Here is a 115343-nt window from a genome sequence, read left to right on the forward strand (position 1 = left end):
GGAGCCGGTGGAAGGAGTGGGACATTTTGAACCGCTGCGGCATTACGCTGAGGTGCATCTGATCCTGGAACCCGGAGAACCGGGCAGCGGACTGGTCTTTGAAAGCCGCTGCAGTGAGGATCTGCTTGATAAAAACTGGCAGCGGCTGGTGCTGACTCATCTGGCGGAAAAAGCTCACAGAGGCGTGCTGGTGGGCGCGGAGATCACGGATATGAAGATTGCCCTTGCGGCGGGAAAGGGTCATGTGAAGCATACAGAAGGCGGAGATTTCCGTCAGGCCACCTATCGGGCGGTGCGGCAGGGCCTGCGGAAAGCAAAGTGCGTTCTGCTGGAACCGGTCAGCGAGTTTCGGCTGGAGGTGCCGGAGGAACTGGTGGGCAGAGCGCTGGCGGACATTCAGCGTATGAACGGCAGCTTTCAGCCCCCCGAGACGGAGGGGGATCTGGCAGTCGTAAAGGGAAGCGCGCCTGCGGCGGCTATGCAGGAATACCAGATGCAGGTGATCACTTACACCAGAGGAAGAGGCAGGTTGTTTTGCACGCCGAAGGGCTACGAACCCTGCCACAACGCGGAGGAAGTCATCGCGGAGATCGGCTACGATCCGGAGGGCGATCTGGAAAATCCCACAGGATCAGTCTTCTGCAGCCACGGCGTAGGTTTTAACGTCCCCTGGGATCAGGTTGAACGATATATGCACGTGGACAGCGGCTGGAGGCCGGAAGGCGGCCGGCGAGGACAGGCGGAAAGGACGGACGGGGACGGCCGCCGCGGCGGCGTCAGCAGCGGAGCCATCTCCCTTGCGGAGGAAAAGGAGCTGGAAGAGATATTTCAGCGGACCTACGGCCCGATCAAGAAGGAGCGTAATCGTTTCCGTACGCCGAAGCCAGCGGCGGAGGCGGCGAAAAAGCGGTCAGCTTCGCCCGGCGGCTTTTACAGAAAGCCGGCGTCCCTGCAGAGCGGGGAACAATACCTGCTGGTCGACGGCTACAATATTATCTACGCCTGGGACGATCTGAAGGAGCTGGCGGCGGTCAGCCTGGACGGCGCCCGGGAGAGACTGATCGAGATTCTCTGCAATTATCAGGGCTATAAGGGAATGACCCTGATCGTGGTGTTTGACGCATACAAGGTGTCCGGGGGACGGGGCTCCGTCCTGAAATACGGGAACATCCACGTTATCTACACGAAGGAAGCGGAGACGGCGGATCAGTATATCGAGGCGGCGGTGCACCGGATCGGGCGGCTGCACGACGTGACGGTCGCCACTTCCGACGGCCTGGTGCAGATGATCATCTGGGGCGAAGGAGCCAGGCGCCTTTCAGCCCGGGACCTGAGAGAGGAAATAGACGCGGCGGAAGCGGAGATACGGACGTCCTACGGTCTGTATAACGTCAGAAACAGGGCGGACAGGCACTATCCCTTTCGCAAGCTGGGGGAGAGGGTGAAAAACTCTCCGGAAGAAGGCGCGTCTGAAGCCGGAAAAGGACCGGAGAGCGGGAAATGAATCAAAAGCTGTGACCAGATCTAAGATAGGGTGCGGATTGAAAACGGTGACTGGATCGAAAGCACAGGTTCTATGAAAAGATCGGTCAATGACAGAAATTGAGGTGACAAAAATGGACGGACAAAACAGACTGGAACTCAGGGAGATCAGGCTCGGCGATTTCGAGGGGATCCTTATCGGACACGCCCAGGATGCGGAGCATGCCACAGGCTGTACGGCAGTGATCGCGCCGGAGGGCATGTGCGCGGCTGTGGATGTGCGGGGCGGGGGACCGGCCTCCCGGGAGACTGCGCTCTTGCAGCCTCTGGCTTCAGCGGAACGCATACACGCTATCGTGCTCAGCGGAGGCAGCGCCTTCGGGTTGGAAGCGGGCTGCGGCGCGGCGGAATTTCTGGAGGAACGGGGGATCGGCTTTGAGACCGGCTTTGCTAAGGTGCCGCTGGTCTGCCAGTCCTGCATCTACGACCTTGGAGTAGGCAGCGCAGCGGTGCGTCCGGATAAAAAGATGGGCCGCGCCGCCTGTGCAGATGCGTTCAGCGGAGCGCACTGCCATGCGGAGGGCAATGTGGGCGCGGGGACCGGGGCTACGGTTGGAAAGGCACGGGGCGCCGGGTACATGATGAAATCCGGACTGGGCGCGTACGCTGTTCAATTCGGTGAACTGCAGATCGGCGCGCTGGCGGTGGTCAACGCTCTGGGAGACATCTTTGACGCGGGGAGCGGACGAAAGATCGCAGGCATGCTGAACGAGGACGGTTCAGGCTTCGCAGATTGTCAGGCGGAGCTTTGCAGGATGCTGGCCGGCTGCGGCGATGAGAATCTCTTTGCGGCTCAGCCTTCGTCGAATACCACGCTCACCGTAGTGCTCACCAACGGAAGTTTCAATAAGATGGAGCTGCAGCGCGTCGCTTCCGCCGCGCACAACGGCTATGCCAGAACGATCCGGCCGGTACACACCTCGGCGGATGGGGACAGCATCTACGCGGCGTCAACGTGCCGGGCTGCGGCAAATCTCGATGTAGCTGTCATGCTGGCGGCTGAAGTGACGGCCCAGGCCGTCAATCGGGCGGCGCGTGCGGCAGAGCCTGCCTACGGACTTCAAAGCTGCCGGTCTATGGGCCTGTAACGGAGCCAGCCCCGTCAGGTCAGTCTTCCTGACCCCGTCGGCCGCCGTTCTGCCCGCCGCCCTGGGGGTCTTCTTTCAGACAAAATCTGTTTTTCTCAAACTCCAGCAGTCCTTCCCGGCGCATTTTACTCAGCTCGTTAGACATGGCGCTGCGGTCCACGCAGAGGTAATCCGCCAGCTGCTGCCGGTTAAACGGTATCTCAAACCGGTAGCGTCCCTGGCGGATGGCTTGCAGAGAAAGATAGGAAAGAAGCCGTTCGCGGATGGAGCGCGGCGTAATGTGTCCGATCTTCCGCGTCAGGTTCAGATTTTTGCCGGCCATGACGGCCAGCAGATTGCGGATGAGGCGGCTGTGAAACGTACAGGAGGACGGGCAGGTGGTGAGCACCCTCTCCGCGTTCAGAAACAGGATCTCCGTCTCCTCCGCGGCGATGACGTCCACCATCAGCGGTTCGCCGGGCATGCAGGCGTAGGTCTCCGCGAATACCTGGCCTCGTCCGATGTTGTCGATAATGCTGATCCGTCCCCACACGTCGCCCTGCTCGATATTCACGCTGCCCGATAGGATCAGTCCCATGGAGTCAATGTGATCGCCCGTCCGGTAAACCGTCTCATCCTTCCCATAAGTCTTGGAGTATGCGTGCAGACATTGAAGCATGGCCTCCGTCTCGCTGCCTGTCACGCCCCGAAAAATCGCTGTCTTTGAGATAAAATCATAATCCATAGTTTTCTTCGCCTCCTGGAACAGATCATTCTTCTGTCAGATATAAATGGTATTCGTCTCGCGGGCCTGCTCCCGCCAAGAGAAGGTTATTACGTCGATATGGCTTTGCGATATTTCCTTCGTAATTTCAATTTTTTGTTGATCGAAAACATGAGGGGCTCCATTTTTTCTTTTTGCCGTCTTTCAACATTGAAAAGAGAAAAAAACAGAGGACCTAACAGGCATTTCAATTGCTTGCCTTGTCGATTCATGTCGCTTTTTTCTTTTTGTAAGTGATATTGTACGAAATATGAAAAAATATTTTACAAATTTTTCATAAAAAATGAATATTATCTATATTTTTTTCGTTTTTGAACCTCTTTTGCAGGCAAAAAGAAAAAAATAAGAAATCCATTCTGTAATAAATCTGAGAACCGACAGAAACGTGAGCAAATATTCTCATTTACGTTGTTGGAACAACATAAATGTAGAAATTATTATATTATACTGAATCCATCAAGTCAAGTAAACTGCAAAGAGTGGCAGGCTTTCGTAGGATGAAAGTCAGGAAAAGGAGAGGGACAGGATGGATCAGAAAATGTTTTGTTATCAGTGTGAACAGACGGCAGGCCGCGGCGGCTGTACGGGCTGCGCGGGAGTGTGCGGAAAGACGGCGGAGACGGCGAATCTGCAGGATGAACTGACCGGCGCGTTGATCGGCCTCGCCCGGGCCTGCAGAGACAGAGAACCTGAGCCTGAGCTATGCCGGCTGGTGGTGGAAGGGTTGTTTGCCACCGTTACCAACGTAAATTTTAATGATGCAGTCATCCGGGAAATGACGGAAAAAATTAACTGTGCCAGGGCAGCAGTATCCGGCGGGCCGACGGACGCCGGATCAGGAGCCGAGGGAAATTACCGCATGGAGGAATTGTGGAACGCAGATGAGGATATTCGCTCCCTGAAGTCGCTGATTTTATTCGGTATCAGAGGAATGGCGGCATACGCGTACCACGCATTGGTTCTGGGATATTCCGACCACAGCGTAGACCGCTTCTTTTTCCGGGCGCTGGATGCCGTTGGTCAGCGGGGGAGCATGGAAACGCTGCTGCCGGCGGTGATGGAGACGGGAGCGGTCAATCTGAAATGTATGGAGCTTCTGGACCGTGCGAATACCGAGACATTTGGAACGCCTGCGCCTGCCACAGTCTCGCTCACCGTGGAGAAAGGACCCTTTATCGTCGTGACCGGCCACGATCTTTTGGATCTCAGGCTGCTGCTGGAGCAGACCGAGGGGAAAGGGGTCAATATCTATACTCACGGTGAAATGCTGCCCGCCCACGCCTATCCGGAACTGAAAAAGTATTCGCATCTGAAGGGTAATTTCGGAACGGCCTGGCAGAATCAGCAGAAGGAATTCGCCGGTCTTCCCGCGCCGGTCCTGTTTACCACCAATTGTCTCATGCCGCCCAAAGAGAGCTATGCGGACCGGGTGTTTACTACGGAAGCCGTATCCTGGCCGGGGGCGGAACACATCGGAAGTGACAAGAATTTTTGGCCTGTGATCGAAAAAGCACTGGAGCTTGGAGGCTACGAAGCAGATCAGGAGTTTACGGGGATCAACGGAGGACGCCAGGTGACCACCGGATTCGGACACGGGGCCATTCTTTCCGTGGCCGACCAGATTATCGATGCCGTAAGATCCGGCGAGATCAGGCACTTCTTTCTGGTGGGCGGCTGCGACGGCGTCAGAGGCGGAAGAAACTACTATACGGATTTTGTAAAGCAGACGCCGGAGGATACTATTGTTCTAACCCTGGCCTGCGGCAAATACCGGTTCAACGATCTGGATCTGGGAACCATCAGCGGTCTGCCCAGGCTGATGGATATGGGACAGTGCAACGACGCTTACGGCGCCATCAAGGCAGCGTCTGCACTGGCGGAAGCTTTGGGGTGCGGGATCGGTGATCTGCCTCTTTCTATGGTACTTTCCTGGTACGAGCAGAAAGCGGTGTGTATCCTGCTGACGCTGCTGCATCTGGGAATAGAGAATATCTGCCTGGGACCCACGCTGCCCGCATTTCTTTCCAAAAACGTGCTGGCATTTCTGGCGGAGAACTACCACATCACCACTGTGAGCACGCCGGAGGAGGACATGAAGAAAATGCTTGGATAACAGCCAGTCGTTCTTTCCGCGTCTCTGATGGGAAAAATAAGCGAAACCTGTTTTATCTCCGCCCAATTCGGGAAAAAGAAGAAGGGAATGTACAGAGCATCCGCTGCCTCAGCGGGCGGATGCGCATTCAAATATAGAATCGAGGAGGAATTGGGTATGGGTGAACGAATTTATCTTGCAGGAGGCTGTTTTTGGGGACTGGAGGAATATCTGTCACGCATTGACGGCGTGACAGATACGGAAGTGGGATATGCCAACGGAGAAGGCGAGGATCCCACATATGAGGAAGTGTGCGGCGGGACTTTGGGATTTGCCGAGACCGTGGAGGTGTCCTACGATCCACGGACGATTCCTCTGAACAGGCTGCTGGAAGCTTTTTTCAGTGTGATCGATCCCACCAGCCGCTATCGTCAGGGAAACGACAGAGGGGTGCAGTATCGGACAGGGATCTATTATGTAAACTCGGCGGATCAGCCGGTTATAGAGGAATTCGTAGAACGCAGGCGGGCGCTGTATACGAAAGAGATCGTCACAGAGGTAGAGCCGCTTCGCAATTTTTACAGGGCGGAAGACTACCACCAGGATTATCTGAAAAAACATCCTCACGGCTACTGTCACATCGACGTGAGCCGGGCGGCGGCCTTTTGTGCAGCCACCGGACCTGCTGAGGACGAAAGATCATTTTGCAGAGAGAGGTACATCGCACCGCCGGAAGAAGAACTGCGGGACAGACTCACAGACATGCAGTATCGCGTGACCAGAGAAAATGCCACTGAGCCGCCTTTTTCCAACGAATATTTTGACGAAGACCGCAGGGGGATCTACGTGGATATCGTCACGGGAGAACCGTTGTTTTCTTCTGAGGACAAATTCGATTCCGGGTGCGGCTGGCCGGCCTTTGCGCGGCCTCTGTCGCCGGACGCCATAGAGCAGAGGGCGGATCACAGTCATGGCATGGTCCGCACAGAGGTGAGGAGCCGGGCGGGAGACAGCCATCTGGGGCATGTATTCGCAGACGGACCTGCGGCGCTGGGCGGACTGCGGTACTGCATAAACAGCGCTGCCCTCCGGTTTATTCCCAGTGAGGAAATGGAACGAGAGGGATACGGGGAACTGAAAGCGGCGCTGAAATGGTGAAATGGAGGTCGGAATGCAGCTTGGGTTGACTATACCGTTGCAGAAATATCTAAAACGAAAAGCGCCTCCTTACGGCGAGGATAGCGATCTGTTTTACTGCTGGGAGCTTCACACCATCCTGCTGCAGGGCGCCCGGAGCCTGGTGGCTGTAAACGCATCCAATCGTTTTTCTCTGGTGCTTTGCGGCATGCAGGCAGCGGACTGGGATGATTTTCCGTCTCGGTTTTCCGAAGGGTTGAAAACAGCGCTGGACGAGGCCGAAGTCCCGGCGTGGCAGATCGAAGTGTACTTCCAGCGGGCGGGAGAGATCCGGATAACGAAGACCCATGGGCGCAGACCGGTAGCATCGCTGAATCTGGCGGATGATTTTTTATGGGGCATCCCCGTGCCGGTGGATGAGACCCAGCTTTATCAGAGTGTCCACACGCAGGAACTGAACCGGGTGGTATGCATGGCCGCGGGATTTCCCTCCCGCGGCAGACCGCTCGATTTCTGGATGCAGGACATGCGGCGGACAGGTATTGCAGGTGAGAGAAACCTCGGGATAGATAGGGACGGTCGGCAGTTAGGGGATGTGTGCCTGGGGGAGCATGAGAGCGGAAATGGGAACGCCGGGCAGCAGGAGAAGATCGTCGAGACTGACCACGCCGGGCATAACGGGAGTACAGGCGGCAGGGAGACCGCCGGCATTTTAGAAAACGGAAAGACGGTGTGCAGCTGCAGATGGAAAAACTGCAGGCGGTTTGGAGACTGCAAGGCGTGTGTCGCTTACCATAAGGCACATGATAAGCATCCCCTCCCCTCCTGCAGGAGAAAAAGCGGACGGAGACCAAAGAACGGGTAGACAGCGAAAAAGAGGCTGACTGCCCGTTCTTTGCTTTTCTTCCGAGACTGCGGCCGTTTTGATGAAGGACGTAGGCGATAACTGAATGTAATAAAAAAATAAATATAGAAAAATATGGTTGACATTGTTGGAGAGATGTAATATTATGGATATGTAAATAAATGGACTTTGAGAATTGAATATGGAAATGCGGAGAAAAGAGAAAAAGTCTGAACGTTAGCTGAGAGACACAAACAAGAAGGAAGTAAAAACAGGAGGTTATTATGAATTCAGTATCACTTGTAGGAAGACTGACAAAAGATCCGGAGATCCGTTATACATCGGAAACGCAGCATGCCGTGGCGACTTTCACGCTGGCTGTCAATCGCCCGCTGTCAAAGGAAAAAGCCGCGGATTTTCCGCGGGTCGTGGTGTGGGGAAGACAGGCGGAAAATTGCGAGCGCTATCTGGCAAAAGGACGGCTGGTGAGCGTACAGGGGAGGCTGCAGACCAGTAATTACAAGGCCAAATCAGGAGAGATGAAGTATGCTACTGATATTGTGGCAGAAAGAGTTGACTTTTTGCCGGGAGGAGAAAAACATTCCGGAGCAGAAGGCCGGGAAACGGAAGGTGACGCGCAGGAAAAAGAAGATGAACAGGCCGGTGTCCACGGCGGAAATGAGGAGGAACTGCCGGAGGGCTTTGAAGCGTTGGATGACGAAGACCTTCCTTTTTGAGACTGATCTGCAATACGAATACATCCAGAATTTTAAAAAAATGTATTGTAACATAGTGGATAATATGGTATTATGACGGTAACACCTTAGTCTGCGGCTTGCCGGAGAGAACGAAATGAAAATGGGATATCGTTTCGCGGTCTGATTCGAAAAGGAGTAGGAATGAAAAAGAAAAGATGGGCGGCGGCAGCCGCGGCGCTGCTGATGTGTGCGGCGCCTTTGCCTGCGTCAGCGGCATCCGGCTACAGCGATGTGGCGGAAAGCGACTGGTTTTGCAGCGCGGTGAAAGCGATGACGGAGAAAAACATCATCAGCGGCGATCCGGATGGTACATTCCGTCCGATGGACACAGTAACGTTTGGGGACTTTATCACCATGGCAGTGAAGGCGGCCACCGGACAGGAGCTCCCAGCGGCGGCAGCGCCGGAGCACTGGTCGAAGAATTACTATGATCTGGCGCTGGAGAAGGGATACCTGTCTGATCGGAACTTGCCGCCCACAGCTCTGGACGCGCCCATTCCTCGGGAGCACATGGCGGTGATCGTCAGCAACATCCTGGGAAAAACCGTCGATGTTTCAGGCGAATTCTATACATTACTGCAGGAAAGCGTCAGCGACGTGGAGGCGTCGACTCCTCATGAATACGAAATCATCAGATCTTACGGAGCCGGTATCCTCTCCGGCTATCCTGACGGAACATTTCGGCCTGCGGCCACGCTGGACCGCGGTGAGGCGGCGTCAGTGATCTGGCATCTGGCTGACGAAAGCCGGCGCAAGATCCCCAATGCGGCTGAGTTGAAAGCCGTCGCGGAAAAGCAGAGCGAGAAGCGGGAAAACCTGTCACAGGAAGATCGGATCCGGGATATTCTGGAGAAGGGGCCGCAGAAAATCAGTTTTGATCCGGCGGCAGATGAGACCGTAAATGTAGACGGCCGCACTGTGATGAGGGAAGAGAAGGCGCGGGAATACATGGATCAGATCCTGGCCGGTTTGAAGTTCTACGGCAGCGGCGGGAAGTATTATATGACGGTGACACTGCCGCAGGTTCCCGAGGGGTATCGGGTGCAGTTTGGGGCAGAGGTTTATTTTAAGCAGGATTTGATGAAACCATCTTGGCTTGCTAAAACAGGGGCTGTAAACCCAGAAGATAACATTCCAAGAGAAGGAACGATTGTACGCGAAATTACAGGAATGAAATCACTAGCAGAAGTCTACACTGCCGGAGTAGGAATATCAATTAATAAGATAGATGACACCTACATTGGCAGTGAAGAAGCAAGCTATCAGATGCAGAGGGCGTATGATAATCTACAGATTTACGATACATTTGCCATTAACCGTCAGGGTTCTGCTACGGAAGCGACAGAGAATTATTTCTATTCACTGGATCGGCATTACGGCTGGCAATGATAATTTTATAGCAACAAATATTGGAAAATAACCGCAGCTCTAAACGAAAGGCGGTTATTTTTTTTGTTAAATGTTAAAGCTGCCGCGTTGTTTTAAATGATTTCCATATTCCTAACGACAGGAGGGAACGATAAAGATGAAGAAGCAAAAAAAATGGCTTCTTGCAGTAATTATTTTGGCGCTATTTTTCTGTTATGGGATCGCATCCGTACGGATCATGGCGGCAGACGGCAACAGCGGTGTTTTGCTGGAAAACCCGCCTACAGATGAACATTATGAACTCATCCGGGGCTCCGATCTGTCAACTACCACAAAGCTGGATCTGTGGCACTACAGCGGCGGCTACTGGAAGGTGACCAATCAAGGTTCAGAGGCGATCAAGGTGTCTGATCGGGAAATGGGAGCCGGAGATAAATTGGTCATCCCAGCCAACGAAGCTAATTTCACATTAAACATTCCCGCTGTTGTAAAAGAGCAGATCGCTGCTGGAAAGAAAGTAGTTCCTATGATCCAATCCGGGTCTAGTGCAAAACTATCGGAGATATTTGAAAACGATCGGACATTTAGCATAAATAATTCTACTCTGACATTCAGTGCCCGGCCAAAGTTCAATTTGATACCCACAAGGGAGCTGTCTTTTAAAGATCCATTCAAATTAGGCATCCCCGTCACAGTTCCGCTGATCGAGCGCAAATACGGCTACAATATGTATTCTGTATTCGGCAACGGCTACAAAGCCGTACAGGTCAACGGCTGGGTAAACCGAAGCGACCCGACGGATACCTCGGGCATGCCGCGGGGCTGGATCCATCCAGGAATGATCACCGATACCAGCGGAACGATCGCCGGGGGAAAGGAATTGGTCATAAACAGCAGGTATCTGCCTTCCGACGGATTTTCAGTCGGGGAAGGAACGTTCTCTAATGCCGGAGCGCTGGGACTGTGCTTTGAATATCCCGTGAAGTTCACGTTTTACGTGTACAATGAGGACCATGTGCCCGCTGAACCGGAAGAGCCGGATGAACCGGAGGAACCGGCGCCGGGAAAGAAGATATGTCAAAAGTGCGGGCAGTGTGAGCTCACAGAGGAAGGCGTTTGTACGGAACGGACGTGCGCGGATTTCGGGACGGGGGACTGCGGATGTTTTGTGCCGCCTGATATACAGGGTCAGGCGCTGCTGTCTCTGCCGAACCGGACTTATGAGACGCATCCGGTCAGGGCGGAGGATCGGTCCACATTCAGCATCGGCGGCGTTGCCTACAGCGCGGTCAGAGCGTATGCGGAGAATTACGCCAGAAATAGTTTTCAGATCGTGGAGAGCAATACGGGAGGGAGGGTCAGCAGGCTGAGGGACAGCGATACAGAAGCGGATGTGACCTTTCCCCACAAGGGCAGTTATCACGTGCAGCTGCGTGTGTCTCCCCGGTACGGAGGCAGGCTTTACGATACAAAGCCGGTGGAAGTACTGAAGACGCCCACCGTGATCGCAAGCCTGGGAGGAACGCAGAAGCAGAATCGGAAGCAGGTCCTGAATATCAAGGTGGCAACCAACGCGGATAATCCTCTGAGAGAACTGTATGTAGAGATCCGCCGAAAAGGGGCAGAGGATCCGGCGGCGGGATCGCAGGCGGAGGATCAGGTGGAGAGGGTGAGACTGGTCAACCATCTGGACGGCAGGAAAAACGTGCTGCAGAATTCGGAGACGATCAAGACCAGAGCCATTGTTCCACAGCCGTCCGATCAATACTGGACTAACTGCCGTCTGGAGTTTTTGACGAAGAACGCGCGCACGGAGGATTTCAGTTACTATGTTTACGCCCGGGACAGCCGGGGGCTGTGGGACGAGGCGGAGGAAGATTTTACTGTGGTTCCGGACCGCGCGCCGGAGGCGGCCATCAATGTAGAACCCGCATTTCTCAGAAACAGCGGAACAAACACGGCGGTCATCGCAGCTGAGGATGGATCGAAAACGGACGGAGATCAGCTGGAACGCACGTGGAGCGTGGCGAATGCCGCGGGTTACGATGGGATCAGCGACGTCTTTACCTCGCCGGCGGCCCTGGATCCTTTCGAAAACGCGGTGTTTACGGAGGCGGATAAAAAACCGGGCTACCGGGACAACAGTTTCGGTACGAAAAAATCCATTGAGTTTGAGCGCGCCGGCGTCGGGAAGCTGCAGCTGAAGCTCCATGTAAAGGATGTGTGGACGGAGGAGACGCTGGAAGAGTATATAGCGGAGGAAGACTACCTGACGGCCTCGGCGCTGGCTGTGACTGAGGTGACGAACGTAGCGCCGCTTGTCAGTCTGGAACCGCTCAGATCCCGTACAGCGGAGATCCTCATGCTGGCGGGGGGCGATGAGGAATACCGTTTTCTGAAGGACAGCGCAGCCGGACTTGCCGCGGAGCTTTTGGGAAATGCGGTCGACCCACAGATAACAGTAGAAAAGATGGCGCCGGCGCCAGGGAACAGCATTACATACAGCGCGCGGGCTGAGGCGCGCGTCAATTACGGATTTCAGGGGGGATGGTCCGGGTTTTGGGAAGAAGGTTCCTGGGCGGTGGACGACCATCGGCTGTATAAGGCGGAGGCGACTTGGGTGCAGGGTGTATCGGATTATGATGATTATCCCAATCTGCCCTTCACGATCGCAGCTTACGACGGAAAGCAGGAAGGGAATATGACGCCGGTCTGGAACTGCAGCATTACCAGAGAGCTGGTCGGTACGGCGGACCGGGGTTACGGCGCGTATTTCGCACAGGATAACGACAATAAGTATCTGTATTTTTTCGTGGCGGGCAAGACGGTGATCATCGACAAAGAGAGCGGCTCGATCCTGACGGCGCTGCCCTATGCCATCGGAAGATCCAACAGTGTGTACGGACGGTCCATCTACACATACCAGACAGACGGCATTTACCGGATCAGCATGGGGGACGGAACAGCAAAAAAAATCTTTGGTTTCCATATCTCCCCGGAACATGTGAGACGCATCGGAGGCGAGGATCATTTCCTCGTCAGAAGCGCAGGCGGCGTCGATCGGGGGATCTTCGATCCGCGCGCGGAGCAGCTGCGCATGGAGCGCCTGCCGGGGACAGAGGACGACGACAGCCGCACGGCATATCGGCTGGCGGGGGCTGATACGGAAGGAAAGCTGATCGTCAGCTGCGTGACGCCCAGAACCGGCGGAGCGGGCGACCTCCGCATTCGTGTGTACGGACAGGACAATACGCTGCTGAAGACAGTGGGAAGCGGCCTGGAACATACCTATCAGGATTATGTGGTACCGATCTACGATTCCGGAGGGGTGGCGAACTATGTGGGGCTGACGTCCAATGTAAACGCTTCGAAGTATAAACGTACCAGAGTACAGGTCTGGGGGATCAACAACGGCTACAGCGGCAGCACGGCGGCGGAAGAGCGAAAAGACAACGGTTACCCTGCAAAGGCGGACCGGATACTCATGGGTATCGAACACGGAGACGGCAATGTCTATGTCATGGTAGGCGGAGAATACATTTTTATCGCCGATCAGGGATACAACGGAGCGGCTCACGGTATGGCGGAGCGCGCCAGAGCTTTTCGGTTCGACGTGAAAAAAGGCACGGCGGCGGAGTGCAATCTGGGCAGCGGCGTCTGGTCCGGTCTGAACAGCAGCGCGGAATACGCCTCGCGCAGCGACGCTTACATTGCGGTGAGCACCGGCGATAATAATCAGTATGCGAATGCAAATCACACCACGAAGCTGGTGAGCTGGGGACAGAGTATGGATGAGATACTGACCAGATACTTCAATCGCGGACTGTCCGGCGGAAAAGATCTGTCCGCTGTGGTGGTGCTTGACAACAGCAATGAAGCATCTGCAGAGGCGCCTGCCGATCTGGCGTCGCTGCTGCGGGAGAAGCGCGCGGGCGCGTTTCTGTTCGCATCTGCCAACGGCGCGGTGCGGTACGGCGCCCACATTGCCGGAGCAATGGGTGCGGCGGGCCGGGTCTCATCTCCGGAACAGCTGGCTGAGGCCGCCGCGGCGGCCCTGTTGAAGGACGACGGCGGAGGAGATGTGCTGCAGCTGACCGCCCGGAACGGGAACAGCTATATGGAGCGCAGCTATAAGCTGAAGCCTGGAACGCAGTATTTCTACGAATACGATTACCAGAGCAAGGGAGCTGCCGCCGCTCCTGCGGCGTCTGATCTTCTGCAGATCTCCGGCCAATATGCGCGCGTGATCCCGCAAGGAGATCTTCTCGATCAGCGGTATGTGGTGACGGACAGCTTTGCAGAAGATTTCAGCGATACGGAACTGAACCCGTTCTTTTCACTGAGCGCAGGCAGGGTCAGCGGCGGGAAATACAGGCTGGCTTACTGCGACGGCAGATCCAGCTCCAACCGCTACCGCAGGGACAGCAGCGCGTTCACATTTACAGTGCCGGAGGGAAAACAGGGAGTTCTGGTATTTGACTACGATATTCTGCGGGAAAACAATGGGGATTACAACGCCGGCTACTACGTAGACGGAGCCTTTTGGAAAAACTTTATAGCGTCCAATCAGGCTTCCGGCCATTATACGCACCCGGAGCTGCTGGGCCCTGGGACGCACACGGTCAGCGCACTGTGCGGGGATTATGGAAAATCCCATCTGTGCTGGTGTGTCATCGACGATCTGCGGGTGGATCTGACGGAGCTTTCGGAAAACGGAGCTGGGCCGGTGGCGGACGGCGTCGTCTCCTGGTCGGATGTGTCGGGGGACAGTTGGCGTCGCGTGCGGGGAAGTTTTCTGGCGCCCAACGCGGCGGCTGCGTATACTGCGGTCCCTGCCGACTGTTATTACCTGGGAAACCTGTCCGCATGGGGACCGTATCACAGCTGGGTCTCCCGGGAGCGGGGAAATAAAGAACTGATCATCGACGCAGGGGGAACGGCGGCATACCTGAACATCGGCCTGCGGTCGAGAATTGACAAAGCGGTCAATTACCGCATCGATTCCCGAACCGGAAATTATTCGCTTTCCGCGCGAAAACGCAAGGAGAACAGGGACGAGATCAAGTATCTTCCGGATTACTATCCGGTGAATTGGCGAAACATGTCGGGTACGGTAACAGCAAAAGTCTCCCACAGTACATATAACACCTCAAGTAACGGAGACTTTTCGGATCTGGAGATTGTGACGCCTGAAAGACCGTCTGCATACGCCCTCACTGGAACCAATCGTTTCCTGATCGCAGGGAAGGCTGACGGAGAAAGAGGGCTGTTTGTGGAAAATGACCGCTTTACCGGCGAGGTGGCGTTCCGCTTTGTCCCGGGAGCAGCGGGAGACTATCTGCTGAAAAATCTAAAGATCTACAGCATCCAGAATGGCGTGAAGGTCTACGTGGAGGACAGTAAGATGGCGGAAAGCAACACGGTGACGCGCTGGAAGACCCACGAAGGACAGCTCTCCGTGGTGAGAGCAGAAAAAGCGGAAGAGGACCAGATCAGGCTCATCTACAGGAAAGGAGAGCTGGTGGCATACAATGTCAATTACTTCGACTATGAAAAGGATCCATCAAAAAAGCAATCTTGGCGTTATACGCATACGCCGTTCAACGATGGACCCCACCCTCAGGCCGCGATCATTCTGGATGGGAATGGAAACGCGGTGTCTGCGCCGGGAACCGTGCTGGACAAGCCCATCGACCGTTTTTACGTGGACGGGAAATACACGGTGGAACACTGGCAGGAGGACAACACCACCCGCGGCAGAGATCCGGCGGGAAATCCGAATTACGACAAAGCCAGCAACACAGCAAGTCTGACCTTTTACGTACAGGGCGGCGGCGAAGCGCCGTGGATCACGCACATCAGGACGGTGCCGGGAAGCGTGAAAGAAAACCACGCCTATCGGATCGGGGTCGGCGTGGACGACAGAGAAAAGGACCCGCTGCAGCTGACCACGGAAGTGTATTTTGAGGGCCGCCTGATCCATACGGAACGGAGATCCGGGATCACGGCCGGCGCCGGGGGCAGGTATCCGGAAGTGCTCACCGACATCATTTCGGAGAAGGCGCGGCCGGGCCGTTACGAGGTGGTGTGCACGGTGCGGGACTGGAGCGGAGCAGGGCTGGACAGCAGCAGATTCACTGTAGTGACAGAGGGAAATATTCTGGGATCGGTCAGTCACAGGGATCAGTGGGAACAGAATCGAAAGAAATACAACCTAAATCGTTTCGGTACGGAATTCAGCAAAATAGTGGACTTTTCAGAGTACAAAGGGCAGAAGGCGCCCCGCAGACGCGGGACAAATGTATTCTGGTCAGGGGAAGAATTTGTGCTTCGGGCGGTGGTGTCGGGAGATCCCAGATCGGTATCCTGTCAGATCGCGGGAGAGCCGTACGGCGCCCGGATGACGGCCACGGGGGAGCGGACCGGCGACGGCGATATGATCTACGGGGGAACGATCTGGCACAGAGATATGCTGCACAGATGGGGCAGACCGTCTCCGGAAGAACTGACCTTCCAGTTTACCGCCAGATACGGCGGCGATGTGGAAAAGACTCACAGCGTATCGGTGATCGTGGACGACAGCGAGGAGTACTGGCAGCTCCACCGGATCAACTGAAAAGGATATTTTCGCCACAGATGTTGACCGGCGCCGCAGAGCCCGGCGCCGGGGAAAGAGAGGATCAAAAAATGATGAGTTACGAGTTGTTTCGCGACATCGTATCGGAGAGGATCAAAGAATTTTTGCCGGAGGAATTTGGGGACTACCGCGTGGAGCTGCGCAGAGTGCGAAAGGTGAATCAGTCGCTGGACTGTCTCAACCTGATGCCGCCCGATAACAGCGCCGCCGCCTCGCCCAATATCTATATCGAGGAGATATACAAAGAGTTTGAGGAGTTTCAGGATATGGACAGGCTGCTGAAGCAGACGGCGGAATTGATCGTCTATACATATCAGAAGCTGCAGCCGTCCTTTGGAAACATTGATTTTTCGCAATGGAAGGATCAGATCGTCATCAATCTGGTCAACAGGGAAGAAAACGAGGAGCTTTTGAAAGAACTGCCCCACAGGGATCTGCTGGATCTTTCCGTGATCTACAGATTTATCATGGGAAAATCCGGGAACAATCTGGCCACAGTTCGCGTGGATCATCACCTTCTGGAGGAGATCCGCATGACAGAAGATGAGCTGCACCGGCTGGCGCTGGAAAACACCCGCAGGATGTTTCCCGTGGTAACGCAGACCATGGATGAAATGAGAATCACCGCGGAGGAAATGCTTGAGGAGATAGATGAGAAAAAAACGGCGGTCTGGGAGGAAGGCGCTCCCTGTCCGCGGGAGGGGTCGGTCTCAGACATCAGAGCAAGGGGAAAGGCCGGTGGAGAGCTGAAAGGAAAGAGCGAGATCATCAATTCCATCCAGTTCATCACCAACAGCATCCATCTGCAGGGCGCCGCCGGCATGCTGTACGACGACGAACTGCAGGCCGTGGCTGATAAGATGAAGTCCAGTTTTTACGTGATCCCATCCTCGGTGCACGAAGTGATCGCCGTTTCAGAACGCTTCGCCGACCCGGGCGTACTGACAAACATGCTGAGGGAGGCTAACGCCATGGAATTTGTCGGCGTGGAAAAGCTGTCAGACAATCTGTATTTTTACGACAGAGACCAGCGCAGACTATCCATAGCCTGAAGCCGGGTCCGGCGCGTAGAGGGCCGGGGAGGGCGAAAAAAGTTTGCATTCGCTGACTTTTTGAAGATTCCTTGACAAATCCAGTGCTTTCGCATATTATATAAAAATACTCTTTGCACTGCATTATATCTACAGTACAAACTGAGCAGGCGATGAACGGAGATCCGTTCGTGGGGCCGGGCCGCTTCGTGCGGCAGCAGGTGATCAAAACATCTGTGGGACAGTAGTTTACTCGTATTGTTCCTCAGATGTTTTTTTATTACCCAGACGCGGGAAGCCGCAGGGCACGGGAACGATCGGGAACATGCCGGGGAAAAGGGCCGAACGGAAAGAGAACGGTTCAAAACGGGGGACTGGTGGAAGGCAGGGCCATAGAGCTATCTTGATTCAGTAGAGAGGAATAGAGGTAACTATTATGGAAAATGAAATTGTCAACAGTAAAAAAATCGCAATGCGTGTTTCGTCGGTGAGCATATTTATCAATGTAGCTCTGTCGCTGTTCAAGCTGGCGGCGGGACTGATCGCGCATTCAGGGGCAATGATCTCCGACGCCGTTCATTCGGCTTCGGATGTGTTCAGCACGATCATTGTCATCATCGGAGTAAATGTATCAAACAAGAAGTCTGACGAAGAACACCCATATGGCCACGAGCGGATGGAATGCGTCGCTTCCATTATTTTGGCTGTCATTCTGTTTGCCACGGGAGTGGGGATCGGAGTCAGCGGTATAAAAAAGATCGTGGGCGGAGCAGACATGGGTTTGGAAATACCCGGTGCGCTGGCGCTGGCGGCGGCGGTGCTTTCTGTCGCGGTGAAGGAATGGATGTACTGGTATACGCGGGGAGCGGCGAAGAAGATCAATTCCGGCGCGCTGCTGGCCGACGCCTGGCATCATCGGTCGGACGCATTGTCGTCGATCGGTGCGTTCATCGGTATTCTGGGAGCGCGCATGGGCTTCCCGGTGCTGGATCCCGTCGCCAGTGTGGCGATCTGTCTGTTCATCGGAAAGGCGGCCTTCGATATTTTCAAAGACGCTGTGGATAAAATGGTCGACAAGGCGTGCGACGGCGAATTGATCGGCGAGATGGAACGGCTGATCGCTTCGCAGGAGGGCGTGGAGAAGATCGACGAGATCCGTACGAGGATGTTCGGAGCAAGAGCGTATGTGGATATAGAGATCGCCGCCGACGGTGATCTTTCCCTCAGCGCGTCCCACGAGATCGCGGAGCGGGTGCACGACGCCATCGAGGGTCAGTTTCCCCAGGTAAAGCACTGTATGGTCCACGTGAATCCCACCGGGGAGCGGCCGGCCTGGGAACCGGGCGGAAAGCAGGGCGAACCGGACGGCAAGTCCGCATAATAAATCTAAAAAAGCGGAGCTGCACCTCAGTGAACAGCCCCGCTTTTTCTTATTCATCTCAGCGATCCTGAACGCTGATGGCCTCTATGCCGACACTTCCGCCCCGGACGATCTCGATCCGTCCGCTGAACATGTCGTTGAACAGCTTGATCATGCTGTTGTTTTTCGTCTCTGTATGGGCGCATTCGATCAGCACGTTTTTCTTGCCGTAATCGGTGATCCGCAGGTTGTAGACCTGGGCGATGCGGAAGATCTCCGCTTTTTCGCTGTCGGAGCAGCCGCGGACCTTGATGAGCAGGATCTCTCGGAGCACGATGGGAATGTCGGTGAAATCCATCACTTTGATGATGTCCACGCTGCGGTTGAGCTGCTTTTTGATCTGCTCAAATGTGATGTCGTCGATAGTTAGACTGATGGTCATACGGGAGACCGTGGGGTCCTCGGTCTCGCCTACCGTCAGAGTATCCAGATTGTATGACTTGCTGGCAAACAGGCCGGAGACCTTGGCCAGAACACCGATCTCATTTTCTACAAAGATTGAAATCCATCTCTTTTTCATAGTTGTTTCCATAATATCTCCTCCTGATTAGCAGTCCATGATCATTTCGTTCAGCGGCTTGCCCGTGGCGACGATGGGCAGCACGTCGGCCTCGCGTTCGATGATGAATTCGATGAGGGTGGGTCCCTGCGTGTTTTCCCTGGCAGCGACAAAAGCTTTCTCGATATCCTCTTCTTTTTCCACGCGGATGCCGTGGGCTCCATAACTTTCCGCCAGCTTGACGAAGTCCGGAATGTAGGGCGGATTGGGGCACACGCCGCCCTCCTGCTCGCAGATGCGTCCGCAGCTTTTGTGGAAACGCAGGCAGGTGCCGGAGTAACGTTTGTTGTAGAACAGTTCCTGCCACTGGCGCACGTTGCCCAGATAGGAGTTGTTCAGCACACAGAGGATCAGCGGCAGATCATAAGCCATGGCTGTAGCCATCTCCTGAATGTTCATCTGCATACCGCCGTCACCGGAAATGCAGATGACGGTCTTGTCTTCGTTGCCGAATTTCGCCCCGATGGCTGCGGGAAAACCGTAGCCCATGGTGCCCAGACCGCCGGAGGTCAGCATCTGGCGGCTGCTGGAGAGCTCAAGGTACTGCGTGGTCCAGAGCTGATTCTGTCCCACGTCAGTCACCACGATGGAATCGTGGGGGAACAGCTGGTTGATCTTGCCGATGATTTTCTGAGGCGTCACGCCCTCGCCGCCGTCGTCGGCAATGAGAGGATGCTCCTGATCCCAGGCCCTGATCTTTTCCAGCCAGGCTGCCGTATCCAGCGGTTTTGCCAGCTCCAGCATCTTGTCGATAGCCGTTTTCGCGTCTGATACGATGGGAATGTCCACCACGATATTTCTGGATATAGAGGCAGAGTCGATATCAATATGAATGATTTTAGCCTTTTTGGCAAATTCACTGGTCTTTCCCGTAATGCGGTCGTTGAATCTGGTGCCGATGGAGAACAGCACGTCGCAGTCGTTGACCGCCGTGTTGGTGGCATAGCTGCCGTGGATGCCCAGATTGCCTATGTACAGAGGATGATCCGTGGGGACCGCGCCTTTGCCCATGATGGTGGTGACCACGGGAACATTGGTGAGTTCCGCCAGCTTGACCATGGCCTGGCCCGCACCGGAAAGATTGACGCCGCCACCCAGCAGGAAAATGGGCTGCCTGGCCTTTTCCAATACCTTCAGCGCTTTTTTCAGCTGTCCTTCGTGTACGCCGGTGCTTGGCTTGTAGCTGCGGATGCTTACTTCATCCGGATATTCGTCGCTGCCCATAGCCTGTTGGATATCCTTGGGAATATCCACGACCACCGGTCCGGGCTTGCCGGTCCTGGCGATGTAAAAAGCCTCTTTGATAATGCGGCCCAGGTCCTCTCTGCGGCGGACTGTAACGGTGTGCTTGGCGATGCTGCGGGTGATGCCTACGATGTCCACTTCCTGAAAGGCGTCGTTTCCGATCAAATTGAGGGGCACCTGTCCGGTGAAGCAGACCAGCGGTACGCTGTCGTAGTTGGCTGTGGCGATGCCGGTGACCAGATTGGTGGCTCCGGGGCCGCTGGTGACCAGACAGACGCCTACGCGGCCGGTGGAACGGGCATAGCCGTCGGCGGCGTGGATCAGCCCCTGTTCATGGCGGGGAAGCACCACTTCGATCTCTCTGTGATCGTAGAGCGCGTCGAAGAGATCGATGGCCTGACCTCCCGGATAGCCGAAAAGGAGATCCACGCCTTCTTCCTTCAGCGCCTTGACGAATAACTCTGTTCCTTTTACCTGTTTCATATTTTTTCCTCCATTCTGACACTGCGGGGCGAAGTTTTTTCGTAGATCGGAGAACTTTGCCGCCGCGGGGACGCGACGGCTGCCGTACCGAGCTGCGAAAAAGACGCCCGCCTGATGGCCGGCCCGTCGTCGGCGCTGCGGTTGATCTGAAAAACAGAAAAGCCCTAAGCTGCAGTCAGCTTAGGGCGAACCTTACATCCGTGTTACCACCTAAATTCGGAGCATATATGCTCCGCGCTCTTTCGGTACGGATCAGCGGTCGGCAGATCGATACCGTTTCCCTGTAACGCGGGAAGGACGTTGAAGTCTACTGAGAACAGCTGCTTTTCGCAGGCGGGCCAAAACTGTTCCGTTCGGTTCACTGCTCGGGGGCTACTTCCATACTCTCTCCGTAAAGATTTGCACCATCCATCTTCTCTCTGGAACTTCGATGGGTATGTACTCCTCCCCGTCATTGCATTTGACTCTGTTTAAATGTTTATTGTTGACAAGTATAGCAGGATATTTGAGATCTGTCCACCCTTTTTTCGTATTTTGAACACAGTATTCCGAAATTACGTTGAAAGCGCCGGGAGAACGACAGCGTGGTTCGCTGAAAATCGTGCTTTTTCGACAATCTTATCCCCTTGACGGCAGGACAGGGCGTCGATATAATACGTGTTATCAAGAGAACAACAGTTGATCTGAAGAGGTCAGGAGGAGCAGAAAAGAAATGGATGACAGCGACAGTAGCCACAGTTGCGGCCACAGTTACAGTTATCGCAAAAATAGTTACAACGCATGTTTCGGCAGAGAGAAGAATGCCGCCGTCTTTGTATGGACTGGCCGGGATTCCAAAACTCTGTGCAATAAATGTGATAATATCTCAATAACTCAGCTCATGATTGCAAAAAGACATAATCCGGCGTTTCCACAGGCGCCGGGCTGTGTCTTTTTGCGTTTTTCCGGAGAAGCGGCGGCCCAGGGACGGGGCGGCCGGAGCATTCCGGAAAAACGGAAGAAACAGTAGATGTTTGAAACAGCGCAAGCTGAACAAAATAAATCTTAATCGTATGAAAGGAGTGTTATTTCCATATGGAAAGTCACAAACGAAAGCCCTGGTATTCTATGACGGCAAATGAGGTATTGAAAGCCCTTGGAACGTCGGAGGACGGTCTGTCAGATGCCGGGGCGGCAAAAAGGCTGCAGGAAAACGGAAGAAATGAGCTGCGGAGAAAGAAGGCCAGGTCCATCGGTCAGATGCTGATGGAGCAGATCACGGACCCCATGGTGCTGATCCTCATCGGCGCGTCGGCTCTTTCCGCTCTGCTGGGCGAGTGGACGGAGGCGTCGGTCATCGCGGCTATCGTGGTCATCAATGCGGTGATCGGTATCGTTCAGGAGAAAAAGGCGGAATCTTCCCTGGAAGCGCTGCGGAGCATCAGCGCTCCTACCGCCCGGGTGATCCGGGAAGGCGAGGAGAGTATCGTTCCGGCGTCAGAGCTGGTGACGGGCGATATCGTCGTATTGGAAGACGGAAGCATGGTGCCTGCAGATATGAGGCTCATCGATTCGGCCAATCTGAAGGTGCAGGAGGCGTCGCTGACCGGCGAATCCGTGCCCGTGGAAAAAGACTGGGAGGATGTGCTCCCTGAAAGCTGCGCTTTGGGCGACAGAAGCAATATGCTCTACACCTCGTCCATCGTCATATACGGGAGAGGGACCGGAGTGGTCACCGCCACCGGAATGGATACGGAGGTGGGAAATATAGCCGGCATGCTGGAAGGACAGGACGACCTGGATACGCCGCTGAAGCGTAAGCTCTCCGCCGTGGGAAAGACGCTGACGGCGGCGGGCATCGTGGTCTGTATCCTGATCTTTGCCATCGGGGCATTTTATCAGCGGCCGCTGATCCCGCAGTTTCTGGTCGCCATATCGCTGGCGATCTCCATCATTCCCGAAGGACTGCCCGCCACGGCCACCATCGTCATGGCGCTGGGAGTCCGGCGAATGGCGAAGCGAAACGCTCTGATCCGTCGGCTTCCCGCAGTGGAGACGCTGGGAAGCGCCACGGTGATATGCAGCGATAAGACGGGGACCCTGACTCTGAATAAAATGACGGTCACGGACATCGCGGTCAACGGCGATTTTGAGGAGGGAAAAACGACCCCGCTGCAGGAAGCTTCGGAAACCCATCGGGAAGTCTACCGCCAGCTGGTCTGGGCAGGGGCGCTGTGCAACAACGCCAGCCTTGATCCCGACCGGGAAGGAGAGATCATCGGCGACCCCACAGAGGGAGCGCTGATCTATCTGGGGCAATCCTTCGGCATCGATCACGAGAGTCTGGAGGACCGTTACCCCCGGCTGTTTGAACAGCCTTTCGATTCGGACAGAAAGAGAATGACCACTGTCCACGAGATCGACGGAAAGATAACGGCGTACACCAAGGGCGCAGTGGACGAAATGCTGCCGCTGTGCACCCGGATACTCACATCGAAGGGCGAGCGGGATATTACCGAGGAAGATAAGGAGCAGATACGCAGTTTGTGCCTGAATATGTCGGCTCGGGCGCTGAGGGTACTGGGATTTGCCATGAGAGAGCTTTCAGCCGTGCCGGAGGAGGACGGAGCCGACGTGGAAAAGGAGCTGACTTTCATCGGCGCCGCCGGGATGATCGACCCGCCGCGAAAGGAAGTGGCGGAAGCGGTCCGCGTCTGCCGCGACGCAGGGATCCGCACAGTCATGATCACCGGAGACCACAAGGTAACGGCCACGGCCATCGCCGGCGAACTGGGGATCTGGCGTGAAGGGGACGCCGCTGTGTCCGGAGAAGAACTAGAGCGGATGAGCGACGGAGAGCTGGACAGCGTAGTGGGCACGGTCACCGTGTTTGCACGGGTGTCGCCGGCGGATAAGCTGCGCATCATCCAGTCGCTGAAGCGTACCGGGGAGGTGGCGGCCATGACCGGCGACGGAGTGAACGACTCCCCGGCGCTGAAGGCGGCCGACATCGGCGTGGCAATGGGCGTAACAGGCACCGACGTGGCGAAAGAAGCGGCGGATATGATCCTTCTGGACGACAGCTTTACCACTATCGCTTACGCCATAAAAGAAGGACGCCGCGTCTACAGAAATATTCAGAAGGTGATCCAGTTCCTTCTGGCGGGCAACATCGCGGAGATCGTCACGCTGTTTGTGGCGACCGTGTTTAACTGGGACGCCCCGCTGCTGGCGGTCCACATCCTCTGGGTCAACCTGGCCACAGCCACGCTGCCGGCTCTGGCGCTGGGTGTGGATCCTGCCAGCAGGAATATCATGCGCCACCGACCTGTAAAATCCGGCACTCTCTTTGAAAAATCGCTGGTGGGCAGGGTGATCGTTCAGGGTGTCTTCGTGGCGGCCATGACCACCACAGCTTACTGGATCGGCGCAGGGTCCGGCGGCGTGGACAGCTGGATCGGCGGTGTGGCCGGCGGGGTGGGCGCGGAGACCGGCGGACACGCGGTCGGTCAGACAATGGCCTTCTCCGTGCTGGCGCTGTCCCAGATGCTGCGGTCCTTTAACCAGCGTTCCAACACGGAGCCGGTGTGGGTGCGCGCCGAGGGTCATAACCCCTGGCTGTGGGTGTCCTTTGCGGCTTCCGCAGCTCTCATGGCCTGCATCCTCTTTCTGCCCCCGCTGCAGAGCGCATTTCGCCTGACGACGCTTTCCGGAGCACAATGGCTGATCGTAGCGGCGCTTTCCGCGCTGACCGTAGTGCAGGTGGAAGTCGTGAAGCTGGCGAAGAGAATGAGACGCCGGCAGGCGCCGGAAGCAGAATAGAGCATAGACTTCGTTCCGTCCGGTCTTTCCAGCCGGCGCCGGCCCGGCCGGGCTGGATAGGCGAAACCAGAAAGAAAAAGCGATCATCACCTAAATTCCTGTCAAAATTGGTGATAATCGCGTAGATTATGCCGCATAATAGGTGAAAGATCTTTTTTAATTGATCTTTCACCTATTTTTGTGTGATTATTAGGTCAAGTAAGAGAAAAATCTTAGATCTCGCCTATCCATCCTGGCAGCGACAGGCAGATCAGTCGGGCAGCGCCGATGACGTGGATCGTACCCATCCTTCCGTCCGATCCTTCCGTCCGATCGTCCCGTCTGATCGTTCTGTCCGATCGCTTCATCCGATCGATCTGCCGGCCAGTCCAGACGACGTCGGCCCGGCTGGACAGGCCGCATCTCCGCGCAGACGGCTATGAGAATCCCGAGCCGCCGGGAAAGGGAACCCGTCGTGCAGACGGTCGTAAAGTCGTAAAGCTGAAAGCCATGATCCCATAGGCATATGATACCATAAACATATGGGATCATATGCTCATGAGTCCGTAAGCCTTTGAAGAAATAGGGCCGTGAGACCATGCTCAAGAAGCGCTGCGCCTGGATTTCTTTATTTTGCGTGCAGACGGTTGATCAGTCCAATGAGCATCATCAAGTCGTCGTCGTCCAGTTTGCGCAGACCTTCCATGGCTTTGCGCAGCAATTGCGGATTGACCGATTCCGCGTCAAAAAACTGCAGGGGGGTGATGTCGAAATAATCGCAGATCCTGAAAAACTGAGCCATGGAAGGAAGGGCCCTGCCCGAGGATATGGCCTGAACATAGCTGCGGTTCTGACCCAGATCGAGACTCATCTGATACTCTGAAACATTTTTTTTTAGTCGTAATTCAGTAATACGGTTTCGTATAAAATTTTCATCCATAAATACCACCTCAGTTTAAGGATAGCGAAAAAGAGAATTGTAGAATGAACATTATATGTGTTATAATTCGCTATATATTAATAAAATAGAAGTATTATATGCGTTAATTGATGATTTAATACGTTTATCCAAGAGTGTGGTAAGTGGGGACCAAACGATGAAACGAGTTAAGACAACAGGCAGGCGCGGCGGGAGAGGCACAGCGCAGGGTCTGGCGCACGGCCTGACCTCTGCAGGCCTGATCGCCGCAGCAGTGGCGATCGCCGCCAGCAGGGCAATGTGGGGCGCTGCGGCCGGGGAACGCAGGAAATTACAAGAAGAACGTAAGCGCTATGAGACTCTTATAAGTTTTTCTGATACAGTATTGTTTGAATATGACTGCGGCGCGGATACGGTGGAATTCACCCCCAACGTCCGCAAGCTGCTGAATATGGATCAGCTCACGTTTCAGGGCGTGGCGGCCGGCGGATTCGATCTGGATATTCTGCATCCCGATGACAGAGAAAAAATAAAAAAACTCTTTGGAAAAGGAACAGAAGAAAAAAACGGCCAGATCCGATGCATGGAACTGCGGATGAAAAGCCGCCGGGGGGAATACATTCTGTTCAGCTGTAAATACATGGCCGTTGAGGATCGGAAAGGCGGCCCGGGGTTGATCCTGGGTAAGCTGGAGGATATAACGGATCAGAGAAGACGTGAGAAAAGCCTGAGGGATCAGGCGCAGACCGACGCGCTGACGGGCACTTACAATAAATCGGGCGAGGAGATGATCGGCCGTCTGCTGGAAAAGGAAGGGACCGGAACGCTCTTTATGGTGGATCTGGACGATTTCAAAGAGATCAATGACCGATACGGTCATGTAGCAGGAGATGGGGTGCTGGTTGACGTGGCAGCCATACTGAGGGATATGTTTGCCGGCGCCGGAGTTGTGGCGCGGGCAGGCGGCGACGAGTTCGTGGCCTTTGCGCCGGGATGCCGCGACCGTAATACTGCCGCGGACATGGCGGAGCAGATCGTTTGGAGAGCGCGGGCCATTCAGGCGGCCGAATGCGGCAGGGTAACGGTCAGCGTGGGCGTCGCCGTCTGTCCGGAGGACGGGACAACGTTCAGGATGCTCTATCACGCGGCGGACGCGGCTATGTATGCGGTAAAACAGGCGCGGAAGGACGGATGGCGTTTTTACTGCCGGTGAGAGACGGAGCAGCCGGCGCGGGAAACAGCGTATACGGGTGCAGGCGGCGGACAGGCGAAACGTCGCCGCCCGGTCCGCGGCCAAGGCTGCCTGACGGTATGACTCCTGCAGGAAGAATCTCAAATAGGCGAAGTATCTGAAACAGCGAAAGGGCATAATTATCCGAAAACCTCTCTGTGGCAGGAAATTTGTGATACAATAAAAGAAAAGACCGGCGTACGGGTGAAGGCGAAAGGAAGTCCGACACGGAAGCATGCCCGAGCGGGCCGAAAAACCGGGCTGAAGGCCAGACCCGAGAATCGGACCGAAGACCGGGCAGAAGAGCCGGGCTGTCAAACGGGCCGGAAACCTGAGTGAAAAACGGAAGGAGAGCCACAGAAAATATGCTATTTCAGGACATTACCATACTGGATGAAAATCTGGACGTGCGGGAGCACATGTACGTGGGGACAAAGGCGGAACGGATCGCCTATATCGGAACAGAAATGCCGGAGGAGGATTTTGGAGAGATCTACCCGGGAGACGGCAGACTGCTGATGAGCGGATTTTATAATGCCCATGCCCATTCGCCCATGGCGCTCATGCGGGGTTACGGGGAGAATCTGGCGCTGCAGGATTGGCTGAACACGAGAATTTTTCCCTTTGAGGACAAGCTGACGGGGGAGGCCGTCTACTGGGGAACTATGCTGTGCATGGCGGAATCACTGCGATTCGGCATTGTCTCCAGTTCGGATATGTACTACTTCTGCGGCGATATGGCCCGGGCGGTGGTGGAGTGCGGAGCCAAGGCCAACATCAGCCGCTCTCTGGTCACCTTCGATGACACGGATATCTGGGATCTAGACCGGTTCCTTGAGGCCAGAGACTTTCTGCGCGACTGGAACGGCGCGGGCGGCGGACGGGTCGTGGCGGAGATGTCGCTGCATGCGGAATACACCAATCAGGAAAAAGCTGCCCGTCAGGTGGCTGAATTCACACGGGAGTCCGGCGCGCGGATGCACGTTCACATATCAGAGACAAAGTCAGAGCACGAGGAGTGCAAGGCAAGGAGGAACGGCAGGACGCCCATTCAGTTTTTCGACAGTCTGGGACTGCTGGACCAGCCGGTCACGGCGGCGCACTGTGTGTGGGTGGACGATGAGGACATCGCGATCATGGCGGAAAAGGGCGTGACAGTCTCCAGCTGTCCTGCCAGCAATATGAAGCTGGCCAGCGGCGTCTGCAACGCTCCGAAGCTGCTGGCCTCAGGGGTCAATCTGGCTATCGGGACCGACAGCGTGGCCAGCAATAACAGTTTGAACTTTTTGGAAGAACTGAAGCTCTTTGCGCTGGTACAGAAGGTACACCATCAGGATCCCACGGTGATCACGCCCAAGCAGGCGCTCTACGCGGGGACCAGAGCCGGCGCGCTGACCCAGGGCCGGGAGGACTGCGGCCTGCTGCGGCAGGGATTCCGGGCGGATCTCATCGTGCTGGACATCGCTCAGCCTCACATGCATCCTGTCCACAATCTGCTGAACAACGTGATCTACTCGGCGGACGGGCGCGATGTAGTGCTGACCATGGTGGACGGAAAGGTCCTTTACCGCGGCGGAGATCTGCTCACCATCGACATGGAAAAGACCGTCGCCGAGGTGGAACGGGCCACGCAGAATATTCTCCGGCAGCTGTAGGAGAGAAATGGCGCTTTTATCCGGCGTTATGTCGGTGGAAGAAAAAGTTTTAAAAGAATTTATTGAAAAGGGTTTACTTTTTCGAACAAATATGCTAATATTCCATACAATAAAAGAAAACCAGTACATGATTTCGGAGAACTGACATGAAGAATCTTATGAATCTTGCAGCAGAATACTTTTACTTTAGCTTTACCTACTTTTTTGGTAAGGCTATTTTGAGTTTGTCTGCAAATAGTGAGATTCCAGTGTGTTAGGTCGATGAAGGTTCATCGGATACTGAAATTCAGCTCTGCGGCAAACTGCCGCAGAGTTTTTTTTATGCAGCGCGCGGCCTTTTGATTAAGAAGGAGCGCAGGGAAGGAAGATCCGCCCCGGAGGCGATGCCGGCCGGCGGAGAGAAATGGAGGAAAAGAAAATGATCGTATTGCTGAAAGAAAATCCGAATGCGGTGGCTGTGGCCAATCTGAAACAGTGGCTGAACAATGAGGGGATCACCGTTCACGTGTCCGAGGGCGAGCGGCACACTATTCTGGGATTGGTGGGGGATACCTCCAGACTGGATATGAGCCTGATCCAGGCGCTGGAGATCGTAGACGATGTGAAGCGCATCCAGGAACCCTTCAAAAATGCCAACCGCAAGTTCCACCCCCAGGATACGGTGATCGAGATCGGCGGCCCGGGATTGGAAACGGCCAGGATCGGCGGGGAGCATTTCGCCGTGATCGCAGGCCCCTGTTCCGTGGAGACAGAGAGCCAGATCTGCCAGGTGGCGGAGGCGGTGAAGAAGGCCGGGGCCACTATGCTGCGGGGCGGCGCCTTCAAGCCCAGAACGTCCCCCTACGCGTTTCAGGGTCTGGGAGCAGAAGGGATCCGGCTGCTGAAGCTGGCCAGAGAGCATACGGGGCTGCCCATCGTGACGGAGGTCATGGACGCGGATCAGCTGCCTCTGTTCGAGGACGTGGATGTGATCCAGGTGGGCGCGCGGAATATGCAGAACTTCGAGCTGCTCAAGAAGCTGGGCCGAATGGATAAGCCGGTCCTGCTGAAGCGGGGGATGTCCGCCACGCTGGAGGAGCTGCTCATGAGTGCAGAATACATCATGGCCGGCGGCAACGAAAAGGTGATCCTCTGCGAGAGAGGGATCCGGACCTTCGAGACGAAGACCAGAAACACGCTGGATCTGTCCGCGGTGCCGGTGCTGAAAAACCTCTCCCACCTGCCGGTGGTAGTCGATCCCAGCCATGCCACCGGAGTGTCGAAGCTGGTAGCGCCCATGTCGCTGGCAGCAACAGCCGCGGGAGCCGACGGACTGATCATCGAAGTGCACAACGATCCGGAGAGAGCGCTGTGCGACGGACCTCAGTCACTGAGACCGGAAGCCTTCGCGGAGCTGGCGGAAAAGGTGCGCGGCGTGAGAGCAGCTATCAGAGCCATGGCGTAAGGGCCAGGCGGAGATCACAGGCAGTATCACAGTAGTATAGTAGTATGGAAGGAAGATAGATCACGTGATAATAGGGATAGCGGGCCTGGGGCTGATCGGAGGCTCCATGGCAAAGACGATCAAAAAAAATACGGACCATCAGGTGCTGGGAGCGGATATCCACAGAGAGACGCTGAAAGACGCGCTGGATGAGGGCGCCGTGGACGGCGAGCTCACCGGGGAGCGGATGAAGGAGTGCGACATGATCCTGATCGCACTCTGTCCGCAGACGCTGGTACGGTTTGTGGAGGAACACCAGGATCACATCGGCCGGCAGGCCGTCGTGGTAGATCTCTGCGGGGTAAAGCGCTGCGTGTGTGACGCAGTCTCCCGCATAGCCGGGGAAAAGGGGTTCGCCTTCGTGGGCGGTCACCCTATGGCAGGGATGGAAAAGAGCGGCTTCGCCAACTCTACGGACCGGCTGTTTCGCCATGCGTCCATGATCCTGGTGCCGGATGATAACACTGACAGACGCGTGCTGGAGGAGCTGGAGGAATTTTTCCTGTCCCTGGGCTTTGGAAAAATCCAGTATGCCACTGCGGAGGAGCACGACAGAATCATCGCCTATACTTCGCAGCTGGCGCACGTGCTGTCCAGCGCTTATGTAAAAACGCCGACCGCACTGTCACACGCTGGATTTTCAGCGGGCAGCTTCAAGGATATGACCAGGGTGGCTACTCTGGATGAAAATATGTGGACGGAGTTATTTCTGGATAATGCGGATTACCTGACCATGGAAGTGGAAGGGCTGATCCAGCGGCTGGCGCCCTACGCAGAAGCGCTGCGCAGCCGCGACGGGGACCGGCTGCGCGAACTGCTGCGGGACGGCCGGGAATTTAAAGCGAAAACGCTGGAATTGGGGAACGGAAAATGATTTGGAACAGGAATGCTGAGAACAGGGATTGGAAAGAGGCGGATCGGAACCGGGCGGAAGCCGGAGGGAGAAGCCGAATGGAAGCCGAAGCCGGAGAACGGGAAGGGGCAGTAAAGGTGGAAGTGCAGGCCGCAAGGCCTTATCCAGTCTGGATCGGAAGAAATCTTCTGGCCTCTGCGGGAGAGATCATCAAGGAAAGAAAAAAGCCCTGCCGGGTGGCGATCATCACCGATTATACCACCGGCGGACTCTTTGAGAATCGGGTGGAGCGGAGCTTGAAGCGAAACGGCTTTACCGTGACGAAACTGAGCATTCCGCCTGGAGAAGGTTCCAAGAATATGTCGCAGCTGGCTGAGGTGCTGGAATTTCTGGCGGAGAGCGGGCTGACCCGATCGGATCTGATCGCTGCCCTGGGCGGCGGCGTGGTGGGAGATCTGGCGGGTTTCGCAGCTGCGGTATACCAGAGGGGAGTGGATTACATACAGCTTCCCACCACATTTTTGGCTGCCATCGACTCTTCCGTTGGCGGAAAGACTGCCGTGGACCTGGGCGCCGGAAAAAATCTGGCCGGGGCGTTTCACCAGCCCCTGAGCGTGATCTGCGACTGCGATACCTTTCGGACGCTTCCGGAGAAAGTATTCGCCGACGGGGCCGCGGAAGCTGTCAAATACGGGGTGTTGGCGGGGGGAGAGCTGTTCGGACAGATGATTTCCGGAAAAGGCGGGAGATCGGGCCTGCCGGAGGAGCTGCTGCCCTCCGTGGTGGAACAGTGTGTGCGCATCAAGGCGGATATCGTGAACAGAGACGAGTTTGACCGCGGCGAGCGCCAGCTCCTGAATCTGGGGCACACGATCGGCCATGCGGTGGAACGCTGCAGCGGCTACGGCATCACTCACGGCCACGCCGTGGCCATGGGGATGGCGGCCATAGCCAAAGCCGCCGCACAGCTGAAAGGGACGGAGGAAGCGGCGCAGACGGCGGAGCAGATCATTCAGGCGCTGCGGATCCAGAACCTGCCCACAGAGATCCCTTATTCCCCGGAGGATATTTACCGGGCCAGTCTTTCAGACAAGAAAAAGACGGCCGCAGGTATGCAGGTCATCGTGCCGGAGACCGTGGGATGCTGTAAGATCCGGGGTCTGTCTCTGACAGAATGGAGAAATTGGGTCGGTCTGGCGCTGGGGGAGACTGAGAGCGCCGGCGCTGCGAAATGAGTTACAAGGAGTGGGGAATGGAAGCGATCAGGAGTGAGGAAATAAAGAATCGGCGGGGAGAAGGAACGGGGGCGGCGCTGTCTCTGATGAAGCTGGAGCCCGCCGCCCTGCGGGGGGAGATAAGGGCCGTGACTTCAAAATCCATGGCTCACCGCAGCCTGATCTGCGCCGCGCTGGGCGATCGGGTCACGGAATTGACGATCACAGATCTCTCCGTTGACATCGCGGCCACCGCGGAGTGTCTGCGGAGCATGGGTGCGAAAATAGAGAGGCAGGACGGATCCTATCGGGTAACGCCCCTGTGGGACAATGCCGTTCCTCAGCCGCTGCTGAACTGCCGGGAAAGCGGTTCCACTCTGCGGTTTTTGCTGCCGGTGGCCGCTGCGGTCTGCGGCGGCGCACGGTTTACGGGAGAAGGGCGTCTTCCCCGGCGTCCCATGGATCCGCTGATCCGTGTCATGAGGGAGCACGGCGTGGAATTCATGGGTCCCCAGCAGACGATGGCAGCGCGCAGAACACAAGGACCACAGGATATCCTGCCGCTGGATATTTCCCGGGAAATGAAGCCGGGCGTCTATAATATAGAAGGAAATATCAGTTCTCAGTATATCAGCGGGCTTCTGTTCGCACTGCCCCTGCTTCCCGGTGAGAGCCGCATCCGGCTGCTCTCGCCCATGGAATCTTCCGCGTATGTGGACATGACGCTTGAAACTCTCGCGCAGTACGGGATCCGCGTGGAAAAGACAGGAGACGGGTTTCTGGTGCCGGGAGGCCAGACCTACCGAAGCGCCGGGCCCATGGAGGTGGAGGGCGATTGGTCCAACGCCGCGTTTTTTCTGGCCGCCGGCGCCGTCGGCGCTGCCGGCGGGGTCGCTGTCACCGGCCTGAATCTGAATTCGGCCCAGGGCGATATGGAGATCCTGAAAATACTGGAGCGATTTGGAGCGGAGGTGACGGCGGACCGGGCGGCGGGCAGCGTGACCATCCGGCCCGGAGCAATGACGGGTACAGAGATCGACGTGAGCCAGATACCGGACCTGATGCCTGTCCTGGCGGTGACGGCCTGCCGGGCCCTGGGGCCCACGGTGTTTTGCAACGCAGGCAGACTGCGGCTGAAGGAGAGCGACCGCATCGCATCCACCGCCGCCCTGATCCGGTCCCTGGGGGGCCGGGCGGAGGAGGGTGAAGACAGCCTGACTGTTTACGGCAACGGCGCGCTGCGGGGAGGCCGGGCGGACAGTTTCGGCGATCATCGCATCGCCATGAGCGCGGCGGTGGCGGCGCTGTTCTGTCAGGAAGCAGTACTGCTTTCACATCCGGAAGCAGTGGAAAAATCTTATCCGAACTTTTTTAGAGATTACGTAAAGTCAGGAGGAAAAGCAGATGTCGTCTAGCTTTGGAAAACAATTGAAGGTCTCCGTGTTTGGACAGTCCCACGGGAGAGCCGTCGGCGTGAACGTGGAAGGACTGCCGGCGGGGGAGACCGTGGATATGGAAGAGTTGCGGGCGTTTCTCGGCCGCCGGGCTCCGGGGAGGGGAAAGCTGGTGACGCAGCGCAGAGAGGCCGACGAGCCTGTTTTTCTCTCCGGACTGGAAGAAGGCAGGACCTGCGGCTTTCCTCTGGCGGCTATCATCGAGAACACAGACACCAGATCCTCCGATTATAAAACGATGGAAAGGATCCCCCGACCGGGTCATGCGGATTTTACCGCATTTCTTCGGTATGGCGGCCAGGCCGATATGCGGGGAGGCGGACACTTTTCCGGCAGGCTCACCGCGCCCCTTTGCATAGCGGGAGGCATCGCCAAACAGGTTCTGGCCCGCAGGGGCGTCTATGTAGGCGCTCACCTGCTCTCCGTGGGAAAGGCCCGGGACGCGTCTTTTGACCCGGTGGAGCTTGCGGCGGAGACCCTTCTCGGCCCTGGACGGCGGTCATTCCCGGTGCTGGATGAAAACGCGGAAAGGGCCATGACAATGGAGATCCAGGCGGCGAAAGACGTCTGCGACTCTGTGGGCGGCGTGGTGGAATGCGCCGCGGTAGGTCTGCCTGCCGGCATGGGAGATCCCATGTTTGACGGCGTGGAAAATCAGCTTGCGGCGGCCCTGTTTGGGATCCCTGCCGTCAAGGGAGTTGAATTCGGAGCCGGTTTTGCCGCCGCGCAGATGCGGGGCTCGCAGAACAACGACCCCTTCACGGTAAAGAACGGACAGATCCTTACGACGACCAACAACGCCGGCGGCGCCCTGGGAGGCATTACTACAGGAATGCCCCTCATCCTCAGAACGGCCATAAAACCCACGCCGTCGATCGCGCAGAAACAGCGGTCCGTCGACCTGGGGACGGGAGAAGAAGCGGAGCTTGAGATCAAGGGCAGGCACGATCCCTGCATCGCCCTGCGGGCCGTGCCCTGCGTGGAAGCGGTCACGGCGCTGGTCATTCTGGATCTGCTGCTGCAGGCAGGACGCGTTTAAATATGCGGCCTGACGGCGGCCTTAAGCAGAGCCGCATATCGAAGCCGTCCAAGCCGGAGGAGCATTTCAGATAAGAACGGGAAACCGATAAAGCGATGAAACATTGAGCGCGGCAAAGAAAGCGCAGAACAGCAATAGGATAGGAAAGGAATGAATAAAAAGATGGAACTGATGGATATTCGAACAGAGATCGATAAGACGGACGACGAGATCACGAAACTATTTCTCCGCCGCATGGAGCTGGCGGCGCAGGTGGCGCAGTATAAAAAAGAGAAGAATATCGGCGTGACCAACAAGAGCCGCGAGAGGGAGATCCTCAACCGCGTCACGGATATGTCCGGCGAACTGGCCGGTTACGCCAGAGTTCTCTACAGCACGCTTTTCGATGTGAGCCGCTCCTATCAGCGTCAGCTGAACAGCGGAGAGAGCCGGCTCTCCAAAGAGATCAAAAAGGCGCTGGAGGAAACGCCCCGGCTTTTCCCCAAAAAAGGCGTGGTGGCCTGCCAGGGCGTGGAGGGGGCGTACTCTCAGATCGCCTGCGACAAACTGTTTCCCATGGCCAACATCATGTACTTCAAAAACTTTGAAGCGGTGTTCAACGCTGTGGAAAAAGGCCTGTGCGACTTTGGGATCCTGCCCATCGAGAACAGCTCCAACGGTTCCGTCAGCGAGGTCTACGACCTGATGAGACACTATCAGTTCCATATCGTCAAAGGCATCAAGCTCTGCGTAGCCCACGAACTTCTGGCTAAGCCGGGCACGAAGCTCTCCGACATCAAAAAGATCGTCTCCCATGAACAGGCCATCGGACAGTGCAGCGAATTCCTGAAGGGACTTGCCGACGTGGAAATCATTCCCTGCGAAAATACGGCGATGGCCGCCGAATACGTGGCGTCTGCCGAAGAAGATGGCGTCGCGGCCATCTCATCCCATAACTGCGCCGAACTGTACGGTCTCAGCTGTGTCAGCGACAAGATCCAGAACAACGCCAACAATTACACCCGTTTTATCTGTATTTCCAAGGGGCTGGCTATCTACCCGGGCGCCGACCGCATCAGCCTGATGCTGTCCGCTTCCCATCAGCCGGGCGCGCTGTACAATATCATCGCCAAATTTGCCGTTCTGGGACTGAACCTGACCAAGCTGGAAAGCCGTCCCATTGTGGGAAAAGACTTTGAATTCCAGTTTTATTTCGACTTTGACGCTTCTGTAAACGCGCCGGAGGTCATCAATCTGCTGTCGGATATTTCTCAGTCCGACGACACGTTTATGTTCCTGGGGAATTACTCAGAGATCTAAAGACCATGGGCGGCCGCGTCCCCAGGCTAGGCGAAGGGTGGACGGCGGCAAAAAGAAGAGACGTATGGGAGCAGGGTGCATGGGAGCAAGGAGGACGGCATCATGATTTACGGACTGATCGGCGAAAAGCTGGGTCACAGCTATTCGAGGGAGATACATCAGGAATTGGGAATGAAAAGTTACGAGCTATACGAGCTTGAGCCGGGCCAGGTGGAGGATTTTGTAAAGCGGCCGGCCGTCAGCGGTCTCAACGTGACCATTCCTTATAAACAAACGGTGATGCCGTTCTGCGACACCCTTTCCGAAAGCGCGAAAACCATTGGGTGCGTCAACACTCTTGTGAGGGACGGGGCGGGAAAGCTGCACGGATACAACACAGACTATGACGGGTTCATCTACATGCTGCGGCGGGCGGGCATCGACCCAAGAGGCAGGAAAGTCCTGATCCTGGGAACAGGAGGCACGTCTCTGACCGCCAGGGCGGCTATCCGGGATCTGGGCGCGGGGGAGATCGTGATCGCATCCCGGAGGGCCGGGAAGGAAGAAACGGAAGGCGATGGCGATGGCGGGTGCATCGTGCGTTTCGCGTCCTACCAGGACCTGGCTGCACTGCACGGCGACAGCGAGATCATCGTCAACACTACGCCTGTGGGCATGTATCCCAACGCGCCGGACAGCCTGATCTCTCTGGCTGATTTTCCGGATTGTCAGGGGGTGGCGGACGTGATCTACAATCCCAGGCTAACGGGACTTCTGCACCAGGCGGCGGAAAAAGGCGTGCCGTACACGGACGGCCTGCCCATGCTGGTGGCCCAGGCCAAGGCCGCCGAAGAGCTGTTCACCGGCCGTCCCATTGCCGATGAAGAACTGGAACGGATCATAGGAACGCTGAGAAACGCCCGGGAGAATATCGTCATCGTGGGTATGCCGGGCAGCGGAAAAACAAGCGTGGGCATGGCCGCTGCGAAGAAGCTGGGCAGAGAGTTTGTAGATATCGATCGAGTCGTTGAGGAAAGAGAAGGGCGCGCCATTCCGGAGATCTTCAGGGAGGACGGCGAAGCTGTTTTTCGGGCCATGGAAGCCGCCGTGATAGCAGAGCAGGGAAAGCGCACCGGTATCGTTATCGCCACAGGCGGCGGAGCCGTTCTGTCCGAAGCCAACTATCTGCCGCTGAAGCAGAACGGCAGGATCTTTCAGATCACACGAAGCCTGGATCAGCTTTCCACCGACGGCCGGCCGCTGTCTGATCGGAACACGCTGAAAGAGATGTACGAGCAGCGGCGGTCCTGTTACCGGCGCTTCGCCGACGAGATCATTGAGAACGACGCCGCCGTGGAAGAAGCGGCGCTGCGGCTGATAGCAGCGTTTCAGGGGACCAGGGAATAGGGGCGTATCGAGTACATTTCAGAATGGATGGTTCTGCAGATGTCTGTTGAAAATGGATCAGAGACTGAATAGACAGAGGTCCAAATAGACTGAGGATCAATGAAAAGAAAAAACTTCCCGGAGCGGACGCATCCGGGAAGTTTTTTTGCGCCCAAGATTAGCATCCATGGATCCGTCTCGCCTATAAATAATTTACAGGTTATACTTGTGAAAAATAGGTGTATAAATTATAATAAATACAGAAATAAACTGTGACCCGCTGATGGGGCGGCAGAGTAAAACGGACCATATTGGAGTGGAGCAGAGTGTGACGATATGTGGAAGATACTGATTTGCGACGATGACGAGGAAGCTGTCGAAGGGCTTCGGCGTATGATCATAAGAGAGGTCGGAGATGTGGTGGAGAGCATCCGTGATTTTCCAGGAAGGGAAGAGCTGCTTTTTTATTTGTCCGAAAACCCGGAGGAAACGGCGATCCTTCTGATGGATATCAAGCTTGGAGAAGATAACGGCATCGAGGTAGCCCGGCGCGTTCTGGAAAAGAATCCCCGGCTGCCGGTGGTATTCATATCCGGTTATGAAAGATACCACACAGAGGCGTACGACGTCGAGCACGTATACTTTCTTCGCAAGCCGGTGCGGCAGGAGCGCCTGAGAGAAGCCATCCTGCGTGGGGGGAAAAGGCTGGATGAATTAAAAAAGGAATTCGTCGTCATATCGACCAGGAAGGAGACCAGGGTCATCGCGCTGAGCGAGATCCTTTACTTTGAAAAAGTGAAGAGAATGCGGCGCGTACATACGATCCGTGACGATTTCTATTATTATGGAAAGCTGACCGATATCCTTCCGGATATACCGGAGCATTTTTTCGCATGTCATAACAGTTTCATCGTAAATCTGGCCAAGGTGGAGGCGTTGGGAGAGCGGGCATTTACCCTCGTGGACGGTGAAAGCGTTCCCATCAGCCGCAGCCATTTTCGGGAAGCCCGGAGCGCTTTTCTGAGGTTTCTGGAGAGGAGACTGTAACATGTATACGCCCATACTCTTCCTTTTTCACTGGACGGAAAACTTTTTTCAGGGCTGTGCGCTGACTATCGTGCTGCGGCCGAAGTGGGGTGTCAAAAGCGTGCTGATCTACGCTACGCTGGGAATGGCTGTCCCTGTTCTGTACGTGCTGCTTGGGGGACAGATCTGGCGGGCCGACTGGCTTCGCTCCGCGGCCGGCATCTCAGTCTGGTTTGTCATTTTCTATTTTGTTTTTGAAGGCAGAGTACTGAAAAAACTTCTGACCTATTTATTTCTGTTTATGCTGATCTTTCTGGCGGAGAGCAGCACGATGCTTTTTTTCGTGATCATGGGGAGACAGGAGACCGTACTGCAGGCTGCCTCGGCGGGAGACATGAGCGCGTACCTGCAGATGCAGCCCGTTTTTCTGTTGTTTCAGATCTTTTATGTTATTTTAGCCGCATTGCTGTGGAAAAAGCATCGGCGGCAGATCGATCTGAGAGGGACCAGAATGTTTCTGTTTTTTCTGATCACGCAGGCGATCCTTCTGTTCCTTCTCTATTTTATATCGCTGAAGAGTATGCCCGATTATTTCGCTTGGGTGGTGCTGGCGGCGGAGACTCTCTGTACGGCCGCGGATATAGGCGTTTATCAGGCTGCAGTGAGTTTGAGTCAGAAAACCGTTTTGGAACAGGAAAATGAGATCTACGAAAAGCAGCTTGCCATGCAGCTTGCTCATTACGAAGCCTTTCTTGATTATGACGCAAAGCTGCGTGATCTGCGGCACGATCTGCACAATCAGCTCCAGGCCGTTCGGGCGCTGATGGAACGGAAAGAAGGGGCGGCGGCGTCGACCCTGATGGAGGAACTGGAGCGGCAGGTGCGGGACCTGCAGACGATTTCCTTCTGCGAAAATCCTATCATCAGCGCGCTTGTTTTCGTAAAACAAAAGGAAATGGAAAAACAGGAGATCCGGTTTACCGCAGAACTGAGAGCAGAGGATGATCTGGCCGTTGAAAAAACAGATCTCTGCCGCATCTTTGGAAACCTTCTCGATAACGCCATAGAGGCCTGCGAAAAGATCCCGGACCCCGCGAAGCGATGGATCCTGCTGAAGTGCGGAAGCGCAGGGGGCTACTTTATTGTCAGCTGCGTCAACTCATTCTGCGGCCGGGTCACCACAGAGCGGGACGGGCTGCCCCGATCGGACAAAAAAGAGGGCGGACACGGACGCGGCCTGCGGAGCTTGAACGGGATCGCCCGCCGCTATGAAGGAGAGCTGCGTTGGGAGATCGGAGCAGACGGCTGCTCATTTCAGACCGCGATCAGTCTCAGGCTCCGCCGGGTCTGAATGAAAGCAGATCCCCGTACGGTGCGGGCATGTAAAACGGGCCGCAAACGGGCTGCGTTAAAATTCGACACAGAGTGACAGATTTTCCGGCGGGAACGTGCAGGTCGTTACATTCCGACGGCATTTTGTGACAACCATCTGCGGTCTAGTTAGAAATCGAGTATCATGAATAATATGATAGGCAATTTTGTGACCCGCTCGGCGTAAAACGTGACGAACAGGTGTTGGAATCATGAAGAACAGATGAACGGCATCAAATGTGCTGCTGAAAAAAGCGGCACGGCGGGCAAAGTTTGCATTTAAAAGGGAGGAATTAGTTATGAAAAGATTTGACGCGAGATCGTTTGTATCGGGAGCCTTGATTACGGCCATGCTCTTTGGCGGTCTGGGAACCGCTTTCGCCAAAACGGCGGCGGAAAACATCAAGGTCTACTTCAACGATATTAAAGTTATGATCGATGGAAAGCAGTTTACCCCCAGGGATGAGGACGGTACAGTTCTGGAGCCGTTCACCTATAACGGACGCACTTATCTGCCCGTGCGTTCTGTGGGAGAGGCCCTGGGTCAGAAGGTGAATTGGGACGCAAAGACCTCCACGGTGATTTTAGGCGAGTATGACGCCGGAGAATCTCTGTACCCGGATGTGAATTTGTGGGAATTGGATTATTTGGATAAAAACAATTCTTGGGATGGCAGTGATCCCGTGAAAGATAATTTTGGGAATTCGTACAATGGATACATAGCAATAGGGGGTCTCAGCAACTATGGTGTTGGCTTTATGGAATACGCATTGAATGGACAGTATTCAAAATTAAAAGCAAGACAGATTTTGAATTATAATATGAGAACATACGAAAGCAAAGGTGCATTTACAATTAAAGTAGACGGAAAAACAGTGAAAACACTGGACTTCATACAGGCAGGGGAAGAACCCGTGGACTTTGAGATCGACCTGGCGGGAGCCAACCGGCTTCGCATAGAAAGTAATAGCTTTAATTCTAATTATTTCGTCGACGCAGGTCTCTACAAATAGCGTTCAGAAAAGGGCAACGGCTGCAACCCAAAAAACGTATCGTTCCGTCAGACGCGATTTTTTTCGTTTCTGGCGGAATGAAATAGAAATACGTGATCCCAAACGCCAATAACATACAAAAATGAACCCTGTAAGATAGGGTTCGTTTTATCCGGCCGTCTGCCCTTAGGGTGCGTTTTATCTCAGCTGACTGTCGAGAAGTCCCTGCATGTAGGCGATAGACCGTTCTTTTTGGGATGGATTCAGGTCGTGGTACAGGCTGAGGACCTGTTGATCCGCTTCTGACATGGAGACGCTTAAGGCGGGATCCCGGATGTCGGACAGGCCTAAAATATAATCGATGCTGGAGTGAAACAGCTGCGACATTTTTAAAAGAGACTTTATGCTCGGATAATGCTTGCCGATCTCGTAGGCGCTGATGGTTTCCTGTGTCACTTCAAGTTCGATACTGAGCCTGATCTGTGTCATTCTGCGCTCCTCACGGAGCTGACGTATTCTGTTCGGCATCCATTTATCACTCTCCTTTTCATTAGTGTACAGGTTTAACTTGTAAAAATTAGTTTTTTGGCCTGTACCGTATAAAGTAATAACCTGTATTTCGCGCTCATATCAGAGTTTCTGTAATGTGGGAAGTTTTTTGGGTCTTTGGTCAGCTTTCGGAAGTATTGAATAAAAGCCAGTAAAGTCTGATAAATAAAGTGAGTTTATATAGATAATTTTATATAATTTGCCCGCTAAAATCACAGGTTATTACAATTTAAATGTATGTTATTACATTTCGTGCAATCAGATATATGGGTTAGGCATGGAGGCGCATATGGAAAAGTTACACGTCCTGATTGCTGATTCAGACGAATTTTATCTGAATCGGCTGGGAAATTATCTGATGGAAAAAGCTCCAAACTTTGAGGTGGCCTCGTTTACATCGGAAGAGAGTCTGCTGCGGTACACGGGAACGGCGCAGGAAGCGGATCTGCTTATCGTATCGCCTGATTTGCTGATTCGGAGACCAGAACTCAAAACGATAGGGGCCAAGGCAAAGATCGTGGCCGGAGACGGCGGAAACTATGAATTTGAGGGCTTCCGCTGCATCAACAAGTATCAAAAATCGGAAAAGTTTCTGAATGAGATTTTGCTTGCTTACGCGGAGAGTACAGGCAAGACAGACCTTATGCTTCATGGAAATCATAAGACCAGGGTAGTCGGCTTTTTTTCACCGGCGGGAGGCGTGGGAAAAACAGTTTTGTCTCTGGCCGCGGCTGTTTCCGCGGCGTCCATGGGGATGAGGGTTTTTTATCTGAATTTGGAGAAGCTCAGTTCCGCGGCAGGGGTGCTGAACGGCGGAGCAGACGGGGAGAAAAATCTGTCTGAGGTTTTTCTGGCTCTGAAGACGAAGGGCGGAAATCCCGGTCTGAAGCTTTTGACGAATACACAGACCGATACGCGTTCCCATGTTTGTTATATTGACCCGCCGGAGAGCATGATGGAGTATGAGGAAGTATCTGTGGAAGAGATGGTAAGACTGCTGAGTGTTTTTGAAGAAATGGGCGAATATCAGATCCTTATTCTGGACTTTGACAGCCAGTGGGATGAGAGCAGGACAACGCTGCTGGAGCAGTGCGACCTGATCTTCATGCCTTTTTCATCGGATCTGACTTCGCTTTGCAAGCTGAAGCGTTTGATGCATGAGAAAACACTGCATAGACCATATGGCGAACTATTAGAAAGAAGCCGTGTCATCTTCAATCGCAGTGATCCCTCGACGGCGGCTTCGGCGGCGAGACAGTGTGGTCTGGACGAAAACAAGGACGTGATGGCGGCGATTCCGTATTCCCCGCTGCTGGGAGACGTGCGGGGCATACCGGGAGCGGGCGGCGCTCTGGCGGCGCTGATGAAAGATGTGGTGCGGGAAATGATCCGTTAGCGTCTGGCTGACACATTACGATAACAGGAGTTGTGTGATAATAGAGGGCGGAGCAGCGCGATGATTGAAAACTTACAGCAGTACATACAGACGGTCCGGGAAGAGGTCGCTTCCCGGCTGGATCTGACCCGTGATATTGACAACGAGATCATTTACGAGACCATCGGACAGATCGTGGCGGAGCGTCGAAGGGAGACCTACATGACCCTTCAGGAACAGAGCCTCATCATGGACGGCGTGTTTAACTCCATGCGCGGTCTGGATGTGCTCCAGCCGCTGATCGACGATCCGTCGGTGACCGAAATCATGATCAACGGGCCGGACCATATTTTTATTGAGCAGGATGGAAAACTGCTTCGCAGCCCGGCCAGCTTTGGCAGCGAGGAAAAGCTGCAAAATGTGATACAGAATATTGTGGCGAAAGTGAACAGGACGGTGAATGAGTCGTCTCCTATTGTAGACGCCAGGCTTCAGGACGGTTCCCGCGTCAACGTGGTACTGCCTCCCATAGCGCTGGATGGGCCCACGGTAACGATTCGAAAGTTTCCGGAAAATCCAATGACGGTGGAGCAGCTGATCCAGTATAAGTCCATTACGCCAGAGGTGGCTGAACTTCTGGAACGAATGGTAAAGGCGAAGTACAACATTTTTATCAGCGGCGGCACAGGGTCGGGAAAGACCACGTTTTTAAACGCCATGTCGAATTTCATTCCCGGGGATGAGCGCGTTATCACCATCGAAGATTCGGCAGAGCTGCAGATCCGCGGCGTGGATAATCTGGTGAGATTGGAGACCCGCAATGCCAACATGGAAGGCAAAGGAGAGGTCACGATCCGCGATCTGATCAAATCTTCTCTTCGTATGAGACCGGAACGAATCGTGGTAGGAGAAGTTCGGGGCGCGGAGGCTCTGGATATGCTGCAGGCCATGAATACAGGCCACGACGGTTCCCTTTCCACCGGTCACGCGAACTCGACGAGAGACATGCTGAGGAGGCTGGAGACCATGGTGCTGACCGGCGCGGTGATCCCCCTTGAGGCGATCCGGCAGCAGATCGCCTCGGCAGTAGATATTATAATACAGCTGTCCCGCCTGAGGGACAAGAGCCGAAGAACTGTGGAAATCGCCGAAGTAGTGGGTTATGAGAACGGTGAGATCCAGGTGAGTCCTCTCTATCTCTTTCAGGAGACGGGGGAAGATGAAAACGAGAAGATCGTCGGCAGTCTGGTGAGAACGGAAAAACCCATGGTTCACACGGAAAAGTTTCGCGCCGCTGGGTTATCGGACCGCGTTTGATCAGGAGAAGGATTATGAAAGCAATTTTAAAAAAGAAAGGCCCCGTCATGGCGGAACGGGAAGATGGGCTGACTGATTATAACATATATATTATGAAAAAAAGTGAAAAACTGTTTTATATCCTGATGGCCGCTGCAGCGCTCTTTGCCGTAGGGTATATCTTTTATCACAGCGTGATACTTTCCGCGCTGTTGGCGCTCTTGTCCCTGCATTTTCCTTCCATTCGGACGGGTCAGATCATTGAAAAGCGAAAGAAGACGCTGACTGTTCAGTTTAAAGATATGCTCTACTCCCTGTCGGCGTCGCTGTCCGCCGGAAGATCTGTGGAATCCGGCCTGAAGGACTGTCTGAAGGATCTGGAAATCATATATCAGGATCCCGACACAGACATTCTTCTGGAACTGGAATATATTTTGCGGGGCCTGGAAATGAACGAAACGGTGGAACGAATGTTTCAGCAGTTTGCAGAGCGCGCCCACCTGGAGGACGTGGACAATTTCACCGATGTATTCATCGTGTGTAAACGAACGGGAGGAGATATTATCCAGGTCATACGGTCCACGGCGAGTACCATAAGTGAAAAAATTGAGATCCAACAGGAAATTGAAACGATGATCTCTGGAAAAAAGTTTGAGTTTCATATGCTGATGGCGATGCCGGTGGTGATGGTGGCTTTGCTCAGCTGGACGGCGGCGGATTATATGGCGCCGGTATTTCAGGGGATCGCCGGCAGATTGATCATGACCATCGCCGTCGGTCTGTTCGGCGCCGCTTATATCGTGGGAAAGAAAGTAATGAGTATTGATGTGTAACGGAAACAGGAGGTGATCGTTTGGTTTCTTTGATTTTTTCCACGGCGGTCTTTCTGGTATTTACGGGCACGTTTCTGATCTGTTACATCAGATCGAAACACGTTTATGACGATATGATCGAGGGGTTGGATAAAAAAGAATACGGACTGCAGGAGTTGATTCCTCTGGGTCTGTACTACAATGAGACCATTCAGTTCCGGAGCTTTTTGCCGAAGGGGCTGGAACAGTATCGCGCTCGATCAAGAAATATGGTAAAGGGGAAAGTGATAGAGCTTTACGGTATAAAATACAGTGATTATTACTGGATGATCCACAACGGAAACAAGGCGGCCGCCGCGCTTTTACTGTCCGCAGGCTTTTCTTTTTTCGGTTTTATCATGACTATGCAGGGAGATCGGGACAACGGCGTGATGTTCGCCCTGTTTGCTCTGGCTGGATTTCCGATGATGCAGGTTTTGGCGGACCGTACGCTGGACGATAAAATACAGAAGCGCAGAATGGCGATCCGGCTGGAGTTCCCTGAATTCGTGGACAAGCTTACACTCTTGGTAAATGCGGGGATGACGGTCTCCAGGGCTTGGGAAAAGATCATAAATGAAAGCCGGTCGGAAAGCATTTTATACAGGGAAATGCGCATGGCGCTGGCGGAAATTCAGGCGGGAATTCCCGAGGCTGCGGCTTATGAAGAGTTTGGGCGCAGGTGCAAGGTAAAGGAGATCATCAAGTTTGTCTCTGTTGTTGTGATCAATATAAAAAAGGGCGGAGCGGAGATCGTTCCAACGCTGAAGATGCAGGGCGCGGAATGCTGGGAGATGCGGAAATCCGCGGCAAAACAGATGGGGGAAGAGGCGTCCACAAAGATCTTGTTCCCATTGATCATCATGTTTGTGGGAATCATTCTCATCGTTGCCACGCCCGCGGTACTGTCCTTTACCATGGGGATGTAGTCAGGAGTTCGCATTTGCCGGATGGCAGGGAATCATGATAAATTGCAAAAATATATGGAAAAAGTAAGGAGGATTCAAATGAAAGGATTAATGAAACGATTTGTGAAGGAAGAAGAGGGAGTCGCAGTAGTAGAAATGGTGCTGATCCTGGCAGCCCTGGTCGGGATCGCACTGATTTTCAAAGATCAGATAACAAGCTTTGTCACAGACACATTGACAAAGATCTTTGAGGATGCGAAGCAATAGTTGACATTTGAAAGCCGTGCGGAGAGTCCGGCTCTCCGCACGAAAAAAAGGAAAAGCGCCATGAGCAGTTATCTGAAGCGAGTCATGAAACAGAAGAAAGATGAAAATGGATATTTGACTGTTGAAATCACGCTTGTATTCACGGTGATATTTTTTGCCCTGCTGCTGATTTTGTTCATGGGAATGGTTCTCTACCAGCAGGTGAATCTTCAGAGTCTGGCGTCGAGAACATCCTCCCGGGGCAGCGTCATATATGCATCAAGAGTGAACGATATGGGGACGGGGGTCAAAACGCTGACGGATTTTAAAAACAGGGATCCGTATCGTTACATACCGCTGCTGGATTCAGGCAAGCAGAGTGAGTATAAGGATCTGCTGAATACGTACATAGCGAAGAAAATTGGCGATTATAACGTGATAACCGGGACGATAGATGATGGAAATCAATATGTTGTGATCGAGGATTATATATTGGTGAGACGTGTGAAAGTGAACATCCGGGAGGAGTATGCGCTTCCCATCAGCGCGGTGGGGAAGATGTTTGGCGTTGAAAGTCCCTTTGATATTAACGTCACTGCGGTATCAACCGTGACAGATCCCATGGAGTTCATCAGAAATACCGATCTGTGCGCGGATGTGCTGAAAAAGACAGGCGCATACGGCGCGGCGAAGGAAAAAATGGACACGGTCCAAAAGACGATCACTGAATTTATGGAAGTATTGCAGTAAGGGGAACGGAATATGGATTTTTTCGATAAAACAAAAGGAATCATTTCGGTCTTTTTAATTATCATTCTTCTTCCCACGATGCTGTTTTCCGTATTGTTGGTCGACGCGGCGAGGATGGTGAGCGCCAGGGCCATGGTTCAGGAAGCCTCCGATCTGGCGGCGATGAGCGTATTGACGTCTTACGATCCCGACTTGAAGGAGGCGTACGGTCTTTTTGCGCTGAAGGACAGCGGCAGCGTGGAGAGCGTGTTTACAGACTGTCTGACCCGGACGCTCAGCGCGGCCGGACTGGATGGGAAGGATTATTCGGAAAAGGTATGGAACATACTTGCCAATGCGTTAGGAGACGGGAATCCATATCGGGGAAAAAGTTTTTTGAATCTGTATGACTTTACACTGGACGGGCCCTCTTCCGTGACGCCGCTTTATAGTCTGGCAAATCCGGAGGTTCTGCAAAATCAGATCGTGGAATACTCGAAATACAGAGGTCTCTATGTGATGGGGGAGCGGATGCAGTTTATAAAGGGTCTGTCTGCAGCCGAGGAAAAAACGAAAGAAATAGAAAAGGCCGCCTCGATCATGGAAGAAAAGATGGAGATCGACGAAGCAAACAGCGCCATTGACCGGTTACTGAAGGGGGACGAATCCAAGTCGGCGGAAATGGAACAAAAAGGTCTGAGTTACGCCATTGAAGAGCTGAACTGGCAAATCGCCGCCGACGCCATGGAAGGGTACCAAAATATCTATTTTGACGGTCTGACAGCGGCGATGGAGGTCTTGTCCTGCCAGCAGGCGGGAGAAAAACCGGAGGCAGCTCTGAAAAAAGATTCCGATGCTTTTCACGATGATCTTCGGGACGACCATTGGATGCTGTATCGGCTGATCGATAAGCGGGCGGAGGATATTTATGCATACGCTCAAAAAACGGAGAAAGAAATCGACGGGGCGATCTCCCGTCTGAATGATTTTATAAAGAAGTACGAAAAAGAGAAAAGCGATTCGGCCAGGCAATTGGTGAATGATGCTGAAACAGAATTAAAAATGTATCAGGACTATTATAAAAAAGACATAGAAGAACTTCTGCATGATAAGAGTCTTGAAACGTTGAGAAATGCCAAAACGGCAAATTCTGTGAAAGACGTGACGAAGAAAATATGGAATTCTGTGAAACGGTTTGGGGATGAATTAGAGAAGAACGAGGAGGAAAGTCTTACATACTATTTCTATTTTTATCAGACAGATTCTTATACCTCTGACCCGGAGGAGGCCGTCACAAGGGGTCAGGGAACGCGAAAGAGCTACAGGTGGTATTACAAGCAGGCTGTGGCCCCCATTAGCGGACGGCAGGTGATGGTGATAGATCCCCTGAAGCGGTACACGGAAAGCCGCGGAATCGCGGCGGAAGATGAACAGACGGCGGACCATATGGAGACGGCGGCGGAGAAGCAGTCGCAGAACCATGAAAATGCATCCGATACCAATACAGTGAGGGAGAGAAAAACGCTGGATAAGGGGCTTTACGGCTCGCTGCCGTCAAAGACCTTCAGCGCGGCGTCGGAGGCGCAGTCCTATGGACATTCCGTTTCCGGAGATGTGAAACTGTCAAAAGAAGAAGAGACTTCCGGCCATTCTGGTTTCTATGATAAGAACAATCCAGGGATAACCGCGTCGAAGAACATATTCAGCGCCGGTCTTGACTTTTTGAAAAACATAGGGGAAATTGCCAGAGACGACGCCCTTACATATGCGTATATTCTCGGTACATTTAAGACCCGGATGACAGGAAACGAAACGTTTCAAAAAGGGAAGCTGCCTGCAGAGGAAGAGGGGAAGCCCTACATTACAGAGTGGAGATATTTGCACGAAGACGGCGAGTGGGATATGAGGTTTCAGCCGAAAAGTCAGAACGATACGGCTCTGAGCGCAGAGATCGAGTATCTGGTCTATGGCTGGAAATCGGATGAGGCCAACGAAAACGCGGTTTATGCCACCATTATGTCGGAACGGCTGGCAAATAACATGGTCGCGTTGTACCTGAACAAAACGGTAAAGAGTGTCTGCGACACGGCAGCGGTGGCGGCGTCGGCCCTCACAGGCGGGACGGTTCCTCCACAGGTCTTCTTCTGGATTTTTCTCACTGCCTGGGCTACGGCGGAGACGCTGATCGAGATGGATTATCTGATCACGAAAGGCTACAGAATTCCACTGTTTAAAACGTCAAAAAATCTCCTGCTGCAGTTAGACATAAACGGGGCGGGCGTCATCGAAAATTATAAGAATGATCCGTTCATCGACGTTTGTTATGAAGATTATTTGATTATTTTGCTTGCGGTAAAAGGCAGAGAGAAATGTTTGATGCGGACGGCGGATCTGATCGAGATGAATATGCGAACAGAAAACGAGACGTTTCGCATGGCTCAGGCCTTTACTTTCATTCGAGCGGAGTCCCAGGTCTCTATCCGATACCTGTTTGGAAACGCGGCGGTCTTTGATGAAAAGTATGGGGAGCTGGACCTTTCAGGGAGACTGAGATTTAACAATACGATCTATCAGGGATATTAGAGGGCGCAGCGATGTGGAAAAAGAGAAAGAATGACCAGGGCGTTCTGACAGTAGAAGCGTGTATCGCTTTCACGATTTTTATGATGGTACTTCTCACGATCCTGTTCCTCATGAGAATTGTGTATGTGTACGCTCTGGTTCAGCATGCGGCGGCGCAGACGGCAAAGGAGCTCTCGACATACACCTACCTGTACGAGGTGACTGGTATCAACGACTTAAAGGAGACGGTTCAATCCGGCGCCGCGGCCGGAACAGCCGGTTTTAACCAGGATGCGGAGCACATAATGGGAATATATGGAAGCTTGATGGGCGCGGATCTGTCGGGGGCGGCTGCCCACGCGGAAGAACTGACGTCTGATCCGGTCAAGATACTGAAGAATATGGGAAGCATGCTGATTTCCAACAGTGTGACAGCCGTAAACAATCAGGCGTTTGCCGCCATAGCCCGCCCGATGATGGCAGGATACATAGCCGCAGACTCAAACGGAGCGGGCGCCGATGAAAAGCTTCAGGCCCTGCAGGTGGTGGGCGGATTGAAGGGACTGGATCTGTCCGGTTCCCGCTTTTATGAGACGGGCCGGGAAATCGATATTGTAGTGTGCTATACGCTGGATCCGCTATTGCCCATCGACTTGATGCCGGAGATGAATTTAATGAACCGCGCCTATACCACCGGCTGGGATGGAAAGAGTGTGTTTGAAAACTAGCGCGCTGCGGTGTGAAGGAAATAAAAAAATGAAGTTTGAATATCTGATCAGTGCGGAGATCCTGCTGTTCATGCTGAAAATCAGCTTGGCGCGGGAGGCTCTGAAAAATGAAGGCGTTATCGGTACGGCGCAGTGGAAGCGGGCTTTGAGCTGCTGGTGGATCTATGGGGCGGCGTTGGTCTATATCTTTCTCGATCAGATCTGTGGTCTGTGTATGAATGATGTTGTGATCGGCGGTTTATTTATAGGGAAATCGAATGCCGGCGGAGTTGGGATGGCCGGGATCCGTACCTTTGATCTGTTGGGCACATTGCTGATCATTTCGATGGTGGATCTGAAACACAGGCGGATTCCCGACGCCCTTTCTGTTTGTCTGCTGCTGAGTCAGATACTTTTTCGAATGGAGGATCAGACTTTGGGAGCGTCGATGCCCATGCTTGCATCGGGAATTCTGGTTCTGCTTTTTTTGGGATCGGCGGCCTGGGGATTGAAGGGGAAGCTCGGAATGGGAGACGTAAAGCTCATTGCGGTTTTGGCTGTAACTTTGGGCATTAGAAACAGCATGGCGCTGCTATTTTGTTCCCTGATTCCTGCGTTTCTGGTGTCGGTGGTCCTGCTTGCCGCAAAACGGGTCAGGCTGGACAGTCAGCTGCCCTTCGCACCGTTTCTTACGGTGGGAGCGTTCGCGCTCGTTATATTTATAACATAGGAAATATCGTCCGCAGATATTTCCATATGTTTCAAAAAAGTTCACCTTGTGAAGGTGAGCCCGCAGGGCGAATATGTTTCCGAAGGAAACTTTTTGCAATCTAGGCGTCGTTGAAGGAGGTGCTGCAATGAATGCAAATATTCATTTTGATAACGAAGCGGTGGGAGGGACCAGTTATCTGGTCGGTTCCTTTTCACCGGATCAGCCGATCTTGGCCTATCAGGTGGGGATGCTTTGTTCCAACGAGATTCCAAAGCTTCTGAAAGCAAATAAGAAGCAGAAAAATGACGATATGATGATCTATTACAACGTCACGTCCAGGCTTGCGCTGAAACAGCTTATGAACAGAGGGAAACTGCATCGAGGGTTATTTGTAAAGCTCCTGGATGGAATGGTCACGGCGCTGCGCGAGGTACAGGAATATCAATTGCCTGGAAGCGGCCTGGTGTTTGATGAAGAGTACATATTTATGGAGACGGGAAGTCTGGAGCCCGCTTTTGTCTATCTTCCCATCTACAATGACGAGACGGGTCTATCCAACGCGAAGAATTTTCTGCAAAGTCTGATCTTGAAAAATGTTATAGAAACTTCCGATGGAAATCTCGTTCAGCTTCTGCTGGACGCCTTGAATTCTGAGACGCTGAGCCTGACCACGCTGGAAAATCTGGTGCGGGAACTGAAAAGGGAAAATAGGGTCAGCGCGGACGCGGACCAGAGAGTAAGAGCCGCGCCGGCGCCTGTGGAAAGAGAGCCTGAGATCGCGAAACTTCCTCCCGCTGCCCTCAGAGAATCAGGAAAACAGCCGGGCAGAGAAGAGATGAAGACAGGCACGAAAAGCGACGCGAAGAGCGGTACGAAAAAGGCTGCGGCTAAAGAAGGCAGAGAACCGGCAAACCGATCAAAGAAGAATAATATTTTCGCCTTGCTGCAGGCGGGACTGTTTGTGGGAATGGCCGGGCTTTATGCTTCGGGAATGCTGAACGATAAGATCAGCGGAAAGCTGGAGATCCGCTATCTGGCGGCCATGCTTCTGATCGTGGCGGCAATAGACGGTATCGTGTTTCGGAGGCTGTTTCACAACGGACCGGCGGATCAAAAGCAGAACAGGCCCACGGCGAAGAAGACGCCCAAAGAGAAACAGGATAAATTCCAGAGTAAGAAAACTCCGAAAGGAGATCCACGGCGATCTGCCGCCGAAGGAAGGAGGGCAGTGGCAATTCCCGGGAGGGATCAGGCCATGGGGATACAGACCCCGAACAGCGTCAAACCTGTTCCTGCGCCGCCGGTGCGTGTCGCCCCGGCTCCAGAGCTGAAAGTGCCGGCCGCCCCAACTCCGGATAGGAAAGCATCAACTGCCGCGGCGCCGAAAAGTGATCGGGGAGCTGCGGCGGATATGTGGGCGGACACTGTTATACAGGAAGTTGATGAGACCGGGGAAATTTACTTGGAATATTATGAGAACGGTATTTTGTCTAAGGTACGGCTGGATAAGCCGAGTATTCTGGTGGGACGTCTTGCCAGCCAGGTGGACTTTGCGATAAACAATGTGAAAGTAGGAAAGATCCATGCGGAATTTATATGTGACGATGGCCGCATATCCGTTAAGGATCTCAACTCCAAGAATGGAACGTATGTGAACGGAGGGGGCCGGCGAATTACTGCTAATGTGCCGTATCCGCTGCAAAACGGCGATAAGATCGTGTTGGCGGACAGTGAATTTGTACTGCGCTGTTAATAGAGAGTGTGTATATGAGTTTATACTTTGACAGCATTTCGGACGCCGGCGACAGGCGTCAGGTAAATCAGGACAGCCTGTTTTGCGCCAGCGGGATTGTAGGCGGCGTCCGGGCCGGTCTTTTTGTAGTTGCGGACGGTATGGGCGGGTTGTCTTATGGAGAGACGGTGAGCAGGTATATCACCGATCAATTTGCCAGGTGGTGGCGTGAGGATCTGCCGTCAGCGGCAGAAACACATCAGGCCGATGGGGAAAGCCTGAACGAGCTGCTGGAACAGGAGGTCTGGGACGTCAACAATCGCGTAAATGAATTCTGCAGCCAAAACGGAGAAAAATCTGGTTCTACATTATCACTGCTTTTAATTTACGGCGGTGCGTATTTTATCAAAAACGTGGGGGACAGCAGAGTATATCTGATGCGGAGAAGAAAGCTGACGCGCCTGACAGAAGACCAGTCCCTGGTAGCTCAGATGGTCCGCGAGGGCGTGCTGCAGCAGGCGGAAGCTGCTGCCTGTGAAAAGAAAAACGTGCTGACCATGTGCATTGGGGTCGCGTCCAGCGTAAAGATTTTTACATCGGAGGGCATCGCAAAGAAAGACGATATCTTTCTGCTGTGCAGCGACGGGCTGCATCATTGCCTGACTGATGAGCAGCTAAGAGACGGCCTGTTGGATGGGAAGAACTGCGGCGATCAGGCGGAACGGCTGCGGAGGCTGATCCCTGACGGAGCGGCAGGGGACAACGTTACGGCAATTGTAGTGAACTGCGGCAAAAAAGCACTGTTTGGAAAGAATGATTAGCAGTGAATGAGGTGGAAGAATGATCGGGAAAGATACAGTACTGAACGGTACGTACCGGATCCTTGAAGAGATCGGTTCCGGCGGGGGAGGTATTGTCTATAAAGCCTATCACGAGAGGCTCAAGACAACCGTTGTTCTGAAGCGGATCAAGGAGAATGTAAAAGGGATCCTTGAAAGTCGTACGGAAGTCGACATATTAAAGAACATCAAGCATACATACCTGCCCCGGGTTTATGATTTTCTGGAGCTTGAGGGGGAAATCTTCACGGTCATGGACTATATTCCGGGCAAAAGCATGGCGCAGATGCTGGCGGAACAAGGCGCGTTTCCACAGAAGCAGGTCCTGGGATGGGCGGAACAGCTGGCGGAAGCGTTGGCCTATCTGCATGGACAATCGCCGCCGGTGATACACAGCGACATTAAGCCAGCGAATATCATGCTGACGCCGGAAGGAAACATATGTCTGATCGACTTTAATGTTTCCCTGGCCTTTGATCGCAATATGCGGACGTCCACAGGCGTCAGCGGAGGTTACTCCCCGCCGGAGCAGTATCGAACGGTGACAAGCTACCGATCCTTTACTGTTTTCGGAAAAAGGAGGGAAAGTGCAGCCCGTACGGCAGATATGATGGGAGCCGCTGAGACGGAGCTTATGACCGGTGTTGGGGAAACCGGCTTCATGAGCGATGAGACAGAGATGATGAGTCCGGAAGCGACGCCCACGGTCAGCATGGTGGAGAGTCTCATCGGAAGCGGTGTGGACGAGCGGTCGGATATTTACAGCCTGGGAGCCACGCTGTATCATCTGCTGACCGGGAATAAGCCGCCGGCGGATTTTGAACGCGGAACATCAGTTGAAGAATGCGGCGTGGCTGTGAGCGAAGGCTTCGCTCATATTCTGAATAAAATGATGGAACTGGACCCCGACAGAAGATACCAGAATGGCGCGGAGGCGCTGTACGCGCTTCGGCATATTTACGAGCTGGATTCCGAATATAAAGCTTATTATAAAAAACGCAGAAATCGAAGGGTGAGTCTGGCCATTTTATATACCGTGTCCGTGGCCCTGGCGGTGGGCGGGGCTTTGACCGTACAAAAAGAAAAAAACACAGCATACAACCGACAGCTGGTGACTGCTGTTTCCTATATGGAAGCAGGAGAGTTTCAGCTGTCACAGGAAAGGATCGAGGAGGCGCGGTCGCTGCTGCCCCGCAGGATCGACGCTTACTGCCGGGAGCTTCAGCTGTATTATGCAAGAGAAGATTTCGACATATGCGTTACATATGGAAGGGATCTGATTAATAATCCGGAGTACCGGGTTCGGGATGCAAGTGATGAATATCTGCTGGGAGATATTTTTTACATCGTCGGAAACGCGTATTTAGAGAAAGATGATTTTGCAAACGCTGTGAACTGCTTTAAAGAGGCGGTGGAACTGAATCAGAATAATAGTCTGTATTACCGGGATTATGCAATTGCAGAGGCAAAGATGGGCGACGATGCTGAAGCAAAGGAAATTTTGGATGACGCGATCTTGCTTGGATTAAGAGAAGATTCTATTTACATGGTGAGAGCAGAGATCGCCTTTGCCAGGCGGGATTACGAGGAGGCGGAGACCTGTTTTCAGAAAGCCGTGGCCACGGCGGGCAGCGATTCGCTCAGAAGGCGGGCTGTACTGCTGTGTGCAAAGATGTACAAGAATTGGGGCAATGCGTATATCGACCGGGAAATATCTCTTCTGGAGCAGGAAGAAAATCAGCAGGGAACGTCCTCTCTGGTGGTATCGGAACGTCTGGGTGACGCCTACGCCAGAAAGGCAAAGTGCCTGGGCGGCTCCCAGGAGTACTATCGGCGGGCTTTAAATCAGTTTGAACAGGTTTACGCGGGGGGGATGGTTACCTATCAAGTTGAGGAGAACATCGCTGTGTTGCAGGAGCAGCTAAACGAGATCGAGGCGGCGGAACGGACGCTGCAGGATATGCTGAAACGATATCCGAAGGAGTACAGGGTTTATAAGCGGCTTGCGTTTTTGGAGGCCGATCGGCAGCAGCGGCGCGCCAATCAGCAGCGATCCTACGAGCAGATGAGAAGCTATTATGGGAAGGCAGTGCAGCTTTACGAACAGCAGGATGCGGAAGACGGTGAAATGCAGATGCTGGGAAATATGCTGCGTGAGTTGGAAGCCGGCGGCTGGTTTTAGGGAGGCAGGATCTTATGTCCACAGGAATGTTGATGATGGCGGGAGCGGCGGCACTTTTCGCACTGGCGGCGATCCTGTCAATTGCGAGCGCGGTGCATAGCCGCCGCGGGAAAAGGAAACTTGAGGAATATTTGAGGCGGGAGTATTGAACATTTTGGTACAAACATATGTGGTCAGCGGGCTGGCGGCGGCAGTTTCTCTGGCGGCGGCATGGTCAGATCTGAAATACCGGCGGATCCCCAATAAACTGACGTTTTCGAACATGGCACTTGGATTGCTGCTCAATCTGAGCTTTTTCGGGTTTGAAGGGCTTTTGGACAGTGCGGCGGGAACGGCGGCAGGCTTCGTAACGATCGCTTTTTATATGGCGGGGATGCTGGGAGCCGGTGATGTGAAGCTTTTTATGGCGGTGGGCGCGCTTCTTGGCTGGCGTCTGGTCCTGACGTCTATTTTGGCAGCTGTTCTTTTCGGTGGATCGGCGGCCGCTGTGACGCTGGCGCGGAGAAAAAATGGAAGGGCGAGATTTGCACATCTGTACCGCTACATTTGGCATACAGCGGCAACGCACAGATTAGCGCCCTATGAAAAGATAGATGGAGAAAGCGACGCTTATTTCAGCTTCGGATGCTGTATAGCGGCAGGAGTCCTTCTGGTGATCTGTCTGGATCTGAGCGGGAGGCTTACGCTGGTGTTTTGAAGAGAAAGTGGGTGGATGGGAAATGGAAGACGAGGATAGCAGGATGACGGATAAGTCGATACAGGTGATCCTTGGTGATATTACAAAATGTAAGGCAGATGCAGTGGTAAACGCGGCGAACACGACTTTGCTGGGCGGCCTGGGCGTAGATGGAGCCATTCACAGAGCGGCGGGCATGGGATTGTTCTGGGAATGTCTGAGACTGGGAGGATGCAAAATTGGACAGGCCAGGATAACCGGCGGACATCGGCTGCCTGCAGAATTTATCATTCACACGCCGGGGCCGAAGTGGAAGGGAGGGCGGCGGGGAGAGGTGCTTCTGCTGGAGAGCTGCTATCGTTCCAGTCTTGCTCTGGCGGAAGAGCATGGCTGCCGTTCCGTGGCATTTCCATCGATCAGCACGGGCAGTTATCATTTCCCGCTGGATCAGGCGGCGGAGATTGCTGTCAGAGCGATCTCTGAGTTTTTACAATGCTCCAGGTATGTGAAAGAGGTGAGGATGGTCTGTTTTGATCCAGTCGCCGAACGGGCGTATCGGGAGGCGCTGAAGAAAAGAAATTCAAAGGAGGAGCAAGTGCATGGCAGATGTATTAGGAAAGCTTAAAAATTCATTCGACAAAAGTATCGCGGCAGTGAGTATCAAATCCAATGAATTTGTGGAGGTGACAAAAGCGAAAACACAGATCGCAAATTTGCAGGAGGAGCTGGATAAGCAGGAGAAAATACTGGGACGAGCTGTATATAAGCAATGGGAAAGCAAGACGTCCGAACCGGCTGCGATTGAGGAAATATGTGAAGAAATACAGAAAAATAAAAGCTCTATTTACGTGTTGATGAAAGAGATCGACAGGATGCAGCAGGAAAATAAGAGCATTCTGGGGGTCGAGACTGTCGCCTGCCCGGCCTGCGGTTCAATGAACAAGCCGGGAGCTAAATTCTGCACAGAATGTGGATTGAAATTTGAATCGGAGGATAAGGTGAAATGTCCGCACTGCGGAAGCGCAGTCAAGCCAGGCGCCCGGTTCTGCGCGGAATGCGGAGGAGAAATCGAACGGGAGAAGGCTCCGGATCACGGGGAAGCAGCAGGCCCGGATCTTGTAATCTGTGAATGTGGACAGGAGCTGCCGGCAGATGCAAAGTTTTGCGGCGTATGCGGGAGACAGCTTTAGAAATGAAAGGAGGCAGAGACAGATGAAATGTAGAGTGTGCGGAAATGAAATTGAGGAAAACGCGAAGTTTTGCGACAGCTGCGGCGCTAAAGTAGAGTGGGATCAGGCGGAGACAGCAGAACCTACGGAATTGATCCTTACAGACAATTTGCCGGAAGCTGCCTGGGACGAGGAGGCGGAGGAGATCGATATCTACACTCCGGTGCTTCCGTGGTTTCGGAATAAAAAAATAATCTTCGGCATTTTAGGCTTGATTCTCATTGCCCTGGCAGTTATCTTTGCTCTCAGGAGTACGGCGGAAAAAGGCGAATCCGGAGAGCCGCTGATCTATTTTAAAGACAATGGATATTATTTCTATTTCAACGGGATGGAAGCCCCGCTCAACATAGCGGAAGACATGATGGAAGACGCCGATGATGCTGATGACAGCTCTGCATATGGAAGCGGCTTGTTTAAAAGGACTGCGGATGGAAAGGGAATCTATTATTTGACTGATTTCAATACGGTAGATAGAACAGGGAAGCTATACTACAAAGAGTTGGCGCAGATAAGAAAGAGCGAGAAGAAAGGGGAGACGTACGAGGGAGAGAGAATAGCCTCCAATGTATCCAGCGTCAACTGGAGTCTCACCTCTGATCAGAAGCTGTTCTATATGAAGGATTTTCAGAGTGATGATTATGGCTGGGGTAGCGGGACACTTTATTATTATAATGGAAAGGAAGAAGTTAAAATTGCAAAAGACGTGCGTTACTATGAATATTGCAGCGGGATTCTGATCTTTCAAACAGTTGATATGGACACGGAGGAGTCCGTATTGTACCGGCAGGATTTAGACGGCGGAGCGGAGAAGGAAAAGATAGCGAAGGATGTGCGGTCATACCACTGTCTGGGCCAAAAATCGGACACGATCTTGTATGTGGATGTTGATTACAATTTGTATAAAAAAGCGATGGGAAAGGATAAGGAGAAGATCGCGTCACACGCAGATATTATAAGCCGTTGCGATGAATATGCGTACTACTTGGTGGCAAAGGAGGACAAGGAATTCTCCCTTTATGATTATGTGGAGGATGATATGCTGACAGCGGATCAGTCGGTGACAGAACCGGATATCGCCGACTACCAGACCGAGGAATGGCAGGACGGCTGGTTCGGAGGATATTACAGCACCGTGACCGACTGGGACAGTTATTATGCGGCGCAGGACGTGTATGAGGAAAAGGAAGACAGGGATTATATCCGTGAGAATCTGAAGTCCGATACTTGGAAGAATGTAATCTGCAGTCTATACTGCTATGTAGATGGCAAGGCGATATTAATCTGTGAGGGAGTCGGAGACTATGATGAGATCACGGATGAATTTAATAATGGAAGGGGAGTACTGTATCAGAAAAAGGACAGTAAAGCTCCGGGAAAGGTCGTGAAGTTGTCGGAACTGGAAAGTTCTTATGATGTGTATGATTATCTGGACAGGCCGGGGAAGATGGACGGACCGGTCTACGCCAGTCTTTTTGGTCAGGGTGAAAATACAGTGACGGAAGGCGGGAAAATGCCGAGTTATGCTTATCTGTGCAGAGAGGAACAGCTGAATTATCTGATATATGATGAAGAAGATTACTCGAATTCGAAAGGCGCCTTGTATCAATGCGCCGTTTTAAAGGATGGAAGTCTCGGAGCTCCATCAAAGGCGGATGACGATGTTGACTACAAGGTGTGCATAGAAAATAATATACTGTTTTATTTTAAAGATATGGATTCTAATGACCATGGAACTTTGTGCTATTTAGACGGGGGAAAACCGGTCAAGGTGGATGATGATGTGAGTTGGTGGGAACTAGACTTTCATTCCAACGGAGACATCCTCTATTTAAAAGATTACAACAGTGAAAAAAAGGAAGGAACACTATATTGTATATCCAAAGGTAAAAAAACAAAGATAGCAGATGACGTGAGTCAGATGCAGTTTTATCAGGATCAGATCTATTATGTACAGGATTTCAGTTCCACGAAGGAAACAGGCGATCTGTATCATTACATAAGCGAAGATGAAAAAACATTGATCGATGAGGACGTTGTGTATTTCAGAGGGAATTAATATAACGGAGCGGCTATGAAGTGTAAAAAATGCGGGGCGGAGCTTCAAGAGGGGTTTGCTTTCTGTCTGCAGTGCGGAGAAAAGATCGACGACATGTCTGCTGCTGCGGAGAAAGAAGAGAAAAGAGAAGCTGTCGGATCGGCTGAAGCGGACCGGGATGGATCGGAAGATAAAAGACCGGAGGGAGAGCAGACGCCGAAGGGAATGCAAAGTCCGGAGGAAGTACAAAGGCCGGAAAAATCCCAGAAGCCGGCGGACTATAAAAAGAGGAAGCGGCGCAATCTGCTGATTCTGGCGCTGGCGGCTTTAGTTTTGTTGTGCGCTTCTGCCGGCGCGTATTTCTGGTTTGCAGTGGACCCGCCCCGCAGGTTCCGGGAACAGATGGATCTCGGGAATCGCTTTTTACAGGAAAATCAATATGAGGAGGCGGTGGTAGCGTTCGAAAAAGCGATCCGCCTGGACCCGAAGGCTCCGGAGCCGGAGATCATGCTGGCAGAGGCTTATATCGGATTGGAAAATGGAGACAGAGCGCTTGAAGCTCTGCAGAACGCAGAGGTGAAGCTGGAGTTTGTGGAAGCAGATGAACAAAACCGCCTGCGGGAGCTGATGCGCGGCTCTGCAGTCAAGTTGGTATTGATTCTGCCTCGCAGCACGGAATTTCTGGATTCCCTGTTGGGCGCGTCCATGACAATCGAAGACGTGGTGACAAATGCATATCCCAATGTGTCTCTGATCGTGAACTGCAGAGATTTTGCGGAGGAGCCAAGTCGTTCGATGTTCGTGGTTCGGGAAGACGGAGAGCGCAAACAGATCGCTGATGCGGCGCCGGGAGAAGACGGCACTGTGGTTTTGAGCTACAAAACGGAGCCGGGCGACTCCGGGCAAGAACGCAATATCGAATTGGAGTACAAGGGGAAGCAGACTGTTGCCGGAGCGGAGCGGTCCTATTTTACGCCGGAGCTGCAGGAGGCGGAGATCAGGCTGGAACAGGTAGACGTCTCTGATTATCCCACCGTACGCCTTTACTATCAGGTAACAGATCCGGAGACGAAGGCTCCGGTGGAGGGATTGAGCAAAAACGATTTCACATTGTCAGAACTGTCCGGCGGAAAGCAGCTGACAAAGGAGATCAAGAATGTCATGCAGCTGGAAAATACGTCGGGGTTGAATGTGGAAATCGTCGCAGATGTAAGCGGAAGTATGTCGGGAGATAAGATGACTACGCTCAAGCGTGTGACAGGAGAGTTTTCCGCGTCCTTGCAATATGGGGCGGGAGACAGGCTGGAGCTCATGGCCTTCGACGATTCCATCTATCAGATATGCAGCTTTACTTCCGACATCGACCTGATCCAGCAATGTATCGACGGTATGACGACCGGCGGCTCGACGGCTTTTTATGACGCAGTCATCGCGGCCTCCAACCGGGTGATGCTGCAGAGCGGAGCCCGCTGTCTGATCGCATTTACAGACGGCGGAGACAATGCCAGTCATGTGTCTGTACAGGAGGCGACCAAATATGCGAAGGACTATTCGCTGCCTTTGTTTATTATCGGGATCGGAGGCGGAATTGACGAAGATACGTTAAAACAGATGGCGGAACAGACCGGAGGATTTTATCGTCATGCCAGCGACGTAAAGGATCTGGATAAAATATATGAAAAGATCTACACGGAACGCAAAAAACTGTATATGGTGGAATACGAGACGGACGCAGCCCAGCAGCAGGCGGATGAGCGCAGCGTCGTTCTGAACCTGGAAGTCCCGGGCCGATATGAGGGCGCGGCCAGCAATACATATGTTCCGCGGACGGCAGAAGCAGGGGAAAGCAACATCGAAGTGATTAATCTGCAGGAGACATTAGCGGCGCAGGCGGAAGCCGTGGAGGACAGCAAATCGAATATCGTATTGGACTTTGCTGTGATCAAAGGTTTCACTGAAACGCAGGAATTCATGGACTATCTGGAAAGCGCCCTGGCGTCCATCGGAAGCGGAGCGGTCAACGACGCGGGGAAAAGTGACATTGCAACCTACATCGAGTACGCCATATCACAATCCTCCCGGGGCACGCTGGAAGCCAAAAGCAACAAGGTAGTGCTGTCTGCGGAAAATACGGAATCGATCTTTGCCGAAACGGAAAGAGTCCGCGCCGCCTTTGAGGAATTGCTGGCAGATTATCATATTTTCCTCAACAAGGAGCTGAAAACAAGAGCCAGGGCTGATGTTTTGGAACTGGATCTCAATAAGCCGGTGATCATTGTCATGGAAGAAACGCTGCCCGGCAGTATGGGCAATACAGACGAGCTGCTCCTGCTGATCGGAGATAACAGGAGAACAGTCAGAATAACTGGCAGCGGCGCATTGAAGCTCCTGGAACGGGCAGGTATGCTGGTCCAGCTGGACTATCTGGATGAAGGCGTACAAGTCAGCTTTGCGGATGAAAAAGGACATGCGATCGAACAGGCGCAGGCGGATATCGCAGTCAGTTTGCCGGCGGAAAATGCAATCGCTACCGTCTTTGTCACAAGGGAAGGCTACAGCGATAACTGGGGAGGACAGTACGACGAGGCAAACCAATCCATTGAGTTTTACACCAGCTATTCCGGCGACTATAAGGTGCTGGAAAATGAGATGGAGATTTCTGATATAGGCGATTTGGACAGGTCCGTACAGCAGGCGGTCAGATTTATGCTTTCCAAAGGATATTTTGGCATGGAGGAAGATCGCTTCCGCCCATCGGATGATCTGATCCGGTATGAGTTTACAGAGGTGCTGGTCAGAATGTTCTTTGCGTTGGAGCATGGGTTGGAGACCGGGTTTATCGATGTTCCTTCGGACAGCGCCTATTACAATTTTGTGGCTTCAGCGGAACAGGATCAGATCGTATCCGGCTATGAAGATCAGACCTTCCGGGGCGGCAATACCATAACGCGGGAAGAGATGATCGCCTTATGCGCCCGGACCCTGTCCGAGAAGAAGGGCTACTCTTATCCGGCTGACCCCGGGGAGCTGCTGGACTTTGAAGATGCGGCGGCGATCAGCGACTGGGCGGAGATCGATATTGCTCTGGCTGTTCGGGAAGGGCTGATCCGGTCAGGCGGACTTCTGGATCCGGAACGGCCGGTGACCAGAGCGGAAGCCGCGGATCTGCTGTATAAATTATTTATGCTGCTGTACGAAACACAGCCGATTCAGCTGGTGGCGGAAGGGCAAGAGGTCTTGACAGGCAGCGGAATTACCGATACGAAGACGGCAGTTGTGCCGGACGGTATGGTCTGGGCAGGAGCCGCCGGTTTGACGGTTATAGCCGCCGCGGCTATCGTGGTCCTTGTCAGGAGGAAAAAGAAGAAGGCAGAGCGCAAATAGCCCGGGCCGGAAGGATATCCTCAATACGGAGGGAAAAATGAAGAGAAGAATCGTCTTAACTATTATTTCAATCGTTCTTGTCTGCTTCGGTGCAGCCTGCAGCTCTGGACAAAGTCTGGAGGAGTTGTTGGAGCTTGGACAAAGGTATCTGCTGGAGGAAAATTACGAAGAAGCGGTCGTGGCCTTTGAAAAAGCCATAGCTTTGGATGAAAAATGCGTGGAAGCGTATGTGGGCGCGGCCGACGCTTATGTAGGACTGGACAAGACTGACGAAGCGATACGTGTATTGGAAGCCGGGTATGAAAATACGCAGGATGAAGGTCTACTTGAAAAATTGAATGGGCTGAGACGTGCCGGTGAAGATGACTATATCGTTCAATGGCAGGATCGGGGATTTGAGAGCATGATCCGAAAACGACTGGGCAAGGAGACCGGAGACATTTTGAGGAGCGAGCTTGATGAGATCTATAGTATAACGATACTTGGAGCGACCCATTGTTTTATCAATGAGGAGGATTATTTGACTCCGGAAGGTGAGTCGATATGGAGTTTCAATTACACAGTTGGGCAGGACACTTTGCTTGCATATTACGGTTTGGGAGATGATGATGACGGCTATAAAGAAAAAGGGAATGTCTATAGCATAGCGGATATTGTTCATTTTAGAAATCTGAATTCGCTTACTGTGCTGGCAAATCATGTTTCAGATCTTACGCCCCTGCGGGACTCTGATGTAACTGTTGTGAATTTCTTCGGAAATGAGATATCGGATTTTTCAGTAATAAGTGAAAAAGGGATCGAGGTTGACAGTGGCTTTCTGGACGGACAATTTGCTGAGATCAGTGAATAGGGAAAAGGTGTGATGAAAAAAACGAAACATACGAAACAAATGAAGCTGATCTGCCTGTGTATGTCCCTTTGCCTTGTGATACTGCCGCTTTTCTCAGGGTGTTCTAAGAAGCAGACAGCGACTTTGGAAGAGCTGCTGACTTTGGGAGAACAGTATCTGCTGGAGGAAAATTACGAAGAAGCGGTCGTGGCCTTTGAGAAAGCGATAAAACTGGATGAACGTTGTGTCGCCGCATACATTGGAGCTGCGGATGCATACGCGGGATTGGGATTAACGGAAAAGGCCGCCGAGATTTTGGAAAAAGGGTTTGAGAAGACGGGAAGCGAAGAAATCAGTTTGAGACTTTCCCAAATGACAGATTCAGAATCCGATGACAATGCAAACGCGGGGACATCCGACAAGGGGGATGAACGCCGCAAGGTTTATACAGACTGTGAGATCGTGGCGTCAGGCGGCGTTGTCCCGGTGGAATTGAAGGCATTCTATTATTCTGATTATCCGCCTGCGGAAGACAATGAATACTGGACCTACTATTTGGAAGGCCTGTGGCCGGAAGGAAAGGTGGCTTACTGCTTTGAAGACTATGCTGTGAAGTGGGCGGATGATCCAGAGGCTGACCTGTCATGGCTGGGAGAGGTCAGGGATATTAATACAATTTCAAGTGAGCCGTATACGATCGAAGAGCTGATCGAAGGGGGGAGAATTTCGGAAGGCCCTCACATTTCCGCATTAGGCACCTGTGCGGGTTCTGAATATCCAGTCACTGTGATTATCGGCGTGGATCAGGCAGGAAAAGTTGTCTCTATTTTGTATGTTCGCGTGGGTGACGAAATTGGATGACGGCCTGAATAAATGAAGAGCCTACCCCCAGCGGGAGAGCTCGTGATATCCATACGATACGTTCAGGTCAGCTCCTACGGTGGCATTGCTCCCTGCGCTGTCCCATTTTACACAGCGGCTAAAGCCGCGTAAAATGGGCAACAAAGTTCTGGGGGAAAAATTTGTCACCAAAACCGTGAGTGCTCTTGTAAATTTAAGGTAAGAAAGTATAAGAGGACGACCACAGGAAATTGGCCTTATAGGGCAGGATCAAAACCATCGGTTCAACCGGTGGTTTTGATTTTATGTAAGAGCAGAGTTGTTTTCTCACTGTTAAAGTTCCGGAAACGGCAATAATATTGAGAAATGAATGGGATGACGATGGATTTGTTGCCGATAATGTGATATACTATTTAATACATTAGTATAGATATAGATTAAAAAATAACGGAGGGAATCAGATGCGATATCGCTCAGTTACTGAAACAGCAAAACAGTGGAACGTGTCGGAGCGCAGCGTCCGTAATTATTGTGCCCACGGGCGTGTGAACGGTGCATTTCTTACCGGAAAGACCTGGAATATTCCAGAGAATGCTGAAAAACCAGAACGCGTCAATAAGAAAAAAGAACGCCCCATTACTTTGCTGGATATCCTGCAGGAGGAGAAGTCGGGCAAATATGCCGGAGGCATTTATCATAAAACCCAGATCGATCTAACATATAATTCAAACCATATCGAGGGCAGCCGACTGACTCACGATCAGACCAGATATATTTTTGAAACAAATACCATTGGTGTGGAAAACGAAGTTCTGAACGTAGATGATGTAATTGAAACAGCAAATCATTTCCACTGTATTGATATGATTATAGACGATGCAAAAGCGATGCTGACGGAAAAGTTCATTAAAGAGCTTCATTTGATTTTAAAGAATGGTACCAGCGACTCCAGAAAAGATTGGTTTGCGGTAGGTGGTTACAAGAAATTGCCCAATGAAGTTGGTGGCATGGATACCCCACCTCCGGAAGATGTTGCCGATAAGATGAAAATGCTGCTGAAAGAATACAACGCAAAGGAAGAAAAAACTTTAGAAGATATTCTGGACTTCCATGCGAAGTTTGAGCGGATTCATCCATTTCAGGACGGCAATGGTCGTGTGGGCAGATTGATCATGTTTAAAGAGTGTCTAAAATACAACATTGTTCCATTTATTATTGAGGATAATTTGAAACTGTTCTATTACAGAGGGTTAAAAGAATGGGACGATGAAAAAGGCTATTTGACAGATACTTGCCTCACCGCACAGGATAAGTATAAAGGATATTTGGATTATTTTAGGATTTCTTATTAAGGGAGTCATCCCAAGGTGTTATTTTGACATTTTCGTAGATCAGAAGCAGAATTGTGGGAATCAGCAGACTTGCTTCGTGCAGGATCGAAATTGAACTTCCGATCATTACTGTATGCCGGTACCTGGTTTGATCGTTCCGAAATGTCAGAGCGGCCATCGCAGCATTGATGGGATGGATGCAGAGGTCAAAAATGATCAAAAAAAGCGTCTCGGCGAGGCGCTTTTTTAATTCATGGGAGATATGTGAACAGCGTTCCATCGCCCTGTCTTTCTGAAAGACCGGCTGAACCGCCGAGGACCGTCACCAGCCCGATGCGTCAATGTATCAGGCGAAGGCGGCAGGGAAGGACCGGGGCGCCGTCGATCACGAACCGGTCCTTCCCCAACCGGCGGAATAATCCTGTCTTGCTGTTTGTCCCAGGCATATTGGTGGTATGAGTACTCCATTAAGAAGATTTTAGCGTTAAAAATTAACACTTCGTGGAATTCCGGGGAGGTGCGTCCCATTGCCGCGATGGAATGGCCGACCGGCCGACCGATCAGAGAAAATTTCTGGAAACGTGCGATTTCATGCAACAAAATCACGCATACAAACGTCTATTCTGCATAAGTAAATAATGATGCGCAGGATTCGGTAAGGCGCTGCTGCGCCGCGCCGAGGGGGACCAGACAGCCAGTGCGGCGGTTTGCCGGCGCAGCTTGCGGGCAGTGCGTTCAGGGGAAGGTGGAACAGTGATATGAGAAGAAAAAAGGGGATTCGATTCGCGGCGGTGATGGCCGCGGTGCTCGTGGCGTTGACAGCGCTGCCGCAGGCGGCTTTTGCCGCGGTGCAGACCACACAGGAGATGCAGGCTGACGCCCTGAAATCCCTGGGGTTGTTTGAGGGAACGGCGGCGGGCTATCAGCTGCACAGGAAGCCCACGCGGATGGAGGCGGTCACGATGCTGATCCATTTGCTGGGGGAGGACAGCGCGGCCAAGGCGGGCGGCTGGAAGCATCCGTTTGCCGACGTGCCGGACTGGGCCCAGAATTACGCAGGTTACGCTTACAACAAGGGACTGTCATCCGGGGTGTCTGCAGCCGGATTCGGGAGCGACCGTGACTGCACGGAGGCGGAGTATCTGACCTTTGTGCTGCGGGCTCTGGGCTACGACGACCGCCGGGGAGATTTCGCGTGGGACAGTCCGTACGCGCTGGCCAAGCGCGTGGGTCTGATCAACACGGAGACGCCGCTGCGGCGGTTCAGCAGGGGCGACATGGTGTCGATCTCCTATAAAGCGCTGACGGCGCCGCTGTCGTCAGACACTTCCATTGCAGTGGTGGACAGTTTGGGATATAATTACGGTGTACTGAAAGATAAGCTGATCGAGAAGGGCGCTTTTACGGCTGCACAGTATATTTCCGCGACCGAAGTCTACGCTCAGGGACCGAAAACGGTGAAGGCCGTTTACCTGACTTTCGACGACGGTCCGTCGGCGAAGGTAACGCCGCGCATTCTGGCCGCGCTGGAGGAGAACGGCGTGCCGGCCACGTTTTTCGTGCTGGGCAATATGACCGAGAAAAATCCGCAGCTGGTGCGGCAGGAATATGAGGAAGGCCACAAGGTGGCGACTCACGGGTATTCCCACGACTATAAGTACCTTTATGCATCTGCGGATAATCTGCTGTCCGACATAAAAAAAGGCAACGCCGCCATCGACATGGCGCTGGGATTTCCTTATGACAACAGAGTCTTCCGTTTTCCGGGAGGATCCTACGGCAGAAGCAAGGCATTTCCGGAAGCGGTGAAGAACGCGGGATACACTTATTATGACTGGAACGCCAGCGGCGAGGACGCCACGAAAAAGAAGGGGTCCACGGCCAAGGAGATCGCAGCCAGCGCCGCGGCCACGTCAAAGGGGAAACAGGGCGATCTGATCGTGCTGTTCCACGACGCTGCCACAAAGAGCACCACGGCGGATGCACTGCCGGAGATCATCAAGTATTACCGGGATCAGGGCTACGTGTTCCGGACGCTGGAGTAGAAGTATTTCAGGTGCCTGGAAGCCGGGCTTCGCAGAGTATCAGATGCGCTGTTTCACCGCCGGAATGTTCATGGGGGCCACCGATAAGGGGGGCAGCATGTCGGCGGCAAAATGGAGACTGAGGGGCGGCAAAACAGCCGCTGCCGCCGGGACAGAGCGGCCGCAATGAGTACTGCAGCGGGGCGAGGACGGCTTAGAACGCGAAATCGCGCATAGGCAATAGATAACAGAAGACAGAGGAGAAAACAAAAGATGAAGACAGTATTTATCTGGTATCCGAAATGTACCACTTGTCAGAAGGCGAAAAAGTGGCTGGACGACAACGGCGTGGAGTATGAGGAACGTCATATCAAAGAAAATCCGCCCACGCAGGCGGAGCTGACGGAATGGCACCGCAGAAGCGGACTGCCGCTGAAACGGTTTTTCAATACCAGCGGCCTTCTCTATAAATCCATGGAGCTGAAAGATAAGCTGCCGCAGATGAGCGAGGAGGAACAGCTGGCGCTGTTGGCTACCGACGGAATGCTGGTGAAGCGTCCGCTGATCGTGAGCGAGGGTCTCGTCACCGCCGGCTTCAGGGAAAAAGATTGGGAAGCGCTGAAATAATCAGAGATCACGGTCAGACAGGAGGAAATAATGAAACTCACGGTTCTGCTGGACAACAATACCTACATCGACGAATATTATCTGGGAGAGCCGGGAGTCTCCTATTTGATCGAAGACGGAGATACGAAAATCCTCATGGATACGGGTTATTCCGGCGTGTTTCTGGACAACGCGGAAAAGCTGAAGGTGGATCTCTCGGATCTGGACGTGCTGGTGCTGTCCCACGGGCACAACGATCACACCGGCGGACTGAGCCGTTTTTTTGAGAGCGGAGACCGCAGCAGAGTAACGCTGGTGGCCCATCCTAAGGCCCTCGACCGGAAGTTCAGCGACGGGGAGGAGATCGGCAGCTTCCTGAGACGCACGGAAATTGCGGGAAAGTGCAGGCTGCTGCAGTCGCAGACGCCGCTGAAGCTGTCTGAGAGGGTGACCTGGCTGGGGGAGATTCCTCGAACGGTAGAATTTGAGGAACCCTACGCTATCGGTGAGACGGAGAGCGCCGGCGTGCGCAGACCGGATTACGTGATGGACGACAGCGCGCTGATCTACAATGGAGAAAAAGGTCTTTATGTGATTACGGGATGTTCGCACAGCGGCGTCTGCAATATTTTGGAGTACGCCATGAAGGTCAGCGGCGCCAAGCGGGTCCAGGGGCTGATCGGAGGGTTTCATCTGTTCAACGATCATTCTCCCAGAACGGCGGGGACTGTGTCGTATATCCAGAAGCTGAACATTCCCGAGCTCTATCCCTGCCATTGCACTTCTTTTGCAGTGAGGGCGTCCATCCACAGGGCGCTGCCTGTCAAAGAAGTGGGCGTGGGACTGACGCTGGTATGGGAATAGAAGGATCCCCTGGGCTGGAAACGTTCTTCCGGTGGAACCGGCGGATCTCCCGAAAAATAATGTGGTAAAGGAGCTTGAAATATGGATAGTGAAGCACAGCAGCAGGCTGCGGACGCCATCGCAAAAGATCTGGAGAAAGCCCAAGCGAATCTGATGTCTCAGTCCGCTGTGGAATTGTTGATCCGCATCGGGTTTACGGCGCTGATCGTCGTGGTCGGATACGTTATCATGAAAGTGGCGCTCCGCCTGCTGAAAAAAACGCTGGAGCACAGCAAGATGGACGCGGTGCTGCACGCCTTTTTCCTGAACAGCGCCCGGGTCGTTATGTGGATCACGATCCTTCTGACCGCGCTGAATTATATGGGCATCCCGCCCACAGCGTTTCTGACGGTGGTGGGAGCCGCGGGAGTGGCCGTGGCGCTGGCGCTGAAAGACAGCCTGGGGAATTTTGCGGGAGGCATTCTCATCATTATAACGAAGCCTTTTTCCAAAGGCGATTTTATCGAGGATCTGGAGATCTCCGGAAAAGTGCAGCAGATCGATCTGCTGTATACGACGCTGACTACTTTTGACAATAAGATCATCACGGTACCCAACGGAAAGCTGGCAAATTCTACGATCGTGAATTATACCAGAGCGGACCGCCGGCGGGTGGATTGTCAGTTTACCATAGGATACGAGGCGGAGATCGCCCACGCCAAGGATATTTTGCTGGCCATCGCCGAATCGGACGACCGGATCTTCAGGGAGCCGGAGCCGGTGGTTGGCGTGGCGGAGCTGGGCTCCAGTTCTGTGGTGATGGATTTCAAGGTCTGGTGCAGCACGGACGATTACTGGGATGTGCTCTATTTTATACAGGAACAGGTAAAGCTGGCCTTTGACGAGGCGGGGATCAACATTCCATATCCGCAGATGGATGTGCACATCAGACGTACAAAAAAGTGAAAATTATTTGTGAAAAAACTTCCGCGCTGTCGCTTGACAAAGTGCGGAATCTCGTGCTATGATAGAAAAAATTTGTGCAAAAGCGAGAGGTACGATTGTGATGATGAAGGGAAAAGTGAAAGTAAAGAGCAAAGTGGAAAGCCTTTTCTGCAATGGTCTTATTGTCACCCTTTTTCACCGTTCCGTTATCGTTCCTTTTGTTCAATGACTTTTCGTCTCCCTTTATTGGGAGACTTTTTTTATGTCCGGTGGGCGCGGGGGAAGGTGGGAGCCATGAGGCCCCTGGGCGGAACTGCAGCGCTGCGCCGGCGGTAGTGAAAGGAGAGAAATAAATGTTAGCAGGAAGAAGTTTACTGGAACCTATGGATTTTACTGTTGAGGAGATGGATGAGATATTCGCTCTGGCGGACCGTATCATCGATGATCCGAAAAAATATGCTCACGCGTGCGACGGCAAGCTGCTGGCCACGCTTTTCTATGAACCCAGCACGAGAACGCGTTTCAGCTTCGAGGCGGCAATGCTGCGCCTGGGCGGCCAGGTGATCGGTTTCTCCGAGCCCAATTCCAGCTCGGCGGCCAAGGGCGAGAGCATTGCGGATACCATCCGCACGATCGCCTGCTACGCGGATATCGCCGCCATGAGACATCCGAAGGAAGGCGCGCCGAAGGTAGCGGCCAGATCGGCGGGAATTCCCGTGATTAACGCGGGAGACGGCGGACATCAGCACCCCACCCAGACGCTGACCGACCTGCTGACCATTCACAGAGAGAGAGGCAGCTTTGAGAATATGACCATCGGCCTCTGCGGCGACCTGAAATTTGGAAGGACCGTGCATTCTCTCATCAAGGCGCTGTCCCGCTACGAGAACGTGAAGTTCGTACTGATCTCGCCGGAAGAACTTCGGGTGCCGGAGTATGTCAGACGGGAGGTCCTGGAGAAGAACAATATTCCGTACAGAGAAGTGGAACGGATGCAGGAGGTCCTGCCGGAGCTGGATCTGCTGTACATGACAAGAATTCAGAGAGAGCGATTCTTCAATGAAGAGGACTATGTGAGACTGAAGGACAGCTACATACTGGATGCGGAAAAGATGGAGCTGGGCAAGGAAAATATGATGGTTCTCCACCCGCTGCCGAGAGTGAACGAGATCGCCGTAGAAGTGGACAAGGATCCCAGAGCGCTGTACTTCAAGCAGGCGAAATACGGTATGTTCGTGCGCATGGCACTGATCATGAGCCTGCTGGGGATCGAAGGCTAGAGGGCGGAAGTACCGGGACGGCAGCCGGCATGAATACGGAAATTTTTTACGCCGGGCCGCAAACAGGCGGCGGGCGGTAACCATAGACAGGAGGACGAAAATGGTAGTTATCAACAGTATCGAAAAAGGAATCGTAATCGACCATATCAAGGCGGGCAATGGGGCAAAGATCCTGAATTACCTGAACATCGACACGGCAAAATATTCTGTGGCGTTTCTCATGAATGCCAGCAGCAATCAGTTCGGGAAAAAGGACGTGATCAAGATCGATAAGGTAACGGATATCGACCTGGCTGTTCTGGGTCTCATCAATCCGGACTGCACGGTGAACATCATTGAAGATCACGTGATCGTGAAAAAGATCAAACCTACGCTGCCGGAGACAGTCTCCAACGTCATCAAGTGCAAGAACCCCAGATGCGTGACCTCCGTGGAGGCCAACGCGCCGCATATTTTCCACCTGATCAACCCGGAGACCAGGGAGTATCAGTGCGAATACTGCGACGATATCGTGAGCATGAAGGGCGACAATCTGGACGCGATCCTGCGCAAATAACGGGCTGAAAACGGCGAAACGGCGGGAGTGAAGTTGTCAACATCTCAGCCTGAATAGTGACAGACGGCAGCGGAGCTCTGAATGGGGGGGAGCGGAATGCCGGCCTGCAGCGGAGCAGGTCTGAATTGCGGCCCGCATCCACGCGAGGGGCAATTCCGGCCCGCATGAGCGCGAGGAGCAGCGCCGGTCCGCATGAACGCGGGTCGGTCTGCTCCCTGGAGCTGTGAAAAGGAGCTGTGAAAAGTCGGAGCGGTTTTTGTGCGATAAAGAAGGGAACAATCTATGATAGATCAGCTGATAGCAAAAATTAAGGAAACGGGAAATCCTTCCGTGGTGGGACTTGATCCGGCGTATGCCATGATACCGGCTTATATCCGCAGGGAGATGACCGAGACGTGGGGCAAGACGCCGAAGGCGGTGGGCGAAATGTTTTTCGCCTTTAATAAGGCCATCATCGACGCGGTGGCGGATCTGATCCCGGCGGTAAAGCCGCAGATCGCCATGTACGAGAGATACGGTCTTGAGGGGCTTTCCGCTTATATCCGGACGGCTGAATACGCCAGGGAAAAGGGACTGGTCGTCATCGGGGATATCAAGAGGGGCGATATTTCATCCACGGCGGAAGCCTACGCCGCCCACATCGGGGGCGCGGAGATAGAGGGAGAGAGCTTTGACCTCTGGAAGGAAGACTTCATTACCGTAAATCCATATTTCGGCATTGACGGCATCCGGCCGTTTCTGACGCCCTGTCAGGAGCAGAATAAGGGGATCTTCATTTTGGTAAAGACCAGCAACCCCGGCAGCGGTCAGCTGCAGGACAGGCTTGTGGACGGAGAACCGCTGTACTGCAGAGTGGCGGATCTGGTCAACGAATGGGGCGCCGAGGCCATGGGCGCCTGCGGCTACAGCAAAGTCGGCGCGGTGGTGGGAGCGACCCATCCAAGGCAGGGAGTGGAACTGAGAGAGCGCATGCCTCACATCTTTTTCCTGGTTCCCGGCTACGGAGCCCAGGGCGGCAAGGGCGCGGATCTGAAGGGTTATTTTGATAAGGACGGCCTGGGGATCATCGTGAATTCATCCAGAGGGATCATTGCGGCTTACCAGAAGGACGCGGATTTCGCAGGGCCGGAGGAGGTTGGACCGGAGTTTGCGGAGGCGTCCCGCAGAGCGGTCATCGCCATGAAGGAAGATTTACAGAACGCAGTCTAAATGGTACAATAAAAGAAATGCGGGCGAAAAGCGGCCGGACCTTTCAGGCGCGATCAGGGAAACAGCGATCGCGGCGGGCGGAAGGGATGGCCGCTTTTACTGTATGCGCGGCTCTGCGGCGCATCGGGCAAAGAACGGGCAAGCCTGATATGCAGAGGGCAGAAGGCAGTTTGACGCCGGCTATTTTGGGTAAAAATAGGCATAGAAACGTTTGAACGGAGCCACAGCAAAACGCTGGACTTGAGCGACCGGCCCGCAGAGCGGACGGATTTGGTTCGCAGCAGGGCTGGGTTTGATGGGAAGGACGGACAGGTTCGGTCCACAGGGCCGCCGGTACCCGTCCGCGGCGGCTGCGGTCTGTACAGCCGCAAGCGGAGAAGGAGGATAAGAGAGTGCAGGATACCATGGATAAAAAACGAATATTGACCGGCATAGTGCTGGAAAACGATGAGATCGCCGCAGGAGTATACAAGATGACGGTGGAATCGGTGGACGGCGCGCCTCTGGCAAAGCCGGGACAGTTTGTGAATGTATACACGAAGGACGCGTCGCTGCTTCTGCCGCGGCCGATCAGCATCTGTTTTTCCGACGGCGCGGAGCTGACGCTGGTGTACGGCGTGGTGGGAAAGGGCACGGAGGAGTTTTCTACTTATAAGAGGGGCGACGAGGTACGCCACTCCATGCCCCAGGGAAACGGCTATGATCTGGACGCGGTAAAGCCCGGACAGAAAGCCATGCTGCTGGGAGGAGGCATCGGCGTGCCGCCGCTTCTGAGTCTCTGTTATGAGCTGACTGCCAGAGAGATCTCAGTCACGGCCGTCATCGGCTTTAAGGATGAGCCGTTCCTGATCAAGCCCTTGCTGAAAGCAGGCGCGGATCTGTATGTGGCCACCGACTCCGGCGCCGTGGGCTTCAAGGGAACAGTGCTCGACGTTCTGAAGAACGAGAATTTGAAAGGGGACGCATATTTCGCATGCGGGCCGCGGGTGATGCTGAAAGCCGTGACGGAGCATGTGCTGGCGGAAGGCCGGGACATTCAGGTCTCCATGGAAGAACGCATGGGCTGCGGATACGGAGCCTGTGTGGGCTGCGTCTGCGATATTCAGGAAAAGTCCGGAGCTGGGCCGGCCTCGGCGGCAGGCGGGGAGACGATCGTGAAGAAGAAAGTGTGTAAGGACGGACCGGTATTCTGGGGAAGCGAGGTGGTCTGGGATGGAAAATAGCAGGAAAGGACCGGATCTGCGGGTGAATATCGCAGGGATCGAATGGAAAAATCCTGTCACCACGGCGTCGGGGACGTTTTCGCCGCGGGAGAGCGGGGAGTACTACGATCTCAGCCGTCTGGGAGCGGTGACGACGAAGGGCGTGGCCAATGTGCCCTGGCAGGGCAATCCCACGCCCCGCATCGCGGAGACTTACGGCGGTATGCTGAATGCCGTGGGCTTGCAGAATCCAGGGGCGGAGTATTTTATACGGGAAGAGGTACCGTATCTGCGGCAGTTTGACACGAAGATCATCGCTAACGTGGCGGGCCACACTGTTGAGGAGTACTGCGAGACGGCGGAGCGGCTTTCCGAGACGGACGTGGACATGCTGGAGATCAATATTTCCTGCCCCAACGTAAAGGAAGGCGGCATCGGTTTCGGCACAGATCCGCAGATGGCGGCCGCTGTGACCCGGGAGGTAAAGAAAGTATCGAAAAAACCGGTCGTCATCAAGCTGACTCCCAATGTGACGGATATCGCGGAGATCGCCAGAGCGGTGGAGGCGGAAGGGGCGGACGCCATCTGTCTCATCAATACGCTGCTTGGCATGCGCATCGACGTGAGAAGGGGCCGGACAGTGCTTGCCAACAGGACCGGCGGCTTTTCCGGTCCTGCCATCAAACCGGTGGCCGTTCGGATGGTCTATCAGGTCAGACGGGCGGTCAGCGTCCCGATCATCGGTCTGGGCGGCATTATGACAGGGGAAGACGCAGCGGAGTTCATTATGGCCGGAGCAGACGCGGTGGCCGTGGGAACGGCGGCGCTGATCGATCCCGCGGCGCCGGTGAAAATTCTGGACCAGCTTACGGTCTATATGGAGGAAATGGGTTTTCAGTCGGTGAGCGAGATCAGAGAATACTTCAGAGATTGATAAAACGTAATAGAGACGTCCGGGCGGTAAAGCAAGATTGCGCATTGCCCGCGGCGTCTCTTTTTAAATATAGGAAATATCGTCCGCTGATATTTCTGTATGTTTCAAAAAAATCCACCTTGTGAAAGTGAGCCCGCAGGGCGGATATGTTTCCGATGGAAACTTTTTTTATTATGCGGGAAATATGGCGAAGCTATATTAACAAGATAACAAAAAGATTACCCTGTGAAAGTAAGCCCGCAGGGCGGATCACGTTTCTAAAGGGAACGATTTTATCCTGCGGCAGATCAGGAATCACAGAAGGAGATCTTTTTTTTCGCCGAAGGTGCGAGAAATCCGATGAGCGCTGCGTTATATAAAGTGTAAGAGCTTTTACGAAAAAGAAAGACGGGTTGTTCCGGATCAACTGTGGAGCTGTGAAAAGATCGGCGAAAGAAGGAAGGGATCCAATGGATATTGTAATAGAAGAGATCAGGAGGATGAGAGAGGGAGACGAGGATGCGCTGGAGCGGATCATTGACCGTTATCTTCCGCTGGTCAAGGGGGTGACCGCCAGGGTCTTGGGACCGCTGGGGCAGAAGGAAATGGTTGGAGAGTGCGTCAACGACGTCTTTTTCTCCGTCTGGCGAAACATTGGGAAATTCAAAGGTCAGGAGGAGTCGGATTTTCGCAGATGGCTGTGCGCTGTGGCGAAGTACAGGGCGGTGGACGCTTACCGTATTGCGGTCAGGGACCTGCGGACAGCGGAAGGGGGGCTGGCGGGTCCGGCAGAGAACGGGGCGGGAAGGGATGAGACGGCCCGGCGAGAGACGGACAGACGAGAAGCGGCCATGCGTGAACGATCGGCAGAAGAGACGGCCATACTGCAGGAGGACCGACGGGAACTGGAGTCGCTGATGAAGCTGCTTTCAAGGGAAGACCGGCAGATTTTTATCATGAAATTCTTTTGGGGAATGCAAAGCGCAGAGATCGCGGAGCGGACGGGACTTTCTCAGACGGCGGTAGACAACCGGGTGAGCAGGGGCAGAAAGCGGCTGCGGCAGGAGAGGCAAAAACGGGAGACGGAAGGAGCGGGAAGATGAGAGATGAGAGAGAAAAAAAGATAGATAAGTTCGGCGAGACTGTAGAGGATATTTACGATATGTTCAACGACATAGAGCTGGATGAGGATGAGTTCTGCGAGCTGCCTGCGGACGATCTTGAGCGGGAGCGCGTCAAACGACAGGTAAGAGCGCGTATCGCGGCACAGCGGGAGAACAGGGAGGATTCGGCGGCCTGCGAAACATGGGGCGCCCGGACTCTGCCTGAGACCGGAAACGGACTGAGCGGAATTGGAGATCAGGGGAGCGCTCTGGGCAGAAAACAAAAACGGATCGGGCGCCGGCGGGGCGCCATGGCGGCGGCTGCCTGCATGGCTCTGATCCTCTGCGTGGGCGGCTTCGGTCTGGCCATGCCGGCATATGCCAGAGAAATGCCGCTGGTGGGAGATATTTTTCGCTACCTGGACGAGGGCCGTACCGGCCGGTACGATCATTACAAGGAGAGCGCCGTTGAAATTGGCATTACCCGGGAGGCGAAAGGGGTCAGCGTTACGTTGGAGGACGGCGTATTTGACGGCTCCACGCTGTATCTCACTTATTCCGTACGCACGGATAGGGATTGGGGAAAACGGCTGTGGCTGGATACAGACCTGGAATTTCCGGGGGGACTGGGTATTCAGGGCTGGGGCGGCACCAAGGATATACAGGCCGTGAAGGAACAGGGGGAAGGCGTGTACGTGGGAATGGAGGCCATCTCCTTTGACCGCAATTCGCAGGAACCGCTGGAAACGCTGCCCTTTACCTGGGTGGTGAGCGGATTCGAGGGAATGGGCGGAGATGGAGAGACCGTCTTGCGGGAGAAATGCAGTCTGCATTTCAACGTAGAGCTGAGCGCTTTGAGCGGAAATGAAGAGGAACTGTCCCTCTCCGGGCGGGAAATGGTACGGGGACTGGAGATATCTCCGAAGCGTCTGATACGGACTGATGCGAATACGATTTTGATCTACGGCGTACAGGCCTCCGTGGACACTTACGATAACGCCAGAGTCAGCTGGGAGATCGCCGACGATCTGGGTAACGTCTACCCGGCGGAAGCGTTGGGAGGTACCGCACGGGATCAGGGGAACGAAAAGATCGGGCAGGACATCATCGGATTCGGCGCAGTGGATCCGAAAGCAAAAATGCTGCTGCTCCGTCCCACCGCCTACTACGCGGGGGTGGATGAGAACGGCGAACGGATCTGGAACAACGACGAAGGATTTGGATTCGGGCCGGAGGGGTTCGAGATCGTGCTGAAATAGCCGAATCTCCGCGCGCTTCGCCAGCGGATCTGCCCGCTGCGCCGGGTTCCGCTGCGAATTGGCTCAGCGGAAGGATGTCTCTGGCATGATAGCATATCCTGGGGATAACGTACCTCTGGAGAAAGACATGGGTCCATGGCGCTGTGCTCCATGGACCTAAGCTTGAATCGGGAGCCGGGCGGAAGGTATTGTTTTTTCGGGGAGGACCGGCCGGGAAGCGGGGCCGGGGAAGAGGGACCAGGAAGTGGGGTCGGGAAGAGGGGCCGGGAAGAGGGGCCGGGAAGAGGGGCCGGGAAGAGGGGCCGGGAAGAGGGGTCGGGAAGTGGGTACAGGAAGCGGACTAAGGGAAGAGGGCCGGGAAAGAGGGCTGGGCAGTGGGAGTATGGATGATCCGGGCCCGCCCGGGCAGTGAGATATGTGAAAAACTCAAAAAAATGCCGTTTCACCTAAAACAGCTCAGGTTTCACATGATTCTGGCCTGAATTGCCGCCCAATTAGGGGATTTAAGGGAAAATTAGTCCGTTTCCCCCATTGTAGCTTCGTATTTCGGGGAAAATCGTATTTTTTCTGCGGTTTCACATATCCGTTGTTTTCGACCCCGCTGCCCAGCTGGCCCACCGACTTGCCGGTCCCTGCCGACCGCCAGTCGGCTCGCCTCTCCGCCGGCCAATCCACTGCAGTTGTGTATAAGAGCCAGGATTTGTACTTTTTTTTTTTTTAACAGTTCGGGCGACAACCGAGATCGACACCCTTCCCAAACACGACGCTCTGCAAATCTCACATCTAGATGTGTAAAAGAGACGGGTGGAACGCGTCGCCGGCCGCCGAATTTTTCCCCGCGCTGCCAGCACCTCCTGCCGCCGCCAAATTCTTCCCTGCGCCGACAGCACCGCCGGTCGCCAAATTCTTTTCTGCGCTTCCAGTGTTGCCTGCCGCAAAAGCATCCCTCGCGCAGCCAGCGCCGCCGGCCGTGACTGTCTCCCCCGCGCCGCCGCAGCAGTTTTCGGGATCGGTAATGCCCAGCAGCACGTCTTCTTCGGACAGGAAGCCGGCAGGGATGCCGAACTGCTGCAGATATTCACAGGTGCCGGCGGAACCGTAGAGGGAGAAGCCCTGCTTCGCGTATTTTTCCAGCACCGCGGCCGCCTGCTCTGTCTTTTCCGCATCGCGCAGGGATACGTAGATGTTTCCTTTCGTGGGTATGCGCGTGCCGGAAGCGGCGAAGCCTTTGTAGACAGCGTGTTCCAGATCGGTGTCAAGGCCCAGGACTTCGCCGGTGGATCTCATTTCCGGTCCCAGGGCTACGTCCATGTCGGTGAGCTTTTCACTGGAAAAGACGGGGACTTTAACTGCGTAGAGTTTACGGTTTTCCGCCAGCCCTGTGCCCCAGTCCATGTCGGTCAGCTTTCTTCCCAGCATGGCGTTTACTGCCAGCTCGATCATGGGAATCGCGGTCACCTTGCTGAGAATGGGCACCGTCCGGGAGGCGCGGGGATTGACCTCGATAACGTAGACCCGTTCCCCGTCCCAGGCGTACTGGATGTTCACCAGTCCCACGATGTGCAGCGCGCCTGCGATCCGTTTCGTATAGTCTGTCAGCGTGGCCTTCACTGTTTCCGGCAGGGAGCAGCTGGGATAGACGGAAATGCTGTCGCCGGAGTGTACTCCGGTGCGCTCCACGTGTTCCATAATGCCGGGGATCAGGACGTCGCTGCCGTCGGCGACGGCATCCACTTCCACTTCTTTTCCCTGAATGTATTTGTCGATCAGGACGGGGTGCTCGGTGGAGAGAGAGACGGCGCCTTTCAGGTATTTATGCAGTTCTTCATCGCTGTAGACCACCTGCATGGCCCGGCCGCCGATGACGTAGGAGGGGCGGACCACCAGGGGATAGCCCAGGTCGTTTACCGCCGCGAAGGCTTCTTCCTCCGTGGCGACGGCCCGGCCCTCCGGCGTGGGAATGTCCAGCTTGTGCAGCAGATCGCTGAATTTTTCCCGATCCTCCGCCAGGTCGATGGACGTATAGGAGGTGCCGAGAATATTGATGCTCCGTTCCGCCAGCCGCTGGGCCAGATTCAGGGAAGTCTGGCCGCCGAACTGAACGATGACGCCCTGGGGGCGTTCTTTCTTGATGACGTTCATCACGTCGTCCATGTGCAGCGACTCGAAGTAGAGTTTGTCGGAGGTGTCGAAGTCTGTGCTCACGGTCTCCGGATTGTTGTTCATGATAATGGCCTCATAACCGGCTTTCTGCAGGGCCCAGACCCCGTGTACGCAGCAGTAATCGAATTCGATGCCCTGGCCGATGCGGATGGGACCGGAGCCGATGACCAGTACTTTCTGACGGTCGCTGATCTGGCATTCGTCCTCCCGGTCGAAACAGGAGTAATAATAGGGCGTTTTGGCCTTGAACTCGCCGCCGCAGGTGTCCACCATTTTGTAGACGGGGAAAATGTCGTTGTAGATCCGGATATCCTGCATGGCGGCCCTGTGGGCGCCGGACAGGTCTTTGATCTCCTGGTCCGTAAAGCCCATGCGCTCTGCCTGATAAAGCAGGGAGGGCGTCAGCTTTTCAGTGGAGAGACGGCGCTCCATATCCGTTATGTTTTTCAGGCAGTTAAGGAACCAGGGGTCGATGCCGGTGGAACGGTGGAGGACATCCACTGCGGCGCCCCGGCGCAGGGCTTCGGCCAGAGCGTAGATCCGCTCGTCGTCCTGCACGCCGATCTTTTCCCGCAGTTCGCCGTCGGTGAGGGATTGAACGGAGGGCAGGTGAAGGCCATCGTTTTTTCCGTCCAGAGAGGTGATGGCCTTCAGCAGAGCGCTCTCAAAGTTGTTGCTGATAGCCATCACCTCGCCGGTGGCTTTCATCTGGGTCCCAAGGCGGCGCGCGGCGGTCATGAATTTGTCGAAGGGCCATTTGGGAAACTTGACCACGCAGTAATCCAGCGTGGGTTCAAAGCAGGCGCTGGTATTCTGGGTCACGTAATTTTTCAGTTCGTCCAGACTGTAGCCCAGGGCGATCTTTGCCGCGATCTTGGCGATGGGGTAGCCCGCGGCCTTGGAGGCCAGGGCGGAGGAACGGCTGACGCGGGGATTGACCTCGATGACGATATAATCGCTGCTTTTCGGATCAAGAGCAAACTGTATGTTGCAGCCACCCTCGATCTTCAGTTCCCGGATGATTTTCAGCGACGCGCTGCGCAGCGTCTGGTATTCCGCGTCACGCAGCGTCTGGGAGGGAGCCACCACGATGCTGTCGCCGGTGTGGACGCCCACGGGATCGAAGTTTTCCATGTTGCAGATGATAATGCAGTTGTCCTTGGCGTCACGCATCACTTCATATTCGATCTCTTTCCAGCCGGCTACGGACCGTTCCAGCAGGATCTGGCCGATGGTGCTGTTTTCCATTCCCATGCGGCACTGATAGACCAGTTCTTCTTCATTTTGTGCGAAGCCGCCGCCGGTGCCTCCCAGTGTGTAGGCGGGACGGACGATGAGAGGATAGCCCGCCTCCCGGGCAAAGGCCTTGCATTCTTCCAGAGTAGTGGCGATGACGCTGGGCGGAATGGGCTCGCCGATCTGCAGCATCAGGGATCTGAACTCATCGCGGTCCTCTGCCTTTCGGATGCTTTCCTCGTTGACGCCCAACAGCCGCGTGCCGTATTTGTCCAGCACGCCTTTTTTCGCCAGGGACATGGCCAGATTTAACCCTGTCTGGCCGCCGAAGCCTGCGAGTATGCCGTCGGGACGTTCGCGGCCGATGATCTTTTCCAGAAATTCCTCGTTGAGGGGCTCCAGGTAGACCTTATCTGCGATATCCGGGTCGGTCATGATGGTGGCGGGATTGCTGTTGACCAGAACTGTCTCGATCCCTTCCTCCCGAATAGCCTTGCAGGCCTGGGTGCCGGAGTAGTCGAACTCAGCCGCCTGACCGATGATGATAGGTCCGGAGCCGATGATGATGATTTTGTTTAGATCGGGAGATTTAGGCATGATGTCCACCGCCTTTCGCTGTATTTATGCCGCCGGCCGCCGCCGGTCTCAGGTTGGGGCTGAACCGATCCATGAGGTCCATGAAGCGGTCGAACAGATGATCGCTGTCGTTGGGTCCGGGGGATGCTTCCGGGTGATACTGGACGGAAAAGATGGGCCAGGTGTTGTGCCGCATGCCTTCCACGGTGCCGTCGTTCAGATTGAAATGGGTTATTTCCATGCCGCTTAGAATGACGCTCTGGGCGCTGACTACATAGCCATGGTTCTGGGATGTGATGCAGGAACGCCCGGTCTCCTTGTCGTAGACTCCGTGGTTTCCGCCCCGATGACCGTATGCCATTTTGAAGGTCTTGCCGCCGGCGGCCAGCGCCAGCACCTGATGCCCCATGCAGATCCCGAACATGGGCACCCGGCCCATGAGCTTTTTCACTTCCGCTGCCGCCTCCGCGGCCTCCTGAGGATCGCCGGGGCCGTTGGTCAGAAACAGGCCGTCGGGGTTCACAGACATCAGCTCATCCGCAGAGGATCCATAAGGAAAGAGATAGACGTCGCAATTGCGTTTCTCAAGAGAGCGGAGAATGTTTTGCTTCACTCCGAAATCCAGCACGGCTACACGGCGGCCCGTGCCCCCGATGCGTACTCGTTGGCGGACGCCCGCACGCTTCATATGGTCGTTTCTCAGAACGGCCTGATCGCAGAAGTCTCTGGCCTCCGATGGAGACAGGCCCTGATTGCTGATGACGCATTTTACCGTGCCGTGGCTGCGGATGCGCCGGGTCAGGGCTCTGGTGTCAATTTCAAAAATACCAGGGACTTTCATATCGAAAAGCCACTGGTCTATCGTCATTACCGATCTGTAGTTAGAGGGGGTAAAGCAAATGTTCTTCGCCGCCATGCCGAAGGCATGGATCCTGGAAGATTCATTGTCATCGGCAGTAATGCCGTAATTTCCAATGAGGGGGTAGGTAAAATTGATGATCTGGCCGGCGTAAGAGGGATCGGTGAGGATCTCCTGATAACCGGTCATGGAAGTATTGAACACCAATTCGCCCGCCGACGTCCGGGGATAGCCGAAGCCTCTGCCCCTGAATACGGTTCCGTCTTCGAGATACAAAAGTCCATCCATAATCGTCCGCTCCATTTCTTATCCATATTACAATTGACCATAAACATTAGATGTAAGATGCAAACTGCTTCCAGGCGCAGGCATCGGAAATAATTATACATATAAAAGAATAATTATGCAATACTTTCTTAAAAAAATTTTTGATGTTTTTCCCAGTGCCGGGACACTCGTATGTCCTGCGTTGACACGCGGTTTTAAAAACCGTATAATAAGGTAAGGAAAGATATCACAAGATCAGAAAGGATATAATGGAACATGAGATATGAGGAGTTTGTCAAAAAGATAATGGAGGAATACGTGAAGAAGGGCACCATTCCTGTGGGGGCGTTTCCCGATATGGAGCTGTACATGGACCAGACCGTGCTTTTTATGAACCGGAAGCTGGACATTTACAGGAAGGACCCCAAAGAACCGGTGATCACAAAGACCATGATCGGAAATTACGCCAAACACGATCTGATCCCCAGGCCGGTAAACAAGCGCTACACGCGGGATCATCTGCTGCTGCTGACGCTTATCTTTCATCTGAAAGGGACGTTTCAGATGCAGGAGATCGAATTGCTCATGAAACCGCTGATCGATAATTATAACTCCGCTTTTGACGAAAAGTTTGACTTCGGACAGATCTACGAGGGCGTCATGGATGTTTTCGCTGAGGAGAGAGAAAAGCTGGCGGATCAGGTGGACGGGCAGATCGGCCGCATCAAGGATATGCTGGGACTGGATGAATTTGCGGACGATGATACGACGGAGCTGTTCATGCTCATCGCGTCGCTGGCCCTGCAGGCGGACGCCCGGAAATATCTGGCGCAGAAGCTGCTGGCGGAGTATTTCGTGAAGCCCAAAAAGAAGTAAGCGGACCCCGAAAAATTGCGGAAAGACAGGAATTATGAATATCACAGTAAATCATCAGAGCGGCACGCCTATTTATCTGCAGATCAGAAATCAGATCCGGGAGATGATCCTCAAGGGTGAGATAACCGACGGCGCTTTTTTGCCTTCAGAGAGGACGCTGGCCAAGCTGACGGGCGTTCACAGGAATACGGTGATCAAGGCGTACAATGAACTGAAGGCGGACGGCTGCGTGCTGGCCTTTCAGGGAAAGGGCTATCAGGTGACCTACGACCAGAGCGGAGAGCCGGAGGGAGCGGAGACGGAGGGGCAGGCAGCGTCGCTGCAGCCGCGCAGAGATACCATCAGCTGGCAAAGCCTGATCAAGGACTCTTTCCTCGACATGGAGACCACCTTTGACGATCTGTTTTCCAGATCCTACGACAACGGCAACATCTCCTTTGCAGGGGGCATCGCCTCGCCGGACGCGTATTTTGGGGAGGAGCTCTCCGGGATACTGGCGGACCTGATCCGGAGGACTCAAAATAAAAAGGACGAGCAGGACGATATTTACGCGTATACTCCTTACCAGGGGCTTTTTGAGCTGCGGCAGGCGATCTCCATGTTTTTGAAAGGAAAGGGGATCAATGTCCGTCACGGAGAGATCCAGATCGTCTCCGAGGCCAATCAGGCCATCGATTTTCTGGCGGAGCTCCTCATCGAGAAGGGCGATACGGTGATCACCGAGGAACCCATCTCTCCGGACGCCTTTCGCGAGCTGAAACTGGCGGGCGCCAATGTGATCACGGTCCCCATCGACGAGGAAGGAATGATCACCGACCGCATCGAACCGCTGATCATCAGACACCATCCCAAGCTCATCTATGTAAACTCCAGCTTTCAGGATCCTTCGGGAGTGGTGATGAGTCTGGAACGCAGAAAAGCGCTGCTGGCGCTTTCACACAAGTATAAAGTACCGATCCTGGAGGACGACGGGGCCTCGGAGATATCCTACGACAAGAAAGCGGTACCGTCCCTGAAAGCGCTGGACACGGGGAATTCCGTGGTCTACATCTACTCCTTCGCTCTGACCTTCGCGCCGGGGATCTGTCTGGCCTTCGTGGCGGCGCCCCGGATCGTCATCAAGAATCTGAGCCATCTGATCTCCCTTCATCTGATCAGTTTTGACAGCCTGTCTCAGAGGATCTTGTGCGAATATCTGGAACGGGGGATCTATCAGCGGAATATTCAGCGTATCTGCGTGGAATACCGCGAAAAACGGGATCTGATGTGCAGACTTCTGGAACCGGCCCGGGATATGGGCGTGAGCTTTACAAAACCAGGAGGAGGCGTTTATATCTGGTGCCGGCTGCCGCGGACCATGGATCTTTCCCGTCTCATCGAGAGGGCGGGGAAGAAGGGAGTTACGTTTATTCCGGGGCAGATCTTCTTCCCCTACGGAACAAAGGGGGACCAGTATATCCGGCTGAACTATTCCTATCCTGGAAAGCAGCAGATCCGCCGCGGGATCCGTCTTCTGCTGGCCGCCATGAGGGAGAGCAGAAAATGAATATTCTGAGGAATATTTAGGAAATCCCGCGTAAAAAGATTTTTTTATCGCTGAATTTTCAGACGTTTTATAAATCATTTTGGACAGGATAACGATTGATAGTAAATTATCAGTCGTTTTTTTTTATTTGATTTAATTTTAACTGGCACATAGAAAAAGGAAAGCACTGGTACTTTCAATTTTGACCCTATATAGTATGATTTTTTTAAAAGAGAGACAAAATAAATCGAGTCTCGAAATAAAGGATGAAGCAGTTCGCATCTGCGATCGGTTTCAAAGAAACGTTTAAACTAAAATCGGGAATAAATCAAAAAGAGAGGTAAGAGAAATGGCTGTTAATTTAAAAGGAAGAAGCTTCTTGACACTGATGGACTTTACGCCGGCGGAGATCCGTTACATGCTGGACCTGGCCCACGATCTGAAGGCGAAAAAGAGAGCGGGGATCGTAAATCACGTGCTGAGAGGAAAGACCATTGTCCTGCTGTTTGAAAAGGGATCCACGAGAACCAGATGCGCGTTTGAAGTGGCGGCCATGGAAGAAGGAGCGGGCGTAACGTTCCTGGACAGCGGAAGCTCCCAGATGGGCAAGAAGGAATCGCTGGAAGATACGGCGAGAGTGCTGGGCAGATTCTATGACGGGATCGAGTACAGAGGATTCGACCAGAAGGTGGTAGAAGACCTGGCTAAATTCTCCGGCGTACCGGTGTGGAACGGCCTGACGGACGTGGATCACCCGACGCAGATCCTGGCGGACCTGCTGACCATCGAGGAGCATGTATCGAAGCCGCTGAACCAGGTAAAGGTGGTATTCTGCGGAGATATCAGAAACAACATGAGCTACGCCTGGATGTACGGATGCGCGAAGATGGGAATGCACTTCGTAGCGTACGGACCGGAAGCGCTGAAAGTAGACGAGAAAGTACTGGCAGGAGCGAAAGCGGTAGCGGCGGAGACGGGAGCGACCATCGAAGTGTGCCACGACGACAGCTGCCTGAAGGGAGCGGACGTGCTGTACACGGACGTATGGGCGTCCATGGGAGAAGAAGCGCAGATCCCGGAGAGAGTAAAGCTGCTGACGCCGTACAAGGTAACGGAAGAGATGATCGCGAAGACGGAGAACAAGGACGTGATCTTCATGCACTGTCTGCCGGCGTTCCACGATTTCGAGACGACCATGGCAAAGACGCAGAAGGAAGCGGGCTACGACATCCGCGAGGTAACGGACGAAGTATTCAGAAGCAAGCACTCTGTGGTATTTGACGAAGCGGAAAACAGAATGCACACCATCAAAGCAGTCATCGTAGCTACCATGGCATAAAGGGGGAGATGCGGGACGGAGCAGGTCCCGGATCAGGCGAACCGAAAAAACGCGGCGGAAGAGCACAGCTTTTCCGCCGCTTACAGACCGGGGGGACAGCGAAAGCTGCCCCTTCGGCGGAAATGGAGCGAAACATGAAACAGGGAGTTAATGTTTATTCGGAGATCGGTAAACTGAACAAAGTCATGCTGCACAGACTGGGCGAGGAGATCGAAGGTCTGGTGCCCGATAACTTTGAGCGTTTGCTGTTCGACGACATCCCCTTCCTGAAGAAGGCGCAGTTTGAACATGACTGCTTTGCCGACGTTCTGAGAGAAAACGGCGTTGAAGTCGTTTATTTTCAGAAGGAAGTGGAAAAAGCCCTGGCGGACAAAGCCGTCAGAGCGGAGTTTGTAAAGGAATTTCTCGGTGAGAGCGATCTCTCTTCCACCTTTGCGAGAGACGCTATCACGGAATATCTCATGGCTATGTCTGTGGAGGACATGGTCGCCCAGTGTATGAAGGGCATCAAGAAAAACGAGATCGAAGTAAAATCTGCGAATACGCTGGTTGGGATCATCGCAGAGCAGTATCCGTATTATACCGATCCCATGCCGAACCTGTATTTTACCAGAGATCCGGGCGCATGCATCGGAAACGGCGTTTCCATCAACTGCATGAGCACCGCTGCCAGACGCAGAGAATCTCTGATGCTGAAATACGTATTTAATTACGACAAGGCCCTGATGCCGGAAGGCACGCACATGTGGTATGAGCACGAAGGCCCGGATTCCATCGAAGGCGGAGACATTCTGGTGCTTTCCCCCGAGATCGTGGCCATCGGCCTGTCCCAGAGAACGTCCGCAGCTGCTATCAGCAAGCTGGCGGAAAAGGTGCTGAAGAGCGAGAACAGCTTTAAGAAAGTGCTGGTTTTCGACATTCCCAAGTGCCGTGCGTTCATGCATCTGGATACGGTATTCACCATGGTGGATTACGACAAGTTCACCATCCATCCCGAGATCGAAGGCCCGCTGAATCTCTACGAGATCACGCTGGGCGGGGATGGGGAGCTGTCCTTCACTTCTGTGACGGACACACTGCCCAATCTGTTGTCATCTGAGCTCAAGCTCCCTGCGGTGGAACTGATCCGCTGCGGCGGCGACGACAAGATGGCGGCGCAGAGAGAACAGTGGAACGACGGATCCAACACGCTGGCCATCGCGCCGGGCGTCGTCGTGACTTACGACAGAAACTATATTACCAATGAGATCCTGGAAAAGTACGGCATCACGGTGCTGACGATTCCGAGTTCAGAAATTTCCAGAGGCAGAGGCGGCCCGAGGTGCATGAGCATGCCGATCAACCGCGACTAGGCAGAGACCGGGCGCGCGTCGGTGTTCGCAGCACGGGACCGCACAGTAAATTGTATTTTTCGAGGAAAGGTGCATAATGAGTAAAGAAAAGATAGTAATCGCGCTGGGCGGAAACGCTCTGCAGGATGCAAAGGGACCCGCTACAGCGGAGGCGCAGCTGGACGTAGTAAAGAGAACCTGTAAATATATCGCGGAGATCGTGAAGAGAGGCCATGAGATCGCCATCGTCCACGGCAACGGACCCCAGGTGGGAAGGATTCTGCTGGCTTCCGAGACGGCCAAGGAGACCACTCCGGCCATGCCTTTTGACGTCTGCGGCGCCATGAGCCAGGGCTATATCGGCTATCACATCCAGCAGGGTATGAAGCCGGCGCTGGCGGGCATCGGAAGAGGGGACATTCCTGTCGTCACTCTGGTGACCCAGATGGTGGTGGATAAGGACGATCCGGGATTCAAGAATCCCACCAAGCCCATCGGCCCCTTCTACAGCGAGCAAGAAGCGAAAGAGATGGAAGCCAAAGGCTACACCATGAAAGAGGACGCCGGCAGAGGCTTCCGCCGCGTGGTAGCGTCCCCCATCCCCACGGAGATCTATGAGATCGATTCCGTGAACAGACTGTGGGATTCCACCATCGTGATCACCTGCGGAGGCGGAGGCATTCCGGTGATCAAGAACGACAACGGAGAGCTGGAAGGCGTGGCCGCGGTGATCGACAAGGATTTCGCCGCAGAGCTGCTGGCGGAAAAGACAGGAGCGGATGTCCTGATGATCCTGACGGAAGTAGACCGTGTGGCGATCAACTTCAATAAGCCGGATCAGAAGGATCTGGCGGAGATGACTGTGGCGGAAGCGGAAAAGTACTGCGAGGAAGGGCATTTCGCCCCCGGCAGCATGCTGCCCAAGGTACAGGCCGCCATCAAGTTCGCAAAAGCCAATCCGGGAAAGAAAGCGATCATCACATCGCTGTACAGCGCGGTGGACGCTCTGGACGGAAAGACTGGTACTGTTATCACACTTTAAGACACTATATACTCTCACCTATCGGCAGAAGGCTGATCCATTTGGATCAGCCTTCTGTCGTTTTTTTATAACATGGGAAATGTCGTCCGCTGTTATTTCCGTATGTTTCAAAAATGTCTAACCTTGTGAAAATGAGCCCGGCCAGTCTCTTCGGATCCACGTTGACGCGTATCAGCAGTGTCTGCGGTCCGGCGGTCCGCCGCCGTTAAAAATATCCCTCGTAGGGGCGCTGACAGACAGAATGATAAAGCCAGTTCATCATCGTAATGTAGTCGTAGACCGGCAGGTTTACAGCCTTTTGAATGGCGTGGGCGTATGGAGGCAGATCGCTGCACTCCAGAAGAATGGCGCCGATATTCTCCTCCTGACACAATTCCACAGCCGCCTGGGAGACCTGATCCGTCAGGATCGTGTCGTTGAATCCGTTGTCCTCCATATCCACCAGAGGCTTCCACTGCTCCAGATGCTGAATGCCTTTTACCACGAAGGCGGATCCGTCTGTAATTCCCACTGATTCAAGAAGATAGGGCGTGATCGCGGCGCTGTTGGCTGTGATGATGCCGACCTTTTGATCTTTTTTGAGGGAGGATTTGATCCACGGCACCTGCAGGAGAGAAGACATGGCCACCGGCACGGGAAAGTGTTCCGCCAGCTCCCGCTGATAATTGGCGAAAAAGCCGCAGGCCCCGGAGAGCGCCCGCACTCCGTCCAGCATCAGTTCCTCGCCCGCCTGGATAAAATCGTCCAGAAGGGTGGGATCGTTGCGGAATATCCTGTCGATGGTGGCGCCTCTCACCACTTTGATCCTCACTGGGAAATCGTAAGTCCACGGATTGACCACATTGCCCGGCACAAGAGGATAGAAAAGCTCCAGCGCCAGTATGCCGATAGGATATCCGGCCACAGACTGCCCCGGCGTCGCGCTGAGTTTCTGGTTTGCATAGGATACGTGATCATAGTATCCATAATGTCTGATCGGTACTATCATGCTGATTCCTCCTCGTTTTTTACAGACCCTGACAAGTTGTAACGAATACTTTTTGCAATTCAATGACTGATAGTCAACTAAAATGCTATCACGAAAATGACTGATAGTCAATGAAAAAATCAAGAGAAAAAATGTTATGGAGACCAACGGAACAGGATGTGTGGCAAGCCTTCATCGCTGAGACGGCGAACAAAAACGAAGAATAAGAACTTTCAGAAAATAAGCGTTGACATTCGAAAAAGATGGTGCTAATCTAAAAATGAACAGTGGTCACTGAATTAAGACCAGTGAATTCAAGTTCTGACATCGATGCGGACGGGACCAGAGCCCTATCAGTCCTGTTCCATACGGTCTACGGCTGTATGGAAGTCTGCGGCAGGATCAGAGATCGCTGGCGGCGGCCCATGGGATGCACTGCAGAGACATTGCGGCAGCATTGCAGCAGACGGCAGACCGGCCGCGTCATAACATTAAAAAACTGTGCGTAGAGAGGTGGAAAAATGAAGGATTTAAGCTATCTTGAGAACAAACCCATCGCGGTGCTGGGAGCGGGCGGCATCGGCAAGGCCATGGCCGCAGACTGCGTGCTGGGCGGACAGGACGTCATTCTTTGCGATATCGAGCCCTTTGCGAAGGTCTCGCTGGCAAACCTGGAGAATGGCTTCCGTTTTCACGGCGATCAGCCCAGCCGTTACGGATTTCGCAGGGAAGGCACCGTGCATTTTAAAAAGGTCACTACAGATCTGAAGGAGGCCATGGATGCGGCCGATATTCTGATCGTGGCGGTCCCGGCCGTGGGACACACCGCGTTCTTTGAGAAAATGATACCGTATCTGCGGGACGGGCAGATCATCCATATATTCCCGGATAACTATGGTACGCTGCTGTTCAGAAAAGTGATGCGCAGCATGAAGAGCGATAAAAAGATCGTGGTGGGCGGCTGGTCCAGCGCTCCCTTCGGCAGCCGTATCGACACGGAGGGACCTTATGTTTTGCCCAGCACCAGGATCATGTACAGAGCGGTCACGCTGAGAGGCGCGGCGCTGCCCATGACAGATCAGGAAGTATTTCTGGAAAGCGTCAAATACATCAGAGCCATGGACGCCATTACCACCGGCGACGGTCCTGTGGGCGCTGACACGGTCATGGACACGGGCTTCAGCAACGTGAACCCCATTCTTCACTGTCCCGGCGTGATACTGGGCGCGGGCGCCATTGAAAATTACGGCGTCATTTACGGCGACAACAAAAAGGATTTCTCCATTTATTGCCACGTCTACAGTCCTACGGTATCGAAGGTGCAGTACACGGTCTATCAGGAAGAGTGCGCCATTGCCAAGGCCATGGGAGTAGGGATCCAGCCTTTCCGCGAGGAACAGTTCTACTCCAGATCCAACATCCTGGGATGTGAATATATGGGAGACGAAATGTTCGTACCCTTCGAGGATGTCTATGAGATGGCTCTGGGAACCGGTCCCTTCACGGTCAATCACCGTTATTTGACCGAGGATATCCCCATTGGCTGTCACGTGTTCCACGAGCTGGGGAAAAAGTACGGCATAAAGACGCCTACCATTGATTCCATGATCTCCATGGCCTCCGCCATGCTGGGAAGAGATTTTTACGCCGAGGGCTATACGCTGGACTATCTGGGCATCGGTCACATGAACGAAGAAGAGCTGCAGGATTATCTGCGCCGCGGCGCGTATAAGGAATAGCGGGCGGTCTGCCGGCGAAGGCGCGGAGGAAGGCGCCCTTTCGGCAACGGTCATGAACGGATCAAAGACGGTCTGCGGATGAACTGCAATTACAGGAGGAAATGAAAATGGCACTGAAAACAGGAGCGCAGTACATAGAAGAAATGAAAAAGATGCGTCCCAACGTGTACAAGTGGGGCGAGCTGATCAGAGATGTGACCACGCATCCCGCTACAAAGGCTCACATCGCCAATGTAGCCATGTGGTATGATAATTCTTTTGATCCGGAGAAGGAGGAGCTGTATACGACGACCTCCTATCTCACCGGGAAGAAGGCGCACCGGTGGAACACTCTGATGACGTGCGCGGACGATGTGCTGGGCAACGCCAATATGAAGCGCGACGGATATCGGATGTGCGGCAGCTGCATGGGACCGGTCTGCGCGGGCTGGACCGTGATCAATGCGCTCTGGGGAGTGACCTGGGATATGGACAAAGCTCTGGGCACGGACTACCATGAACGGCTGAAGAAATTTGCGATGTTCGCGGAAGAGAACGCGCTGGCTCTTTCCGGCGCGCTGACAGACGCGAAGGGCAACAGAGCGCTGAAGCCCGGTCAGCAGGACAACAGCGACATGTACCTGCACGTGAAAGAGGTCAGGGAGGACGGCATCGTCATCCGCGGCTATAAAAATCAGATCTGCGGCGTGGCCGGATCGCAGTATATCATGGTCATTCCCACCACCAGCATGTCCGAGGGGGAAGAGGCCTTTGCGGTGGCGGCTGCGGTGCCCAGAGACGCCGAGGGCATTACAGTGGTGGAGACCAGAAGACCCTCCGATACGCGGACGGAGGCGGAGGGCTGGGACGGCATAAAGTCGGGGACCACTCAGGCCTTCGTCATCTTCGACGATGTGTTTGTACCAAACGAGCGGGTGTTTATGAACGGCGAGGTAAAATACGCCGGCGCCTGCGTGGGCAATTTCACCGCCATTTACAGAGCGGCGATCGGCGCCTGCGTGGCGGGACAGGGCGACGTGATGATCGGCGCGGCCATCGGCATGGCCAGAGCCAACGGCCTGACGCAGAAGCCATTTCAGGATAAGCTGACGCAGATGGCGGTCAACAATGAGACCACCTATGGACTGGGGATCGGCGCCATGTATATGGGGAAACAGCATCCCTCCGGCGCGTTCTATCCCAATCCGCTGCTTGCCCATGTGAATAAGGTCCACGTGGCGACGCTGCCCTACAACACGAAAGTGCTGGCGCAGGAAATATCCGGCGGTATCACGGAAACAGGCTGCATGCCCTCTTATCAGGATATGATGTCGCCGGTCTACGGCAAACAGCTGATCGAATCCCTGCGGGCAGGCGTAGGCGGTGAAGACAGGATCCGCATGGCCAGATTGGTGGAATGGCTCACCATCGGCGGCGGCGTACCGGGCTGCATGCACGGCGGCGGCTCGCCGGATACGGCTAAAATGGTGGTGAAAGGAGCGACCCGCTGGGATGATTATGTGGATTACGCCCGGTCGCTGGCCAAAGTGGAAGCGCCGCTGAAAGAGGAAAAGAAGAAAAAGTAGAGAGAGGTTGACATGATAGAAATAAGATGGCACGGAAGAGGCGGCAACGGCGCCTTTACGGCAGCCAGGCTATTGGGTCATGCCGCGTCGATCCACGAAGGGAAGGCCGCCCAGGCGTTCCCTTCCTTTGGACCAGAGCGGCGCGGGGCTCCGGTGCAGGGCTTTACAAGGATCGCGGAGCAGACGATAACCGATCACAGCCAGGTGTACCAGTGCGACTGCGTGATCGTGCTGGACGAGACGCTGTGCGATGCGGCGGACACCACGGCCGGTCTGAAGGAAAGCGGCGTCTACGTGATCAATACCGCCAGAAGCGCAGAAGAACTGCGGGCGGATCCCCGGTTTTCGGACATTAAAAATCTGTTTCCCATCGACGCTACGCAGATCGCGCTGGACCTGCTGGGAGCGCCTATCGTCAATACGGTGCTGCTGGGAGCCGCCGTGGGAGCCGCAGATCTGGTAAAGATGGAGTCGGTGGAAATGGCCATCGACGACATGATGGGGGAGAGCCTGCGCGGGAAGAACAAGACAGCGGCGCGGGCGGCCTTTGAAAAAGTCAAGGAGGTGCGCCGGAATGAATAAGCCGCAGTGGAATAAAGAATTCAGACCTCCGTCGGGCTGGGATGAGATGTTTTTCGGCGCCAGCAACGGCGTGGGCATTCTGCCCACGGTAAACTCCGGATTCCGCACCTTCCATCCGGAGTTTGACAGAGAAAAATGCGTGAAGTGCATGCTGTGCTGGGTGTACTGTCCGGAGGGCTGCATCGACAAGAGCGCCGACCGGCTGGAGATCGACATGGATTACTGCAAGGGATGCGGGATCTGTGCCAATGAATGTCCAAGGAACTGCATTGCCATGGTAAAGGACGGTGAGTGAGATGAGCAGAAAAGCGTTTTTGTCAGCCAATGAGGCCGCGGCCCACGGCGTCCGCCTTTCCAGACCTGATGTGGTCTCCGCCTATCCCATCACGCCGCAGACCACGCTGGTAGAAAAGATCGCCGATTTTCTGGCGGACGGAGAGGCTGATTACAGATATATGATGGTGGAAAGCGAGCACAGCGCCATGGCCTCCGCTCTGGGAGCTTCCATGATGGGAGCCCGGACTTTCACTGCCTCCTCCTCCCAGGGGTTGCTGTATATGTGCGAGATGCTCAGCTATGTCAGCGGGGCCAGACATCCGGTAGTCATGGTGGACGCCAATCGCTCTACAGCAACACCCTGGAATATTTACGGCGATCAGCGGGACGCCTTTTCCATGAGGGATTCCGGCTGGATCATGCTGTTTGTGGAGAGCGGTCAGGAGGCGCTGGACACGGTGATCCAGGCTTATCGGATCGCGGAAGACCCTGAGATCATGACGCCGGTCATGGTCAATCTCGACGGTTTTACGCTGACTCATACTTACGATATGGTGGAAATACCGGATCAGGAGACCGTGGACCGTTATCTGCCAGCCTTTCGCACGGACAACAAGATGTCGCTGTCGGCGCCGAAGACTCTGTGCCAGACTGTGGGGCCGGATTTCCATACGGAGGGCCGCTATCTGCAGCAGGCTGTCTTTGAGAAAGCGAAACAGGTCATCGCCGGGGCCGACGCGGAATACGGCAGGATCATCGGCCGCAGCTACGGCGGCATGACGGAAGAATACAGATGCGGCGACGCGGAGACGGCGCTGGTAGCGGCCGGCAGTGTGGCCGGCACGGCCAGAGTCGTGGTGGATGAGCTGAGGCGGCAGGGAAAAAAGGTGGGTCTGATCAAACTGAGAAGCTATCGGCCCTTCCCCAAGGAATACTTTGCTGGTCTCAGAGACCGGTTCGCCGCGTTGGGCGTGATCGACCGCAGCATTTCCTTCGGATTTGAAGGCACGATCTATTCTGAGGTGAAGGCCTGCATGTACGGCGGAACCAAGACCGCCCTGGGCAATTTCATCGTCGGTCTGGGGGGCAGGGACATTCCCAAGACTCAGATCGCGCAGATGTACGATAAGCTGGCCCGCATGGCGGCGGGCGAGCCGGAGAAAGAAATTCAGTTTTTGGGAATGAGGTGGGAATAGTGGCGGTGAATTACAAAGATCTATCTGATCAGGAGCTGCTCTACGGCGCCAAGATGTGCCAGGGCTGCGGAGCGGCGGTGGCCGTCAGACTCGCTCTGAAAATTCTCGGAGAGAAGACTTGCGCGGCTTACCCGGCCTGCTGCTTCGCGGCTACCACATCCGTCTATCCCCAGTCGGCTCTGTTTGTGAACAACGCGGTCACAGCTTTCCCGGCGCTGGCTTCCACAGCCTCCGGAATGGCGGTGGCGGCGGAGGCGCTGGGATGGGACGAGGATGTGACGATCCTGGCCATCGGCGGAGACGGGGGTACGGTGGATATCGGGATCCAGGCTCTGTCCGGAGCGGCGGAGCGAAACGATAATATTCTGTATCTCTGCTACGACAACGAGGCTTACATGAACACCGGCGTGCAGAGAAGCGGCAGCACGCCCTACGGAGCCAGCACTACCACGACGCCGGCGGGACCCTGTTCGATCGGCGAAAAGAATACCTTCCGCAAAAATTTATTCGATATTATCACCGCCCATCGCGTGCCCTACGCGGCTACGGCCTCCGTCTCCTATCCCAGGGATCTCATGGAGAAGATCGCCAGGGCTAAGGACGTAAGGGGCTGCCGTGTCATCCACGTGTCTGCCCCCTGTCCCACAGGCTGGGGCTTTGACCCTGCCAAAACCATTGAGATCGGCAGGATGGCGGTGGAATGCGGACTCTGGTATCTGGCGGAATACGAAAATGATCAGATAAAGCTGAATTATGTGCCCAAGGTGCTGAAGCCGGTGGGGGAGTATATCCGGTCCCAGAAGCGTTTTAAGCATCTGAAGGACGAGGAAGTGGCCCGGATCTCCGAAATAAGAGATGAAGAATGGGAACGCCTCATGAAGCGTTACGCTGAATAGAACCGTCGGCCCCGGCGCCGAACAGGCGCGGCAGGCTGTGAAACGGGGGTGATCATGCAGATAAATTTCTCTGAATAAGACTGTCGTCCAGTAAATCATTTGCGAGAGAAGATCATTGAGGAGGAGAAGAAATGAATAAGAAATTGAAAAAATCCATCTGCATCATATGCATGCTCACCCTGATCTCGGCCTGCTTTGCCGGCTGCGGCGGAGGCGGCAGCGGCGGAGAGACGGGCGATCCGGATAAAGTCTATAAATTGTCCTGGGCCGGGATCGGTTCCACGGAAGCCATCGACACCTGGATCGCTGAGGAAGCGGCGAAAAACATCAGCGAGGCCACGGACGGCCACGTGGAGATCACCGTTTATCCGGCGTCCCAGCTGGGAGACTATGTGCAGGCCTATGAGGAGATCATGCAGGGCACCATCGACATGGGACTCTTCACGATGACGGGCAGCCACGACATCTTTGCAGAATCCCTGTACATCCCCTTCTTTGTACAAGACACGGAGGAATTCAAAGAAGCGTACGGGCAGGACAGCTATATCTATAAGACGTATTCGGAATTTCAGCAGAAGTACGGCGTCAAGACCTTCGGATTCTGGCCCAGCGGTTTCCTGGGTCTGGGTTTTGCGGACCTGACCGATAAGGCCAGAGGATCGCTGTTCGATTTCAGCGTGCACAAGGAAGATCTGGTGCGGGCTCCGGCCATGGAAACGATGGCGCTGATCATCAAGGCCATGAATTTCAACACCACCACCATCAACTACGCAGACCTGTACACCGCCCTGCAGACCGGCGTCGCCGACGGCTGGTACGGCGGCGGACCCTATCTGAACTACGTTTCCTTCGTGGACGTCATCGACCATTTTGTGGACTACAAGATCATGCCTGACGTCTACGCCTGCATCATGAATCAGGCCAAGTGGGACACCATACCGGAGGAATATCAGACGATCATCAACGACTGCATCGTGGACGCGCTGAATCAGGGAGCCGATCAGCTGGCCGTACAGGAGGAAGAGTCCATCCAGGGACTGCGCGACGCAGGCGTGGAAGTGATCATACCCTCGGATGAAGAGCGGGCGTCCATGAGCGAATTTATGAAGACCAACGTGTGGCCCAGACTTGCCGACTACTACGGCGAGGATTATATGAATGAGCTGGCCGAGTATTCGGATACTCTGTAGGCGCTGCATTGTATGGATTGCGAGGCTGATATGAAAAAGATGAAACCGATCGAAGAGTGGTTTTTGTGGAGAGTCTGCGAGAAGCTGATGCGGTACATCCTGATCTTTTCCAGCGCCGTGCTGATCGTGGTGGTGGGAGCCGCGGTGTTCGCCCGGTATTGCATGGACGGAGATTTCTTCGGTTCCGACGAGATCATCACGCTGTTCGCCATGTGGGTCTACTGGCTGGGCGGCGCCTACGGCAGCTATGAGGCCAGTCACATCTCGGCGGATCTGACCAATTTATTTGTAAAAAGCGAAAAAGTCAAGAAAGTACTGCAGATCATCGTAAACGCGCTGACCACGTGCATTGCAGGCGTGCTGGCCTACTGGTCCGTGGTGTACTACGCAGTTTGGAATATTCAGACCGGGGCCACCACCCCCGGCCTGGGCATCCCGCTGCTGGCGAGCAACAGCGCCATCACTGTGAGCTTATGTCTGATGTTTTTGTACTCTCTGTATCATCTGGTGAGAGTATTCATACCGCGGGCGGACTCCGCAGCGCAGATCGCGGGGAAGGGGGAGACTGCGTAAATGGAAATACTGATAATCGCACTGGTACTGCTGGTGCTGGTCGTACTGCTGGTGGCGGGAGTTCCCGTACCCTTCAGCTTTGGAGGCGCGGTGATCGTTCTCGTCATGATATTCGGCTACGCGCCCTCGGCGTTGATGTCCACCAGCTACAGTAAGCTGGCTTCCGTGACGCTGCTGGCGATCCCCATGTTCATTCTGGCCGGCGGGATCATGGAAAAGGGGAAGATCGGCAAGGCGCTGATCGACTGGGTAGATATTTTTGTGGGACGGATCAAAGGCGGGCTGTGCATCGTAACGGTGATCACCAGCGCCATCTTCGGCTCGATCTGCGGCAGCGGAGCCGCCACGCTTTCCTGTATCGGCTCCATTATCGCGCCTCAGGGCAAGGAGAGAAAGTATCCCATGGGCGTGATGGCGGCGGTAGCCTGCTGCGCCGCTCCGCTGGGGCTGCTGATCCCGCCCAGCGCGGCGCAGATCCTCATCGCATGGACGCTGAACATCTCCGTGCTGGCCTGTTTTCTGTCCACCATCGTGCCTGGAGTCATTCTGACGATCCTGCTGAGTCTGGGTTCCTGGATCCTGATGCGGAAAGAAGAGGGCGTCCTATACGAAGCCAGCAGGACGCCGTCGCAGTGGGGTTCGGAGTTCCTGAAACGGACGAAGATGGCCGTCCCCTCTCTGCTGATGCCGGTGATCATTCTGGGAGGCATCTACTCGGGGGCTATGACCGCCACGGAATCCGCTGGAGTCGCAGTGATCTATGCCATTCCGGTGGCCATGTTTGTCTATAAAAAGCTGAAGCCCAGAGATCTGCTGAACACGCTGGCTGAGACGGCCACCACCACCGGCGTCATCATGGTGATGATCGGCGTGGTGTGCATGCTGAGCCGCATCCTGACTCAGCAGAACATTCCTCAGCTCGTGTCGGACACGCTGATGAGCATCTCCGACAACAAATACGTGATCCTGCTGATGATGAATCTGTTTCTGGTGCTCATCGGCATGGTCATGGATGACACCAGCGGCACGCTGCTGGCCGCTCCCATTCTCTTTCCCATCGCCATGGAGATCGGCATCTCGCCGTATCACTTTGCGGCTATCATGGGAGTCAATCTGGGAATGGGCAACATCACGCCGCCCAGCGCGCCTTTCATCTACCTGTCCGCCAGGATCTACAACGTGCAGGCAAGCGAGGTACTGAAGCCTACTGCGTTTCTGCTGCTGTTTGCCTACCTGCCCACGCTCATTCTGGTGACGTACTGGCCCGCGGTCTCACTGACGCTGCCCAAACTTTTGCTGGGGACGGCGTTTGTGTAGACGGGGAATTGAAGCGGCATCCGCCCAGGAGAGCCGGCCGGCAGACGTGGACTGGAGGTCAGAATGTGGGTCGACCGTCAGGCGTGAGCTGGCCGTCAGGCGTGAACTGACCGACAGATATGGATCGGCCGTCGAACGTGGGCTGACGCCGCAGGCGGCCGCGTCTTTGAGGCATAAAGGAGGAAGAGGATGAAACGGAATTTTCCAATCGACATTGAATTCAGGATACTGGATCAGGAAAAGATCGAAAAGATCCATAGAGCAAGCCTGCGTATTCTGGAGGAAGTGGGGATCAAGGTCACAGGAGAACGGATGCGCGGCGCGCTGGCAGAACACGGCGCGGTTATGGAGGCCGGCGACATTGTGAAGATCCCCTCTGCACTGGTGGAAAAGGCGCTTGCCACAGTTCCGGAGGTGATCAGACTGTACAACCGGGACGGGGAGCAGGTGGGCGAGCTGGGACCGGAGAGAAATATCTACTTTGGTTCCATCGCTGAACAGCTGGAATACCTGGACTATAAGACGAACACAGCGCGGCGCTTCACGAGAGATGAGATGAAGATCATGTGTACGCTGCAGGATTATCTGCCCAATATCGCGTTTACCACGTCAGTGGGCATTCTGGGCGGAGTGCCCGCTCAGCTGGCGGGACAGATCGGCTTCATCGAGGTAGTCCGAAACTTTACAAAGAACATCCATGTGGTGACCTCCGATGTGGAGGCGCTGAAGGATATTGTAAAGATCGCCGCCGATCTGGCGGGAGGGCCGGAAGCACTGGCGGAAAAACCGCTGTTCGTCTATTATGCCGAGCCCATTCCGCCGCTTCTGCACCCCTATGAATCCAACGAGAGGATCGCAGTCTGCGCGGAACACGGGATCCCCTTCACCTATATGCCTTACAGCATGATGGGCGGAACAGGTCCCATCACGCAGGCGGGCATCCTGGCCCAGAATAACGCGGAGGTGCTGGCCGGACTGGTGATGTCTCAGGTCATCCGTCAGGGCGCGCCCTATATCTACGGGTCCATGCCCACCGTATTTGACATGAAGACCACCATTGGTTCCTACGGCGCGCCGGAATTTCACCTGAATATCGCGGCAGCCGCTGAGATGGCGGAGTTTTACGGTATCCCGTTCTACGGTTCCGCCGCTATTTCCGATGCCAAGACCATCGATCCTCAGAGTGCGGCGGAACTGGAGATGACGCTATTTTCCGCCATGCTGAGCAAGGCCGGACTGGTCCACGACGTGGGCCTGCTGGACCACTGCCGCAACATTTCGCCCATGGCCATCTATCTGGCCAATGAGATCATAGAGCAGTTAAAATATTATGTGAGAGGCGTGGATGTAAGCGACGAAACGCTGCTCCTGGATGTGATCGGAGAGGTGGGGCCCGGCGGACACTATCTGGAACATGTCAGCACTCTGAAAAACTTTAAGAAATACTGGTACCCGAAGGTGTTTGAGCGAAATATGGTCAATCCGGAAAAATCGGACCTGCTGGAGAAAGGGGTGGAGGCCATTGACACGATCCTGGCCACCCATGTGCCCGCGCCTCTGGCGCCGGAGAAGGAAGCGATTTTGGCCAGACACGAGGCGGAGCTGCTTTCCAGAGTATTTTAGGGAATGTCTGATTCAGAATATGGAACGTGCTGCAGAATTGGAGGTGCCGTATGGATATTTTAAAACAGATCAGTCAGTATGTTGTGGAAGGCGAGCCCGGCGAACTTGAAGAGCTGATGCGGAGAGCGCTGGATCAGGGGTCGACAGCCAGAGAACTGCTGGACGGCGGGCTGCTGGATGGAATGAATCAGGTGGGCGAGCTTTTCAGAGAGGGGGAAATGTTTGTGCCGGAAGTCCTCATGTCTGCCAGGACCATGGACTTGGGGATGGAGATCATCAAACCGCTGCTGGGCGAGGGGGATGTGAAGGTCGCAGGCAAGATCGTGGTAGCTACCGTGAAGGGAGACCTGCACGATATCGGAAAGAAGCTGGTCTGCATGATGCTGGAAGGGGCGGGCTATGAGATCCACGATCTGGGCGTGGATGTGAGCCCGGAGGATATCTGCAGGGCCGTGGAGGAAATTCGTCCTGATCTGGTGGGCATGTCTGCCATGCTGACCACCACTATGACGGCCATGAAAGAGACTACGGAAGCGCTGCGGGCAGCCGGTCTGTACGACTCTGTAAAGGTCATGGTGGGCGGCGCACCTATCAACGCGGGGTTTGCGGAAGAGATCGGGGCCAATTACTCTCCCGATGCAACGGGAGCGGTGGAGCTGGCAAACGCGCTGATGGCATCGTGACCGCCTGCCATCGGCCGTTGGACGGAAGGCGGCAGATCCACAGCCGGTGATGCCGTACCGTAGGTTTCCTGCTGCCGAAAGGCCGCTGGTCGTGCGGGGCTGTGGGCTGGTGCAGAGCGCCTGCTACCGGAGACCGCCGGTCCGCGGGACTGTCGGATGCCGCGGGGGTGGAAGACGGCAGCCTGGAGCCGCCGGTGCGGATGACGGAGAAATCGAAAGGAAAAGAGACGTGTTAAGAGATATTGGAATTCAACAGATATATGCGAGGAAGGATCGCGTTGGGTACGGTATGGGACTTGGTGTCATGCTGCTGGATGAAGTCTATCCGGGATTTCCCGGAGATCTGAGAAATCCCAGTGCATATCCGTTTCCCATCCAGTATGAGATCATGGAAGGCCTGAACTGCCGCAACGTCGCCTGGTGCAAGGGGGATGACGAAGCTCTTCTGCCGCCCATACTGAAGGCGGCGAAAAAGCTGGAGCGGATGGGCTGTCGTGGAATTTTGGCGGAATGTGGATATTTCGCGTATTTTCAGCCCATGGTGGCGGGGACTGTAAGCGTGCCCGTGTTCATGTCCAGCCTGCTGCAGATCCCCTTCATTCAACAGATCATCGGTCCGAAAAAATCGGTGGGAATCTTCTGCGCCACATCCGGGGGCCTGAGCGAGCAGCATTTGATCAATGTGGGGGTGGACCCGGACAGCAGATATCACATTAAAGGAGCCATGGACGAGGGAGGATGTCCTCAGTTCGTATCTCTCTGGGACGAGACCCGCAGGCCGGAGACGCCCACCGCCGATTACGGAAAAGCGGAGGCAGATATCGTGGCCAAGTGCCGGGAGTACGTGAGAGAATACCCGGATATCGGCGCGCTGATGTTGGAGTGCACAGGATTTCAGCCTTTTGCCAGAGCCATACAACGTGCGGTAGATCTTCCTGTATTCAGTTGGGCGACCCTGATGGATTACGCATATTCAGCGGTGGCCCACAGAGATTTTTACGGACACGTATAAGCGGGCGGCAGAAGAATTTTCCGGGATCCGGTTCGGAACACCGGTATGGCAGACCACAGGCGCGGTCTTTCAATCTCCGCGTCGGGGCGCTTTCGCGGCGGCTTCCCGACGCAGGCCGCGCCTTCGCCGCGATATTCCGCTGGTTTCCTTCGGCAGGCCGATGTTTTTCTGGAGGCCGCTGACTTCCGGCAGCTGTCAGTACCCAACCGGTGGCTGACAGGGAGGGCAAATAGGTCAAATCTGGATTTTTTTCTCGATCTCGCCGAAAACGAGCTTTCAAATAGGCGAGAATCACATTTTAATTGAGCGTTCACCTATTTTTGAATGGTACCCCATGTCAAGGACAATATCAATTTTTGATTTCCCTATTTTTTGGAATCAAGGTTTGGATAAACCTGCATGTTAGACAGTTGCTTTTTGTGTGCCCTGAATCATGGACAGCATGTTCAGGTGCTCTTTCTTTGATCGTTATCCTGGGCATTGTCCTTCGCAGGGAAGCTGGAACAGACGCCTGTTCCTTTTCTGCAAGGCTGTTCGACTGCACAGCCAGGCCTGCTGTTTCCTGGCTCCGCTTCCGCTCCCAATTCGCAAACCGGTTTGTGCGCAGCTGGCACAGCCGGTTTGTTGGGAATGTTTAATGGATACATTCCCGTCGTACAAAATTCATAGAACTCGGTTGGTGAAAGCTTTGCCAGATCCCACTGGTATCGCCGGTTGTTGTAATAATCCATGTATTCGTCCACCACCGCCTTTACGTCCTTCCATTCCTTGCACTCACCCAGTTTTTCCTTGATGTGATCCTTCATATGGCCAAAGAAGCTTTCCTGTGGCGCATTATCCCAGCAATTGCCCTTCCGCGACATCGAACGCCGCAGCTGCTTATCCGTCAGGAGGTTGATAAAGCAGTGGCTGGTATAATGGCACCCTTGATCACTATGAACGATCGTCTCGGCGGTGAGCGCGATGCCATGCCGATCAACAAGCTGTTTTACTGTCTCCAAAACGAAGTCCATTTCCAGCGATTCGCTCACTACGTACGACAGGATCTCTTTCGTAAAGGCATCCAGAATGGTCGACAGGTAAGCAAATGTCCCGTTGTAAGGCAGGTACGTGATATCCGTCAGCAGTACCGTCCTCGGTCCATAGCATTCAAATTCACGCCGGAGTAAGTTCTCCGCAACGTTGTCCGTCTTCAGCGCCCTGGCCATCCGCCGATAGGGATTCGCCTTCCTGATCGGACACGACAGGTTGTACTTGTTCATCAAGCGGCGGATCTTCTTCTGATTCATGATGACGGGTGGATCCTGATGCAGCAGCGCCATATGGATACCGCGGGCCCCCTTGGTGTAGCCATGCATCTTGTAAGCGCCAAGAATCTGATCGAACGCTCTGCGATCCGCTGCCTCTCGCCGTTCCCGGATCGGAGCCGCTTTTACCCAAGCGTAATAGCCGCTTCTGGATACCCCTGCGATCCGGCACAGTTCTGACACACAAAGCGGGGGCTCTCCGGCCGCGATCGTTTGATCGATCACTTCAAATACAAAGGAAGATTCATTCATTAGCAATGCACCTACTTCCTTGTATTCTTGATCGAGGTAATTTTTTTTAAAAACTCAACCTCCTGACGGAGGTACTGTACCTCATGCAGAAGATCACGGATCGCCGCTTCGGGCGTATCCCCAATTAGGGGCAGTTCTCTCCTGCTCGTGGGACCTTCCCGGAACCCCTCCGGCCGCTTTGCTTCCTTGCGGATCATGGAAGAAATACCGCTGATCCGGCTCTCGCCCAGAATGCTCATCGGAAATCCATGCTCCTCAAGGATCTGCCGGGGCAGCTTCCCCTTTCTATATTCTTGATAAAAGAGTTCCTTGAATTCTTTCGTGAGATAGAGGGTGTTGGGTGTAACGTTGTAGGTATATGGGTTCTCTTGCAGCAGTTTTATCTGCTCTTCTGTGAACGGTATTTTGCTCATGACGACCTCCTGATGTCCCTAGCGTACCATACACAAAAGCGAATGTCTATTTTGCAGGATGCACCAAAACCCTAGCGGGCTGTGTGTCCATAATTGGGGTATCTAAAATCTGGTCGTGTCCACACTTATGGGTACAGTATATTTGCAGCGATTATTGAGAGACAATCGCTGATTTTTACGTGTTTATCGGTGATTTTCTAATTTTTTTTCTGTTTTCACCTATTCTGCGGGCAGACAAGCTCGCCGTCCAATGATCCCGCAGCCAGACACGCTCGCCGACCGACGATCCCGCAGCCAGTCAAGCTCACCGTCCAACGGTCCCGCAGCCAGTCAAGCTCGCCGTCCAATGATCCCGCAGCCAGACACGTTCGCCGACCGACGATCCCACGGGCGGCCGAAGCTGTTGCCCAACAATCCTGCGGGCGGCCGAAGCTGACCGCTGATCCTGTGAACCGGCGATGCTGCAACGCCAAAAGGGTGGGAAGGCAGCCTGATGCCGCGGCGGCGGTAAGATCTCACAAGTCTCGCGGTGCTGTGTCCTTTCTGTTTGGGAAGAACCGTTGAGACAGCCCCCAGACTATAGACGAAGAAACGGAAATGCCTGCTGCAGATCATTATTCTGCAGCAGGCATTTCCGTTTCTTGTTCTTGCCGTATACGCAGGGAATTATATATTCAGGAGCCCCTGTGTCAGCGCATAAATATTTTTTTGTGTAAAATCTGAGAAATTCAGATCGTCGGAAGAGACGATCCAGCAATAGTCGATCCCCGCGATCTGTGTTCGGATCAAGCCGAGATAAAAGTCTGCGTCATATTGATCGTTCAGTTCACCGGCTGCCAGGCCGGCTTTCACGATCTCCTTGATGAGTTTGAACATAGTTCGGCTGGGACTTAAAAGTTTAGGGTCCTTTTCCAGAACACTGTTGTGATAAAGCGCTCTGGCCAGCTCCTTGACCATGTGGTTGTGAGACTCATAGGCGGTAGTCAGAAATGTGACGATCTGTTCGCCGAAAGGAGCAGAATGGTCGATCTTTTCGTAGGCCACCTCATAAACCTTATCTAATTCGTCAAAAGTGTGGTACAACAGTTCTTTTTTAGATTCAAAATAGATATAAAAAGTCCCCTTTGCCACATTGGCTGCGCGGGTGATCTCTTCGATCTTTACGTTTTCATAACCGTTTTTCAGAAAGAGACTGATCGCTGTGTCGTAAATGGTCTTCTTTGTGATAAGAGCGTTTTGCTGCCGCGTGGTCAGCCTTTTGGTCCTACTGCCGTCCTTGCTTTCCTTTTTCATTCGGTATTCCTTATCATTAATTATCTTTGAATCTTGAAAAATCAATATTTATGTGGCGCTGATCCGGCGGAGGGGATGGAGACCTGACCGTCAAAAACTGCGGCGTCTGCTGTAAAAGACCAGCTTTATGTAAAGCTAAAATGTTGATTTTTCAAGGTTCTAAGCGTCTGTTAAGCCGAGACTCCAATTAAATTCTATATTAGCACGTTCCTTTTACCATGTCAATCCATTGCACCGCTGACAGTTAGTGATACCTGACCGGGCGCGTGCCAGCATTTCGCCGCCTGGGGGGGCGATCGGGACAAGGCTGGAAAGACAGCGGGGCTGCTGCTGAAAAACAGGAATTGAAAAAAACGGTAAATTATAATATAATGAGGAAAAGCCGGCGTTGGCAGCTTATACGCAACAGATGCGGCAGGCTGACCGGCATTTGCGTGGCCGGGCGGTCTGAGTATTTTTTGTATGGTTCGCGGTGGATCGGAGAGCAAAATGACAAAATGGAAAAAGGCCCTCGTGATGGCCATGTGCGTTTCCTTTGGATCGCAGATCTACGTCAATTTATTTACCGATGGATTTATCATTACGCTGGCGGTGGTTCTGCTCGGCATTTTTATGTACCAGTACAACACGCTGGAGCCGATCCCTTCCGGCATCCTGGTGGGGATCGCGTCGCCGCTGTTTCGCGGAATCATCCTGTTCTTTCAGACCGATATCGCAGATCTGGGACTGCGATTCGGCAGCGTGTTTTACCGCGTCTACCCTGACGTGGCATTTTATTGTTCTTATGGCGTCTTTTTCTATCTCTACTACTGGAACAATACCCGTAAAAAGACTTATGCCAATTATTTTCTCTGCATGGTATTCTGCGATTTCATGTCAAATATGATGGAGATGATGGTGCGCTACGGCGGACATCCGGCGCCTTTGGAAGAGATGAAGGGCCTGTTTCTGGTAGCGCTGGGCCGCTCGGTCGTCATCACATTTGTCGTTGTCAGCATTGAATCCTATAAAAATCTGCTCAGCAGAAACGAACATGAAGAACGTTATAAAAAATTGATGATCATGGCCTCGGTATTTAAGAGCGAAGTTTATTTCATGAGCAAGAATATGGTCGAGATCGAGGATGTGATGAAGAAGGCCTTCATGCTCTACCGAACAATGGAGAATGAGGGATATCCTGAGGAACTGAAAGATCTTTCGCTGGACATTTCCAAGGATGTCCATGAGATAAAGAAAGACTATATCAGGGTCATCAAGGGGCTGCAGGACAATTTCCTTGCCGATCTGGACGAGGGCGGCATGAAGATCAAAGATGTGGTACAGATACTGGAATTGGATATCAACGAATTGATCCGCGAGCGAAAGCAGGATATCCAGTTTATCGCGAGAGTGCGGTACGATTTCGATGTGGATGATCATTTCAGCCTTATGTCCGTCCTGCGGAATCTCGTGATCAACGGCATTGATTCCGTCGGAGACAGAAAGTGTGGCATCGTGAGGCTGGATGTGTTTCCCGGAGTGGGAGAAAACAAAGATTTCTATCTTTTCGATGTCACAGACAATGGTCCAGGTATACCGGCCGGAGATATGGACGTGATTTTCGATCCGGGGTACTCCACAAAGTTTGACGGGGAGACAGGCGACATCAATCGGGGCGTCGGTCTGACGCTGGTGAGGGATCTGGTGCGTGATAAGTTCCGCGGGCAGATTTGCGCCGAGTCCAAAGAAGGCGTGTACACGCGCTTTCAGATCAAGCTTCCAAAGCAGGCGGTAGAAGGAGGTCTGAAATGAAGTTTTACATTGTAGACGATGTCCGGAGTGTAGTGAAGGTGCTGGACCGTATTATCGAGCAGAAAAAGCTGGGTGAAGTCGTGGGCTTTTCCACTGATGCGGCAAAGGCGGAGATGGAGATCATCGCCAGGGAACCGGATATCGTGCTGGCGGATCTGCTGATGCCGGTGAAGGACGGGATCAGCATTGTAAACGATGTAAAAAAAGTACGGCCGAATATCAATTTCATCATGATCTCACAAGTGTCCGACAAGGAGATGGTGTCGGAGGCCTATCGGGCTGGCGTGGAGTTTTTTATTCACAAGCCCATCAATATCATCGAGGTGGAAAACGTCGTTCGCCGGGTCATTGAAAAGGTGGAGATGGAAAAAACGCTGAACGGCATCCGGGGGATGATAAAGCTCACCGGGGACAGGGAGAAAGAGTCTGCCCCGGCAGCCGGACCCAAAAAGGACGGAATGAAGGATATCCGATATCTGCTGGGCGTCATGGGAATGCTGGGAGAGCGGGGCACTAAAGATATTCTGGCTGTCTGTGAAAAATGCCTGGAACAGGGAGACAGCTGTGAACAGAGCGAGACTCTGACCCAGTACTGCCGGGAGATCGGCGAGGACGAAAAGGTAGTGAAGCAGCGCATGCGCCGGGCCATGAAAAAAGGGCTGATCAATATGGCCAACATGGGTATCGAGGATTCCTACAATGAAGTATTTCAGGATTATTCACAGCTGGTCTTTGAGTTTGAGAGCCTGAAAGCGGAAATGGATTATCTCCGGGACAGCCGGAACGTGGGAGGAAAGGCAAGCATCGGGAAATTCCTCGAAGGCTTGCTGATTTTCAGTGAGATGAAAGAACAGTGAGAGCCGGCGGAGCCGGGATAAAACAGACATTAGAAGCAGTGGCAGCGATCTGCGAAAAACAATGTGCAAAGGCGTCGTTATGCGAGCCCTGGGCCGATCGGTCCGGGGCTTTTGCGTGGAGCGAAGGGGGCGGTCTGCGTCGGGTTTATGTCGGGCGGTTTGCGTGTGGGGGCGTGGAGGTTTTGGCGGGCGGTTTGTGTGGGATGGTTTGCGCTGGGCGGTTGTGCGGCCGGCTGTGCGTTGTGCGGTCTGCGTGGCCGGCTGTGCTGGCCAGCTGTGGGGGGATGGTTCATGTGCGTGAGTCGTATAGGCTGGATGTACAGAGGTTTTGCTGGATAACCTGTGGCGGGCGGTTTATGTGGGAGAGCCTGGATGGTTTGCTCTGGGTGATGCTGTGGTGTTGGATGATGTCTTGGCTCTGGGTGATGGTGAGGAGCTGGGCGGCGGTACTCATCGATAGGTGAAAAGCGGGAAAAAAATAGGTTTTCGTCTAAATCGGGTTCTGAAATAGGTGAAACTTGCTGTTTTAATCAGAAATCACCCAATTGAAGCAAGAAATAGGACGTTTACAAGGGGAAAAGGCGCTGATTTAGGTGATATTGCAGATTTTTTGCACATTTCACCGATCTTTCAAAGAAGAGCGAAGGCATGGAAGAGAATGAAACGGGATGGTCTACCGGCGCCGGCCGGAGTGTCCGGCACAAGACAGGCAGTCAGCCGGAATGTCCGGCACAAGACAGGCAGTCAGCTGGAATGTCCGGCGCCAGCCGGAAGTCGGCCGGAGTGTCCCGCGCCAGACAGGCAGCCTGCCGGCAGTCTGCACACGGCGGAGGATCGTCTGCGATGGATGAGCAATTATCAGATCTCTGACCGCCGGGCATATATCCGGCGCATATAATGTAACAAAAATGTTACGGCGGTTTACCAATTCTGACGATTCGAAAAATTATGTGAATTATTCTGTTTCTTTTTGAAGCAAAGTGAAGCGGCCTCCTATAATCAGAATATCAGAAGCGCCCGGGTAAGGGCGGCCATCACTCGAATTTAAGGAGGAGAGGAAATGAAGAAAAAGCTGACATTTTTGCTCGCAATTATTATGATTTTCAGTCTTGCATTTACCGGCTGCAGCGGAAGCGGCGGCGATAGCGGCGGAGGGAATGGAGGGGATTCCGGAGGAGATTCCGGCGATACCGTAAAGATCGGCTGGATCGGATCTCTGACCGGCGATCAGGCGCCCTGGGGCAAATGCGAGAGCCAGACTGTTGAAATGCTCATCGAACAGACCAACGCCAACGGAGGCGTTCTGGGCGGCCGCATGCTGGAGCTTGTAAAATACGACACGAAGAATGATCCCAACGAGGCGGTAAACGCAGTGAAGAGACTGGTATCCCAGGATAAGGTCTGCGCGATCCTCGGCCCCAACGCGTCGGCGCAGGCGCTGGCCATCACCAACGTTCTGAACTCCGCTCATGTTTCCGATATCGCCACTGTTGCCACAAATCCGAAGATCACAGTCAACGATAAAGGCGAAGTCAATCCGTACAATTTCCGGGTCTGCTTTACGGATCCGTATCAGGGCGCGGTAGCCGGCGGCTATGCTGCGGATGTTCTGAAGTACAAGAAGGCCGCTATTCTGTACGACGTAGCCAGCGACTATTCCCAGGGATTTATGCAGTATTTCATCGAGACCTTTGAAGCCAAGGGCGGCACTATCGTAGCGCAGGAAGCGTTTAAAGCAGGCGACACCGATTTCAGGCCGCAGCTGACCAAGATCAAGGAGGCTGATCCGGAAGTGATCCTGATGCCTTACTACTATAAGGAAGTAGCCCTCAGCGCCAATCAGGCCAGAGAGCTGGGCATCACGGCTACCTTAATGGGCGGCGACGGCTGGCCCTCCGACAATCTGTTCGAGATGGCGGGCAAGGCCATCGAGGGTAGCTATGTTGTAAACCATTTTGACTATAATGATCCGGATGTCATTCCTCTGACTGAGATGTACATTGAGAAATACGGAACCACGCCGGAGATCAACTGCTACATGGTCCACGATGCTTACGGAGTACTTCTTGCAGCCATCGAGAAGGCGGGAAGCGCTGACAGCCAGGCCATCACGGACGCGCTGACTCAGGTTGAGTACAAGGGCGTGACCGGCACCATTACGCTGGGCGAAGATACCCACGACCCGGTAGGCAAGGAAGCTGCTATTCAGCAGATCCAGTTCAACACAGAAAAGGGCGAGTATGAATACGTATTCATGCAGAAATACGGTACTCAGGAATAGTTCCCTAAAACAGTGAAGCACAATTGAAACAGGGCAGCGGATCACTGCCCTGTTTTGAATCAAAAAGGAGGGACTGCAGTTGAGCGTATTTTTACAACAATTGATCAACGGGCTGTCCATAGGAAGTATTTACGCTCTGATGGCCGTAGGATACTCGCTGGTTTACAGTATCCTGAACTTTTCCAATTTTGCCCACGGCGGCGTCATCATGCTGGGTGCTTACTTCGGACTTTATGCCCTCAATCTACTGTCGCTGCCCTTTATGGGCGCGCTGGTGGTAGCGGCCTTCGCGGCGGGCCTGGTAGCCGTGGGGCTGGAGAAGATAGCCTACAGTCCGCTGAGAAAGCGGAACGCACCGTCCTTATATTTTATCATATCGGCCATGGGCGCTTCGATTTTTCTGGAGAATTTTGTTGTCGCCACCATCGGTCCCACATTTAAGACGTATCCGGAGATCTTCAGCACGACGCCTATCACCTTCGGCGCGATATCCGTCAGCCGCATCGACATTCTCATGTTTGTGATCGCGGCCATCAGCCTGGCGATCCTGGTCTTCATCATTGAAAAAACCAAAGTAGGGCTTGCTATCCGGGCCTGCTCCTACAGCGCCCGGGGAAGTAATCTGATGGGCGTCAACGTGAACCGGATCATATTTGTCATTTTCCTTCTGGGCGGCATGCTGGCCGGCGTGGCGGGAATGCTCTTCGGTATGAAGTACACCGTGTATCCGCAGATCGGGGTCATCACCAACAAGTCCTTTATCGCCGCGGTATTTGGAGGGCTTGGAAGTCTTCCGGGAGCGGTGGTGGGGTCCATCCTTCTGGGATTGATCGAGACCATCAGCGCCGGATATATCGCGTCGCAGTACAGGGATCTGATCGCGTTTTCGTTACTGATCATCGTTCTGGTAGTCAAGCCCAGCGGACTGATGGGCAAGATTACAGAAGACAAGGCGTAAGGGGGTGCTTTCACAGTGTTTAGTTGGTTTTACATAGAAGGTATCCTGATCCTGGTCGGCATCAATGTGATGATCGTTCTGGGCCTTTCCCTTTTGACCGGTTTTACGGGGCTGTTTTCATTCGGACACGCCGGATTCATGGCCATCGGAGCTTATGTGGCCGTCACCTGCACCATGCAGCTTGACGTCCCGTTTTATCTGGCGATCCTCATCGGCGGCATCGCGGCGATGATCGCCTCACTGTTCATCGGGTATTTTACACTGAACCTGAAGGGGGATTATTTCTGTATCGCGACGCTGGGTTTCGGCGAAGCGATCCGGCTGATCCTGGACAATATGACGATAGTCGGCGGCGCCAGAGGCCTGCCCGGCATCCCGCTGGACACGACGCTTGTAAATGTGATCGTCATCGACATCATAGGGATCATGGCCATGGCCTACCTGATCAAATCCAGACACGGCAGAAACATGATCGCCATCCGCGAAGAAGAGCTGGCTTCCCAGGCCATTGGCATCAACGTCTTCCGTTACAAGATGGAGTCTCTGGCCATCTCCGCACTGTACGCGGGGATCGGCGGCGCGCTGTGGGCCCACTATGTGGGATTTATTCAGCCGCTGATGTTCCAGCTGACTAAATCCACAGAAATGACGATCATGGTCATTTTCGGAGGACTGGGAAGCATTACAGGAAGTGTAGTGGGAGCGTTTATTCTGACCTTCCTGCCCGAGCTGCTGCGTGAACTGGCCAACTGGAGGCTGGTATTCTACGGCGCTGCGGTCATCGCTATCATGATCGCAAGACCGCAGGGCATGCTGGGAGGCATCGAGATCACCGATATGTTCCGCTGGATCAAGAGAACGGTGACCGGTGAAAACAGGCGGGCAAAGGCTGCCGCAGAAGCGGATAAAGAAGCGAAAACAGAGCTTCCCGGGGAAGGAGGCGGCGAATCATGACTGACGTTTTAAAACTGGAACAGGTGACAAAACGCTTCGGCGGACTCACCGCTGTGGGGGACGTCACCTTTACCATAAAAGAAGGGGAGATCTTCGGCCTGATCGGTCCCAACGGAGCGGGCAAGACCACGATATTCAATTTGATCACGGCAGTCTACACTCTGACAGAGGGGAAGATCAGTTTTTACGGTGAACAGATCGCCGAAGCCGATCCTTACGGACCGGGGTTCGTAAACGGAATCAAACGCCGGTTTGCCTGGAAACCTCTCAAACCCTTCCAGATCGCTGAAAAAGGGATCACGAGAACGTTTCAGAATATCCGGCTGTTCAAAAAGCTGACTACCTTTGAAAACGTACTGACGGCCTGTCACCGCTCGGCAAATTACAGTCTGTTTGAGTCTATTCTGCCCAGGCGGATACCGATCATTAATTATGTCCTGCCCTGGTCGAAGACGTTGTGGCGGGAAGAGACGGAGCTGAGGAAAAAGACGGAGGAGCTCCTGAAACTCATGGGCCTGTGGGATTATCGGGACATGGTGGCGGCAAACCTGCCTTATGGTCTGCAGAGGAAGCTGGAGATCGCCCGGGCACTGGCGCTGGATCCGAAGCTGCTGCTGCTGGACGAACCTGCGGCGGGCATGAATCCGGAGGAAACGCTGGCGCTCATGGATCTGATCCGCAGGATCAGGGACGATTTTGGACTGACCGTGCTCATTATCGAACACCACATGGATCTGATCATGGGGCTGTGCGACAAGATATTCGTTCTCAACTTTGGAAAAGCGCTGGCGGAAGGCACGCCGGCCCAGGTCCAGAACAATCCGAAGGTCGTGGAGGCCTATCTGGGCAGCGCGGAAGAAGAAGCGAAAGATGGAGAGGAAGCCGGAGAGGGGGACGCTGCTGATGCTTAAAATTGAAGATCTCAATGTATATTACGGCGGTATCCACGCTCTGCGAGGGGTTTCCATCGACGTTCCGCAGGGGGAGATCGTGACCATCATCGGCTCCAACGGGGCGGGAAAATCTTCTCTTCTCAACGCGATCAGCGGTGTGATCAAGTACAGCGGGCTCATCGAATACGAGGGACAGCCGCTGGCCAAGCAGGCGCATAAGGTGGTAAAATCCGGCGTCTGTCAAGTACCGGAGGGACGGATCATCTTCGCCAATCTGACGGTCCACGAAAACCTGAAGATGGGCGCCTATCTGAGAAACGACGCCAAGGGGATCAGCGCTGATTTTGAACGGGTCTACGATCTGTTTCCCCGATTGAAGGAGAGAGAAAAACAGCTGGCCGGCACGCTGTCCGGCGGCGAACAGCAAATGCTGGCCATGGGGCGCGGACTCATGTCTTCCCCCGAACTGATATTGCTTGACGAGCCGTCCCTTGGGCTTGCTCCGCTTTTGATCAACACGATCTTTGAGATCATTCTGGAGATCAAAGCCATGGGAAAGACGATCCTCCTGGTGGAACAGAACGCGTTCAAAGCCCTGTCCATCGCGGATCGGGCCTACGTGCTGGAACAGGGGAAGATCACCTCCAGCGGCAGCGCCAGAGAGCTGCTGGCGGACACCACGATCCAGGAGGCCTACCTGGGGAAGAAGCACTGAGCAGGTTTCGGCGTGAAGCCGGAATGCCGATGAAAATATTGCGTTTCGCTCCTTGAAATAAATAAAGCGCTGCGGGCCGGGGCATGTTCCTCCGGCCCGCAGCGCTTTTTGCGGTGCAGAAGCGGCCGTGGGGATCACTTATGAAATCTTAATGCGAAACGGTTCTTCTTTACACCGATTTAACCGGGAAACAGCTATAATGAGAAATCGGATTCATGGGATTAAGAAGAAATAAAAAAAGTTTCCTTTGGAAACATCATTCGCCCTGCGGGCTCACTTTCACAAGGTGAAGGGCGATATTTCTTACATATAAAAATATTTCAGGAAGGGCAGCGAAAAAAATGATTCGCTTATCTGGACTTAAACTGTCACCTATGAAAATCATCATGTGGGGATATATTATTATTATCCTGGCGGGCGCGCTGCTTCTGATGCTGCCTGTTTCCAGCAGGGAAGGAACGGTGACGCCTCCTGTGGACGCAGTTTTTACCGCGGCCTCGGCCACCTGTGTGACAGGTCTGGTGCTCCACGATACATACAGCTACTGGTCGGGATTCGGTCAGACCGTGCTTTTGATCCTCATACAGATCGGCGGCGTCGGCTTCATGACCTTTACAGTGGCGCTGATCACGCTGACTAAGAAGAAGATAGGCCTGCGGGAACGCTATACCATGCAGGAATCCGTGGGCGCGCCGCAGATGGGCGGCATCGTGCGGATGACCCGCTACATCCTCTGCGGCACCCTGCTGTTTGAGGGGGCGGGGGCTCTGCTGCTGGCCCTGCGTTTCGTGCCTGAAATAGGACTCGGTCAGGGGATCTTTTTCGCGGTGTTCCACTCCGTGTCGGCGTTTTGCAACGCGGGGTTTGATCTCTTTGGAAAAATGGAGCCGTACTCGTCGCTGACGGGGTTTCAGGGAGACGCGGTGGTCAACCTGACCATCATGGCGCTTATCGTGATCGGGGGATTGGGGTTCTTCGTGTGGCTGGACATACAGAAAAACCGGCTGCGATTCCGGCGCTACCGGCTGCACTCCAAGCTGGTGCTGGCCTCCACGACGCTGCTGATCTTTAGCGGCGCATTTCTGATCGGTCTCTTTGAGCTGCACGGAACCGCGCTGGCGGGGCTTTCGGCGCCGGAAAAGGCGCTGGCCTGTCTGTTTCAGTCGGTGTCGCCTCGGACGGCCGGGTTCAACACA

91 protein-coding genes, 1 pseudogene, 1 riboswitch and 1 other annotated feature (2 of these 94 running past the window's edge) are annotated in these 115343 nt (G+C 54.0%); of the genes and pseudogenes, 80 read left to right on the top strand and 12 right to left on the bottom strand.

Annotation, left to right across the window (positions count from 1 at the left end; genetic code table 11):
- Both E0E37_RS11210 and E0E37_RS11215 read left to right on the top strand, forming a co-directional pair.
- Nucleotides 1–1504, top strand: the 3' portion of a protein-coding gene (locus E0E37_RS11210; RefSeq protein ID WP_130863131.1) for a translation factor GTPase family protein. Its footprint begins 1352 nt before the window's first position; only the last 1504 of its 2856 coding nucleotides appear in the window; its start codon lies beyond the left edge, outside the window; it ends in the stop codon at nt 1502–1504.
- Nucleotides 1505–1592: 88 nt separating this feature from the next.
- Nucleotides 1593–2630, top strand: coding sequence for a P1 family peptidase (locus tag E0E37_RS11215; RefSeq protein WP_246019708.1), 1038 nt, complete (start codon nt 1593–1595; stop codon nt 2628–2630).
- A gap of 19 nt (nt 2631–2649) precedes the next feature.
- On the opposite strand, the gene E0E37_RS11220 is transcribed toward E0E37_RS11215, so the two are convergent.
- Nucleotides 2650–3354: a Crp/Fnr family transcriptional regulator gene (locus E0E37_RS11220; RefSeq protein ID WP_130863132.1), complete on the bottom strand. Its 705-nt coding sequence runs from the start codon at nt 3352–3354 to the stop codon at nt 2650–2652.
- A gap of 565 nt (nt 3355–3919) precedes the next feature.
- Between E0E37_RS11220 and hcp the strand changes: the two genes are divergently transcribed.
- From hcp to E0E37_RS11260, 8 genes are all read left to right on the top strand, one after another.
- Nucleotides 3920–5506, top strand: a complete 1587-nt coding sequence (gene hcp, locus E0E37_RS11225; protein ID WP_207302958.1) for a hydroxylamine reductase — start codon at nt 3920–3922, stop codon at nt 5504–5506.
- Nucleotides 5507–5662: 156 nt separating this feature from the next.
- On the top strand, nt 5663–6643 hold the full coding sequence (gene msrB, locus E0E37_RS11230; RefSeq protein WP_207302959.1) for a peptide-methionine (R)-S-oxide reductase MsrB: 981 nt from the start codon (nt 5663–5665) through the stop codon (nt 6641–6643).
- Nucleotides 6644–6656: 13 nt separating this feature from the next.
- Complete coding sequence (locus E0E37_RS18715; protein WP_207303001.1) at nt 6657–7487, top strand: DUF6933 domain-containing protein; 831 nt, start codon at nt 6657–6659, stop codon at nt 7485–7487.
- A 263-nt stretch (nt 7488–7750) separates the two neighbouring features.
- Nucleotides 7751–8203, top strand: a complete 453-nt coding sequence (locus E0E37_RS11240; protein ID WP_130863134.1) for a single-stranded DNA-binding protein — start codon at nt 7751–7753, stop codon at nt 8201–8203.
- Nucleotides 8204–8365: 162 nt separating this feature from the next.
- Nucleotides 8366–9613 (top strand): S-layer homology domain-containing protein, encoded by a 1248-nt coding sequence (locus E0E37_RS11245; protein WP_130863135.1) that lies wholly within the window; start codon nt 8366–8368, stop codon nt 9611–9613.
- A gap of 136 nt (nt 9614–9749) precedes the next feature.
- Nucleotides 9750–16208 carry a hypothetical protein gene (locus E0E37_RS11250; protein ID WP_130863136.1) on the top strand — a complete coding sequence of 2153 codons (6459 nt, stop codon included), beginning with the start codon at nt 9750–9752 and terminating at the stop codon, nt 16206–16208.
- Between the two features lie 71 nt (nt 16209–16279).
- Complete coding sequence (locus tag E0E37_RS11255) at nt 16280–17281, top strand: DUF5688 family protein (RefSeq protein WP_130863137.1); 1002 nt, start codon at nt 16280–16282, stop codon at nt 17279–17281.
- 131 nt (nt 17282–17412) lie between these two features.
- Nucleotides 17413–17507, top strand: a riboswitch (NiCo riboswitch).
- Between the two features lie 189 nt (nt 17508–17696).
- Nucleotides 17697–18641, top strand: a complete 945-nt coding sequence (locus E0E37_RS11260) for a cation diffusion facilitator family transporter (RefSeq protein ID WP_130863138.1) — start codon at nt 17697–17699, stop codon at nt 18639–18641.
- A gap of 58 nt (nt 18642–18699) precedes the next feature.
- Here the strand turns inward: E0E37_RS11260 and ilvN are convergent, their stop codons facing one another.
- Both ilvN and ilvB read right to left on the bottom strand, forming a co-directional pair.
- Nucleotides 18700–19212 carry an acetolactate synthase small subunit gene (gene ilvN / locus E0E37_RS11265; RefSeq protein ID WP_130863139.1) on the bottom strand — a complete coding sequence of 171 codons (513 nt, stop codon included), beginning with the start codon at nt 19210–19212 and terminating at the stop codon, nt 18700–18702.
- Between the two features lie 15 nt (nt 19213–19227).
- Nucleotides 19228–20967 carry a biosynthetic-type acetolactate synthase large subunit gene (gene ilvB, locus E0E37_RS11270; protein ID WP_130863140.1) on the bottom strand — a complete coding sequence of 580 codons (1740 nt, stop codon included), beginning with the start codon at nt 20965–20967 and terminating at the stop codon, nt 19228–19230.
- 178 nt (nt 20968–21145) lie between these two features.
- Nucleotides 21146–21431, bottom strand: a binding site (T-box leader).
- A gap of 248 nt (nt 21432–21679) precedes the next feature.
- Here ilvB and E0E37_RS11275 point away from each other — a divergent pair.
- Nucleotides 21680–21976: a hypothetical protein gene (locus E0E37_RS11275; RefSeq protein ID WP_130863141.1), complete on the top strand. Its 297-nt coding sequence runs from the start codon at nt 21680–21682 to the stop codon at nt 21974–21976.
- 65 nt (nt 21977–22041) lie between these two features.
- Nucleotides 22042–24768, top strand: a complete 2727-nt coding sequence (locus E0E37_RS11280) for a cation-translocating P-type ATPase (RefSeq protein WP_130863142.1) — start codon at nt 22042–22044, stop codon at nt 24766–24768.
- A 212-nt stretch (nt 24769–24980) separates the two neighbouring features.
- Here the strand turns inward: E0E37_RS11280 and E0E37_RS19010 are convergent, their stop codons facing one another.
- Nucleotides 24981–25115: a hypothetical protein gene (locus tag E0E37_RS19010; RefSeq protein ID WP_281275528.1), complete on the bottom strand. Its 135-nt coding sequence runs from the start codon at nt 25113–25115 to the stop codon at nt 24981–24983.
- A gap of 260 nt (nt 25116–25375) precedes the next feature.
- Nucleotides 25376–25687, bottom strand: coding sequence for a helix-turn-helix transcriptional regulator (locus E0E37_RS11285; protein ID WP_130863143.1), 312 nt, complete (start codon nt 25685–25687; stop codon nt 25376–25378).
- A 157-nt stretch (nt 25688–25844) separates the two neighbouring features.
- Here E0E37_RS11285 and E0E37_RS11290 point away from each other — a divergent pair, with 157 nt between their 5' ends.
- The 12 genes from E0E37_RS11290 (at nt 25845) to E0E37_RS11345 (ending at nt 40669) form a co-directional block, all read left to right on the top strand.
- On the top strand, nt 25845–26879 hold the full coding sequence (locus E0E37_RS11290) for a sensor domain-containing diguanylate cyclase (RefSeq protein ID WP_165445325.1): 1035 nt from the start codon (nt 25845–25847) through the stop codon (nt 26877–26879).
- A gap of 383 nt (nt 26880–27262) precedes the next feature.
- Nucleotides 27263–28552, top strand: coding sequence for an amidohydrolase (locus tag E0E37_RS11295; RefSeq protein ID WP_130863145.1), 1290 nt, complete (start codon nt 27263–27265; stop codon nt 28550–28552).
- A gap of 418 nt (nt 28553–28970) precedes the next feature.
- The gene (gene aroF, locus E0E37_RS11300; RefSeq protein WP_130864448.1) at nt 28971–29996 is read left to right on the top strand and encodes a 3-deoxy-7-phosphoheptulonate synthase; all 1026 of its coding nucleotides are present in this window, start codon (nt 28971–28973) and stop codon (nt 29994–29996) included.
- A 64-nt stretch (nt 29997–30060) separates the two neighbouring features.
- Nucleotides 30061–30909, top strand: coding sequence for a prephenate dehydrogenase (locus E0E37_RS11305; RefSeq protein ID WP_130863146.1), 849 nt, complete (start codon nt 30061–30063; stop codon nt 30907–30909).
- A 77-nt stretch (nt 30910–30986) separates the two neighbouring features.
- Entirely contained in the window at nt 30987–32123 is a 1137-nt protein-coding gene (gene aroB, locus E0E37_RS11310; protein WP_130863147.1) for a 3-dehydroquinate synthase, read from the top strand.
- A gap of 17 nt (nt 32124–32140) precedes the next feature.
- Nucleotides 32141–33517 carry a 3-phosphoshikimate 1-carboxyvinyltransferase gene (aroA, locus tag E0E37_RS11315; RefSeq protein ID WP_207302960.1) on the top strand — a complete coding sequence of 459 codons (1377 nt, stop codon included), beginning with the start codon at nt 32141–32143 and terminating at the stop codon, nt 33515–33517.
- Nucleotides 33507–34595, top strand: a complete 1089-nt coding sequence (aroC, locus tag E0E37_RS11320) for a chorismate synthase (RefSeq protein ID WP_130863148.1) — start codon at nt 33507–33509, stop codon at nt 34593–34595. Before aroA ends, aroC begins: the two co-directional genes overlap by 11 nt.
- Before the next feature lie 150 nt (nt 34596–34745).
- Nucleotides 34746–35894: a bifunctional chorismate mutase/prephenate dehydratase gene (locus E0E37_RS11325; protein WP_246019709.1), complete on the top strand. Its 1149-nt coding sequence runs from the start codon at nt 34746–34748 to the stop codon at nt 35892–35894.
- Between the two features lie 102 nt (nt 35895–35996).
- On the top strand, nt 35997–37280 hold the full coding sequence (locus E0E37_RS11330) for a shikimate kinase (RefSeq protein ID WP_130863149.1): 1284 nt from the start codon (nt 35997–35999) through the stop codon (nt 37278–37280).
- Nucleotides 37281–37595: 315 nt separating this feature from the next.
- Complete coding sequence (locus E0E37_RS11335) at nt 37596–38306, top strand: LytR/AlgR family response regulator transcription factor (RefSeq protein WP_130863150.1); 711 nt, start codon at nt 37596–37598, stop codon at nt 38304–38306.
- Nucleotide 38307: 1 nt separating this feature from the next.
- A complete protein-coding gene (locus E0E37_RS11340; protein ID WP_130863151.1) occupies nt 38308–39636 on the top strand; it encodes a sensor histidine kinase in 1329 nt (442 codons plus the stop codon).
- A 319-nt stretch (nt 39637–39955) separates the two neighbouring features.
- Nucleotides 39956–40669, top strand: a complete 714-nt coding sequence (locus E0E37_RS11345) for a stalk domain-containing protein (RefSeq protein WP_130863152.1) — start codon at nt 39956–39958, stop codon at nt 40667–40669.
- Between the two features lie 177 nt (nt 40670–40846).
- Here E0E37_RS11345 and E0E37_RS11350 read toward each other — a convergent pair whose 3' ends face one another.
- Nucleotides 40847–41176, bottom strand: a complete 330-nt coding sequence (locus E0E37_RS11350; protein ID WP_130863153.1) for a helix-turn-helix transcriptional regulator — start codon at nt 41174–41176, stop codon at nt 40847–40849.
- A 310-nt stretch (nt 41177–41486) separates the two neighbouring features.
- On the opposite strand from E0E37_RS11350, the gene E0E37_RS11355 reads away from it, so the two are divergent.
- The 31 genes from E0E37_RS11355 (at nt 41487) to E0E37_RS11505 (ending at nt 77600) form a co-directional block, all read left to right on the top strand.
- Nucleotides 41487–42593: a nucleotide-binding protein gene (locus E0E37_RS11355; protein WP_165445326.1), complete on the top strand. Its 1107-nt coding sequence runs from the start codon at nt 41487–41489 to the stop codon at nt 42591–42593.
- 60 nt (nt 42594–42653) lie between these two features.
- Nucleotides 42654–43889 (top strand): CpaF family protein, encoded by a 1236-nt coding sequence (locus E0E37_RS11360; RefSeq protein WP_130863155.1) that lies wholly within the window; start codon nt 42654–42656, stop codon nt 43887–43889.
- A 14-nt stretch (nt 43890–43903) separates the two neighbouring features.
- Nucleotides 43904–44701 (top strand): type II secretion system F family protein, encoded by a 798-nt coding sequence (locus E0E37_RS11365; RefSeq protein WP_130863156.1) that lies wholly within the window; start codon nt 43904–43906, stop codon nt 44699–44701.
- A 20-nt stretch (nt 44702–44721) separates the two neighbouring features.
- Nucleotides 44722–45648: a type II secretion system F family protein gene (locus tag E0E37_RS11370; protein ID WP_130863157.1), complete on the top strand. Its 927-nt coding sequence runs from the start codon at nt 44722–44724 to the stop codon at nt 45646–45648.
- Between the two features lie 78 nt (nt 45649–45726).
- A complete protein-coding gene (locus E0E37_RS11375) occupies nt 45727–45894 on the top strand; it encodes a Flp1 family type IVb pilin (RefSeq protein WP_130863158.1) in 168 nt (55 codons plus the stop codon).
- A 60-nt stretch (nt 45895–45954) separates the two neighbouring features.
- Nucleotides 45955–46623, top strand: coding sequence for a TadE family protein (locus tag E0E37_RS11380; RefSeq protein ID WP_130863159.1), 669 nt, complete (start codon nt 45955–45957; stop codon nt 46621–46623).
- A 12-nt stretch (nt 46624–46635) separates the two neighbouring features.
- Nucleotides 46636–49185 carry a DUF5702 domain-containing protein gene (locus E0E37_RS11385; protein WP_130863160.1) on the top strand — a complete coding sequence of 850 codons (2550 nt, stop codon included), beginning with the start codon at nt 46636–46638 and terminating at the stop codon, nt 49183–49185.
- An 11-nt stretch (nt 49186–49196) separates the two neighbouring features.
- Nucleotides 49197–49892 carry a TadE/TadG family type IV pilus assembly protein gene (locus E0E37_RS11390; RefSeq protein ID WP_130863161.1) on the top strand — a complete coding sequence of 232 codons (696 nt, stop codon included), beginning with the start codon at nt 49197–49199 and terminating at the stop codon, nt 49890–49892.
- Between the two features lie 28 nt (nt 49893–49920).
- The gene (locus E0E37_RS11395; protein ID WP_165445327.1) at nt 49921–50601 is read left to right on the top strand and encodes a prepilin peptidase; all 681 of its coding nucleotides are present in this window, start codon (nt 49921–49923) and stop codon (nt 50599–50601) included.
- A gap of 127 nt (nt 50602–50728) precedes the next feature.
- On the top strand, nt 50729–52336 hold the full coding sequence (locus E0E37_RS11400; protein ID WP_165445328.1) for a DUF6382 domain-containing protein: 1608 nt from the start codon (nt 50729–50731) through the stop codon (nt 52334–52336).
- Nucleotides 52337–52350: 14 nt separating this feature from the next.
- Entirely contained in the window at nt 52351–53136 is a 786-nt protein-coding gene (locus E0E37_RS11405; RefSeq protein ID WP_130863164.1) for a PP2C family protein-serine/threonine phosphatase, read from the top strand.
- Between the two features lie 19 nt (nt 53137–53155).
- Entirely contained in the window at nt 53156–55336 is a 2181-nt protein-coding gene (locus E0E37_RS11410; RefSeq protein ID WP_130863165.1) for a serine/threonine-protein kinase, read from the top strand.
- 154 nt (nt 55337–55490) lie between these two features.
- Nucleotides 55491–56033: an A24 family peptidase gene (locus E0E37_RS11415; protein ID WP_165445329.1), complete on the top strand. Its 543-nt coding sequence runs from the start codon at nt 55491–55493 to the stop codon at nt 56031–56033.
- 22 nt (nt 56034–56055) lie between these two features.
- Nucleotides 56056–56637 carry a macro domain-containing protein gene (locus E0E37_RS11420; protein ID WP_246019710.1) on the top strand — a complete coding sequence of 194 codons (582 nt, stop codon included), beginning with the start codon at nt 56056–56058 and terminating at the stop codon, nt 56635–56637.
- The gene (locus tag E0E37_RS11425) at nt 56612–57202 is read left to right on the top strand and encodes a zinc ribbon domain-containing protein (protein ID WP_130863167.1); all 591 of its coding nucleotides are present in this window, start codon (nt 56612–56614) and stop codon (nt 57200–57202) included. The genes E0E37_RS11420 and E0E37_RS11425 overlap by 26 nt, the downstream gene beginning before the upstream one ends.
- Before the next feature lie 22 nt (nt 57203–57224).
- Complete coding sequence (locus E0E37_RS11430) at nt 57225–59297, top strand: zinc ribbon domain-containing protein (protein WP_165445330.1); 2073 nt, start codon at nt 57225–57227, stop codon at nt 59295–59297.
- A 15-nt stretch (nt 59298–59312) separates the two neighbouring features.
- The gene (locus E0E37_RS11435) at nt 59313–62660 is read left to right on the top strand and encodes an S-layer homology domain-containing protein (RefSeq protein ID WP_130863169.1); all 3348 of its coding nucleotides are present in this window, start codon (nt 59313–59315) and stop codon (nt 62658–62660) included.
- A gap of 37 nt (nt 62661–62697) precedes the next feature.
- Nucleotides 62698–63510: a tetratricopeptide repeat protein gene (locus tag E0E37_RS11440; protein ID WP_130863170.1), complete on the top strand. Its 813-nt coding sequence runs from the start codon at nt 62698–62700 to the stop codon at nt 63508–63510.
- Between the two features lie 123 nt (nt 63511–63633).
- The gene (locus tag E0E37_RS11445; protein ID WP_165445331.1) at nt 63634–64350 is read left to right on the top strand and encodes a tetratricopeptide repeat protein; all 717 of its coding nucleotides are present in this window, start codon (nt 63634–63636) and stop codon (nt 64348–64350) included.
- Nucleotides 64351–64790: 440 nt separating this feature from the next.
- A complete protein-coding gene (locus E0E37_RS11450; protein ID WP_130863172.1) occupies nt 64791–65681 on the top strand; it encodes a Fic family protein in 891 nt (296 codons plus the stop codon).
- 737 nt (nt 65682–66418) lie between these two features.
- Nucleotides 66419–67705: a polysaccharide deacetylase family protein gene (locus E0E37_RS11455; RefSeq protein WP_130863173.1), complete on the top strand. Its 1287-nt coding sequence runs from the start codon at nt 66419–66421 to the stop codon at nt 67703–67705.
- A gap of 252 nt (nt 67706–67957) precedes the next feature.
- Nucleotides 67958–68311: an arsenate reductase family protein gene (locus E0E37_RS11460; protein WP_130863174.1), complete on the top strand. Its 354-nt coding sequence runs from the start codon at nt 67958–67960 to the stop codon at nt 68309–68311.
- Nucleotides 68312–68341: 30 nt separating this feature from the next.
- The gene (locus E0E37_RS11465) at nt 68342–69154 is read left to right on the top strand and encodes an MBL fold metallo-hydrolase (RefSeq protein WP_130863175.1); all 813 of its coding nucleotides are present in this window, start codon (nt 68342–68344) and stop codon (nt 69152–69154) included.
- A gap of 81 nt (nt 69155–69235) precedes the next feature.
- The gene (locus E0E37_RS11470) at nt 69236–70099 is read left to right on the top strand and encodes a mechanosensitive ion channel family protein (protein WP_130863176.1); all 864 of its coding nucleotides are present in this window, start codon (nt 69236–69238) and stop codon (nt 70097–70099) included.
- Between the two features lie 332 nt (nt 70100–70431).
- The gene (gene pyrB / locus E0E37_RS11475) at nt 70432–71358 is read left to right on the top strand and encodes an aspartate carbamoyltransferase (RefSeq protein WP_130863177.1); all 927 of its coding nucleotides are present in this window, start codon (nt 70432–70434) and stop codon (nt 71356–71358) included.
- A 100-nt stretch (nt 71359–71458) separates the two neighbouring features.
- Nucleotides 71459–71914: an aspartate carbamoyltransferase regulatory subunit gene (locus tag E0E37_RS11480; RefSeq protein ID WP_130863178.1), complete on the top strand. Its 456-nt coding sequence runs from the start codon at nt 71459–71461 to the stop codon at nt 71912–71914.
- 282 nt (nt 71915–72196) lie between these two features.
- Entirely contained in the window at nt 72197–73123 is a 927-nt protein-coding gene (pyrF, locus tag E0E37_RS11485; protein ID WP_130863179.1) for an orotidine-5'-phosphate decarboxylase, read from the top strand.
- Between the two features lie 392 nt (nt 73124–73515).
- Nucleotides 73516–74346 carry a dihydroorotate dehydrogenase electron transfer subunit gene (locus tag E0E37_RS11490; RefSeq protein ID WP_246019711.1) on the top strand — a complete coding sequence of 277 codons (831 nt, stop codon included), beginning with the start codon at nt 73516–73518 and terminating at the stop codon, nt 74344–74346.
- Nucleotides 74336–75259: a dihydroorotate dehydrogenase gene (locus E0E37_RS11495; protein WP_130863180.1), complete on the top strand. Its 924-nt coding sequence runs from the start codon at nt 74336–74338 to the stop codon at nt 75257–75259. The genes E0E37_RS11490 and E0E37_RS11495 overlap by 11 nt, the downstream gene beginning before the upstream one ends.
- A gap of 449 nt (nt 75260–75708) precedes the next feature.
- Nucleotides 75709–76341 carry a sigma-70 family RNA polymerase sigma factor gene (locus E0E37_RS11500; RefSeq protein ID WP_130863181.1) on the top strand — a complete coding sequence of 211 codons (633 nt, stop codon included), beginning with the start codon at nt 75709–75711 and terminating at the stop codon, nt 76339–76341.
- Nucleotides 76338–77600: a DUF4179 domain-containing protein gene (locus E0E37_RS11505; RefSeq protein WP_130863182.1), complete on the top strand. Its 1263-nt coding sequence runs from the start codon at nt 76338–76340 to the stop codon at nt 77598–77600. The genes E0E37_RS11500 and E0E37_RS11505 overlap by 4 nt, the downstream gene beginning before the upstream one ends.
- 783 nt (nt 77601–78383) lie before the next feature.
- Here E0E37_RS11505 and carB read toward each other — a convergent pair.
- Complete coding sequence (carB, locus tag E0E37_RS11510) at nt 78384–81596, bottom strand: carbamoyl-phosphate synthase (glutamine-hydrolyzing) large subunit (protein ID WP_130863183.1); 3213 nt, start codon at nt 81594–81596, stop codon at nt 78384–78386.
- Nucleotides 81589–82722 (bottom strand): glutamine-hydrolyzing carbamoyl-phosphate synthase small subunit, encoded by a 1134-nt coding sequence (gene carA / locus E0E37_RS11515; RefSeq protein WP_130863184.1) that lies wholly within the window; start codon nt 82720–82722, stop codon nt 81589–81591. Before carA ends, carB begins: the two co-directional genes overlap by 8 nt.
- A gap of 255 nt (nt 82723–82977) precedes the next feature.
- Between carA and E0E37_RS11520 the strand changes: the two genes are divergently transcribed.
- The 5 genes from E0E37_RS11520 (at nt 82978) to arcC (ending at nt 88814) form a co-directional block, all read left to right on the top strand.
- The gene (locus tag E0E37_RS11520; protein WP_130863185.1) at nt 82978–83577 is read left to right on the top strand and encodes a DUF1836 domain-containing protein; all 600 of its coding nucleotides are present in this window, start codon (nt 82978–82980) and stop codon (nt 83575–83577) included.
- 34 nt (nt 83578–83611) lie between these two features.
- Nucleotides 83612–85123, top strand: coding sequence for an aminotransferase-like domain-containing protein (locus tag E0E37_RS11525; RefSeq protein WP_130863186.1), 1512 nt, complete (start codon nt 83612–83614; stop codon nt 85121–85123).
- 328 nt (nt 85124–85451) lie between these two features.
- Entirely contained in the window at nt 85452–86441 is a 990-nt protein-coding gene (gene argF, locus E0E37_RS11530) for an ornithine carbamoyltransferase (RefSeq protein ID WP_130863187.1), read from the top strand.
- A gap of 134 nt (nt 86442–86575) precedes the next feature.
- Nucleotides 86576–87793 carry an arginine deiminase gene (locus E0E37_RS11535; RefSeq protein WP_130863188.1) on the top strand — a complete coding sequence of 406 codons (1218 nt, stop codon included), beginning with the start codon at nt 86576–86578 and terminating at the stop codon, nt 87791–87793.
- A 76-nt stretch (nt 87794–87869) separates the two neighbouring features.
- Nucleotides 87870–88814: a carbamate kinase gene (arcC, locus tag E0E37_RS11540; protein ID WP_130863189.1), complete on the top strand. Its 945-nt coding sequence runs from the start codon at nt 87870–87872 to the stop codon at nt 88812–88814.
- Between the two features lie 205 nt (nt 88815–89019).
- Here arcC and E0E37_RS11545 read toward each other — a convergent pair whose 3' ends face one another.
- Nucleotides 89020–89802 (bottom strand): aspartate/glutamate racemase family protein, encoded by a 783-nt coding sequence (locus tag E0E37_RS11545; RefSeq protein WP_130863190.1) that lies wholly within the window; start codon nt 89800–89802, stop codon nt 89020–89022.
- Between the two features lie 500 nt (nt 89803–90302).
- On the opposite strand from E0E37_RS11545, the gene E0E37_RS11550 reads away from it, so the two are divergent.
- From E0E37_RS11550 to E0E37_RS11605, 12 genes are all read left to right on the top strand, one after another.
- Nucleotides 90303–91520, top strand: coding sequence for an NAD/NADP-dependent octopine/nopaline dehydrogenase family protein (locus E0E37_RS11550; RefSeq protein WP_130863191.1), 1218 nt, complete (start codon nt 90303–90305; stop codon nt 91518–91520).
- Nucleotides 91521–91627: 107 nt separating this feature from the next.
- Complete coding sequence (locus E0E37_RS11555; protein WP_130863192.1) at nt 91628–93085, top strand: 4-hydroxyphenylacetate 3-hydroxylase N-terminal domain-containing protein; 1458 nt, start codon at nt 91628–91630, stop codon at nt 93083–93085.
- A gap of 12 nt (nt 93086–93097) precedes the next feature.
- Entirely contained in the window at nt 93098–93667 is a 570-nt protein-coding gene (locus E0E37_RS11560; protein WP_130863193.1) for a 2-oxoacid:acceptor oxidoreductase family protein, read from the top strand.
- On the top strand, nt 93660–93962 hold the full coding sequence (locus tag E0E37_RS11565) for a 4Fe-4S binding protein (RefSeq protein ID WP_130863194.1): 303 nt from the start codon (nt 93660–93662) through the stop codon (nt 93960–93962). The genes E0E37_RS11560 and E0E37_RS11565 overlap by 8 nt, the downstream gene beginning before the upstream one ends.
- Before the next feature lies 1 nt (nt 93963).
- Entirely contained in the window at nt 93964–95139 is a 1176-nt protein-coding gene (locus E0E37_RS11570) for a pyruvate ferredoxin oxidoreductase (protein WP_130863195.1), read from the top strand.
- A 5-nt stretch (nt 95140–95144) separates the two neighbouring features.
- Nucleotides 95145–96035 (top strand): thiamine pyrophosphate-dependent enzyme, encoded by an 891-nt coding sequence (locus tag E0E37_RS11575; protein WP_330548576.1) that lies wholly within the window; start codon nt 95145–95147, stop codon nt 96033–96035.
- A 131-nt stretch (nt 96036–96166) separates the two neighbouring features.
- Nucleotides 96167–97225 carry a TRAP transporter substrate-binding protein DctP gene (gene dctP / locus E0E37_RS11580; RefSeq protein WP_130863196.1) on the top strand — a complete coding sequence of 353 codons (1059 nt, stop codon included), beginning with the start codon at nt 96167–96169 and terminating at the stop codon, nt 97223–97225.
- A gap of 30 nt (nt 97226–97255) precedes the next feature.
- Nucleotides 97256–97798 carry a TRAP transporter small permease gene (locus tag E0E37_RS11585; protein WP_165445332.1) on the top strand — a complete coding sequence of 181 codons (543 nt, stop codon included), beginning with the start codon at nt 97256–97258 and terminating at the stop codon, nt 97796–97798.
- Complete coding sequence (locus E0E37_RS11590; protein WP_207302961.1) at nt 97799–99115, top strand: TRAP transporter large permease; 1317 nt, start codon at nt 97799–97801, stop codon at nt 99113–99115.
- A gap of 189 nt (nt 99116–99304) precedes the next feature.
- A complete protein-coding gene (locus E0E37_RS11595) occupies nt 99305–100738 on the top strand; it encodes a trimethylamine methyltransferase family protein (protein WP_130863198.1) in 1434 nt (477 codons plus the stop codon).
- A 50-nt stretch (nt 100739–100788) separates the two neighbouring features.
- Nucleotides 100789–101421 carry a cobalamin B12-binding domain-containing protein gene (locus E0E37_RS11600; protein ID WP_130863199.1) on the top strand — a complete coding sequence of 211 codons (633 nt, stop codon included), beginning with the start codon at nt 100789–100791 and terminating at the stop codon, nt 101419–101421.
- 229 nt (nt 101422–101650) lie between these two features.
- Nucleotides 101651–102433, top strand: coding sequence for an aspartate/glutamate racemase family protein (locus tag E0E37_RS11605; protein WP_130863200.1), 783 nt, complete (start codon nt 101651–101653; stop codon nt 102431–102433).
- A gap of 446 nt (nt 102434–102879) precedes the next feature.
- Here the strand turns inward: E0E37_RS11605 and E0E37_RS11610 are convergent, their stop codons facing one another.
- The 3 genes from E0E37_RS11610 to E0E37_RS11620 all read right to left on the bottom strand — a co-directional run bounded on the left by E0E37_RS11610 (nt 102880) and on the right by E0E37_RS11620 (nt 105698).
- Nucleotides 102880–103992: an IS3 family transposase gene (locus E0E37_RS11610; protein ID WP_246019637.1), complete on the bottom strand. Its 1113-nt coding sequence runs from the start codon at nt 103990–103992 to the stop codon at nt 102880–102882.
- An 11-nt stretch (nt 103993–104003) separates the two neighbouring features.
- Nucleotides 104004–104405, bottom strand: a complete 402-nt coding sequence (locus E0E37_RS11615; protein WP_130861771.1) for an HTH domain-containing protein — start codon at nt 104403–104405, stop codon at nt 104004–104006.
- 666 nt (nt 104406–105071) lie between these two features.
- Nucleotides 105072–105698 carry a TetR/AcrR family transcriptional regulator gene (locus E0E37_RS11620; protein WP_130863201.1) on the bottom strand — a complete coding sequence of 209 codons (627 nt, stop codon included), beginning with the start codon at nt 105696–105698 and terminating at the stop codon, nt 105072–105074.
- Nucleotides 105699–106187: 489 nt separating this feature from the next.
- On the opposite strand from E0E37_RS11620, the gene E0E37_RS11625 reads away from it, so the two are divergent.
- The 8 genes and pseudogenes from E0E37_RS11625 to E0E37_RS11660 all read left to right on the top strand — a co-directional run.
- On the top strand, nt 106188–107489 hold the full coding sequence (locus E0E37_RS11625) for a sensor histidine kinase (RefSeq protein ID WP_165445333.1): 1302 nt from the start codon (nt 106188–106190) through the stop codon (nt 107487–107489).
- Nucleotides 107486–108346 carry a DNA-binding domain-containing protein gene (locus tag E0E37_RS11630; protein WP_130863203.1) on the top strand — a complete coding sequence of 287 codons (861 nt, stop codon included), beginning with the start codon at nt 107486–107488 and terminating at the stop codon, nt 108344–108346. The genes E0E37_RS11625 and E0E37_RS11630 overlap by 4 nt, the downstream gene beginning before the upstream one ends.
- A gap of 1060 nt (nt 108347–109406) precedes the next feature.
- Nucleotides 109407–110627: an ABC transporter substrate-binding protein gene (locus E0E37_RS11635; protein WP_130863204.1), complete on the top strand. Its 1221-nt coding sequence runs from the start codon at nt 109407–109409 to the stop codon at nt 110625–110627.
- A 79-nt stretch (nt 110628–110706) separates the two neighbouring features.
- Complete coding sequence (locus E0E37_RS11640; RefSeq protein ID WP_130863205.1) at nt 110707–111585, top strand: branched-chain amino acid ABC transporter permease; 879 nt, start codon at nt 110707–110709, stop codon at nt 111583–111585.
- 15 nt (nt 111586–111600) lie between these two features.
- Nucleotides 111601–112539 carry a branched-chain amino acid ABC transporter permease gene (locus E0E37_RS11645; protein ID WP_130863206.1) on the top strand — a complete coding sequence of 313 codons (939 nt, stop codon included), beginning with the start codon at nt 111601–111603 and terminating at the stop codon, nt 112537–112539.
- A complete protein-coding gene (locus E0E37_RS11650) occupies nt 112536–113450 on the top strand; it encodes an ABC transporter ATP-binding protein (RefSeq protein ID WP_130863207.1) in 915 nt (304 codons plus the stop codon). The genes E0E37_RS11645 and E0E37_RS11650 overlap by 4 nt, the downstream gene beginning before the upstream one ends.
- Nucleotides 113443–113922 (top strand): annotated as a pseudogene (locus tag E0E37_RS11655) (ABC transporter ATP-binding protein); the annotation flags it as partial. The gene E0E37_RS11650 and the pseudogene E0E37_RS11655, both read left to right, overlap by 8 nt.
- Nucleotides 113923–114488: 566 nt before the next feature.
- A protein-coding gene (locus E0E37_RS11660) for a TrkH family potassium uptake protein (protein ID WP_246019713.1) crosses the window boundary here: on the top strand, nt 114489–115343 show its 5' portion. The gene runs 492 nt beyond the window's last position; the window shows 855 of its 1347 coding nt (coding positions 1–855); it begins with the start codon at nt 114489–114491; its stop codon lies beyond the right edge, outside the window.

It is taken from the genome of Bacilliculturomica massiliensis (assembly GCF_900605495.1).
In the GTDB taxonomy this organism is placed as follows: Bacteria; Bacillota; Clostridia; order Peptostreptococcales; family Anaerovoracaceae; genus Bacilliculturomica; species Bacilliculturomica massiliensis.

Coding starts and splice junctions, on each gene's coding strand:
- E0E37_RS11215 (WP_246019708.1), top strand. CDS start 1,593: ATGACAGAAATTGAGGTGACAAAAATGGACGGACAAAACAGACTGGAA.
- dctP (WP_130863196.1), top strand. CDS start 96,167: ATGAATAAGAAATTGAAAAAATCCATCTGCATCATATGCATGCTCACC.
- aroF (WP_130864448.1), top strand. CDS start 28,971: ATGATCGTATTGCTGAAAGAAAATCCGAATGCGGTGGCTGTGGCCAAT.
- E0E37_RS11340 (WP_130863151.1), top strand. CDS start 38,308: ATGTATACGCCCATACTCTTCCTTTTTCACTGGACGGAAAACTTTTTT.
- aroA (WP_207302960.1), top strand. CDS start 32,141: ATGGAAGCGATCAGGAGTGAGGAAATAAAGAATCGGCGGGGAGAAGGA.
- E0E37_RS11275 (WP_130863141.1), top strand. CDS start 21,680: ATGGATGACAGCGACAGTAGCCACAGTTGCGGCCACAGTTACAGTTAT.
- E0E37_RS11590 (WP_207302961.1), top strand. CDS start 97,799: ATGGAAATACTGATAATCGCACTGGTACTGCTGGTGCTGGTCGTACTG.
- E0E37_RS11290 (WP_165445325.1), top strand. CDS start 25,845: ATGAAACGAGTTAAGACAACAGGCAGGCGCGGCGGGAGAGGCACAGCG.
- E0E37_RS11330 (WP_130863149.1), top strand. CDS start 35,997: ATGATTTACGGACTGATCGGCGAAAAGCTGGGTCACAGCTATTCGAGG.
- E0E37_RS11375 (WP_130863158.1), top strand. CDS start 45,727: ATGAAAGGATTAATGAAACGATTTGTGAAGGAAGAAGAGGGAGTCGCA.
- E0E37_RS11360 (WP_130863155.1), top strand. CDS start 42,654: ATGATTGAAAACTTACAGCAGTACATACAGACGGTCCGGGAAGAGGTC.
- E0E37_RS11615 (WP_130861771.1), bottom strand. CDS start 104,405: ATGAGCAAAATACCGTTCACAGAAGAGCAGATAAAACTGCTGCAAGAG.
- E0E37_RS11430 (WP_165445330.1), top strand. CDS start 57,225: ATGAAATGTAGAGTGTGCGGAAATGAAATTGAGGAAAACGCGAAGTTT.
- E0E37_RS11420 (WP_246019710.1), top strand. CDS start 56,056: ATGGAAGACGAGGATAGCAGGATGACGGATAAGTCGATACAGGTGATC.
- aroC (WP_130863148.1), top strand. CDS start 33,507: ATGTCGTCTAGCTTTGGAAAACAATTGAAGGTCTCCGTGTTTGGACAG.
- E0E37_RS11585 (WP_165445332.1), top strand. CDS start 97,256: ATGAAAAAGATGAAACCGATCGAAGAGTGGTTTTTGTGGAGAGTCTGC.
- E0E37_RS11385 (WP_130863160.1), top strand. CDS start 46,636: ATGGATTTTTTCGATAAAACAAAAGGAATCATTTCGGTCTTTTTAATT.
- E0E37_RS11460 (WP_130863174.1), top strand. CDS start 67,958: ATGAAGACAGTATTTATCTGGTATCCGAAATGTACCACTTGTCAGAAG.
- carB (WP_130863183.1), bottom strand. CDS start 81,596: ATGCCTAAATCTCCCGATCTAAACAAAATCATCATCATCGGCTCCGGA.
- E0E37_RS11535 (WP_130863188.1), top strand. CDS start 86,576: ATGAAACAGGGAGTTAATGTTTATTCGGAGATCGGTAAACTGAACAAA.
- E0E37_RS11295 (WP_130863145.1), top strand. CDS start 27,263: ATGCTATTTCAGGACATTACCATACTGGATGAAAATCTGGACGTGCGG.
- hcp (WP_207302958.1), top strand. CDS start 3,920: ATGGATCAGAAAATGTTTTGTTATCAGTGTGAACAGACGGCAGGCCGC.
- aroB (WP_130863147.1), top strand. CDS start 30,987: ATGGAAGCCGAAGCCGGAGAACGGGAAGGGGCAGTAAAGGTGGAAGTG.
- E0E37_RS11350 (WP_130863153.1), bottom strand. CDS start 41,176: ATGCCGAACAGAATACGTCAGCTCCGTGAGGAGCGCAGAATGACACAG.
- ilvN (WP_130863139.1), bottom strand. CDS start 19,212: ATGGAAACAACTATGAAAAAGAGATGGATTTCAATCTTTGTAGAAAAT.
- E0E37_RS11545 (WP_130863190.1), bottom strand. CDS start 89,802: ATGATAGTACCGATCAGACATTATGGATACTATGATCACGTATCCTAT.
- E0E37_RS11450 (WP_130863172.1), top strand. CDS start 64,791: ATGCGATATCGCTCAGTTACTGAAACAGCAAAACAGTGGAACGTGTCG.
- E0E37_RS11395 (WP_165445327.1), top strand. CDS start 49,921: ATGAAGTTTGAATATCTGATCAGTGCGGAGATCCTGCTGTTCATGCTG.
- E0E37_RS11560 (WP_130863193.1), top strand. CDS start 93,098: ATGATAGAAATAAGATGGCACGGAAGAGGCGGCAACGGCGCCTTTACG.
- E0E37_RS11390 (WP_130863161.1), top strand. CDS start 49,197: ATGTGGAAAAAGAGAAAGAATGACCAGGGCGTTCTGACAGTAGAAGCG.
- E0E37_RS11325 (WP_246019709.1), top strand. CDS start 34,746: ATGAATAAAAAGATGGAACTGATGGATATTCGAACAGAGATCGATAAG.
- ilvB (WP_130863140.1), bottom strand. CDS start 20,967: ATGAAACAGGTAAAAGGAACAGAGTTATTCGTCAAGGCGCTGAAGGAA.
- E0E37_RS11355 (WP_165445326.1), top strand. CDS start 41,487: ATGGAAAAGTTACACGTCCTGATTGCTGATTCAGACGAATTTTATCTG.
- E0E37_RS11240 (WP_130863134.1), top strand. CDS start 7,751: ATGAATTCAGTATCACTTGTAGGAAGACTGACAAAAGATCCGGAGATC.
- msrB (WP_207302959.1), top strand. CDS start 5,663: ATGGGTGAACGAATTTATCTTGCAGGAGGCTGTTTTTGGGGACTGGAG.
- E0E37_RS11650 (WP_130863207.1), top strand. CDS start 112,536: ATGACTGACGTTTTAAAACTGGAACAGGTGACAAAACGCTTCGGCGGA.
- E0E37_RS11555 (WP_130863192.1), top strand. CDS start 91,628: ATGGCACTGAAAACAGGAGCGCAGTACATAGAAGAAATGAAAAAGATG.
- E0E37_RS11635 (WP_130863204.1), top strand. CDS start 109,407: ATGAAGAAAAAGCTGACATTTTTGCTCGCAATTATTATGATTTTCAGT.
- E0E37_RS11455 (WP_130863173.1), top strand. CDS start 66,419: ATGAGAAGAAAAAAGGGGATTCGATTCGCGGCGGTGATGGCCGCGGTG.
- E0E37_RS11245 (WP_130863135.1), top strand. CDS start 8,366: ATGAAAAAGAAAAGATGGGCGGCGGCAGCCGCGGCGCTGCTGATGTGT.
- E0E37_RS11405 (WP_130863164.1), top strand. CDS start 52,351: ATGAGTTTATACTTTGACAGCATTTCGGACGCCGGCGACAGGCGTCAG.
- E0E37_RS11520 (WP_130863185.1), top strand. CDS start 82,978: ATGAGATATGAGGAGTTTGTCAAAAAGATAATGGAGGAATACGTGAAG.
- E0E37_RS11435 (WP_130863169.1), top strand. CDS start 59,313: ATGAAGTGTAAAAAATGCGGGGCGGAGCTTCAAGAGGGGTTTGCTTTC.
- pyrB (WP_130863177.1), top strand. CDS start 70,432: ATGTTAGCAGGAAGAAGTTTACTGGAACCTATGGATTTTACTGTTGAG.
- E0E37_RS11410 (WP_130863165.1), top strand. CDS start 53,156: ATGATCGGGAAAGATACAGTACTGAACGGTACGTACCGGATCCTTGAA.
- E0E37_RS11220 (WP_130863132.1), bottom strand. CDS start 3,354: ATGGATTATGATTTTATCTCAAAGACAGCGATTTTTCGGGGCGTGACA.
- E0E37_RS11335 (WP_130863150.1), top strand. CDS start 37,596: ATGTGGAAGATACTGATTTGCGACGATGACGAGGAAGCTGTCGAAGGG.
- argF (WP_130863187.1), top strand. CDS start 85,452: ATGGCTGTTAATTTAAAAGGAAGAAGCTTCTTGACACTGATGGACTTT.
- E0E37_RS11610 (WP_246019637.1), bottom strand. CDS start 103,992: ATGAATGAATCTTCCTTTGTATTTGAAGTGATCGATCAAACGATCGCG.
- E0E37_RS11505 (WP_130863182.1), top strand. CDS start 76,338: ATGAGAGATGAGAGAGAAAAAAAGATAGATAAGTTCGGCGAGACTGTA.
- E0E37_RS11345 (WP_130863152.1), top strand. CDS start 39,956: ATGAAAAGATTTGACGCGAGATCGTTTGTATCGGGAGCCTTGATTACG.
- E0E37_RS11470 (WP_130863176.1), top strand. CDS start 69,236: ATGGATAGTGAAGCACAGCAGCAGGCTGCGGACGCCATCGCAAAAGAT.
- arcC (WP_130863189.1), top strand. CDS start 87,870: ATGAGTAAAGAAAAGATAGTAATCGCGCTGGGCGGAAACGCTCTGCAG.
- E0E37_RS11365 (WP_130863156.1), top strand. CDS start 43,904: ATGAAAGCAATTTTAAAAAAGAAAGGCCCCGTCATGGCGGAACGGGAA.
- E0E37_RS11625 (WP_165445333.1), top strand. CDS start 106,188: ATGACAAAATGGAAAAAGGCCCTCGTGATGGCCATGTGCGTTTCCTTT.
- E0E37_RS11595 (WP_130863198.1), top strand. CDS start 99,305: ATGAAACGGAATTTTCCAATCGACATTGAATTCAGGATACTGGATCAG.
- E0E37_RS11280 (WP_130863142.1), top strand. CDS start 22,042: ATGGAAAGTCACAAACGAAAGCCCTGGTATTCTATGACGGCAAATGAG.
- E0E37_RS11440 (WP_130863170.1), top strand. CDS start 62,698: ATGAAGAGAAGAATCGTCTTAACTATTATTTCAATCGTTCTTGTCTGC.
- E0E37_RS11285 (WP_130863143.1), bottom strand. CDS start 25,687: ATGGATGAAAATTTTATACGAAACCGTATTACTGAATTACGACTAAAA.
- E0E37_RS11260 (WP_130863138.1), top strand. CDS start 17,697: ATGGAAAATGAAATTGTCAACAGTAAAAAAATCGCAATGCGTGTTTCG.
- E0E37_RS11500 (WP_130863181.1), top strand. CDS start 75,709: ATGGATATTGTAATAGAAGAGATCAGGAGGATGAGAGAGGGAGACGAG.
- E0E37_RS11400 (WP_165445328.1), top strand. CDS start 50,729: ATGAATGCAAATATTCATTTTGATAACGAAGCGGTGGGAGGGACCAGT.
- E0E37_RS11465 (WP_130863175.1), top strand. CDS start 68,342: ATGAAACTCACGGTTCTGCTGGACAACAATACCTACATCGACGAATAT.
- E0E37_RS11565 (WP_130863194.1), top strand. CDS start 93,660: ATGAATAAGCCGCAGTGGAATAAAGAATTCAGACCTCCGTCGGGCTGG.
- E0E37_RS11550 (WP_130863191.1), top strand. CDS start 90,303: ATGAAGGATTTAAGCTATCTTGAGAACAAACCCATCGCGGTGCTGGGA.
- pyrF (WP_130863179.1), top strand. CDS start 72,197: ATGATAGATCAGCTGATAGCAAAAATTAAGGAAACGGGAAATCCTTCC.
- E0E37_RS11570 (WP_130863195.1), top strand. CDS start 93,964: ATGAGCAGAAAAGCGTTTTTGTCAGCCAATGAGGCCGCGGCCCACGGC.
- E0E37_RS11525 (WP_130863186.1), top strand. CDS start 83,612: ATGAATATCACAGTAAATCATCAGAGCGGCACGCCTATTTATCTGCAG.
- carA (WP_130863184.1), bottom strand. CDS start 82,722: ATGGATGGACTTTTGTATCTCGAAGACGGAACCGTATTCAGGGGCAGA.
- E0E37_RS11495 (WP_130863180.1), top strand. CDS start 74,336: ATGGAAAATAGCAGGAAAGGACCGGATCTGCGGGTGAATATCGCAGGG.
- E0E37_RS19010 (WP_281275528.1), bottom strand. CDS start 25,115: ATGAAGCGATCGGACAGAACGATCAGACGGGACGATCGGACGGAAGGA.
- E0E37_RS11425 (WP_130863167.1), top strand. CDS start 56,612: ATGGCAGATGTATTAGGAAAGCTTAAAAATTCATTCGACAAAAGTATC.
- E0E37_RS11620 (WP_130863201.1), bottom strand. CDS start 105,698: ATGAAAAAGGAAAGCAAGGACGGCAGTAGGACCAAAAGGCTGACCACG.
- E0E37_RS11250 (WP_130863136.1), top strand. CDS start 9,750: ATGAAGAAGCAAAAAAAATGGCTTCTTGCAGTAATTATTTTGGCGCTA.
- E0E37_RS11630 (WP_130863203.1), top strand. CDS start 107,486: ATGAAGTTTTACATTGTAGACGATGTCCGGAGTGTAGTGAAGGTGCTG.
- E0E37_RS11480 (WP_130863178.1), top strand. CDS start 71,459: ATGGTAGTTATCAACAGTATCGAAAAAGGAATCGTAATCGACCATATC.
- E0E37_RS11255 (WP_130863137.1), top strand. CDS start 16,280: ATGATGAGTTACGAGTTGTTTCGCGACATCGTATCGGAGAGGATCAAA.
- E0E37_RS11380 (WP_130863159.1), top strand. CDS start 45,955: ATGAGCAGTTATCTGAAGCGAGTCATGAAACAGAAGAAAGATGAAAAT.
- E0E37_RS18715 (WP_207303001.1), top strand. CDS start 6,657: ATGCAGCTTGGGTTGACTATACCGTTGCAGAAATATCTAAAACGAAAA.
- E0E37_RS11600 (WP_130863199.1), top strand. CDS start 100,789: ATGGATATTTTAAAACAGATCAGTCAGTATGTTGTGGAAGGCGAGCCC.